Origin of the sequence: Acinetobacter soli, from assembly GCF_018139125.1 — a bacterium.
Lineage (GTDB): Bacteria > Pseudomonadota > Gammaproteobacteria > Pseudomonadales > Moraxellaceae > Acinetobacter > Acinetobacter soli.
Window position 1 is genome coordinate 1903158 of sequence record NZ_CP073241.1, and the last position, 115343, is coordinate 2018500.

Sequence of the window (115343 nt, forward strand, 5' to 3'; positions counted from 1 at the left end):
ATGCAGACGAATACGATGCACTGTTTTTTGCACCGGTCATGCAGTTTGATGCTCCACGCACCGAAATTACGTTTGCTGCGGATTATCTGGATTTGCCTATTCGCCAAGACGAAAAAACCCTTGAAGAGTTTTTAAAGGCCGCCCCTGCACAGCTCCTGATCAAGTTTAAGAATACCAATTCGCTTACCTCTCGGATTCGTGAGGTGCTCAAGAGCCAAATTGGCGAAGAAATGCTGACACTCAATGATGTGGCCTCGATGCTATATCTGTCGCCACAAACCTTACGTCGTCGTCTGGCAGCCGAAGGCAAGAGCTATCAAGGGGTTAAAGATGCGTTACGTCGTGACGCCGCAATTCATTTGCTGCTCAATCCAGATTTGACGCTTGAAGATGTCGCACAACAAGTCGGCTTTAGTGAAACCAGTACCTTCCATCGTGCATTTAAAAAATGGACCGGAGTTACACCGGGTCTGTATCGTCAGTTGCACGGCTATCATTAAGAAGTCACTGAGCATTCTGTCTCTTCAAACGTCTGGATTAATCCAGACGTTTTTTTATGGCGTTGGCAAAAACCATCACTGACCAGATGACCTTCTCGTCATTGTCTTGCAGGTAAAATCCATTACACTGCAAAACATAACAATATTGACGATCAAAAGAAGGAACACTGATGAGCGAAGCCTACATCATCGATGCCATCCGCACGCCACGTGGAAAAGGAAAAAAAGATGGCTCACTTTATGAAGTAAAACCTATCACCTTGCTCACAACCTTACTCAATGAACTTAAACAACGCCATCAGCTCGATACAGCCAAAGTGGATGATATTGTTTTGGGCTGTGTAACGCCAGTGGGTGATCAGGGTGGCGATATTGCCAAGACCGCTGCAATTGCCGCTGGTTGGAGCGATAATGTGGCTGGAGTGCAAATCAACCGCTTTTGCGCTTCAGGCTTGGAGGCTGTGAATCTGGCAGCACAAAAAGTCCGCTCGGGCTGGGAAGATGTTGTGGTGGCTGGCGGTGTAGAGTCGATGTCACGTATTCCAATGGGATCAGATGGCGGCCCGTGGGCGCTCGATCCAGAAACCAACTTAAAATCGTCTTTTGTGCCACAAGGCATTGGCGCAGACTTGATTGCAACCCTCGATGGATATACTCGTGCAAATGTCGATGCATTTGCAGTCGGTTCACAACAAAAGGCCGCTGCGGCGCAAGCGCAAGGTTATTTCGATAAATCTGTCGTGCCTGTAAAAGATCATTCAGGCGTCATGATTTTAGAAAAAGATGAATTTATCAAAGGTCAAACCACGCTAGAGGGTTTAGCCAAACTCAATGCCAGCTTTGAAATGATGGGGCAAATGGGTTTCGATGCCGTAGCCCTACAAAAATATCCAGAAGCGCAAAAAATTCATCATGTCCATCATGCGGGAAATTCATCCGGCATTGTAGACGGTGCAGCCGTTGTACTTATTGCCTCTGAAAAAGCAGTCAAAGAGCAAGGGTTAAAACCACGCGCTAAAGTACTGGCAACCGCACTGGTCGGTACAGATCCAACCATTATGCTGACTGGGCCTGCGCCTGCAGCCCGCAAAGCCTTACAAAAAGCCGGCTTAACTATTGACGATATCGACCTATTTGAAGTTAATGAAGCCTTTGCGGCTGTAGTGATGCGTTTTATCAATGAACTACAGGTGCCAGAAGATAAAGTGAATGTCAATGGTGGTGCAATTGCCATGGGTCACCCACTGGGTGCAACGGGTGCCATGATTTTGGGCACACTGCTAGATGAACTAGAGCGTCAAGATAAAAAACGCGGGCTGGCCACCTTGTGTGTTGGCGGTGGGATGGGTATCGCGACGATCATTGAACGAGTGTAAGGAGAATCTCATGAGCGCAATTCACTACGAAAAAAATGCAGATCAGATTGTGATTCTCACACTCGATTCTACAGGGCAATCTGCCAACACCATGAATGCAGAATTTCGTGATTCACTGGATGAAATCACTCAAAAGCTCAAAGCCGAAACGGATCTGAAAGGCATTATCTTTCGCTCGGCCAAGAAAACCTTTTTTGCTGGCGGTGATCTAGACGAACTGATTCAGGTTCAGCCCGAACAGGCCAGCGACTTTTTTCAAATGATTGAAGCACTGAAATCAAATTTACGCACCATTGAAACGCTAGGCGTGCCTGTTGTAGCGGCGTTAAATGGCACCGCACTCGGCGGCGGCTGGGAAATAGCACTCGGCTGTCACTACCGAATTGCGCTCACCGACCCAAAAACCAAATTTGGTTTGCCTGAAGTAACTTTGGGCTTACTTCCCGGTGGTGGAGGGATTGTTCGCATGGTGAGGCTGTTGGGCTTACAAACTGCATTTCCTTACTTGATGGAAGGCAAACAATTTGGTGTCGAGCAAGCAAAATCTCTTGGCCTAGTACACGATACTGCTGAAAATGAATCAGCGCTGTTAGAAAAAGCCATGACGTGGGTCAAAGCCAACACGAAAAGTCAGCAACCGTTTGATGTAAAAGGCTACAAGATTCCCGGCGGAGATCCCAAAACCCCTGCTGTGGCTCAGATCTTAGCGATTGCCCCTGCCATGCTCCGCGACAAAACCAAGGGATGCTATCCAGCACCGGAAGCGATTATGGCAGCAGCAGTTGAAGGTGCTCAGGTCGATGTCGATACCGCCCTTCGCATTGAGTCGCGCTACTTCACTCAACTGGCCACTGGGCAAATATCCAAAAACATGATTGGTACTTTCTGGCATGGGTTAAATGCCATCAAATCTGGTGCAAGTCGGCCCGCAGACATCGCCAAGTGGCAGGCCAAAAAAGTAGGCGTCTTAGGTGCAGGCATGATGGGGGCCGGCATTGCATACGCTACAGCCACAAAAGGCATTGCTGTTGTCCTTAAAGACATCTCTCTTGAAAATGCTGAAAAAGGCAAAGCTTACTCGCACAAGCTTTTAGATAAGCGCGTTCAACAAGGACGCCTGACCGCAGAAAAACGCGATCAGATTCTTGCCTTAATTGTGCCAACCGCAACTGCGGCAGATTTACACGACTGTGATCTGATCATTGAAGCAGTCTTTGAAAACCAAACACTTAAGGCACAGGTGACTCAAGAGGCAGAACCTTATTTGGCTCAAGAGGGTATCTTTGCATCGAACACCTCTACACTGCCAATTAGTGGCTTGGCCCAAGCCAGTCAAGATCCAGAAAAATTTATCGGCCTACATTTTTTTAGCCCGGTCGATAAAATGCAATTGGTCGAAATTATCAAAGGCCAACGCACATCTGCTGAAACGCTGGCCAAAGCCTACGATTTTGTCCAGCAGATTGGTAAAATTCCAATTGTGGTCAACGACAGTCGTGGCTTTTTTACCAGTCGGGTTTTTGGCACATTTATCAATGAAGGAATGCGTTTACTGGCCGAGGGCGTACATCCAGCACAGATTGAAATGGCAGCCCTCAAAGCAGGTATGCCTGTTGGCCCGCTGGCCATACAAGACGAAGTATCACTTACGCTGACAGAGCACATTACCCAAGAGACCCGTCGTGCCTTGCAAGCAGAAGGAAAAACCTTACCTGAATCTCCAGTCGATGATCTGATTCATTGCATGATTCATGAGCTTGACCGCAAAGGTAAGGCGGCCGGTGCAGGATTTTATGAATATCCTGAAAATGATAAAAAGTTTTTGTGGCCAGGACTTTCCCGCTGGCAAAAACCGCATTCCCTTTCTGAACAAGACATGATTGATCGTTTCTTGTTTGTTCAGGCACTCGACACCTTACGTTGCTACGAAGAAGGCGTCCTTGAATCGGTAATCGATGCCAATGTGGGGTCAATTTTTGGTATTGGCTTTGCTGCATGGACAGGCGGTGCTATTCAGTTTTTAAATCAGCACGGAACCGCACAGGCTTTAGAACGTGCGCAACAATTAGAGGCGCGTTATGGAGCACGCTTCACACCACCTGCGCTGTTGAAAGAAAAAGCGGCTACCAATCAGCCCATTCAGTAATGATCGGTTATGCGCAGTACGTCTTGTCTGTATAGATAGGGCGTACTTGTATGGCTGAAGTATGATGATTTAACACAGTTCACATCAGCAAAATATGCTATAACGCTGTTTTCATTATGCTCTGCATGTGGACGGCTAAGTATGAACCGAACAAATCATTCTAATGATGCGGAATCTACCGGATTAGGCTGGAAATTCGTTATGATTGTGGGGGTAATCACCACCATTTTTTTCACTTTTTTATATTTCGCCATGAGCAGCGAACCCGATTACATGCCTAGTCAGCAACGCCAAAAGCACGATACTTCCCATGCGTCAGTTGCGCCTGTTGCACCCCAAAATGCCCATGCTCCCGCTTCGCAACAACCCTAATTTTTGAGTTTTTATTGTGTCTACTCCCCAACGTCAAGCACTTATCGTTGAAGGCGGCGGTATGCGCGGTGCCTTTACCGCAGGTGTACTCGATGCCTTTTTAGAAAAACACTTTAATCCCTTTGATCTGTATGTCGGGGTGTCATCAGGCTCGACCAATCTGGCCAACTATTTGGCTGGTCAACACGGTCGCACGCTTCAGTTTTATATCGATCATTCTTTGCGTCCAGAATTTATCAGCTATAAACGCTTTTTAAAGGGCGGCGATTTAATCGATCTTGAATGGATGTGGCAGGTGGGTGAAGCAGAACGCCCACTCGATCAGCAGGCACTCTTTGCCCAAAATCCCGACTTTTATATGGTGCTGACGCATGCACGAAGTGGTCGTGCCGAATATCTACGTGCAGGAAAGGACAATCTGCTCAGTGCCCTTCGTGCCTCAAGTACCATTCCTGTGCTCACCCGAAAGCCTGTCGACATTATGGGTGAACCGTATTTTGATGGCGGTGTGGCCGATGCCCTACCAGTTCAATGGGCCGCGCAACAACACGATGTCAATGCACTCATGGTGATTCGTACACGGCCGCAACATTATGCCAAAACCAGCAGCAAGGGCGATCAGTTCTTGGCCAAGTACATGCTCAAACACCACCATGGTTTTGCCTCAAGTCTCCAAGCACGCTGTTTACGCTATAACGACTCAGTGAACTTTTTACGTCAGCCAAACGAGCAGCGTATTTTGGAGGTGTGTGTTCCCAACAAAAAAGGCTTGGCCAGTCGACTCTGTAAAGATCGTAAAAAACTCGAATATACTTATCGGGTGGGTCAAGAAACTGGCTACGCCGCCATGGAAGCATGGCAATCGCTTAAATAAAGGGATGGCTTAACTCGGTTGAGATCAGATCAATTCGTTCTGATCTTTCCAAAATACTAACCGACTAACCGATTGGACAATAGATCATGGATGCTTAATTCCTGATTTCCCCAAGGAACCATCACACCCAAGCGCTACTTAATGTCTATGTAGTTAAAGATAAAAACATCTCAATATGTTCGATTCCGCAATCGTCATAAGTTTCACCGCGTTGAACGAAGCCCAAACGTGTGTAAAAACCTGTTGCATAGACTTGCGCAGAAAGTTTTAAATCAGGCAAGTTATGCTGCCTTGCATAATCAATCATGGCCTGCATAAGCTGGTGTCCAATCTTCATACTGCGATACGCTTTTAAAACCGCCACGCGCCCAATACTACGATCTGGAAGCAAGCGCGCTGTGGCAATTGGCTGACCATCGTGATAGATCACAAAATGCTGCGAAACCTGATCTTGATCATCCCATTCCTCTTGTTCAGGAATATGTTGCTCCTCAATAAATACCAGTGTCCGAATATATTTGGCATCCTGTTTGAGGCTGCGCCAATCTCCGATTTGAAGATCAAGTTGCAAGTTTGATGTAACGTTTTCAGTCATTTAACATTTACATCCTACATTTTCAATCGCGATCTGATCGTTTAATAGCAATTCTAAGGTTTGTTTCTCTACACCATACATCTGTTTTAGTGCCTGAATCTGTTCCAAGATGTGTGCATCTGGCTGTTCATTTTGTTCACGCTTAGTGGCCAAAATCATTTTGTTTTTACTGGTATGCTCAAGTGAAACAAATTCAAAGACCTTAACGTCATAGCCATGCGCCTTGAGCAACAAGGCACGTAAGGTATCGGTGAGCATTTCGGCCTGCTGACCCGCATGGATACCAAATTGCAGCATCGGCTTAAGCACTTTCGGGCTTTGTAATTGCGGTCGGATTTCCTTATGACAGCAAGGTGCGCACATGATCATCGAAGCATTGAGCCGAATACCGGTATGAATGGCAAAATCTGTGGCAATGTCACAGGCATGCAGCGCGATCATGACATCTAAGCGTTCAGGTTGATAGGTTCGTACATCACCTTCAAAAAAATCAAGATGATCAAATTCTGATTTTAGTGCAAGCTGTTCACAAAACTCGACCAAAGCCGAACGTAACTCAACGCCTGTAATCTGTGGCTGAGTCTGGGTTTGCTGTTGCAAATAATCATATAAAGCAAACGTTAGATAGCCCTTGCCTGAACCAAAATCGACAATCTTGATGGTGTTGTCTTTCAGCGAAATTTGCTCATAGGCATGAGAAAAAATTTCAATAAATTTATTAATCTGTTTCCATTTTCTGGCCATCGCCGGAATGATTTTGCCATGACTGTCACTAATACCGAGCCCCTGTAAAAACGGTGCACTGGCATCGATATAACGCTGTTTTTCTCGATTATGCTGTAGTGTCGTGGCAGGTTGAGTACGGTTTGGCTGACGCTGTTGTACGGTGAGCATGGCTTTCTTTTTATTTTTTTTCAGTTGTGCATCTAAGCGCGAGCTAAACAGATTCGCCTGCTTACACGCTGCCAAATAAGATTCGATACAATCAAGTGCTTCATCTAGCGGGTAGTTTTTGGTCACATCTTTGGTGGTGTAATGGTAAAGCACACTGAGTTTAACTTGTTGTTGCAATTCCACAACACGACACGTAATTTTTTCCAGCTCAGGCTCATCACCTTTATACTGACTCAAGATCAAACGATCAAATTCTTGATTTTCAATCGATTCTTGAATGAGTTCAAGGAACTGTTGTTGCGATGATATTTCGGAAGCCTGAACGGACATAATCAAAAACCTTGTGTGTTAAGCAACATAGTTTAAATCGACTTACTTTAAAAACAAAATTGAATTACTATACAAGTGTATTTTTAATAGAAAGAATAATGAATGGCTCAATCTCCTGTGCAGGATTACGATCCGCTTGAAGAACAGCTCAATGCATGGAGTCATGCACTCGGTGCAGGCCTCGCGGTGATCGGAGCAGTTTTTTTACTGATCAAAGGTAGCAGCTTACCCTTAGCGCAATGGATCGGGCTGCTGGTCTATGCCTTAAGCTTGGTATTGCTGTTTAGTAGCTCCACGCTGTATCACTTTGCTAAAACCCAAGAAAAACGTCATTGGTACAAAAAACTCGATCATACAGCCATTTATTACCTGATCGCGGGCACTTACACGCCCTTTTTGAGTATTGCGATTCCAACAGCCAAAGCCACCTATCTTCTAATTGCACTTTGGATCATTGCCTTGATCGGTACTTTGTTTAAGCTGGTGTTTATTCATCGTTTTCAAAAGATCTCGCTGGCAGCCTATTTGATGATGGGCTGGCTGGCTGTACTGGTCGTCGATGATATGCGCGAGTTTCTTGGTTCAGATGCCTTGAATTTACTGATTTTCGGTGGCGCGGCTTATACGATTGGAGCATTGTTTTATGCCTTAAAAAAGGTAAGATATACCCATGCCATCTGGCATCTTTTTGTACTGTTAGGTGCAGGATCACACTTCTTTGCGATCTACTGGTACGTGATTTAGCCGATAAAGCCTGAAATTTCAGTGACCCTGATTTCTTGCGTTATCAGCAGCAAACTGTCGCTACTTTTTTAAGAAATTATCGCTTTTTTAAAAAATTACGCTTCCAAAAAAACGAATTTATTTTAAGAAGTGTAAGGTTATTTATGTCGTCAACCACAACTACAGCAAATCCTGAAATTGCCACAAATTCTAAAACTCGCGTTTTATTCGCCAGTCTTGTGGGCACCACCATCGAATTTTTTGATTTCTATATTTACGCCACCGCCGCGGTCATCATTTTTCCGCATTTGTTCTTTCCAGCAAGTAGTGGCAGTGCAGCCATCGTGCAGTCGCTGGCCACCTTTGCAATTGCCTTTATTGCCCGCCCAATCGGTGCGGCTTTGTTCGGTCATTTGGGCGATCGAATTGGACGTAAGGCAACGCTCGTGGCTGCACTCTTAACGATGGGGATTTCTACGGTCTGTATCGGCCTGCTGCCAACCTATGCCCAAATTGGGATTGTGGCACCGTTGTTGCTGGCACTGTGTCGTTTAGGCCAAGGGCTGGGTTTAGGTGGTGAGTGGAGTGGCGCAGTCTTACTGGCAACCGAAAACGCACCAGAAGGCAAACGGGCATGGTATGGCATGTTCCCGCAGCTTGGCGCACCAATCGGCTTTATTCTGGCCACGGGCTCATTTTTGGCCTTGGGCGCCTTTATGTCGGACGCTGCCTTTATGCAGTGGGGCTGGCGTATTCCCTTTATTGCCAGTGCAGTCTTGGTGCTTGTGGGTTTATATATTCGTTTGAAACTACACGAAACACCCGCATTTCAAAAAGTGCTCGACAAGCAAAAAGAAGTCAATATTCCATTTAAAGAAGTGATTACCAAACATTTCTCTAAGCTGGTTTTAGGTACTATTGCAGCCATTTGTACCTTTGTGGTGTTTTACTTAACCACCGTATTTGCTTTGAATTGGGGCACCAATAAACTTGGCTATGCACGAGGCGAATTTTTAGAGCTTCAACTGATTGCAACACTTTGCTTTGCTGCGTTTATTCCAATTTCTGCTGTTATGGCCGAAAAATTTGGCCGTAAAAAAACATCGGTTGGCATTTGTTTGGCAGCAGCAGTGTTTGGTCTATTGTTTGCGCCGTTGCTTGAATCGGGCAGTACTTTTTTTGTGTTCCTGTTTTTGTGCATAGGTCTTTCAATTATGGGGCTGACCTACGGGCCGATTGGTACAGTATTGTCAGAATTATTCCCAACATCCGTTCGTTATACCGGTTCTGCCCTCACCTTTAACCTTGCAGGTATCTTTGGTGCATCGTTTGCGCCACTCATTGCAACAAAACTTGCAGAAGGTTATGGCTTACAGGCAGTTGGTTGGTATATGTCTGCCGCTTCTTTGCTGTCTCTGCTTGCCTTTTTACTGATTCGTGAAACCAAAGACCAAGATGTCAATAATCAGATTTAAGTGTTTATCGTTCTAAGAAACCAGCTTAGGCTGGTTTTTTTATACCGCTACAAAAAGCCACTGTTTTCCCAAATGATTCTTTTAAACAATAAGATCAACGCATCAATAATGATCAGAATAATATGCAAACCCTTACTCCAAAACAACGCCAAGATGTTTCAAAGTTGATCCAGCACGGCCAGAAAGTTGCTGCCGTGAAATACATAGTGGATCACACACACTGCTCCTTGCAGCAAGCAAAAATGCTGGCAGATCAAATCGAGCAGCAGCCTGAAATTTTATCCTCTTCGCCCTCAACAACATCCCGTATCGCCTTGGACTCTAGGCTCAATGAAACCCAGTTAGATGAACTGATCGGACTCATTGAAAACGGCGACAAGATAAAAGCCATCAAATATCTGGTTGATCACGGTGGTTACTCCTTGCAAGATGCCAAACAAGCAGTGGATCTGATCGAACAAGATCCAGATCAAATGGATGACTGGCTAGAGCCAAATCCCCCCTTAGCGTCTTCCCCTTTAAGTTATGAAAGAATACAGGTCGACTATGCTAAACGCACCATGCATGTTATTGATTCAAATGGTCAAAAACAGCGGATTGATGAACAGCACCCTCATTGGAATCAAATCATGCAGCAATTTTATAGGCGCACCTACCCGAGTCTAGATGCATGTTTTATTGATTTGATCAAACGTCGAAATGAGGTAGAAGGTTCATCTTCTTCGTCTTTGTTAGAAAGCAACAATACCAGTCGTCATCCCAATACATTCGCATCTCGGCCTGTCATGCCCAATCAGATGCATGGCATCGAAGATCAGACCAAGAAAAAAGACATGTCTAAGCTTGTTTTGCTGTTTTGCATTGGACTGATTATTATCGCCATTCTATTCTGGATCACTTAATTGAGGAGTGTTTAGTCATTAAATTAACTCAATCATATCGATGGTTGGAGGTACCCGAAAACGAAACGGAATCCCCACCATCCCGGTGCCAACTGTCACAAAAACATCGGCATGTTCGTGTGTATATAGGCCCTTTTTGTGGCCTAAAATCGAAACTTTTTTCATAATGTAGCTGGTAACCCAAGGCAATTCAATTTGACCACCGTGGGTATGCCCAGAAAGCATTAAAGGACGTGTAGGCAATGCCGGCACCATATCGACGGTATCCGGATTATGCGAAAGAATTAACCACGGTTTATCCTGTGGCAAATCAGGCATGGCACGCATATCGGTTTTGCCGGCCCATAAATCACCGATGCCAATCAAACGAAACTCGTCAAAATCGATAATTTTTCCTTCAATATCTATCACATTATTACTTTCAAGCGCATTTTTCAGCAATTGCTGAATCGGAGGACCAGGATACTGTTCATCATGATTACCCGGTACCGAATAAACGGGTGCCTGAATTTCACTGAGTATTTTCAGCTCCTCTACCAATGTATTTTCAGGTTCGTAAGTCCAGTCGCCAGCGACCACCACTAAGTCTGGCTGTAACTGATTAAGTTTTTTGACCAGTGTACGTAGCTGACGCTCATGCCCAGAAAATAGTCCAATATGCAAATCGGCAATCAGTGCCACCTTAACCGGTGTATGAAAAGGTTGCTCGGGATTAAGACGGTATTGATGGTGATGTACATGAATAAAATGCGGCTCGATAAAACGGGCGTAAATCAACACAAGGCTCAAGACACATATAAAAATTGCCTGCTGAGAACTGTAGTATCCAGTCCATCCCGCGTAAGCACTAAACAGCGCCAAGGGATACAAGAGATAAGACAGATAAAACACCAATAAATGAACGAACGCTTTAAAGGGATGAATGGTCTCGGTACGTGATTGACTCAACCAAGCCTGTGCAATGGCCCAAACTGCTAACAGCACAAAACATATATAGAAGTAAAAAATGATTGAACTAGAATTCGACATACCTGCTCTCAAAGGAAATAAGATCGTGCTCAGACATCTTTATTTCATTTATTTATCTTTAGATATGGAATAATTATACTCTAGCCCAGATTTTTGTTTGTACGTATTATGGCGAAATCATCTAAAACTCCTCTACAAGGTTTCAAATCCATGACACACGGTTACGCAATACCGCGTGCTATGGTTGCCTGCGCCTTCATTGGTGTGCTTGGAGTGAGTGGATGTAGCACACTGCCCAAACCAGGCCCAGAAGTGGCTCAGTATGCCAATCAAGTAGATACGTCAGACACCACACTCTCAAAAATTATTACGCCGCTTAAGCAGCAGAATCCAGATCTGACAGGCTATCATGTACTGTACGAGCCCTTAGAGGCATTAGCTGCGCGCTTGAGACTCATTGACAAGGCTGAAAAGTCTCTCGATCTACAATACTATATTTGGGATAACGATAAAATTGGTGCACTGGCGCTACATGCCTTAATTCGTGCTGCCGATCGTGGCGTCAAAGTACGCTTACTCATTGATGATAACAATGCTAAAAAAATGGAAGGCGTATTACTGGCGCTGTCGCAGCACCAAAATATCAACGTAAAACTGTTTAATCCCTACCGCTTTCGTCAATACCGCGCCATGGATATGGTGCTAGATTTAAAGCGTATCAATCGACGCATGCATAACAAGAGCTTTATCGCCGATAATCAGGTGGCACTGATTGGCGGGCGCAACATGACCAATCAGTATTATAACGTGAGCGACAACTACCAGTTTTCTGATGTCGACGTATTGCTCGTAGGCGCTGCCGTGGATGATATTGTCTCGTCGTTTGACGAATACTGGAACGATAAATACGCCTACTCGGTACAAAATATTGTCAACTCAGATCAGCACCGTTTACGCTATCCAGATTTAAAGCAGCAACTCGATCAGTACTTTAGCAAGGTCAGTGTACAAAACTATCTGGATCTCACCACTCGTTCGCATGCTTTTGACCAGTGGCTCAACAACAATATCCAGTTAGACTGGGTTAAAGCGACTGTTGTGAAAGACTCTCCAGATAAAATTCGGGCCAAGGCCAAGAAAGAACAGCATCTCAACTTTCAATTGATCAAGAACATTGAAAAGCCGCAAGAAAATTTAGATTTGATTTCGGCGTACTTTGTACCTGAAAAAGAAGGCGCCAAGCGTTTGACCAACCTGGCCAATGAAGGCATCAAAATTCGGGTACTGACCAATTCATTTAAAGCCAACGATGTGCCCGTAGTGCATGCTTTTTATGCCAAATACCGTCAGCAGCTATTAGAAAACGGTGTGCAATTATACGAGTTTTTGCCATCGCTTGAAAAAGAAGACATGGACAAATATACCGATGAATTGGTGAAGAAGGCCAAAGTCAGCATGAAAGGTTTGAGCCGCTCAAGCCTGCACGCCAAATTAATGGAAGTCGATCAAAAACAGGTGTTTATTGGCTCATTTAATTTCGATCCACGCTCATCGTACTTAAACACTGAAATTGGTGTTGTACTCAATAGCCCGCCACTGGCACAAGCAGTACATCAAACCATGGATCAGCAACTGACCAAATATGCCTATAAATTGGTGCTCGATGCCAACCATAAAATCAATTGGTATCGCCAAACTCCGACGGGTACCAAGGTATATACCAAGGAACCGCGTATGAAATGGTGGCAAAAGGCGGGGGTTAAGCTGATCTCTTGGTTACCGATCGAAGGCTTTATGTAGTCAGTGGCGTCTGCTTCAATGTTAGCCGATGTAATTCTTCAAGGCCTTCGTGCATTTTGTGCTGAACTTCATCGGTCAGGCTTTTAAGTGTATGCCCTTCTACCGAAATGGCAGGCAGTGCCATCAAATGTGCTACGACTTTTGGCATTTCCAATACACGTTTCACATGTTCAACAAAAGACATATCACCAATAAATGGTGCCACCGTATCGAGCTCGCCGTGCTGATTAACATAGCAAATCAGGCAAATCTGTACTGGCTTTTGTGCTTCAAGTGCAGCACCTAATATACGGCCATGCACGCGTTTAATGGTTTTACCATCGGTGGTGGTTGCCTCGGGAAAAAACAGTACCGGAATATCTTTTTTCAAAAATGCGCTAATTTGCTCGCGAATTCGAATCGAATCTCCCGAACCACGTTTGATAAACAAAGTGCCACCGCCTTTGGCGAGTTGACCCAGTATCGGCCACTTTTCCACTTCTGCTTTAGACAGAAAAAAGACGCGCGCACCAGAGCCCAAGACTGCAATATCTAGCCACGAGATATGATTACTGACCCATAAAGCAGGCTCACGCGGGATTTCACCATGCACGCGCACATCGAGATTAAATACCTTACACAAGCGCCGACAAAAATATTGCACATAGCGTGTATTGGCAGGATCATTTGGATGCTTGTACAAACCATGGCGGTATACCAGATAAAATCCTTCTCCAACAACGCCCAAACCCAGCGCAAATTTTTTGCTATATAACGCTAGGCGAGTCAGTGGGTTTAATGATGACTGTGTGTCAGCAGTGTGTTCTGTCATAAAGATCATGATGCATTCAGGTTGGGTACATTCTATACCGATCTGGTAAATTTTGTATTGATGATAAAAACCGAACGTCAGCATAAATAAATTCAATTTCAATTCTTTTTAACAATTAACTATTATATTTTTATCGATAATTAAGATTACAAGGAGAGCAATATGAATACTCTTCAACAGCAACAGCATCACCACAACACTCATGCTGGCCCAATCTTACAGATGATCGCTGGATGGACCATTTTATATGCGGGTGCGATTATTTTAGCGGTAAAAGCATTTCATAGCCTGATTTAAATGCTCTGGTTAAAAGGCCTAAATGCAATTTCATTCGCCACATCTCAAGGATTATTCTAGAATAGTCCTTTTCCATTTATATGAGTTAAAGCGCCTGTGGAATCTGTGGAGCTGCATCAAAAAGAACGCGTCATCTTGGTCAGTGTGAGCGTCAATATCCTCGACGATCTCGATGCCGATGAGTTTGCGTTACTCGCATCGTCTGCAGGTGTAGAACAACTAGATCATGTTTTTGCGCAGCGCGTCAAACCCGATCCGAAGCTGTTTATTGGCTCCGGAAAAGCCGAAGAGATTGCCGAGCGAGTACACGAGCTAGAGGCCAATCTGGTGATTTTTGATCACGCGCTCACGCCTGCGCAAGAACGAAATTTAGAAAAAATCATGAAATGCCGAGTGATCGATCGCACGGGGCTGATTCTAGATATTTTTGCACAGCGTGCACGTACGCATGAAGGTAAGCTGCAAGTTGAATTGGCTCAGCTTAAACATCTCTCGACCCGTTTAGTACGTGGCTGGTCTGCTGGTTTTGAACAACAAAAAGGTGGTATCGGCTTACGTGGTCCCGGCGAAACGCAGCTCGAAACAGACCGTCGCCTGATCCGTATTCGAATTACCCAGCTCAAAGACAAACTGGAAAAAGTACAGCAAACCCGGTTGCAAGGCCGTGCCGCGCGTCAAAAAGCAGCCATTCCGACGGTCTCTTTGGTGGGCTACACCAATGCGGGCAAATCTACTCTGTTTAATCATTTGGCTAGTAGTGACGTATATGCAGCCGATCAATTATTTGCCACGCTCGATCCGACGCTCCGACGGTTAGATTGGGATGGAATCGGTACCGTGGTGTTGGCAGATACCGTGGGCTTTGTGCGGAATTTGCAGCACGATCTGATTGAATCTTTTAAAGCCACACTTGAAGAAACTTTAGAGGCAACGCTATTGCTGCATGTGATCGATAGTAGCAGCCCTGACATGCTCGAACAAATTGAGGCCGTTGAAGGTGTACTCAAAGAAATAGGTGCACAGGCTCCTGTGTTACGTGTTTATAATAAAATTGATGTCAGCGGTGAGGAACCTAAACTGATTTATGCGCGTCCGCATGAGCCAGAGCGGGTTTATGTCTCTGCGCATTCCGGTCAAGGCATCGATTTACTACACAATGCAGTCAAAGAATGCCTGATGGGTCAACATCAGATGTTTGAGCTTACACTCAAACCCACGCATGGCAAGTTACGAACGCAACTGTACAATCTGAATGTGATTCGATCGGAAGCCTTCGATGACGAAGGACATTTACATTTGCAGGTCATGATTGCTCCGCAAAAACTCGAACAGTTGATTCGCCAAGCGCATATTTCATTAGACGATGTGCTGGGTGAACAGGCAACGCGTTTCAAACGACCACTCGAAGAGTTTGAAATCAAACGCTAGATCGGTTAAAACTTGGGTTATTAAGACAAAAAAGAACAGTGACATGGATTGGGTAAAACAGATTGACTGGCTGGCATGGTTCGGCACGCTCGGCTTAATTATCTTGTTTCGAGAAGGCTCGGTATGGGGAATGGGACATTTCGGTCATCCCGAGCTAGGCAATTTAGTGGGACTAATCGGGCTACTTGCTGTTTTACTGATCTGGCGTAAATTCAAAAAAGTACCTCCGCGGCTGGTCGATACCAACAATAAAATTATGAAAGAAAGCGGATTCGCTTTTTTACCCATCTGTGCCGGCTCTCTCATGATGCTGGTCCACATGGGCAGTGAAATTCCGTTATTTTTAGCTGTGTTAGTCGTCAGTACATTATTACCGCTCTGGGTTTATGCCAAAATGGCTAAACATTGGCTGTAAGGAGATCGTCAATACATGTTCACCATTCTTTACGGCTTTATCATTACCTTGATTGCCTATGTATGTGCCAAGCCCTTAAATAAGCGCGTACCTCAAATTCCGGTCTTGGTATTTGGAATGTTTATTGTGGTTGCATTATTGGCATTGGTTGGACTGCCCTATGAGCAATATATGAACAGCGTAAACGGACTATTTAGTCATTTGCTTGGCTATGTCACCGTTGCATTGGCCATCCCGTTGGCGGCCATGCGCTACGATGATCTGCCACTCAAATCACTGATCGGTATTTTATGCTTTGCCAGCTTTAGTGCTGTGGCCCTGCCCGTGAGTCTGGCTTATTTACTACATATGTCGCATCCGACGATTTTGGCCTTTATGACCCGTGCCGTGACTACACCGATTGCACTGAACATTGCGACGCTTTTACACGCACCACTGACACTGGTTACCTTAATTGTGATTTTATCGGGGGTGATTGGAGCTGCTTTCTCGCCATGGATTTTAAAACATATTCATGATGAACGTGCTTCTGGGCTGGCACTTGGTCTTGCAGCACATGCCATTGGCACCGCTCAAGCATGGCAGCGAGGCCCTGTTGCTGGGCGCTATGCCGCTTTTGGCATGGCACTCAATGGCGTATTTACTGCCCTTTGGTTACCAACCTTGGTCCTCTCGCTACAGTCTTAAATACATTCATCTTAACTATATTAATGACCGCAGTGATTGTCACTGCGGCTCAATACTTGATTACCAATCTTCTGCAAGCGGGTTTTGAACGCTAAAAGCCCGTTGATCTTCCAATCGGTATGCGATGAGTCGACGCCCCCATACACAGCCACCATCTACGTTTTGAATACGTTCGTTAATGGTCATGCCTTGCAAGGCCGCCCAATGACCAAAAAAGATCTGGTGTGTATGTGCCGCTGGACAGTCAAAATCAAACCACGGCAAAAAGCCTTTTGGCATGGGTTCTGTCAGTTCATCTTTAAAACTAAATTCCAGACGCCCATGCACATCGGTCAAACGCATACGGGTTAAGTAGTTGGTAATCGCACGCAGTCTGTCCATACCTGTCAAATGATCTGACCATAATGTCGGCGCTTCACCATACATTTCAGATAAAAAGGCATCGAGTTGAGTCAGATCATCATGTCCGATATAGGTTTCCACTTCACATGCAAGGTCAAATGCCTGTTCAGCCGTCCAGATACACGGAATTCCAGCATGGGTAATCACTGTCTGCCGATCAGGAAACAGACACAGTGGCTGGCGACGTAACCAATCTATGAGCTCATCGCCATCAATCGCATCAAGCACTTGCTGGGTATTGTCTCTGGCTTTTACTTTTTTGTGTCCACGAGCGCAGGCAATCAAGGTTAAATCATGATTTCCCAAAACCGTTTCAGCACATCCACGCTCGGCCAGTTTCTTAACAAAACGCAGTACACCGACTGAGTTTTCCCCACGCGCTACCAAGTCGCCTGCAAACCAAAGTTTATCTAAATCTGGGTCAAATTGAATTTCTTTGAGCAATGCTTTGAGCGCTTCAAAGCATCCCTGAACATCACCAATCACATAGTTGTAGCGCGTGGTCATACTTACGGCACCATTTGATCAGACAATGCCACAAATTGTGCCAGCGTTAAAGTTTCTGGGCGTGCCATCGGATCGATACCCGCCTTATCAAAAGCGTCGTCTGCAAGCATACCCTTCAGGCTATTTCGCAAGGTTTTACGACGCTGCGTAAATACATGAGAAACCAAACGAGACAATGCTTTTTCATCTTTGGCCACAATCGGTTTTTCTTTATACGGCACTAAACGAAATACCGCACTGGTGACTTTTGGAGGTGGGTTAAATGCGCCAGCAGGCACTTCAAATAAAAACGTAGGCTGACAGAAATACTGAATCATGACCGATAAACGACCATATTCTTTGGTATTAGGCTCAGCAGTGATACGATCAACCACTTCTTTTTGTAGCATAAAATGCATATCTTTGACTTTGTCGCCGAATTCCAACAGATGAAACAACAAAGGCGTCGAGATGTTATACGGCAAGTTACCCACCACACGAAGTGGACGTTCTTGCGTCGCTAACTGACTAAAATCATATTTGAGTGCATCGGCTTCAACGATTGTTAAGCGTTCTGGATGTGGAACACGCTCAGGCAAGCCTGCCGCCAAGTCGCGGTCAAGTTCGACTACTGTCAAAGCGTCACACTCACCGATCAAAGGTGAAGTCAGTGCTGCCAGACCAGGCCCAATCTCGACAACATTATCACCTGGGCGCGGATTGACTGAACGGACGATTTTTGCAATAACCCGTTGGTCGTGTAAGAAGTTCTGACCAAAACGTTTCCGAGCTTTATGCCCTTCTTCTTTGGGGTTTAGGGCATTAATTTGATACATAAAGACTTCCAACGTAATTCGATTATTGACGTGCCAGCGCCAAAGCCAGCTCAACCGCCACATGTAAACTTGTACTTTTTGCCAATCCAGTTCCGGCCAGAGACAGCGCGGTTCCATGATCAACCGATGTGCGAATAAAAGGCAAACCGAGTGTAATGTTCACTGCTTCACCAAAGCCTTGTGATTTTAACACAGGCAATCCCTGATCGTGATACATCGCCAGCACGGCATCTGCATCTTTTAAATGTTCGGGTGTAAATAAAGTATCGGCAGGCAGACTCAAACTTAAATCGATCCCTCGATCTCGGTAGGCTTGTAAAACCGGATTGATAATTTCAATCTCTTCACGGCCTAAATAACCATCTTCGCCCGCATGAGGATTCAAACCACAGACTAAAATTCGTGGTGTGGCAATTTTAAATTTACGACGAAGATCGTGCAGCAAGATATCAATCACCTGAATCAAGCGCGTTTGGGTAATCGCATCGGGAACATCTCGTAAAGCCAGATGTGTAGTCGCCAGCGCAACACGCAAACTATGCGTTGCCAGCATCATGACCACGCGCGGAACCCCTGCCATTTCTTGATAAAACTCAGTATGCCCACTAAATGCAATTCCAGCATCGTTAATGACCGATTTTTGTACGGGAGCTGTTGCAACGCCGACACTCTTTTGCTCGATTGCGTAGTGGGCTGAGCGCGTCAATTGTTCAATCACATACGCTGCATTAGCAGAGTCAAGCTGTCCGGCTTGAACAGGTTTAAATAACGGAACATGTTCCACATAAAGCTGTCCAGACATCGCAGCATCAGGCTGACCTGTATAATCTAGTAACTCAACCTCATATCCGAGCTGTGTTGCGCGAGATTGTAATAGCGATCGATCTGCCAAGACCACAACAGGTCGTTCAAACCGATGGCGACTCAAACTCAAGCAAATATCTGGGCCAATGCCTGCCGGCTCTCCTGAGGTTACATATAAGGGCATCATGGTATTTATCCTCCGCTAAGCTCTGAGTATACCTATGGATGCCTCAGACAACACAGCCATTTGAGTGGATTTGTATTAAATATCAATGCATGGCTGTGTAATTAAAAAAATGAAAGCGAAAGATTACATCTACATCACTTTTCTTAAACTGCCATTTGATCAATTTTGTATGCAAACAGTCTGAAATTCTCGGTTTTGGCGAACTTTTTGATTGTGATTCCACCCAAATTCATATAGAATTTCCACTCCTTTTGTTTGGACAGATTCCATAGTCCAAACCAACTATAATAGGTAGTGGTTTAATGAAAACTCTCAGCGCTAAGCCAGCTGAAGTTCAACACGACTGGTATGTTGTTGATGCTTCTGGCAAAACTTTAGGTCGCCTTGCGACTGAAATCGCTCGTCGTTTACGCGGTAAGCATAAAACTTCTTATACTCCTCACGTTGACACTGGCGATTACATCGTTGTGATTAATGCTGAACAAGTTCAAGTGACTGGTAAAAAATCACTTGATAAGAAATACTATCGCCATACTGGTTTCCCTGGTGGTATCCGTGAGACTAACTTCGAAAAGTTAATCGCTCACAAGCCTGAAGCTGTTCTTGAAAAAGCAGTTAAAGGCATGTTACCAAAAGGTCCTCTTGGTTATGCAATGATCAAAAAAATGAAAGTGTACGCTGGTACTGAGCATCCGCATGCTGCTCAACAGCCACAAGTTTTGGACATCTAAGGGATACAGCACATGGCTACTAATTATGGTACAGGTCGCCGTAAGACCGCAACTGCACGTGTTTTCTTGTCAGCTGGTACAGGCAAACTCGTTATTAACAACCGTACTTTAGAGCAATATTTCGGTCGTGAAACTGCTCGTATGGTTGTTCGTCAACCTTTAGAACTTTTAGAAGTTACTGAGAAGTTTGACCTTTACATCACTGTTAAAGGTGGTGGTATTGGTGGTCAAGCTGGCGCGATCCGTCACGGTATTACTCGTGCGCTTATCGCTGCTGACGAAACTTTAAAACCTGTTCTACGTCAAGCTGGTTTCGTTACTCGTGATGCTCGTGAAGTTGAACGTAAGAAACTTGGTTTACGTAAAGCTCGTAAACGTCCTCAATTCTCTAAACGTTAATTCGTTTACGAATTGGACAAAAAACCTCGGATTTCCGAGGTTTTTTTATGATTATTTGCAGCATCTATCATTAGAGTTTGGGTTAAAATAATGAAGGCTTTATGCTATAAAATAAATAACTAATACGCGTGCCATTATCTTTTTAGACCTAAGTTTAGTATCCTACAACCTTTAGAATTTTTAGTACCTTAAGCTATGCCAGTTGAAAATCCATCTGTCCAAGGAATCACATTGTACAGTCATGCAGATGATTTCAGGTCACACTGGATCCGCTTCTTATTGGCCGAGAAACAAATCAAATATTATCCGGTTTTCGTTGATTATGAAGATGAAGATCTGGCCAGTCTAAACCCCTACAACCAACTGCCAATGCTGCTAGAAAATAACTTAAAGTTGTTTTCAGCTTCGATTATTGCAGAATACATCGACGATCGATATCGTCAAAACAAGCTCTATGCCGATTCTCCAGCGGCACGGGCAGAACAAAGACAATATATCTGGCGTTTTGAAAATGACTGGTTTAAGCTCGCAGACATCATGCTACGCCATTCAGATACATTGCAGCCTGAACAACAGCAGAAGGCACAAAAAGAATTACGCAATACGCTGCTATCGCTAGTGCCACTCTTTCAACATTTCCCCTACTTTATGTCTGAAACATTTAGCATTCTTGATTGCATGCTTGCCCCAATGTTTATACGCTTATCTCTCATGGGGGTAGAGCTACCTAAAACCAGCAGTCGCCCGATTACGTTGTATTGTAATCGTGTTTTTAGTCGTCCTGCTTTTGTTAAATCGATGACTGCGCAGGAAAAAAGTCGTTATAGTAATTTAATTAACCTATAGATGAGTACACAATGTCTGAAACTGAAATACCGTTAAGTCCAACTCGCCCATATATGGCTCGTGCAATTTATGAATGGATCTGCGATAACCAGCTGACACCCTATCTTTTGGTCGATGCGACACAGCCTTACACCTCTGTTCCAGAACAATTCATTCAAGATGGACAAATCGTATTAAATATTGCACCACATGCCGTGCATCAGTTTCAGATGACCAATGATGCCATCACCTTTTCGGCACGTTTTGGTGGCGTTTCACGTGACATCTATGTACCGATCTACGCGGTCGTTGGCATATATGCACGTGAAAATGGACAAGGACTTTTCTTTGATCCTAGTGAATATTCAAATATCCAGATGCCAGAAAATGCTCTAGAATCGGAAGAGCAAGAAAAAACTGAACCTGAAACAAGCAAGAAGAAACCAAATTTAAGACTTTTAGATTAGATCATCACGGAGTGTAAGATGGCGTTTGATTTAGTGCATTATTTTGCTGAACAAAGTTTGCTTCAATCCCCAAATTTACTTAATGGCAGTACAGTTCAAACGCGTCAACAACAAGTTTTTGAATTGAACGCATTGGTACTGGGTAAGCTAATTCAATTGTGGCGCAAGGATAGTGACAAGCTCTATACTGAAATACAGGATCAAAACCCGCTTTATATTCAAGAGATTGCAAGGCATCTTACAACATCTCCTAAAAACCAATCGACATTGTCTAAACAACAGCTTGAAAGTAGTCTCAGCGAAATTCTAGCATTACAGCTTTCAGAGCTTAAACAGTTAGAGCAAACGGGTCATTTAGGTAAAACAGGCTTAAATGAGCTGATGATCGGACAAATTGACCATCTTTCTGGGCAAGCCGATGATTGGGTTTGGTCAACAAACCAACTAACAGAATTGATAGGCTCTAAACCTAGTATTGAAGAAGATGTATCATTAGACGAAACAATGAAGGAATTCAATCAAATGGTTCATACTGCTCACCACGACACGGACAGACATGATGTAAACGAAGTCGTGCATGATGTTGTGCCAACGTGGTCAAAAATCGTGGCACCACTTGTTGCTTTAGCTGTTTTAATCTTTCTTTATGTGCAATATGGACATTTGGTGGGTTAAATTTGCTGTTAAAATTTAAGTGTTAAAAAAGGGCATCTGCCCTTTTTTTATGTCTTATTGAATGTGGGATTGATTTCCTCTTTTATTTTTCTATTTCTATTCTATTTTCCTTCCCTTTCATTTAGGCATAAAAAAGCCCCCTTAACGTATGTTAAGGGGGCTTTCGTATTTAAAAGCTGGCGATGACTTACTCTCACATGGCTAACGCCACACTACCATCAGCGCGAAGAGGTTTCACTTCTGAGTTCGGGAAGGGATCAGGTGGTTCACTCTTGCTATTGTCGCCAGCAAACTGTTTATGGACATTTTCGGGTCTTACTTAGACTGTGGATTGTATCTCACAGCGTGTGCCGTACTTTGTACCAAATGAGTTTAACGGATTGGAATATTGAGTCGGTATTTTATGTTCTAGCTTTCACTAAATCAAGTATTCGTATCGAATTTATCTTGATACAACAACTGTTTGGGTGTTGTATAGTCAAGCCTCACGAGCAATTAGTATTGGTCAGCTTCACATATCACTATGCTTCCACATCCAACCTATCAACGTCCTAGTCTTGAACGGCTCTTTAGAGGAATAAATTCCTAGGGAAATCTTATCTTGAGGTAGGCTTCCCGCTTAGATGCTTTCAGCGGTTATCCCTTCCGAACATAGCTACCCGGCGATGCGACTGGCGTCACAACCGGTACACCAGAGGTTCGTCCACTCTGGTCCTCTCGTACTAGGAGCAGATCCTCTCAAATTTCCAGCGCCCACGGTAGATAGGGACCGAACTGTCTCACGACGTTCTAAACCCAGCTCGCGTACCTCTTTAAATGGCGAACAGCCATACCCTTGGGACCTGCTTCAGCCCCAGGATGAGATGAGCCGACATCGAGGTGCCAAACACCGCCGTCGATATGAACTCTTGGGCGGTATCAGCCTGTTATCCCCAGAGTACCTTTTATCCGTTGAGCGATGGCCCTTCCATACAGAACCACCGGATCACTAAGACCTACTTTCGTACCTGCTCGACTTGTGGGTCTCGCAGTTAAGCGCGCTTTTGCCTTTATACTCTACGCGTGATTTCCGACCACGCTGAGCGCACCTTCGTACTCCTCCGTTACTCTTTAGGAGGAGACCGCCCCAGTCAAACTACCCACCAGACATGGTCCTCGCCCCGGATTACGGGGCAGAGTTAGAACCTCAACATTACCAGGGTGGTATTTCAAGGATGGCTCCAATGGAACTGGCGTCCCATCTTCAAAGCCTCCCACCTATCCTACACAAGTAAGGTCAAAGTTCAATGTCAAGCTGCAGTAAAGGTTCACGGGGTCTTTCCGTCTAGCCGCGGGTACACTGCATCTTCACAGCGATTTCGATTTCACTGAGCCTCTGCTGGAGACAGCGCCGCCATCATTATGCCATTCGTGCAGGTCGGAACTTACCCGACAAGGAATTTCGCTACCTTAGGACCGTTATAGTTACGGCCGCCGTTTACTGGGGCTTCGATCAAGAGCTTCGCTTACGCTAACCCCATCAATTAACCTTCCAGCACCGGGCAGGCATCACACCCTATACGTCCACTTTCGTGTTTGCAGAGTGCTATGTTTTTAATAAACAGTTGCAGCGGCCTGGTTTCTGCGGCTGTCAATCGCTCAGGGAGCAAGTCCCATCACCATCAACAGCGTACCTTCTCCCGAAGTTACGGTACCATTTTGCCTAGTTCCTTCAGCAGAGTTCTCTCAAGCGCCTTGGTCTACTCGACCTGACCACCTGTGTCGGTTTCGGGTACGATTCCTGTGTAACTGAAGCTTAGAGACTTTTCTTGGAAGTATGGTATCAGCCACTTCGCTAGTAAACTAGCTTGCTATCGACTCTCAGCATAGAGCACCCCGGATTTGCCTAAGATGCATGCCTACTGTCTTCCACCTGGACAACCAACGCCAGGCTGACCTAACCTTCTCCGTCCTCTCATCGCATTACACAGAAGTATTGGAATATTAACCAATTTCCCATCGACTACGCCTTTCGGCCTCGCCTTAGGGGTCGACTCACCCAGCCCCGATTAACGTTGGACTGGAACCCTTGGTCTTTCGGCGAACGGGTTTTTCACCCGTTTTGTCGTTACTCACGTCAGCATTCGCACTTCTGATACCTCCAGCAGACTTCTCAATCCACCTTCATCGGCTTACAGAACGCTCCCTACCACGTAACTTAAAGTTACATCCGCAGCTTCGGCACATAGTTTTAGCCCCGTTACATCTTCCGCGCAGGCCGACTCGACTAGTGAGCTATTACGCTTTCTTTAAAGGGTGGCTGCTTCTAAGCCAACCTCCTAGCTGTCTATGCCTTCCCACATCGTTTCCCACTTAACTATGATTTTGGGGCCTTAGCTGGCGGTCTGGATTGTTTTCCTCTTGACTACGGACGTTAGCACCCGCAGTCTGTCTCCCGGATAGTACTCATAGGTATTCGGAGTTTGCATCGGTTTGGTAAGTCGGGATGACCCCCTAGCCGAAACAGTGCTCTACCCCCTATGGTATTCGTCCGAGGCGCTACCTAAATAGCTTTCGGGGAGAACCAGCTATCACCAGGCTTGATTAGCCTTTCACCCCTATCCACAAGTCATCCCCTGGCTTTTCAACGACAGTGGGTTCGGTCCTCCAGTTAGTGTTACCCAACCTTCAACCTGCTCATGGATAGATCGCCTGGTTTCGGGTCTATACCCAGCAACTATACGCCCTATTAAGACTCGGTTTCCCTACGGCTCCCTATGCGGTTAACCTTGCTACTGAATATAAGTCGCTGACCCATTATACAAAGGTACGCAGTCACCGAACATGTCGGCTCCCACTGCTTGTATGCATGCGGTTTCAGGATCTATTTCACTCCCCTCACAGGGGTTCTTTTCGCCTTTCCCTCACGGTACTGGTTCACTATCGGTCAGTCAGGAGTATTTAGCCTTGGAGGATGGTCCCCCCATATTCAGACAAGGTTTCACGTGCCTCGCCCTACTCGTCATCATTGCGTGTGCCCTTTCGTGTACGGGAATATCACCCTCTACGTTCGCACTTCCCAGAGCGTTCCACTAGAACACACACAACTTAATGGGCTGTTCCCCTTTCGCTCGCCGCTACTAAGGGAATCTCAATTGATTTCTTTTCCTAAGGGTACTGAGATGTTTCACTTCCCTCGTTCGCCTTGCATGACTATGTATTCATCATGCAATACCTATCTTATGATAAGTGGGTTTCCCCATTCAGACATCTCCGGATCAAAGGATATTTGCCGCCTCCCCGGAGCTTTTCGCAGGCTATCACGTCTTTCATCGCCTCTGACTGCCAAGGCATCCACCACATGCACTTAATTACTTGACTATACAACCCCAAACAGTCGCTAATGCCTACAAGTAGCATTATCAACATTACAGTTTGAAGTACTGTGAATTGAATCACCGTACAGCTTCAATCTAAATTCATATACCAAAACGCTTGATTCAGTTAATTTGCTAGTTCTCGGATTAAATAGTCACCTAACAATTGCTTGTTAGCTTCTTATTTAATCGAGTTTGAACAATTTATTTCAGACTCAATATTTTCCAATCTGTTAATGAATTAATGTGTCTTCGTCAGATCACACTAAACTGTGATAAATCACAGAACTTAATAAAATAAGATCTCAAGACCTTCTTTTACTAAGTTCTATAATCTACACCTTAGCCGTACTCTTTAAAGTACGTGGTGGAGACTAGGAGAGTCGAACTCCTGACCTCCTGCGTGCAAAGCAGGCGCTCTACCAACTAAGCTAAGTCCCCAGCTTATATCATTAATGTATCTTTCTGCCGTAGACTTGGTGGGTCTGACAAGACTTGAACTTGTGACCCCACGCTTATCAAGCGTGTGCTCTAACCAACTGAGCTACAGACCCTCAGATACATCTTAGAAGAACAACTTGTTGTGGATTCTTACCGGCCAATCAATCTTTCGTTAAGGAGGTGATCCAGCCGCAGGTTCCCCTACGGCTACCTTGTTACGACTTCACCCCAGTCATCGGCCACACCGTGGTAACCGCCCTCTTTGCAGTTAGGCTAGCTACTTCTGGTGCAACAAACTCCCATGGTGTGACGGGCGGTGTGTACAAGGCCCGGGAACGTATTCACCGCGGCATTCTGATCCGCGATTACTAGCGATTCCGACTTCATGGAGTCGAGTTGCAGACTCCAATCCGGACTACGATCGGCTTTTTGAGATTAGCATCCTATCGCTAGGTAGCAACCCTTTGTACCGACCATTGTAGCACGTGTGTAGCCCTGGCCGTAAGGGCCATGATGACTTGACGTCGTCCCCGCCTTCCTCCAGTTTGTCACTGGCAGTATCCTTAAAGTTCCCATCCGAAATGCTGGCAAGTAAGGAAAAGGGTTGCGCTCGTTGCGGGACTTAACCCAACATCTCACGACACGAGCTGACGACAGCCATGCAGCACCTGTATGTAGATTCCCGAAGGCACCAATCCATCTCTGGAAAGTTTCTACTATGTCAAGGCCAGGTAAGGTTCTTCGCGTTGCATCGAATTAAACCACATGCTCCACCGCTTGTGCGGGCCCCCGTCAATTCATTTGAGTTTTAGTCTTGCGACCGTACTCCCCAGGCGGTCTACTTATCGCGTTAGCTGCGCCACTAAAGCCTCAAAGGCCCCAACGGCTAGTAGACATCGTTTACGGCATGGACTACCAGGGTATCTAATCCTGTTTGCTCCCCATGCTTTCGCACCTCAGCGTCAGTGTTAGGCCAGATGGCTGCCTTCGCCATCGGTATTCCTCCAGATCTCTACGCATTTCACCGCTACACCTGGAATTCTACCATCCTCTCCCACACTCTAGCCAACCAGTATCGAATGCAATTCCCAAGTTAAGCTCGGGGATTTCACATTTGACTTAATTGGCCGCCTACGCGCGCTTTACGCCCAGTAAATCCGATTAACGCTTGCACCCTCTGTATTACCGCGGCTGCTGGCACAGAGTTAGCCGGTGCTTATTCTGCGAGTAACGTCCACTCATCTTGGGTATTAACCAAAAGAGCCTCCTCCTCGCTTAAAGTGCTTTACAACCATAAGGCCTTCTTCACACACGCGGCATGGCTGGATCAGGGTTCCCCCCATTGTCCAATATTCCCCACTGCTGCCTCCCGTAGGAGTCTGGGCCGTGTCTCAGTCCCAGTGTGGCGGATCATCCTCTCAGACCCGCTACAGATCGTCGCCTTGGTAGGCCTTTACCCCACCAACTAGCTAATCCGACTTAGGCTCATCTATTAGCGCAAGGTCACAAGTGATCCCCTGCTTTCTCCCGTAGGACGTATGCGGTATTAGCATCCCTTTCGAGATGTTGTCCCCCACTAATAGGCAGATTCCTAAGCATTACTCACCCGTCCGCCGCTAAGTGATAGTGCAAGCACCATCACTCCGCTCGACTTGCATGTGTTAAGCCTGCCGCCAGCGTTCAATCTGAGCCATGATCAAACTCTTCAGTTAAAATCATTTTGCACCTTATTTATAGACAAGGTGCCAATTCTGGCTCATCAATTTCCTGACTTAAATTTCGCTCAAATAAACTTCGAGTAATTTAAACCAATCAATCAATGATAATATATATCGATTAATCAACCAGTAAAAATCCACACAAGTTGTTCTTCTATTCTCTTAATGATCTTCTCGATGATTCGTCATCATCAAGCTAGGTCGGCTATGTTACTCTAAATCTCTTCAAAGTCAACAAGTAATTTCGATATTTTTAAAACTTTATCTCCAAACCCATAACCCAACCACTCAAGCCAAGTTACTGTTTTTCAACAAGTTTCTATCTGCATCACCGCCGATGGATGTGCATTCTACACTATTTCTCACCCCTTGCAAGCCTGTTTTTATAAAAAAATAAACAAATGTTTACTTATTAACCCATTTGCTTCAATATTTTAAATGAGCAGCTATTTTTTATTCGAATTTTTCGATAAAATAGACAAAATTCACATTTTTAAAGATAATCGCGAAATGTATCACAAAGTGATATTAAGGTTCTTTTTACTTACACTTCTATGCTTATCTATGGAAGTGTCTTTTGCTTCGCCTGTTCAAAATTTCTATACATTAACTTTATCAATTATGAGTTATAGCAAACTCTCCACAGGAAGCAATACCACACTGTGCGTGATTGATAACCCAGCAGCAGCGGGAATTTTCCAGACACAGATTAAACAATCTACTTATGGATACAAAGTCCAATCTATTCCTGCAGCTAGTTTTGTTAAGACGCAATGTCAGGCCGTTTATTTTTCAAGTCAAACACCTGCGCAGCAAGAAGCATTAATCAATAGTTATCCATCCCACTCATTACTGTCTTTTAGTGCCAATAATATTGATTGTGAAATTGGAAGTATTTTTTGTTTATATCAGCAAAAAGGGAAATCTACTTTTAAAGTTAATTTAGATACGCTCAGTCGCTCTCAAATTCGTATAGATCCCCGCGTTTTACTTTTAGCCAAAAATGCGGAGTAAGTTATGATTTCTCGGCTGTATAAGTCCAATTCATTGCATAGCGTATTCCGCAGATCTCAAGCAACGATTTTTGCGATTACCTTAATTATCTGTTGTTTTACCTTTGTATCAATTTCTACCTTTACAATGGAAACATATACCAAACAGAATTTAAATATTTTGAGTCTAGCTGTCAGTGAGCGTATACAACCTGCGGTGGTTTTTCGGGATCAACAAACAATTTCGCAAATTTTAAATGAATATACCTCACAGCACTCTATCCGAAGCATTGAGGTTTTCGACAATCAAAATATTCAATTAGCCAATAGCACCAAGAGCAAAGCCTACTATTCCAGATTACAAGTTTTACTTGATCATGTTTTTCTAAAAGAGCCAGTAAAACTTAAAATTTTTCATAATAACCAGCAAGTCGGACAACTGATCATCTACGGAAGTTCAGAGCGTATTTTACAATTTATTGTCACTATTTTAATTGGATTGGCAGTGGTCATGTTATTTATGATTATTGCGTTGTGGTGGTCAACCAACTCCACCTATCGCTATATCATGCAATCAATGCAACCACTGACTCAAACCGCACAAATTGTTAGCGATCAAAAGGCATACAACCTTCGCTTTCCAAAAAATAATATTAAAGAATTTCAAGATCTAAATGATGTGTTTAATCAACTTTTACATGAGATTCAAACCTGGCACACACATCTTCAAGATGAAAATCATCAATTGTCTTTTGAAGCCAAGCATGATCATCTTACCGCATTGCCGAATCGCAGTTATTTTTATAGTCAACTGTTACATTTGTTTGAGCAACCGAGCTTACGCTCAAATTCGGCTTTAATTTTTATCGATAATAATCAGTTCAAGCGAATTAACGATCAATACGGTCATCCGGCAGGCGATGCAGTTTTAATCGAAATGGCCCAGCGTTTAAAATCACGTATTCGTCAGCATGATTTTATTGCGCGTTTGGGTGGTGATGAATTCGCCATACTTTTAGAATCTGTGCATCAACGTGATCATCTGATTACGATTGCCGAACACTTATTAGAAAGCTGCAAAAAACCGCTCAGTTTTAATGAGCATCAGATTTATTTCAGTTTCAGTATTGGTATTGCTTTTTCCCAGTTTGCCTCGACTCCTGAGGAACTGATCACACAAGCCGATCAGGCCATGTATAAAGCAAAACATCTCCATCATCATTGGTGTATCCACACCCCCTAACCGATAGGCCCCTTATTATGTTTAGTCATCCGTTTAAGATATCGATTTTAGCTGCCATTTGTCTTGTACTTTCCGGTTGTCTAAGCTTCGGGCCGCTAAAGTACAAGCAAGTTCAACTTTTGAAAAAGGAAGGTTTTGTACAAACTGAGGAAGGCTGGACACTTGGCCTACCTGAACGTTTACTCTTTGATTTTGATAAGTCTGAAGTCAATCCGAACCATCGAAATGAATTGGTGCGATTGAGCAATCAACTCAATAAGTATGGGTTACACAAACTTAAAGTGGTGGGATACACAGATAATATTGGCAATCCAGACTATAACATCAAGCTCTCGCAAGCACGTGCTCAGAGCGTAGCCACTATTTTTGTTGAGCAAGGTTTTGTGCGTAGCAATATTCAAACTATTGGTCGTGGTGCTTCTCAACCGTTATTACCTAACACCACCGAAGCAAATCGTGCAGCCAATCGACGTGTAGCGATTATTATTGTGCCGTAATCGAATTGTTCATAAGTTAATACAAAGTTAAATACCGCTTTGTATTAACTTTATAAAATGATAAAAACAACAGACGTAAAAAAACCGCAATAAAGCGGATTTTTTATTTACATCTTTAATTTTTTAAAGATGGTCGGAGCAGTAGGATTCGAACCTACGACCCCCTGGTCCCAAACCAGGTGCACTACCAGGCTGTGCTATGCTCCGAAATTGGGGTGAATGACGGGATTCGAACCCGCGACAACTGGAATCACAATCCAGGGCTCTACCAACTGAGCTACATCCACCACTACTGTGGGTTCTACATTACCAAGCTAATCTACCAAATGGCGCGCCTGACAGGATTCGAACCTGTGACCATCCGCTTAGAAGGCGGATGCTCTATCCAACTGAGCTACAGGCGCATGACCGATGATAAAAAATATCATGCGATACTTCCGCCGATTAATTGGTCGGAGCAGTAGGATTCGAACCTACGACCCCCTGGTCCCAAACCAGGTGCACTACCAGGCTGTGCTATGCTCCGTCTTCTCAGCTTTTACTGTATCGCACATCGTGCGGTACGGTGTGCATTCTAGGCGGGACGCTCAACCACGTCAACACCTAGAATTAAAAAAAGTTAAAAAACGTTATCAAATGTATATTTAACAAGCATTTTAGCGTTTTAGTGATGTACTAAAGCTCAACATTCGATCTAAAGGAAGTTTGGCACGTTCGGCAAGTTGTGAATCGACGTGAATTTCTTGATCAGCATGCTGTAACACATGCAAAATCCCATCTAGCTCGTTCATTGCCATCCATGGGCAATGTGCACATGAACGACAGGTTGCTCCCTCACCCGCAGTCGGTGCTTCCAACAGAATTTTATCTGGTACAGCTTGCTGCATCTTGTAAAAAATTCCGCGATCCGTCGCCACAATCAAACGTTGATTAGGTAAAGTCTGGGCCGCCTTAATCAATTGAGATGTACTGCCTACTGCATCGGCAATATCAACCACTGACTCGGGTGATTCAGGATGGACAAGCACCGCAGCATCTGGATAGAGCGCTTTCATATTGGCGATACCACGGGCACGAAATTCCTCATGCACAATGCAAGCGCCATCCCAAAGCAACATATCGGCACCCGTTTTTTTCTGGATATAACGACCAAGATGCTGATCGGGTGCCCAAATAATTTTTTCACCTAGGCTGTCAAGATGCTCAATGATTTCAACAGCACAACTCGATGTTACCACCCAGTCTGCACGAGCTTTCACCGCGGCTGACGTATTGGCATAGACCACTACGGTATGATCTGGATGCTGGTCGCAAAACGCAGTAAATTCATCGACAGGACAGCCTAGATCCAAGGAACAGGTGGCTTCAAGCGTCGGCATCAGAATAGTTTTTTCAGGCGACAGGATCTTGGCGGTTTCTCCCATAAACTTGACACCTGCCACGACCAAAGTTGTGGCTTCGTGGTCACGGCCAAAACGCGCCATTTCAAGTGAATCTGACACGCACCCGCCTGTAGCCTCTGCCAATTCCTGAACATCTGGATCGCAATAATAGTGTGCCACCAGAACAGCATTGCGTTTTTTGAGTTCTTCCTTGATTTGAGCGAACTTAGCCTGTTTAACTTCTGGACTTAAGTGGTGATCCTTTGGCTCACCTAAACGATCTAAATGCGCTTGCACGATTACTTTTGCATCATTTGCAATTAAAGTCGCATCATTCATAAAACGTCTTCTCTATTCTCTGGCTAGCATTTTGCGAGCGCTAAACGTTAAGGTAACTCAGTATTGAGGCAGATGAGCTACTCAAAAAATTGATGTAAAAAAACCTCACGAATGAGGTTTTTTTATCGATCTGAATTAAGATCGATAATCCGCATTAATCTTGACGTAATCATACGATAGATCGCAGGTATATACAGTATCTTTTGCAGTGCCACGACCCAAATCTACGCGAATGGTCATTTCAGCTTGCGCCATGACGCGCGCGCCCTGCTCCTCGGTATAATCTGCCGCAGCACCTCCGTCACGACAAATCTGAACATCATCCAGCCAGACTTGTACTTTGCTAGAATCGAGTACCGGAACACCCGCCTTACCAATGGCCATTACTATTCGTCCCCAGTTTGGATCGGATGCAAACATGGCCGTTTTGATTAATGGTGAATGCGCAATACTGTAGGCGACATCGCAGCATTCCTGAGTATTTTGTCCACCCTCAACGGCAACAGTAATGAATTTGGTTGCCCCTTCGCCATCACGCACAATTAATTGTGCCAAACGGTTCATAACGCGCTGCAATACCTCAAGAAGCGTAGCATAACGAGGATCATGTTCGTTGCTAATTGTTTCACCCCCGGCTTGTGCAGTTGCTACAAAGATACATGAATCGTTAGTTGATGTGTCACCATCGATGGTAATTCGGTTAAATGACTGCTCGACCGTGGTTTTAAGCAACTGTTCCGTCATGGCTTGACTGATTGGTGCATCTGTTGCAACAAAGCCCAACATAGTCGCCATATTCGGACGAATCATTCCCGCCCCTTTGCTGATACCAGTCATGGTATATAACACGCCATCTAGTTCGAATTGTTCGGAAGCACCTTTTGGCGTGGTGTCTGTGGTCATGATCCCGTAAGCAGCATCAGTCCATGCATGATCGTTTAAGTCAGTCAGTGCTGGTTGAATACCTGCGAGCAAACGCTCGATTGGGAGTTGCTCACCAATCACGCCAGTTGAAAAGGGTAAAATCTGATTCGGTTGTACGTGTGCAAGCTCTGCCAGTTTTTCACAGGTTTTTTGTGCGTTTAACAAACCTATGTCACCCGTAGCGGCATTGGCATTGCCCGTATTGATAATTAAGTAACGTGTCGCATTTTCTGTTAAATGTTGTTTTGATACTTGTACGGGCGCTGCGGCAAATGCACTTTGGGTAAATACACCCGCAACACTTGAACCCTCTACAAATTCAAAAATGACCAAGTCTCGTCGATTTGGATAACGCACATATGCCTCAGTTGAACCAATTTTCACCCCTTTCACCACATGCATGTGCGGCATTGTTACGTCACCAACAGCCATTTTGAAATCCCACTGTGTTTGTTATCGGAAAAAGAAAAGCTTAGAGCAATTAATCAGAAAAATCGAGCATTGTGCGATTTGATTTTTTAGATGACTAGATATTAAAAAAGCCAGCATGTAGGCTGGCTTTTTTTCATAAAATGCTTAGTTGGTTGCTGGCTGTGTATTGGTTGCCAACAACGCTTGTTTGGCTTTTTCTTGACTGGTAACAGACAATGCAGGGTTTGATGCCACAATACGGTTTGCATTGGCAGAATTGACTGCTGCAATGGCCGCAGTTTTAAGCACAATTGGACGATTCCCGGTGTTGCCTAAAGTATAACGAATACCCGTACGCGGGCTGATCACTGTGGTGCTGTCATTTTGCACCATCACTTGTGCAGTCGTTGGGCCTTGTGCAGCCTGTACTTTATCGACTGTCGTTGTTTGTGTATTCGATTGAGCAATCGCAAAGCCTGGAACTGCCAATACGACAAGTGCAATTTTTTGTAATAGCTTTTTCATTGTCTAACCAATTTTTAAGTCAAGATGTGCAAGTAAATACCATTTAATCTCTGAAACTGCAAATGATATTCACACCTTGCAACAACTCGTAAAAAAAGCAGAACATTTCTGTTCTGCTTTTACTTTAATGAGCATTCATCACAATTTAAAGACGACCGTGGCACTGCTTATACTTCAAGCCAGAACCGCATGGACACGGTGCATTTCGACTGGCTGGCGGCACAACATTTTGCTCGGCAGGGGCTTGCTCTTCAATTTCATGCGGTGTAACAGTTCCTGTCAGACCATCGACTTCGTCGTGTTCAAACGACAAACGCATTGCATCAGCCTGTTGCTGTTGCTGCGCTTCAAGTTCTGCCAACTCTTCAGGTGTCGGAATATGAACACGAGACAGATCAGTCACTACATCTGACTTGATTATACCAAGCATGTTTACAAACAGATTAAACGCTTCTTTTTTGTATTCCTGCTCAGGATTTTTCTGGGCATAGCCACGCAAGTGAATACCTTGACGTAGATAATCCATTGCTGCCAGATGATCTTTCCAGTGACGATCAAGTGAATTCAGCATAAAGTGACGCTCAAGCATTGCTGCGGATTCATCACCCATCTGCTCGCGACGTGCTCTGTAACGCGCCAGTACTTCGTCGGTAATACGCTGCACTAGTGCCTCTTCATCGAGTCGGCGATCTTCGTCTAACCACTGTTGAACATGAAGCTCGATTCCCAGATCGACGCGCAAGGCATTTTCCAGACCTTCAATATCCCATTGATCATGGATCGACTCTGGTGGAATGAAGTTTCCAATCAGACCCGCCATCACATCATGATGCATGAGTTCAATCGCATCCTGCAGTGTATGCTCTGCCAAAACGTCATCACGTTGCGAGTAAATGATTTTACGTTGCTCGTTATTGACATCATCGTATTTCAGCAAGTTTTTACGAATATCGAAGTTACGTGCTTCTACTTTACGCTGTGCATTTTCGATAGAACGGCTCACCATTTTATGTTCAATGGCTTCGTCTTCTTTCAGACCCATCGCACGCATCATGCCAACCACGCGATCGCCTGCGAAAATCCGCATCAAGTCATCTTCAAGTGAAAGATAGAAGCGCGATACACCTGGGTCACCCTGACGACCAGCACGGCCACGCAACTGGTTATCAATACGACGTGATTCATGTCGCTCTGAACCCACAATGTGTAAGCCGCCGGCATTAAGTACGATTTCGTGGTCACGTTCCCATTCTGCTTTCAGACGAGCTTCGTCTTCTGCAGTCGGATTTTCGATTTTAGCCAGTTTTGCTTTCCAGTTACCGCCCAAGATAATATCGGTACCACGGCCTGCCATGTTGGTGGCAATCGTAACAGAGTCAGGACTTCCGGCCTGTGCAATAATATCGGCTTCACGTTCGTGCTGTTTCGCGTTTAAAACCTCGTGACGAATACCTGCTTGAGTAAGCTTGTGCGACAGCACTTCACTGGCCTCAATGGTTGCAGTACCCACCAAAATAGGTGCACGCGTTTCCTGAATGGCTCTGATTTCATTCACAATCGCATCGTATTTACCGTTACGATTCAAATAAATCAGGTCATTCATGTCTTTACGAACCATCGGACGATGCGTTGGAATAATCACGACATCTAATCCGTAAATTTCTTTCATTTCGGCGGCTTCGGTATCCGCTGTACCGGTCATACCTGAAAGCTTTTTGTATAAACGGAAGTAGTTCTGGAAAGTTGTGGTGGCAAGCGTTTGGTTTTCTGGTTGAATTTCCAAACCTTCTTTGGCTTCAACCGCCTGATGTAAACCTTCAGACCAGCGACGACCCGGCATGGTACGTCCGGTATGCTCATCGACAATAATCACTTCACCGTTATGAATGATGTAGTGCACATCGCGGTGATAAAGAAAGTGCGCACGAATTGCAGCGGTTACATGATGGACCAGATTAAGATTGGTCGCAGAGTACAAACTTTCGCCTTCGGCGAGTAGGCCCATCTGAATCAATTCTTGCTCGACAGTTTCAAAGCCCACTTCGGTCATTTCAACCGAACGTTGCTTTTCATCAATCCAGAAGTGTCCACCATCGGCCACTTTCTCTTCTTTTTGTGGCTGTAGTTTAGGTGGAATATGATTGATTGCCGCATACAACTGTGAAGAATCTTCACTTTGACCTGAAATAATCAACGGTGTTCGTGCTTCGTCAATCAAGATCGAGTCGACTTCATCGATAATGGCATAGTTCAAACCGCGCTGCTTTTTCTCTTGCAGCGAGAACACCATATTGTCTCGTAAGTAGTCGAAGCCGAACTCGTTGTTGGTCCCGTAAGTGATATCGGCGTGATACGCTTCTGCTTTCTCGGTTGGAGACTGCATTGAGTAAATGGTGCCAATACTGAGGCCTAAAAACTCAAATAATGGACGGTTCAACTCAGCGTCACGCTGCGCCAAATAATCATTGACGGTAATGACATGTACGCCCTGACCACTTAACGCGTTTAAATAACACGCCAAGGTGCCCATGAGCGTTTTACCTTCACCGGTACGCATTTCGGCGATTTTACCTTCATGTAAGGTAATCCCCCCGATGAGCTGAACATCGTAGTGGCGCATTCCCATCACGCGTTTTGCAGCTTCGCGACATACGGCAAAGGCTTCGGGTAAAAGTTTATCTAAACTCTCACCGTTTTGATAACGTTGTTTGAATTCTGGAGTTTTTGCAGATAAGTCTGCATCGCTTAAAGCGGATATCGTCGGCTCGAGCGCATTGATTTGATCGACAATTTTACGCATGCGTTTGAGTTCGCGCTCATTTTTTGTACCGAAGATACCTCCGATCAGACTTACCAACATGAATGAAACTCTCTAAAAACTTGCTTATCAGATGAATAAATTTTTTCTCACTCGTTATTATGGAGCCAGAAATTTGAAGTACAAGGGGTTTAAACAAATCCTCTTAAAAAAAACTCCAGCACAACAGGACGTTGAAAAATCAGACAGTTGCATCAACCCCCAAAATTTGAATTTTTAGCTGGCCAAGAATTTTTAGATATTTTATTTATTTCAAATACTTAATTTTTAATATATACAAAATATTTATAAGAACATACAAAAACCTTCTTTTTATTTGCAAAAGATTTAGCGCATATTAAAAACCTGCAACGCAATAACAACATATAAACGAGGTTGACTAAAATGACGTTACGTCTAGGCGATACAGCCCCTAATTTTGAACAGGAATCGAGCGAAGGTCAGATTAACTTTTATGACTACTTGGGTGATCACTGGGGTATTTTATTTTCGCATCCGGCCGATTACACCCCTGTTTGTACCACCGAACTGGGATACACCGCCAAACTCAAAGATGAATTTGAAAAACGCAACGTAAAAGCGATTGCCTTGTCGGTCGATGATGTTGAGTCACATCATGGTTGGATTAAAGACATCAATGAAACCCAAAATACCACGGTTAACTTTCCGATTATTGCAGATAAAGACCGCCAGGTATCGGAGTTGTATGGTTTTATCCACCCAAATGCCAGCGAAACTGCAACTGTACGTTCATTGGTGATTATTGATCCAAATAAAAAAGTTCGACTGATCATTACCTATCCGGCATCGACCGGACGCAACTTTCATGAAGTGTTGCGTGTCATCGATTCCTTGCAACTGACCGACAACTATAAAGTGGCCACGCCTGCAAACTGGCAACAAGGCGAAGATGTGGTGATTGTGCCGTCAATCAAAGATGAAGCTGAACTCAAAGAGCGCTTTCCGAAAGGTTATAAAGCCGTTAAACCGTACCTGCGCCTCACTCCACAGCCAGACAAAGACTAATCATTCGCACTAAAATGCCCGTTGAAACCATGGGCATTTTTATTTTGATTCAAGATATTCTCTCTTGGATCGCCCCATATTTTGCGGTATAAAAGTTCAAGGTTCTCTTGATTTATTTCGCCATGATCTATCAGATTCATCACTTGCACTGTGGCACGATGTGTCCGGTTTGCGCACCTCTTGTCGGTCAATCGGGATGGCGAGCACATATCATTTGTCATTGCTTGTTGCTCGAAACAGATCAGGGATTGGTACTTATCGATACCGGTTTAGGCATTCAGGATTATCTTCATCCCAAGCAGCGGATTGGGTCTTTCTTGTTAGACATTGGTCAAATCGAACTCAATTTTGAATACAGTGCCATTCAGCAAATCCAAAAATTGGGATTTAGTGCCAAAGACGTCCGACATATTTTTGTTACGCATTTAGATTTTGATCATGCGGGAGGAATATCAGATTTTCCTGAAGCAACTGTGCATGTACTGGCGTCTGAATTTAACGCCACACAGTCATTTAATTTAAAAAACCGTCTACGATACAAAACCGCTCAGTTTAAAAAGCATCGTTACTGGAACTTTGTAGAACATACGCAGGGTGAACCTTGGTTTAATTTTGAGAAGGTTCAGGCTGCCCCACAGTTTAACGACGAGATTTTAATGATTCCTCTTCTGGGACACTCCGCTGGTCATTGTGGGATTGCCATTAAACACTATCAGCGCGGCTGGACACTTTTTTGTGGTGATGCCTATTTTTCTCATCAACAGCTTAAACCAGACTATAAACAAAAAGGACTGGCGCTTTTTGAGCGTGTACTGGCATATGACAACAAGAATCGACTACATAATTTGGCGCGCTTACAGCATATGGCACAGCATAAGCCTGAGATCGAACTCATTTGTGCACATGATGTGGTGGAGTTTGAACGTTACAGAGCCTTAGATAAATAAATATCTAATCATACACACCCAGCTTCAATATTATTTTTAGAGCATTAACGTTGATCTAAAGGAACCCAGTCGATCACCCAAGCAGATTTCATGTTCAAACTTTGATCTGTCACAATTTTCTTGCGCGCTGCATCGGCCGCATCACGATCTTTCGACGGTCCGACCATAATCCGAATCCCTTTAGATGTTGGGCTCGTCGTGACTTTATAACCTTTTGCACGCAGCTTTGACACCACTGCATCTGCATTGGCCTGATTGGCTGCAAGTGCTACCTGCACCATCCAGTTTTTATCTCCATGCTCCAGCAATTCACGTGCTTTCTCTGCTTCGGCTTTTTTCTTGGCATCTTCTTTCTTGGCGTCGTCTTCTTTACGCTTTTTATCTTCCTGTGCTTTTTTCTCAGCTTCGGCTTTGCGTTTAGCCTCTGATGCTTTTTTCTCAGCATCAAGCTGACGCTGTTTTTCGTCCGCGGCTTTTTTATCGGCATCGGCTTTACGCTTGGCTTCTTGCTCTTTCTTGAGCTGATCGGCTTTTTTTTGCGCGTCAGCTGCTAAACGTTGCTGCTCAAGTGTTTTTTTTTCTGCCTCACGCTTTTGCGTGTCTACATTGGCTGTAGATTTAGTGCTTTGAGCGGTATTTTTCTTTTCTTCGACTACTTCAGGCGGAATATTGTCAGAACTTTGCTGAGCAGCTTGGCGACGTGCATTGATGGCAGCATATTCCTCTGCGGCCTTACGCGCGGCATCTGCCTCGGCCTGTTGCTGCATGGCTAAAAATTCAGCTGCACGTGCTTCTTGCTCGGCAACTGATTTCTCCCGCGCACGACGTTGCTGTTCAAGTAATTTCTTTTCCGTCTCAACATCAACTGTCATGGACTGCAATTGTACGGGCGCAGTTGAATTGGCATCTTTAGTGGTTTGTTCCACTTTTTGCTGTTGTTCTTCAACGTGTGTCTGATGTATTTCTTCTTTGCCTTTGAGTAGCAACGCAGCCAACAATACCCCACCACCCAATAAAACAACGCCACCCATCCAACGCTGTTTGCTGTTCATTGACATTCTTCCAAATACTCCCAAACCGCTTCTAATGTATGAAACGATCCACAAACCAAAATCAACTGATGCGGTTTAACCTTCGCAATTGCAGTGCTAAATGCGTCTTGAATGCTGTCAAATGTTTGAGTTGTTTGATCTTTCAATGCATGCATGAGGTGTTCGAGCGATGCAGCACGCGGGTTATTCAGCGGCGCTACATGCCAACTCGTAATGGCAGGTTTAAGCAAATCAACCACGGTTGAGATGTCTTTATCTGCCAGCATCGAAAAGACAGCAATCACTTCTGTGTATTGTTTATTGTATTCTAAGAAATTTCGCAATTGCTTTAACAAAAAATCAACACCATGCCCATTATGGCCGGCATCAAAAATAACGGTCTTTTGCTCAATATTTCGTAGTTCAAAGCGGCCTGAGAGTTTAGCGTTTTGAATACCTTGGCAAATTGCATCCTGCGAGACTGTAACGTCACTCATCAAGATTGCTGCAACTGCGGTGGCTATATTTTCAACTGCCAACGAACCTGTAGGAAGTTGTAGCGTCACTCCCGCACTGGCAAATTGCCAAGTGTTGGGTGTCTCTGCAAGCTGATAGAAATAATCACGCTGTGCAACTTGCAAGTTGGCACGGCATTCTGTGGCTTTGCTTGCAATTGCATCGGGAAGCGTTTGTAGCCCGCCAAACACAACCGGAATGTCAGGACGGATAATTCCTGCTTTTTCAAAGGCAATTTTTTCGATGGTATCGCCGAGCCAATCGGTATGATCGAGTCCGATATTGGTAATGACCGCGACATCAGGGTCAATCACATTGACCACATCAAGACGTCCACCCAAGCCAACTTCAAGCACCCAAATATCGCAGGCTTGTTTCTGAAAAATCAAAAATGCCGCCAATGTGGTGGCTTCAAAAAATGACAGGCTTAAACCACATTCACGGCGCGCCTGATCCACTTGAACAAATGCTTCAATAAGTTCCTGATCGGTTGCTTCTTGACCTGCCAGCTTAACGCGCTCGTTAAAGCGGTAAATATGCGGAGATTGATATAACCCCACCTTGTAGCCTTGTGCCTGTAATATAGACGCCAAAACAGTGGTGGTTGAGCCTTTGCCATTGGTACCGGCAACGGTAAATATCTTGGCTGAGGGCTGTGTTACCCCCAGTTTTTGGGCCACGGGGAGGACGCGCTCTAGGCCCAAATCAATCCCTGTAACATGAACATGGCCCCAGTACGTGAGCCATGTCATTAAATCATCATTTATACGTGGAGCGTCAAGTTTCAAGGCAAGTTCATCAGCTTAGATACAATGCGAGATACAGTATCACGTAATGCATGACGATGAACAATTTGATCGACCACACCATGATCAAGCAAGTATTCAGCGCGCTGGAACGGCTCTTCTAATGTTTCACGTACGGTTTGCTCAATCACTCGCTTACCAGCAAAGCCGATCATGGCTTTAGGCTCGGCAATGTGCACATCGCCCAGCATCGCCAAAGATGCAGTTACACCGCCGTAAACTGGATGAGTCAATACCACGATATACGGCAATCCTGCATCTTTCATACGCTGAATTGCAGCAGATGTACGCGCCATTTGCATGAGCGACAACATACCTTCTTGCATACGTGCGCCGCCTGATGCAGCAAAACAGATCAAGGCTTGTTTTTGCTCAATTGCACGTTCGGCTGCTTGAACAAAACGATCCCCTACAACCGTACCCATTGAGCCACCCATAAAGTCAAACTCAAATGCACAGGCAATCATTGGAACATTATTAAGTGTACCCTGCATCACCACCAAAGCTTCAGTTTCACCTGTTTTGGTTTGCGCTTCACGCATACGCTCTGGATAAGGTTTGCTGTCGATGAATTTAAGTGGATCTTTGGCTGCAAATTCCTGACCCAACTCGGTGGTCACCTGATCAAAGAACCATGTCAAACGATCACGAGCTTTCATGCGCAAGTGTTCATCGCATGACGGACACACATAGGCATTAAATGCAATGGCAGTACGAGTAACCAGTGCATGACATTCAGGACATTCGATTGTCGGTTCAGTCGAAGTGGCTTTAAGGGCTTGCTGCTCATTGGCAACCTTGATTCCCGGCACTTGACGTTGTGTCCATGGCGTCGATGGGTTTAGGATTTTACCTGGTTTCACTTCTTGATTCATACTAACTCATCGAGCGCAGCTCGAAGCTCCTTGACTTTATTGACCGTTTGTTCAACCGCTTGGTCGATTGCTAACGTAGCAAAAGGTTTAACAAAAGCACTTCCCACAATCACGGCGTCTGCAACTTCACCCATTGCTTTGGCTGAGGCTGCATCACTAATTCCAAATCCGACACCCACCGGAATCGAGGTTTTGGTTTTAATTTTTGCAATGCGCGCTGCAGCTTCTGCAACATCGAGCGTCGCCGCACCCGTCACACCTTTGAGTGATACGTAGTAGATAAAACCACTGGCCTGATTGACCACATGCTGAATACGCTCATCGGTCGAGGTTGGCGCCAGCAAGAAAATCTGATCCATATCATGCTGTTTCAGCACAACATCAAACTCTTTGGCTTCTTCTGGGGGTAAATCCACAAGCAATACACCATCGACACCACATTCTTTAGCGTATGCGGCAAACTTTTCGTAACCGATGACTTCAACTGGATTGAGATAGCCCATCAAGACCACAGGCGTTTCCTGATCTTTCTCACGAAACGCTTTGATCATATTCAAGGCATCCATCGTACTGGTTCCACCTGCCAATGCACGTTCGGCAGCCAATGCAATCACTGGACCATCCGCCATTGGATCGGAAAAAGGTAAACCAAGCTCAATGACATCAACACCAGCTTCGACCATCTGATGCAACAATGGCACAGTAACCTGTGGCTGTGGATCACCTGCCATCACATATGAAACCAGTGCTTTACGTTGTTTGGATTTAAGCTGTTCAAAACGGGTGGCGAGACGTGACATAGGGTTGTGCTTTCCTTGATTATTTAAAACTGAGGAGTTGTTTGTAGAAATACAAGACACCGCATTTTAACGCTATTTTTTGTTCATTGAACAGTATCGACATTGTGCGATGCATTTATCTTTAGTATTTCATACAACCCATGGCGTACATTTATCAATATTTTGACTTATTTCTCAATGATCAAAGCTTCCTATTTTTTAAAATACTATTGTGTACATTCGATGCAGCTTTATTCACAAATAATTAAAAAAACAAACTAAAATATAGAGTTATATGATTAGGTAAAATTTTCAAGTCACCATTTTGATTGTTCAAAATAGCTTTTTTGATTTTCTTGATGATTGTGGACAGTTGAATGACAAGAAAAACTGTCTGAGAACTGGTCTATTTTGAGGTATGAGTTGCTGAATCAACACGGTGACGTTCGCGAAATTGTTTCGGTGTTTCCCCCGTCCAGCGTTTAAAGGCACGGCCAAAGGCGCTCTGGTCGGCATAGCCTAATAATTCAGCAATTTCTGAAAGCCGGCGCGATTGTTTCAAATATAATTGGCTTTGCTGTAACCGAAATTCATCGACGATTTCCTGAAAATTGAGTGCATGCTGCTTGAGATGGCGCTGTAAGGTTCGTTCGGAGATATGCATTTGCTGTGCAACGTAAGCTTGCAAAATCTCGTTTTTCTCTCGAAAAGCCTGTGCGATGAGGCCCCAGATGCGCTGCTTGAGCTGTTGCTGACGATATTCTAGAGAATCTGATGCACGCAAACTTTGCTGTGCCTGATTGGACAAGATTTGATTGAGTTGCTGATCTGCACCAAAACTGCGTGCTTTTAAAACGCGTTCTGAAAAATAAATACGATAGTCACCAGAGACGACTGCTGCGGCGCAGTGATAGAAGCGTGAATAATGCATGAGCGGCAAAGTAGGTAAAAAGCCGAGCTGAACCTGTGTTGGAGGAACCAGAGGCTCCTGTACAATGATTTGTGCAATTTTAAAAATAAGTGCCTGATTCAGCTCATACACCTCCCGATAGTCGATCCAGAGCGCTCCCCAACTGACCTGTATTTCTTGATCATGTTCGATAATTTTAAGCTGCTCAACATTGGTTTGCTTAAAAATGAGGGAATAATATTGTTCAAGCAGTAACAGCGCCTGCTGAAGATTTAAGCTGGTTGATGCCAGATAACCCATCAGCCCCACATCTTGAAGTGTGGCATGTTCGGCTAAAATTAAACTGACAGGTCTTGCAAGCACGGTTTGCATTTGCCTGAGCAGACGCACATAGGTGTCTATGTCAAATCCTTGCTCATCATTTCCATCGAGTGCTTTAGAGAAGCTCTGCCAGTCCACTGCGCGTTCTGTACACTCAGCCAGATGCTCAAGCTGATAATGTCGTCGAACCCGTTCGAGTAAACGAAGATAACCAATAATGATTTTTAATGACATGATGCGCGCTCTGATGTCCCTGTCGCTATTTGTATAAAAATTGGCAATAACTGTCAAAACAAACCAGACGATTGTCGCCATACTGAACTGAATCAGTCGATGAGAATTAAAACAATGAACGCACATGTCCAGTATCAGGTCGATCCGGTGGTTCGTATGCATTTGGATTTTAAACTCGAAGATGTTCCGCGCTTCTGGTTTGCTGGCGATCCTTTTCGAACCCGGATCTTCGATGCCTTGAGTCTGACTTTTCCAGAAGGCGAACGCTATTTCATTGAATGTGTTCGTATGTTTCGAGACAAGCTTCAAGATGAAGACTTACAAGCTCGCGTTGCCGATTTTATTAAACAAGAAGCTCAGCATGGCATTGCGCACGATAAAATGAATCAACTAATGAAGTTACAGGGAATGCCTGTCGATCAGTTTACAGCAACCCTTAAAAAGATCTTCCGTTTCGAGCTCACGCGACGCTCCAAGCAATACAATATCGCCATGACGGCTGCCGCCGAACATTTAACAGCGTTAATGGCCGACACTTTTTATCGTAAAAAAGCGACTCTGGAGAATGTTCATCCATATGTACGCGCGTTGTTGGCTTGGCATGCCATTGAAGAGATGGAACACCGTGATGTGGCGTTTGATGTGATGAAACAGGTGGGTGAAGTCCCTGAAACAACACGCAAACTGGCGTTGGTGATCACAACGCTGCTGATGTCTGGTTTTACCATGTACCGCGCCAATGTGATGCTGCGCTGTGATGGTTTTACTGCACGTGAACGCTTGCAGTTATTTCGACGTGGCTTGCCTTGGTTTATTGGCCCAAATGGCATTTTAACTGCCATGAAACAACCTTATAAAGATTGGTTTAAAGCCGATTTTCATCCGAGTCAGCATGCGGTGATTCATCAATATGAGGTCTGGGTAAAAACCTTTGAAGCAACCCGCGATCCAATTGTGGCCGGTCAGGCATTTTGGGAAGCAGGCCACTAGGCCTGCCTCGTTTTCGCTTTTACCATTTGGCATAATGCTGTTCGAGCAAACCAAGCTCCTGCTCGAACTCAAGACGGTCTTGACCTTCTATGTCGATAGTGCCACTGATTCTGGCTTGCCACTGACTAAAACGACTGCCTACCATTCGTAGATTCAGATTTTCATAGCGTCGCCAGCCTGTGGTGACCTTCAAGTTGAGTTTGCGATCAAGAGAATGTATCTGCCAGTGATGTGCATCCAGTTGTTCAAATAAAACATCTGCTACAGGATAAAGTACACCGTTGACCCAGATACAGTTTTCGTTACCAAAACTTTCATTTACGCCCGATGCCAGATTAATTCCAATTTTTTGATCTTGTGAATGCCAGAAATTACAAGATAACCAGAACCATGCTGTCTCTGGACGCAAGAATCCGCAGGTATCATCAAGTGATGCCATGCTTTTCTGGTCAAATTCAATTAATTGCCCTTGTTTATTAGTAAAACATCCTTCAACTGTCAGTGCAGTTTTTTTATGCGTGTAGGTCCAGCCGTTGATCCCATTGGGAGAACACAAACTCAAAGCTTGGGTGCCTGCACAAAAAATACGTGCACTGAGAAGAATTTCACCATAGCGGGTAACACGGATATAACGAACGCCATTTGCATGCTGCATATCTAGCTCAAATGCTGATGCATAAAAAAAGCTATGGTTAAACAGCGGTTGCTCATCGACTTGTGTTTTACGGGCAAAGGGTTGTAGCGCGTTCCATTCAAGCACTTCTTGGGTGGCATGATTATATAAATAAAAAAAACCGTGTCCGGCCCAACCAATGTCTGCAATCGCGACACCTAAGGTATAGTGCTGATGCTGAATACTACAAAACTTAAACTTTTTATATTTTATTTTTTTACGCCATCCCCGCTCTACCTTGCCATAAGGTGATTTATAGATGTAGCGTTCGGTACTAATAGCAGACGGTTGCTGGGAAAAACGTCCAAATCGCGGCTGACCGTTGTCCTGAATTAAATCCATGTATTCGGCTCCATGACGAAGCACACTCCTTTCAAATCGCTGATTTATTCTTGGGCTTATCAATATATGATTTATTATTACAACTTTAGTCTAAGAGAACTCACTCTAAAATTAAATAAGTATTTTCCCAAACGGTCGAAATAAACGTGCCCTCACTCAAATGCAGATATCGCCCAGCCACGTGGTCGACTGGAATACAATCATCGATATCCAAAATACGATCGGTGTGGCCTTTTTGCCAAAATGTCGGCAGTAAAGTCTTGGCTTGCTGTTTCGCTTCTGAAGCGCTCTGTGCCACCACAAATTTATAGCGATGAAGCTCACCAAATTCATCTGGACAATAACCGCCTAAATTGATTAAAAAAAGTTTGAGATCGTCGTGACGCGGCTGATGCTGTGCAAATTCAATTTTGTAACTATGCGCATGTTGTTTCACGCCATTTAATTTTGCCCACGCGTCGATATGCAGACCTTTTTGTTCACCAAACCATGCAGCCTTTAACTGCGGATAAATATCTTTAAGATCATCGCCGATTGCAAATACGACATCATGCACTTCGGTATTTGCACGCGCATGGCGTCCGCCGAGCATCACCATATATAAACTGGGCATCATTTTTCCTCTCAAAAAAAATGGGCCACCTCAGTCGCCCATTTTGATTTCATAACCGGGGGATCATTACATTTCGACCATCTCGACCCCATCAATGCGCGCAACCGTCATCAGGTCTTTGTCACCACGACCTGAAAGATTGGCGATAATGATCTGGTCTTTATCCATAGTTGGTGCCAGCTTGGTGACGTATGCCATTGCATGTGCACTTTCAATTGCCGGAATAATCCCTTCAATACGGGTCAGATCACGGAAGCCTTGTAAGGCTTCGTCATCATCGATTGGAACATATTGCACACGCTGCATGTCTTTTAAGAAGCTATGCTCAGGACCAACGCCCGGATAATCCAAGCCTGCCGAGATACTGTGTGTCTCGATGATCTGACCCTGTGAGTCACTCATCAAATAGGTACGGTTACCATGTAATACACCGACATGCCCTGCATTGAGTGGTGCAGAATGTTTACCGGTCTCAATGCCATGCCCTGCTGCTTCAACGCCATACATTTTCACATCTGGATCATTCAGGAACGGATGGAACAAACCAATCGCGTTAGAACCACCGCCTACACAGGCCACCAGTGCATCCGGTAAGCGTCCGGCTTGCTCTTGAATCTGGCGACGTGCTTCACGTCCAATCACAGACTGGAAATCACGCACCAATTGTGGGTAAGGATGAGGCCCTGCAACTGTACCAATCACGTAATAGGTATCATCTACATTGGTTACCCAGTCACGCATGGCTTCATTCATGGCATCTTTTAGTGTTTTTGAACCGCTTTGCACCGGAACAACAGTTGCTCCCAGCAAACGCATACGGTACACGTTCATGGCTTGACGCTTCACGTCTTCTGCACCCATGAATACTACACACTCAAGACCAAGACGCGCCGCGATGGTTGCCGTTGCAACCCCATGCTGACCCGCACCTGTTTCTGCAATAATTCGCTTCTTACCCGACAATTTGGCCAGTAATGCCTGACCAATCGTGTTGTTCACTTTATGTGAACCGGTATGGTTAAGATCTTCACGTTTTAAATAGATTTGCGCACCACCAAGCTTCTTCGACCATCGCTCAGCATAATAAAGTGGACTCGGGCGGCCTACATAATAGGCAAGATCGCGGTCAAATTCTGCCAGAAACTGTTCATCATTTTTCATACGGCTATAAAGATTTTCTAAATCTTGCAGTGCCGCCATGAGTGTTTCTGATACAAAACGTCCGCCATGAATACCAAAATGCCCACGGGCATCTGGATATTGCGTGTAGTCAATCACGTTATTTTGCTGATCCACATTGGACTCCTTGCATAAATCGTTCGATGAGTTGTTGGTCTTTAATACCTTTTGCGGATTCTACGCCCCCGCTGACATCAACAGCATAAGGCTGTGTGGTGTGGATTGCGTCCGCAATATTGTCGGGCGTTAAACCGCCTGCCAATATCAGTGGAATGTCCAATTTTGGAAATTTTGACCAATCAAATTGATGGCCGGTTCCGCCTTTCAGTTCGGGATGCCATGCATCGAGAAGCATTGCACTTGCACCAGCGGCTTGATAGCGCTGAATTTCCTGAACAATATCAAGTTCAGGTTTGACTTGAATGGCCTTATACCATCGACGCTTGCACTGCTCACCAATGAACTGGCACTGAGCAGGTGTTTCGTCACCATGTAGTTGTAATACATCCAAGGCAACAGAATCAAGTACTGATTTAATTTCATTGACGGTTGCATTAACAAATAGCCCAACCACTTGCACGTAAGCCGGAATCTTTTTGACCAATTCTGCCGCTTGTTCGGCTGTGACATTACGTGGACTAGGCGGATAAAACACCAACCCGAGTGCATCTGCACCTGAATCGACAACTGCTTGGATGTCTTGAGAACGGGTGATACCGCAAATTTTTGCGCGCGTTCGCATATACAAAGGCTCATTAAATTGCCTGACCATAGCCGATCTATCGGTCAGTAAATCACTATTGTAATGCAAATTTTAGACTTTGCATCAAAGTTGAACACGATTGAAGGTATTCAGATTGTTTAATCTTCGCACAAACCTTATACTTCGCTCAATTCGCAATAAGTTAAAGCATTCGCTTTAGGGAAACTGGTGTAAATCCAGTACTGCCCCCGCAACGGTAAAAATGTAAACCATATTTGATAAGCCTTTTGGGCTTACACCACTGCACTTAAGGTGTGGGAAGGTGAATATGCTTGTATCTAAAAGATACGCCATTTGAGTCCGGAGACCTGCTTATTGCTTCTATCCACTCAATCATTCACGTGGGGTGAATGTATGGAGCATAAAACATGTCTATTTCATTTCAGCCTACCCGTTTGGTGGGGGCAATCGCAATTGCGATGGGGTTTTCTTCAACAACTGTTTTTGCTGATGATTCAACAGATGCAACTCAACTTGATCCAATTGTAGTGACTGCATCAAAATCTGAAGAAAAAGCCAGTGCAGTGCCTGCGCGAATTTCTGTAATTTCAAAAGAAGATATTGAAAAAAATCCAGCATTAAATCTCAATGAAATTTTAAAACAAGATGCTGAATTAAACGTTGTTCAAAGTGGTGGTATTGGACAAACAACTTCTATTTTCACGCGTGGAACGAATTCAAACCAGACATTGGTTCTAAAAGATGGCGCTGCGTTGGTAGAAGGTATTAATGGTCTAAACAATACAGAATTATTGGATTTATCAGATGTTAATCAAATCGAAATTTTAAAAGGCCCAGCTTCAGTACAATATGGTTCAGACGCAATTGGTGGTGTAATTCAATTACTAACCGCTACACCCAAAAAAAATAAAGCGTTTGTTACTGGTTTATATGGTGAAAATAATACATATAAAACTATAATTGGCGGTGATATAGCTCTACCAAAAGGTTTTTATGCCCAAATACGTGGGCAAAGAATGGAAAGTGATGGAACACGCATCCTTAATATTCAAAATGATAATCAAAAAGCAGGTTATGATCAAAAAGGTTATAGTACTAAACTTGGTTACGAGAACGAAAACTTAAATACAAGCGTTTCGATAAGTGAAAATGAAGGGACAAATGAGTATTTAGATTTCAGCAAAGGTACAAACACTGCAAAACGTGATTTTAAAAATCAATTGTTTAATTGGAATGGTCAATATCATATTAACCCAGACTTGACAGTTAATGCACGCTACTCAAATTATCAAGATAAAGCTACTTACATTGAAACCTATGGATTTAAATATGACAGTGAACGTAATGAGGGCGATTTAAACTTAAAATGGAAATTTTCTCCAACTCAAAACATTCTGATTGGTGCCTCACAACAAGATACAGATGTAACCTATGATTATTTAGACGGTAAAAAAAAGCTCAGCTCAACAGGCTATTATGTACAACATCAATATAGTGTTGATGGTATTAATACTCAAGCTGGTGTGCGTGTTGAAGATAATGATCAATTTGGAACTCATACCGTTGGCCAAATTGCTGGGCGTATAAACATCACACCGTTAACCAGCATTTATGCCAATATTGGAACAGCATTTAAAGCGCCAACTGCCTATCAACTTTATGCATCATTTTATGGTAATCCGAATCTAAAACCTGAAGAGAGTGTGTCGTATGAGTTTGGGCTTGATCAAAAGCTTAACTATAATTTAAGTGCTAATGCCTCTTTTTATTATACAGAAGTTAAAAATCTGATCGGCTCTAATACTGCTTACCAATATATCAATACGAATAAAGCAAATATGCAAGGAGGCGAGCTAGGCTTAAAATGGCAAAATGATCAACTCTTTACCTCTGCACAATACGCTTATGTGAAGACAGAAGACGAAGAAACTAAATTAGAACTTATTAGACGGCCTCGTCAAACTTTAACTCTAAGTACTGGTTATGATGATGGAGTTTACGGTGTAAATGCATCTCTTGTTGCCAGAGGAACTGCAAAAGCACAAAACGTACCAAACTCGCTCAAAGTTCCAGGTTATGCTACAGTTGACTTAAACGCATACTGGAATGTACGTCCTAATTTTAAATTATTTACCAATATAAAAAATATCGGTGACGTACAATACAAAGCAGTATATTCGAGCCAGAATACTTGGTATGTCAATAGTGGTAGAGAAGCCTCTGTAGGTGTAACTCTAAGCTACTAATTCAGCATTCCATTGAAATATTTTATTAACTCCACTTTGAGGGTAATGTTCTTAACTGATATTACCCTTTTTTATTACATATAATTGATTAGTCTACAGGAAATCTTATGGGACATCGTTTAAGTAAAATTTATACCCGCACAGGTGACTCAGGTACAACTGGTCTGGGGGATGGTTCACGTGTCGCAAAAGATGATTTAAGAATTGCTGCACTCGGCGATGTCGATGAACTCAATGCGATTTTGGGCGTTCTGCGTGCACAGATTGAAAGTTCTATGCTTGAAAACAAATCGACATGGGATAAACATTTAAGCTTGATTCAACACTGGCTCTTTGACTTAGGCGGTGAGGTTTGTATTCCAAACTATAACTTACTGCAACCGCTAAGTATCGAGTTTCTAGAACGTGATATCGATCAAATGAACGAACACTTACCAAACCTTAAAGAGTTTATTTTGCCATCAGGCACTTTAGTTTGCAGTTATGCGCATCAAGCACGTGCGGTGTGTCGTCGGGCTGAGCGAAGCCTGATTGCGGTACAGCAACGTGATCAGAATATCCAGAACACTTCCATTCAGTTACTCAACCGTCTTTCAGACTGGCTGTTTGTGGCTTCACGAGCATTGCAACGCGAGGCTGGTGGCAGTGAAGTGCTGTGGCAAAAAAATATTAATGACACCATTTAAGCGCTAAAATAGTTTTTCTGTTCTGAGCGTAGGACATTTATGCGTATTATTGGCCATCGCGGTGCGCGCGGCGAAGCACCGGAAAACACACTGGGTGGATTTGAATATCTCAAACAGCTCGGTGTTCGTGCTGTCGAGTTTGATGTTCGGCAGCTCAAAGATGCTACAACAGTCATCATGCACGATGATTCGTTTTTAAGAACTACCGGTCACGCTATTTCGCTCTACGAGTGTATACAAAATGATCTGTGTCAATATGATCATCGCCTGAACTGGCCAGTATGGGCTCAAGCCGAATATACCCCAACTTTTAGTCAAGCAATGGCCGTTTTAAAAGACTTTGAACACATCGAGGTCGAGATCAAACATGTCGAGGATCTGGCTCAGGCTGAACGACTAACTGCTCGGCTGGATATGGAGCTGCAAGACTTTCATGATCAAATTATTATGACCAGTTTTGACGAGAAGGTATTAACAACGCTCCAAACTCACAAAAGTCGTTTTAAGCGCGGTTTTCTCATCGAAACCGATATAAAAGCTGAAGCTATAGAAAAGGCAGTGGCTTTAGGCTGCTGTCATATCGGATGGATGGATCGACTGGCCACACCCGAGATGATTCAACTGTCGCATGATGCTGGGCTTACCATCAGTGTATGGACAGTCAATGATGTTGAACGCGCGAAAGCATTACGGGATTTAGGTATTGAAGGGCTGATTACTGACGTACCTAAATTGATGCTGGCACATCTCGATTAATCTGGGCAGGTTGGCCCTGCCCGTTGGCTTATTTTCGCTGTGCCACAATTAGCACATTTTGTTCTTTATCGAGTAAAAGCAATTCATTGCCCTGACGCTTGAAGCTCACAATGCGCTGTAAAGCATCCATCAAGTTGGCTTCTTGCACCAAAGCTCGGTCACACACCTGATGATCTGCTTTCACATCAAAACTCAGGCGAGATTGACTAAAATTATAAAGATAACGTCCAAAGACCGGATTACAGCCTGTATGTCCATTCACCGTATTCAAGGTTGAATTCAGGCGAATAGCTGGCAATTGGTTAAAGAAGTTGGCACGTTTTTGCTGAATATGCGTAATTTGCCATGTAACATCCTGTACACCATCGGTAGAGCGTGGTGTCTCAGTCGATTTCATCGCATGATTGGCAGTGTGTTTTTTATTGTGTTGTTGTTTTTGTGGAGGGGCTTGTGTGCTCTGACAAGCGCTCAACAGTGAAGCCAAACTTAAAACCGCAGCGATGTGAACGATTTTTATCAACAATTTTTCCTCCTTGTTTTTTGATCGAAATGACCTATGTTTCTTGCGATAAACATACGATAAAATCAATCGATCCTTTGTTGAATTCTGTTACTGTTTCTTTGAATACACTTGTACAATAATGCTAGTGAACATATGTTCGCTCATGCTAATATGCGTAGTACATCGCCAGTAATCAAAAAAATTTCTGGGCCAAGCTGTTTTGTTTTTTAACCTTTGTTACACAAAGGCTTCTAGGAGCGCTGTCGGAGATGAATCCTCCCCTACCTCAAGCCCCAATTAACTGGATTGCCGTTTTTGCCTTAATTTTTTTACCGCTCGTTGCAGTCATTGCAATTCCCCTGTATGCCTATCACCATGACTTTAGTGCTGCTGCATGGGTGAGCATGTTTGTATTACTGGGAATCAGCAGTCTGGGCATTACAGCCGGTTACCATCGTCTTTGGGCGCATCGTGCCTATGAAGCCACGTTGCCTTTAAAAATCATTTTGATGATTATGGGCACTTTTGCGGTTCAAAACAGCGTGCTTTATTGGGCATCGGGCCATCGTACTCATCATCGCCATGTCGATGATGTAGAAAAAGATCCGTACTCGATTAAAAACGGATTCTGGTATGCACACTTGGGCTGGATGTTAAAAAATTATCCTGCAGCTGAACCAAACTTTAAAAATGCACCAGACCTACTCAATGACAAACTGGTGATGTTCCAGCATAAATATTATGTTCCGCTGGTGATTGTGGTTCATGTCGCAATTTTGACACTGGTGGGCTGGGCAGTTGGCGATATGTGGGGCGTGGTTTTACTGGGTGGTTTGGTTCGACTGATCTTGAGCCATCACGTGACCTTCTTCATCAACTCACTGTGTCATATGTGGGGCAAGCGTCCGTATACTGACGAAAACACCGCACGTGATAACTTCTGGTTGGCGATTGCGACTTGGGGTGAAGGCTACCATAACTATCATCACATCTTTCAGTACGACTACCGAAATGGTGTAAAATGGTGGCAGTATGATCCAACAAAATGGCTCATTTGGACTTGCTCAAAACTTGGTTTGGCTAAAAATTTACGTCGTATTCCAAGCTTTAATATTAAAAAAGCTGAACTCGCGATGAAGTTTAAGTACGCCGAGCAGGATTTGGCAATTTATGGCCATGATGTCAACTCTGACTTGGTGCAAATGAAGCAACGTATTGCTCAAGAATACGATGCCTTTACACACACGCTCAATGACTGGGCCAAGTTAAAAGAGCAAGAATTGCATGCCAAAAAGGCAGCAGTGGCAGAAAAAATTCATCAGATGGATCACAAGCTCAAAGTTGATTTTCAATTGCTTGAACATCGTTTGAGTCATCATCGTGAATGTCTGGAAACCCTGATGCGTAATGTCAAAAAGCGCAATGCGGTTTCAGAATAAACCAGAATCTTAAAAGCCCCACTGGGGCTTTTTTTAGGTCTGTTGCTCGCGAATTTGGTTCAATCTAAATTTTTGCTATAGTGACCGTTCAACCGATGAGTTCTCACCATTATGCTTTTCAATTCACGCTACTCGACTTTAAACGCTAAATTGTTTCACCAACAATCACCTGTTCCGCTTAAAGAAGCAAAAGCAGGTCATTTCAATGCTGCTCTGGCAGATGAGTTACGGTGGAACGAACAAGATAAAGCAGCATGGGTTGAGATTTGTAGTGGTCAAACTGTATTTGAGCAATGCCCTCCACTTGCGATGGTGTATGCGGGCCATCAATTTGGTCAATGGGCCGGACAATTAGGCGATGGCCGCGGTGTGTTGATTGCTCAAGTGTTAGATCGATCTGGACGTACTATAGACCTACACCTTAAAGGTGCCGGGCTAACGCCTTACTCTCGTATGGGCGACGGACGTGCAGTGCTGCGCTCGGTAATTCGTGAATATTTGGCTGGCCATGCACTCAATGCGCTTGGCATTGCATCTAGTAATGCAGTTGGTTTTACAACGTCAACCCAAGGTGTACAACGAGAAACTCTTGAATTGGGTGCTATGTTACTACGCACCTCGGATTGTCATATTCGACTTGGGCATTTTGAATGGATTAATCAATATGCTCCTGAGCTTTTGACAGAATTCACCCAAAAGTGTATTGAATGGCATTATCCTGAAGCACTTGAAGCAGAACATCCTGTTTTGGCATTTGCCGAGGGCGTGATTCAAAAAACCGCTAAAATGATTGCGGATTGGCAGTTGGTCGGCTTTGCCCATGGTGTCATGAACACTGATAATTTGAATATTACGGGATCGACTCTGGATTTTGGGCCATTTGGATTTATGGAACGTTTTCGCCCTAATTGGATCAACAACCACTCCGATCATCAAGGCCGTTATGTTTATCAAAATCAGCCGAGTATCGGACACTGGAATTTATGGGTATGGCTCAACAATCTGATTCCATTGGCCAAAGAACAAGATAAAGAAGAATTTAAGCAACAACTGGTCAGCTGCCTTGAGGCTTTTGAACCAGCATTCTTGGCCTACTATACCGAAGGCCTATGTAAGAAAATGGGCTTACCGCAGTTTCATCATGACAGTTTCGATTGCGGCATGGCTTTTTTACGCATTTTACAAAGCGAACAACTAGATTACACCCAAAGTTTTCTCAGCCTACAACAGCATGATTACACTGCACTTCGAGATGACTGCCTAGACATCCGGCAGTTTGATGCTTTTCTGCAGCAGTACCATCAGATTCGAGAACATCAAGATATTGCATCGCTTGATCAGACGATGTCTGAAGTGAACCCCGTTTATATTTTACGTAATCACATGGCGCAGCACGCAATTGAACAAGCTGAACGCGGTGACTTTTCAGAAGTAGAGCGTTTATTTACCCTACTTGCCTCACCTTTTACACGCCAACCTGCACTTGAACGAGAGCAGGATCTAGCACCTTTGGCAAGTGATGTTCCTGAAGTGATGGTGAGTTGTTCATCCTAAAATTCACCATTGATATCTGGCGTACAGATAGGCTCCCATACGATGCGCACGATTGGTATTTAAATTATCTGTTAGATATTTAAATCCAATATTTTCATGTTCAAAAGAGAGTCCATAAGCGCGAGACTGTGGCTCATAATGAATCCCTAGTTCACCGAGTGTGAATTGATGAAATACATTGAGTTGATAGAGCGTCAGGTATTCATTCGATAGCGTAGAAATCCCCGCTTTCCATAATGAAGAGGCTGGCGCGTAATTGATTGATGATGTGATTTTATAAGGTAAACGCTGGTTATAGCGTTTATGCACACCGAGTTTACCTTGAATATCAAATCTTGGTCGTTGATCTTGATCGTACTTGAGTTCGTATTGAGTATAGGGTGCATTTTTCCAGTATAGATAACTGAAGATATCTTCTGCATGCAGGCGGATATCAACTCGATCGAATAATCGTCCTGCTAATCCAACATCCAAAGCATAACCATAGCCACGATTTGCTCGGGCATCCCAGCTCATATTCTCCTCTTTCAGCGCTGGCTTGTCATAACTATAGTTTAGTGAAGCATTCAACCAATCTACTCGCTCTAGAAGCTCTTGCATCTGAGTGGTTTGACCTGCTCCCTGAAAATTTCCATCTACATAATGACGACCAATCAAGGCCGTTAATCCTGTTGTAAGAGTCAAATTGTCCTGTAAAGACCAGTCATAGGCAAATCTTGTCCCTACTGCATCCACATGTGCTGCATTTAGTTTTAAGTAATAGCGCTGGTCTGCATCAATCGGTTGATCATTTTCAATCTGATAGTAGAGTTTGGCCAAATCATGACTAAAGTTTAAAACATAATCGTAGCGCCATACCCAGGCATAGTTCCAGTTGCCTTGTTGGAGGCCCAATTGCATTTTGCCATGAGCAAATGCATTGTTTCCAGATCTCAATTTTGGATCTTGCCAATCATCTAAAAAGGACTGAATTGCAATTGGCTGGCTATAGAGATCAGCATTTACACGATATTCAATTTGCTCGGCTTGAGCAAAAATAGAACTTGATACAAACGCAAAGCTTAAAAAATAAATTTTCATGATAAACCAAACAAAAGAGCAGCTTCATAAGCTGCCCTTGTTGTAAATGTTAAGGTGCAATCGTGATAATGGTGTTATCGGTAAATCTCGCGTTATACAATGATCCCGATACTTTGGATAAATCGCCATAACTCGTGCTACCGACCATGATCTTGGTTGGAACAAAGTTATCCAAATCTGGAATTGAAACATAAGCACCATTTTTATGTTTCACTGTTGCAGCAACTGTTGGTTTTTCTTGATCAAGATTTGAAGAAACGAATTGAATATTGAGCGCATTGCCATCTACATCAATATCCGCTGTTGCATTGCCCACTTTAAATTCATTTCTTAAGCCATTTACCTTTAAGCTAAATGGTGTCTGCTTGTTTTTGGCTTTTAAATTTCCTGTCAAAACGATATCTAGAGAAATATTTAAGAAATTATTGATTGATTCCTTGTTGCCCGTAATATCAATCGGTTTGTTCAAGTCATTGTTTAACTTAGCACTGGCTTGAATACTAATGTTATCCTGATCTTTGACAGTTGCCACGCCATCTAGTTTGAGTTCATAAGGAATCAAGCGAACAAAACTATTTCCGTTATCGACCATGGTCACGGCTTTTGCCTGTCCTGACAGCTCTTTAAATGTGCCTACAAAGCTTTCGTCGGTAGTGAGCTCAATATTTTTAAGCGTTGTCGTTACCGAAGTCGCCATTTCATTTTCGGTACGCTCATCGAAGATTTTGGCATCAGCGTAAAGAATCGAAACTGAAGAATTATCTTTAAATTTAACTATCGCTTTCTTTTTATTGGCATTGACGGTTTCAAGTTCACTGTTTGCAAAAATACTATACACATGCGTTGATTCTGCCGTTACTACTGATGGCTGTGATAGGTTTAACTGCTTAACCTGTAAGGTGGTTTTATCTGCATACAATGAGATTGGGTTTTGACCAGACACAAACTTGAAACCCGCCCATCGTTCGAAATCGGTTGATCCAGATACTTTTGCGGTCAATCCATTTACTTCAATTTTGAGTGCATTATTGGTCAATTTGAAATCTGGCGCATACAATTCAGATGCTGCATAAAGCCGATCTATATCTTGTGCTGAGTACGTTTTGGTTGAACCTTTTGCATCTTGAAGCGCCAACTCAGACAGTGTCAGCAACAAATTGGTACTATCTTCAATGTCCGGACTAATTTCGGCGACTGCATCGATAGACGGTTGATAGGTCTTTTGAATCTCATCAAAACTATCGTAATACGAAACAATTGTATTTGTGGTCTGAATGAGTTGTTTTGCTTTGTCTAGGTCACTCATCGTATTAGAAGAACCACTTCCATTATTGGATGAGCCAGAGTTACTCGATGAGTCTCCCCCACCACCACCGCAAGCAACAAGTAAAGAAGCGAGTGCGATCACCAAGACTGTTTTCTTGAATATCATTTTTTATCCTTTTTTATAATTACACAAAAAAACAAAATCTACATAAAGACCTCAACTTTTACAACACCTCAAACAGACTATTCTGTATGTTAAAAATTAAGCTTCTAATTTTTATGAAATTTATTATTTTCATATCATTCACTTTTAAAGATAACAAAACATATGTGCTTCGATTAAGTGATTGCACTTATCCCCATTTTCTGTGGATAACATTGTGATTATCCACAGGATAAGTAACTTTGCATGCAAGTTGATAGAGCTTAATTTTTTATTAATTAATTTTTTTCTTATCCAACAATTTTCAGGATGAAAAATGAACACTGAAGAGATGAAAAGCTATGCGCTCAGTGTGGCGCTGAGCCTTCCACAGACGAATTTAAGTCAGCCATTTTCAGCCGATTCAGATGTGGTCAAAGTTTTTGATAAAATTTTTATGGTTGCAGGGCATGCGCACGGCCAAGGTTGTATCACTTTAAAAGTAGATCCCGTTCAAGGCGAAATGCTCAAAGATACCTATAGCTGTATTCAAGGTGGCTATTACATGAATAAACGCCACTGGATTTCGATTTATGCAGGCTCTGAAATAAGTGCAGATCTCATTTATGATTTAATTCAAGATTCTTACTTATTGGTAGCAAAAACGCTAAATCGAGTTCAAAAAAATCAGTTAAATTGGACTGACAACTAAATTAACTCCGTATCGACATGCGAGATGATCTTAAAAATAAAAAACGCACCATCTAAACAGTGCGTTAGTCTCAAATTAGATGTATTTATCCGTTAGTCTTCAGGATATTCAAAACGATACCCAACACCATATACCGCCTGCACCCATTCATGGCGATTACCTGTGTCTGCGGCTTCACTGATCTTACGGCGTAAATTTTTAATATGGCTGTCGATCACACGGTCTGCCACATCAAAACTGTCTGGATTGATATGATCTAGCAGTTGCGCCCGTGAATACACCTGCCCCAAATGCTCCAAAAATAGCTCCAGTAAGCGAAACTCGGTTGGGGTCAGGTTTAAGGCTTTTTGCTTGTACCAGATTCGTTGCTGTGCCTTATCAATACGAAACATATCATTTTGTTCAGGTTCGGCTTTACGATCCAGACGACGTAAGACTGCCTGAACACGTGCTACCAGCTCTTTGGGGCTAAATGGTTTGCAGACATAGTCATCCGCGCCCATATTAAGACCCAATACTCGATCAATTTCCTCTGTACGCGCGGTCACCATAATAATCGGTAAATCTGACTGTTCACGCACTTTGCGGCAAATGGTCAAGCCGTCCATACGCGGCACCATCAAATCCAGAATCATCAGATTGGGTTTTCGCTGAACAAAGCTGTCATACGCCTCTTGGCCATCATGAAACATACTGACTTCAAACCCAGACGCCTCTAAATAATCACGAACCAGATGAGCTAATTCCACTTCATCTTCAACTAACATCACATGTTTCATGGATCAAATTTCCTTAATCTTTGATTGTGTTTTTGGAAAAGTCAGAATGCAACGCAGACCACCCAATGGCGAATGATCAAAACGCAATTGGCCACCCAGCGCTTGTGCCAGCTTCGACGACAATGCCAAGCCGAGTCCAGTACCACCCGTGCTTCGTGTACGCGAATCATCAACACGATAAAAACGTTCACCCAAGCGCGCCAGCTGTTCGTCGCTCAGCCCAAGCGGACTGTCATCGACAATTAAAGTCCACTCCGATTCATTTTGTTCAGTATGAATCTTGATCTGCCCGCCAGCTTGCGTATAACGCACACTGTTACTCAATAAGTTCACCACAATTTGTTTGAAGCGATCTATATCTAATTGTAACGTAGTGCCTTCTCCTGCAATCGAAATTTGAAGTTCGGCCTGCTCAAACTTTGGCTTGAAGTGCTCAACTTCCTGTACCAAGACCTCCCACGGATTGACCTCGGCCATATAGCATTTCAATTGCTGGGCATCGGCTTGGGCCAAATCGGCCAGATCTTGGGTCAGTTTTTTCAAGCTACTGACCTGACTCATCATGGCGGTCAAATGCTGCGGTGTGGCTTTACGGATGCCGTCCTGCATCGCTTCAATTTGTGCCTGTAAAACGCTTAGCGGAGTTTTTAGCTCATGCGACGTATCGGCCACCCATTGACGTCGAGACTCTTCATGCTGATACAGAATTTTAGCCAATTGATTTAATTGGGTTGCCAGATCACCCAACTCATCATTACGCTTAATTTCAACCTGATGCTTATAATTTCCACGGGTTAATTCACGTGTGGCATTGAGCAGACGTTGAATCGGCTTTTTAAAATAAGTCGCCAATAAAAGCGCCGCAATTAAACTGGTCAAGACCGACAAAGCATAAATCAGCAATAAAAAGCGCTTTTGATTGCTAAAGAAATTAATACTTAAGGCATCGTCTTCATCGAGTACCGGTTTCAGGCCCAAATACCCCACAATCTGGTCTTTGACAATAATCGGACGATAGGAAATCTGCTCATTGGCACTTTCTCCCACCACAAACTGATGCTTGGCATCGTATAACGATAACCGCGAACTCAACCCCAATCGGTCTGGCATGGCAATAAAACGCTTTTTACCGTCATGATGCATCATGTTGGCCATTTCGGAACCACGCGCTGGTGCTTTTTTCTTTTTGCCATCATCTGGACGGAAAAAATTCTGATTCGAACTGAGTGGAAATTTCAGACCTTCAAAAGGCTGATACTCAGAAGGCAAATTATCTTTTAAAAACTGCCGTTCTTGCTCGTCCAGTACGGGTCTATTTTTAAGACGGTTTTCGTTGGTCAGATCGGGCGAGAGCATAATCATGTTTTGCTCATTGAAAAAACGCTGCTGCAACGCAATATCGTACTGACGGCGTAACCACCAGCGTGACAGACGATCATAATCATCTGGCGCGGCCTGTCCTTCAATTTGTAAAATCTGCGCCTGAATGGCATTGCCCCAATCGCCATAAGTGGTATACACATTGGCCAAATTAGTGATCAAATGATCCAGCTTTTGCATTTCGACATCGGCCACATATTTGGCAAAATTTTTCTGCATGGTCCAGTGCAAAACACTCAGACTCACTGTGGTAATCAGCAAAGTGGTGAGCAGTACGGTTAGAAACAACCGAAGCGCAATGGGAACGCGGCGTATTTTCAAAAGCGAGCTCTCATGATTCGTTTATCTTTTCTATTGTAATCAACACTCAGGCAAAAAAGTCTCCATTGTTCCTTCATGTTTATTATTTAATCTTTATTAGGTTTTTAGTCAGCATACATCCTAGCGTTGTTCACACACTAAATCATTCACTTCGGGGATTCAACATGAACAAAATGGCAAAAATTACACTCTGTATGGCTACAGTGATCAGTATGGGGAGTTTGGCAGCCTGTCAATCCACCATGCCACCTCAAGATCCCAATGCACCTAAAATGATAGATGGCCCGGCAGGCAAACACTGGATGAAACATCACAAACTTACCCCAGAACAACGAGCAGACATGCAACAGCGACGCGCTGAGCGCAAGGCTGAATTTGAACAGATTCAAAAAGCATGTACAGGCCAAGCTGTAGGTCAGACCATTCAGGTAAAAATGGGAGACAAAACAATTGATGGAACCTGTGAGTTACGCTTTAAGCCCAGCAAAATGAATGATCGTATGGCCCCTCCTCCAGCGCCAGCCGCATAAATTTAGCACATCATAAAAAAGGCACTTCGGTGCCTTTTTTTCTGGTCACATCTTTTTACGATTTTGACTATTCCTTTCATTTGAAATTCATAAAAAATTTATACGATTTAATTACTTGTATATTTCAAGATAATTTTCTTTGACTTTACAGTCATGGATTGGACTCCCCGAAATGCTTGTACAGGGGTATAAGTTATTGCACGATGTAATTCATAAGAAAGGTACCTTCGGGTATCCAACCGTAATCGACAGGACATTAGAAACGCTGGTTTAACCAGTATTGAGGAAACCGATATGCCACAATACAAAGCGCCTTTACGTGATATGCAATTTGTTTTGCATGAGTTACTAAATGCTGAAGAGCACTATGCAAAACTTCCTGCATTCCAAGAGAACGTAAGCCGTGAACTGGTTGATCAATATTTAGAAGCGGCTGCAGATTTCTGTGAAAACGAGCTTTCTCCACTCAACCAAATTGGCGACCGTGAAGGCTGTACATGGAATGATGGCGTGGTCACAACGCCAACAGGTTTTAAAGAAGCTTATCAAAAATATATCGAGCTGGGCTTTCCGTCTTTAGCCGCAGAAGAAGCTTACGGCGGTCAAGCATTGCCAAATTCACTCGGTATTGTGATTTCAGAAATGGTCGGTTCGGCTAACTGGGCATGGGGTATGTATCCGGGTTTATCGCACGGTGCAGTGCGTACCCTTGAGCACCATGGCTCAGCGCAACAAAAGGACACCTACCTACCAAAACTCGTTTCAGGCGAGTGGACAGGTACGATGTGTTTGACCGAATCACATGCAGGGTCTGACTTAGGTATTATTCGCACCAAAGCAGAACCAAATGCAGACGGTAGCTATGCCATTTCGGGTGAAAAGATTTTCATCTCGGCGGGTGAGCACGACATGGCCGACAATATTGTACATATTGTATTGGCACGCTTACCCGATGCACCGAAAGGTACCAAAGGCATCTCGCTATTCATTGTGCCAAAATACTTGGTCAATGAAGACGGCTCAATTGGTGAACGCAACGGCGTCCGCTGTGGTTCAATCGAGCACAAAATGGGAATCCATGGTAACGCGACCTGCGTATTGAACTTTGATCGTGCAACAGGTTATTTAATCGGACCTGAAAACCGTGGTCTCAACTGCATGTTTACCTTTATGAATACCGCACGTATTGGTACTGCTGTTCAAGGTTTGGCAGCATCGGAATCATCATTCCAAGGTGCTTTGAGCTATGCCAAAGACCGTTTGGCGATGCGCTCACTCTCTTCACCAAAAGCACCACAGAAAGAAGCCGATCCGATTATTGTGCATCCAGCAGTTCGTAACATGCTGCTTACCCAAAAGGCATTTGCAGAAGGCGGCCGTGCTTTGGTGTACTTGCTGGCACTTTATGCCGATATCGTCGAAAAAGGCGCTGATGAAGAAGAGCGTAAGTTTGCCGACAATATCTTGTCGTTGCTGACACCAATTGGTAAAGCATTTCTGACCGAAACCGGTTATGAAGCAGCCAACAAAGGCGTTCAGGTCTTTGGTGGTCACGGCTTTATTGCTGAACACGGTATGGAGCAGATTGTACGTGATACGCGAATTGCTTGCTTATACGAAGGTACCACTGAAATTCAGGCACTCGACTTGCTTGGCCGTAAAGTACTGCAAACCCAAGGCGCCATGTTACGTGACTTCACCAAAATGATTCACAAATTTGTTGAAGCCCACAAAGACAACAGCGCCATGAAAGAGTTTATCGAACCGCTTGCGGCTGTAAACAAAGAATGGGGCGACATCACCATGCAAATTGGAATGCGCGCGATGCAAAATCCAGATGAAGTGGGTGCTGCCGCAGTCGATTACCTTTATTACGCAGGTTATGTGACCTTGGCCTACTTATGGGCGCGTATGGCACAGGTCGCGCTTAGCAAACTCGAAGAAGGCTCAAGCGATGTAGATTTTTACAACGCAAAAGTGACCACGGCGCGTTTCTACTTCCAGAAAATCTTGCCGCGCGTTCGCTCACATGTCGACGTATTGTCTACGGGTGTTGAGTCATTGATGTCCTTAGAAGCAGAACACTTCGCGTTCTAATCACAGTTCGGGATCGATTACAACGGCCCCCAACCAGAAAAGGACTGATCAGTTTTGACAGTCCTTTTTTTTCAAATTAGATGTTACATTAAAACCACTGACAACGCTGTGACTCAATGCATTTTCTGTGCAATATTAAAGACATAGAACTATGCAAAAATATTCAAGGTGAAGAATTATGCCAATTTATAATGCGCCACTCGCAGACATGCGATTCATCTTAAATGATGTATTTCAAGCTGAACAATTCTGGCAAGCCAACGAACATCTTGCCCATGTCGATGCAGCAACTGCAGAAGCTATTTTGGAAGAAATGGCAAAATTTGCTCAAAATGTCACACTCCCTTTAAACCGTTCAGGTGATGAAGAAGGTGCACGTTATGAAAATGGCCAAGTCTTCACACCAGCAGGCTTTAAAGAGGCCTTTGCACAGTACGCACAAGGCGGCTGGATCGGATTGGGTGCCGACGAAGAATGGGGCGGTCAGGCCATGCCTAAAATGTTGACCGTGCTGGCCGATGAAATGCTGTTTGCGACCAACCCTTCTTTTTTGCTCTACCCGCTCCTATCGGTTGGTGCAGGTATGGCATTGAGCAGCTATGCATCACAAGCGCAAAAAGAAACGTATTTACCTAAAATCTATTCAGGTGAATGGTCAGGCACCATGTGTTTGACTGAGCCACATGCCGGTACCGATTTAGGGATTATTAAAACCAAAGCTGAACCGAACGCAGATGGATCGTACAACATCACTGGAACCAAAATCTTTATTACCGGTGGTGATCACGACCTAAGTGAAAATATCATTCATTTGGTATTGGCCAAAACGCCTGATGCACCCGCAGGTTCGCGTGGTATTTCTTTATTTATTGTGCCGAAGTTTTTGGTCAATGACGATGGAAGTCTTGGCGAGCGTAACGCAGTCAGCCCAGGTTCGATCGAACATAAAATGGGAATTAAGGCATCGGCCACTTGTGTGATGAATTTTGACGGTGCCAAAGGCTTTTTAGTGGGTAAAGAAAATGAAGGCTTAGCCGCAATGTTTGTCATGATGAACTATGAACGTTTATCGATGGGTATTCAAGGCTTGGGGGCTTCAGAGTTTGCCTACCAGAATGCGGCACAATATGCCACAGACCGCTTACAAGGTCGTAGCGCATCAGGCGTACAATCGCCGAGCAAACCAGCCGACAGCATTTTGGTTCATGGTGATGTACGCCGTATGCTCCTGAATGTACGTGCCAACAATGAAGCATCACGTGCCTTTGCCGTGTATGTTGGGCAGCAACTGGATATCACCAAGTTTTCAACTGATCCAGAAGCCGTTAAGAAAGCCAACGACCGCGTGGCTTTGCTGACGCCAATTGCCAAGGCATACCTCACCGACACCGCCTTTCAGGCAACCCTAGATGCCCAGATGTGTTTTGGTGGGCATGGCTTTATCCGCGAGTGGGGTCTGGAGCAATGTGTTCGTGACTTACGTATTTCACAGATTTACGAAGGCACCAATGGTGTTCAGTCTCAAGATTTGATTGGCCGTAAAACCATTAAATGTGGCGGTGCGTATATCGGTGAATACATCAATGAAATTCGTGATTTCGCCAATACGCTTGCCGCAGATTTAAACTTCATTAAGGATGCAACACTTGATGCTGCCACTGAAGTTGAGGCTGTAACGCAGTTTATTATTGAACAAGCCGCTGAAAATCCAGACTTTCCAAATGCAGCAGCAGTCGATTATTTACATGCGGTCGGTTTACTCAGCTTTGCCTACATGTTTGCCAAAATCGCGGCAGCGGCCAAAGACAAATCTGGTGAGTTTTACCAAAATAAATTGTCGTTGGCACAGTACTTTGTTACCCGTATCTTGCCGGAGCTTGAATCACGTATTCGTAAAATCGAAGCGGGTTCTGATTTGGTCATGAGTTTTGATGAAGCTTACTTTACCGCACAGTCTTAATCTGCTCGATTAAAAAAAGCCTGCACATGCAGGCTTTTTTACTGTCTTATATTTTGATCTAAATTTCGGCCAAAAGGCTTAAAAACATCCACTTGAGCCTAATGTCTTGTGTCATGCGCATGAAATTTGCTTAGTGTACATCATACCTTTAATTGATTGCCGAGTTCATTTATGTCTTCTTCTAAACGTCCTAACAGGCTTGAAGCGTTACTCGATCGCTTTGGCAACTATGCTGTTGAAGCATTTCACTATATTGCCCTATTTATTATTGGTTGTATGGTGGTGTGGTCAGCCATTCACACCACCATTGACATCTTCACGGTAAAATCTTACGCCACCATTGATGATATTTTGCTGTTGTTTATTTATTTGGAATTGGGCGCAATGGTCGGGATTTATTTTAAAACCAACCATATGCCAGTGCGCTTTTTAATTTATGTGGCCATAACCGCCCTAACGCGATTGCTCATTTCAGATATTCAGCATAACCATAAAGCAGATGTTAGCCAGTTGATCATTACCGGCTCAATTCTAATCTTGGCCTTAGCCATTTTGATTGTACGTTATGCCTCATGGAACTTCCCCTCTGTGATCCGTCAAAAGCATCAGACACGCCCTTTAGAACAAGGCAAAACACCACGTCCTGAAGACGATGAACTGGCATAGAAAAGCCCATCCTGCCTCAAGCAGTATGGGCTTGTTAAGCTGTCAAAATTAACGATGCGCCAGCAAAATCTGCGCGATAATGCCGGTTGCGACAGCCACCAGTACATAGCGACCATCAATGTACGTCCAACGATGCTGTGGCGGTGGTGGAGGCAATTGATAGTCATACCAGTTATTTACATAGTAACGGTCGGAGTAATACTGCGGCGGTAAGCGATAACCGGGACGAAAACCTTCATGCACGCGATAATAACGCGGAGCTGGCGAAGCATAGTAATACCGGTTTTCTACAATACGCATGTGTGGGGGTGGCCCATAAGATCGCCAGTCACCACGATGCCAATCATCTCGGCGCCAATCTGGATGATGATATGGCCCATCATGCTCACGGTTCCATTGATGACCGGCCCAATCAGGTGGATCTGCTAAGGATAAAGTGGAAGTTCCAAGCAGGACGACAGCGAGTGAAGCAGCGATAATTTTTTTCATTTCGAAATGTCCACAGCATGTGACGCTTGAATCAGCATAAAACTATGGCAAGGATAAATAATGTATAAATCAGCGTGTAGTGCAAGCAATTGTTATTGTTTTTGCCACGATGTAACTTAGCTTAAAATCATGGAGAAGTAGCGTCAGTCATCCTCTAGATATAAAAAAAACCACCGCATGGCGGTGGCTCTTAAATTGAATCAAATTAGTAAACTTGATAGATCCGATGGTTGTAGTTTGAAACCAGCAAATAACGACCATCTGCTCTCACCCAGTGATAACCACGCGGTGGAGTTTTCAAGCGATAGGCACGCCAGTTGTTCACTTGATAGCGGTCATGACGCCATGCCGCTGGTAAGCGATCACCGCGCTGGAAACGATGCTCACGGTAGTCACGATGACCGTTATCATGACGGCGGTCATGATCCCATTTGGCAGCAGGTGCATGGTGACGATCACGTGGGCCATGACCACGATCCCAGTCAGGGCCTGCAAACGCAGTAGCCGATACCCCTAACATCATTGTAGATACCACAAGCGCTTTGAATACAGTATTCATCTGGATGTCCTTTCTTCATCTCTCTATAGACTCATGGTAATGGCCGCCCAAGAAGAAAGGATGGACAAAAACACGGGCTTTACTATCTGATTGTAATCATCATAAAGAAATCATGAAGAGATGTAACACCTAAGATTCATTCTCATTTTTATCTCAAGACCATTTTCAAGAAATAAAGCCAGCACAATCAAAGGCTCGTACATTCAAAAACGATTAGCGAATACCTTCAATTGTAAAATCTGGTGAGGAAATAAGAAGATAATGCTGATCTACACGAATCCAGCGACGACCTTGCGGTGGCTGATACAAGCGATTGTCGGACCAATTTTCGACCCAATAGCGGTCATCACGATATTCAATCGGTAAAATTTGGCCCACTACAAATACGTAGCGGGGTTGTCCAGTATGCCAATGATGGGGGTGATAAGGACGAGGAGATGGTACTTGTTGATTGCTAAAGCCAACGGAGGGTACAGGAGGCTGATTCGCCGAGCGTGACGGATAAACCGGAGGCACCTTTTGATTGGAAAATCCAACAACAGGCGCAGATGGTGAGTAATATGTATTTGGGCGTATTGACTGCTGTTGCATTCGATCATCGTGTGCCCAAAGACTCGTTGAGCATACTGTAATCATCATCACGCGTCGCAGGTTTCGAACGATATGAATCAACATGCGCCTCTCCCAAACCATACAGTTATCTTCTCTAGTGTAGAGGAAAACCAGTCAGACCCTACATGACAAACTGTATATAAATCGTCTATGCACAAGAATCGGACTTTATCGATATAAAATAGCGACTATACTAAGCTGCAATGTGGAGCATGGAACAAGATACAGTGGCAGAATTAAATTTTGAACGTCTTTATCAGTTTTTTAGTAAAGTCCCAAGTATTCAGCAAGAGCGCATTTCAGCGCACGGCACAAACGGTGAGCATGCATGGTGGATTAAATTTAGCATCGACACCGAACATGCTTTAGCATGGCAAACCGTACAAGAGCTTGGGCATGTACTGAACTATCTCTCGACCAATGAACGTCTGCCCACACAGTTTTTTCCGGTATCACCTCCCCCGTATATGAACGGTGAAGCCAAAGACTTTTTGGCATGGGTCATTGAATGTGATCATCCTGAGTTTAGTCCCGATGTGGTGTGTGACTGGTTAGAGGCGCGCTTGCCAAATCCAGTTGAAGACGAAAGTCAGTGGAAAATCAAAACTAGCCTAGATGAGCTTGATCAAATGAGCCCGCAAGAACTCGATCAACTGATTCCTCCTACGCATTAAAAAGCAAAGAGAGGCGATGCCTCTCTTTAAAATTTAAAACGTCGAAAGACCCGACCACTCCATAAATCGATAGGTCCAATACTTCAGTTGGGATTCATCGGCATATTGAGCATAGTCCACACTCATGTGACGGCCATTCAGATTTGACCACACTGTATTAAAATATCGAGTAGCATCCTGAAAAACGGCTGCCTGCGTTTGACCTTTGACCATGATATCTGTTTCGAGATTATAATTTTTTAGATTTCTTGCGGTAAAATTCGCTGAACCCAAAATCATTTCAGCTTGAGTCGCACTGGATTTGATGATCATTTTGCTATGGCACTGCTCGCCATGCGTATCACACCATCGTACCGGAATACCTGCGGCATGCAACTCGGAGGCCACAGGCCGATTTGGAATTCCATTTTTTTGTCGACCAAAGGCATCTTTATTCGGATCTAGTAACACTCGAACATTTACCCCGCGCTCGTGTGCTGCCTTTAAAGCCGAAATAATCTGGCGCTCAGACAAATAAAACATTGCCAAATCCAGTTGATCTTTGGCTTTGGCACGCTGAATTAAATCTAAAACAGCGTGATAAATTGCCGCTTCGGTCAAAAGCTGCACCTGAGGCTCAGTCGTGGGTGCATTGATTTCACCCATAATCACAACAGGTGATGTACCACCCGACATTTGAGCCACACTTTGTTCAGATTGCAACACATCCATTGCCGTCGGGCCAGAGACCACCACAGCAACATTAGAATGACGTGAACTGCCATCGTGCGGATTGGCAGACGTAATCAGACTTTTCCAGCCTTGATCGGTATCGACCACCATGGTTTTTCGATGATTGGCTTTTAAATTGGCCAGTGCCAGATAACTACGAAGGGTGATTTTCTGTTGGCCAAAGGGATTGGGCAACCAGCCTTTTTCGGCGTTGTTCCCAATGCCTTGACAGCATAAATACCACAGGCCAGACCAAGTCGGATTTGAAGCACGCAGCGGAGTCAGATTGGTTTCAATCACATCGACGCCTGCCTGACGAAGCCGACGATATTGCTCAGGAAAAATACCACCGTAAACGGAATTGATCGGATCGGTAATAAACACAATTTGTATATTCGGATGCTCACGGCGCTTTTGAATTAATGCCTGTGTCAGCTCTTGCATCAGAGGACGCTGTGGAATTTTGCTGTCACCTACCTCTGAATTAAACAGAAACATATCCAGCACAATGGTACTCTTGGCTTGCTGAATCAGCGCCAACATTTGATCAAAGATCTGATGATCGTATTGCTGACGCCCCTGTGCATCGAGAAACGTTTGATCTGCTAAAAACTTGAGTTCGGCATGTCGTAGCTTACCGCTATAATTGAGGCCTTGCGGCAAGGGCTTATAGATATGATAAATTGCCGATGCAACATAGCCTAAAACCAACATCCCGACAATTAAAGAAAAATAACGGCGCCCAGACCAATTCAGTTTGGTATGAATTCGTTGAAAAATACGCATAACAAGTTATCCCAATCACTGGGTTCAGACTAGAGAGTCTCGTGAGATGTTTCAAGACTGATTTGGTTAATTCTGCGCGTCAATCTGCTTAAAAACAAAAGGAAAGCCGAGGCTTTCCTTTATGTGTGTAGCGATAAACACATTAAAAATTAAAGTTGATGCCCATGGTAAAATTGCGCCCGATTTGTGGAACATCCGATAAAAATGACTCGTGTAGATATACTTTGCTGTCAAGCAGATTATTGGCTTTGGCATAAAGCTGATAACCCGTTTTGGTATTGATTTGCCCATCATACGCCAATCCGAGATTCAGCATGTTGTAACTCTTGCCTTCCGTTTCGTAATTGGCCAGATTATCCTGACCAAAGACATGGTAATACTCGGCTGTTCCTGAGTAACCCTGTCCAAAATCTGCCTTGATCCGCGTGCCTAAGCGTCCACCCGGAATACGTGGGGCATTTCCAGCATCATCTAGCTTGCCGCGTACATAATCCCCAAATACCCCCACATTGTAGCGTGGACTGAATTGATAGCTCACATCTCCATCTACTCCGTAAAAGCGGGCATCGGTTTGATCGTATTGAATCAGACGAAAGTCCTGAAAACGATCTAAGGTATTGGCATAGATAAAGTTGTTGTACCAGCTTTGAAAAGCACTCAAGTTATATTTAAGGCCTTGGTCATTGTCAAAATGTAAACCGAGTTCAAGATTATTCGATTTTTCTTTTTGCAAATCGTCATTGCCTAACTCATAGGTATTGGTGGCCATATGTGCGCCATTCGAATATAACTCTTGCGCCAGCGGCAGGCGCTCTTGATGTGAGCCTGTCAAAGACAGCTTGTAATTTGGCTTAAATGCCCAGTCGGTTGAACCCGCCAAGGAGTACGCCGTACCAGTATAATTTTTGGCACCTACATCTACATCATTGCCATCGATATCAATGGTTTGATGATCGATACGCGATGACAACTGAAAATGCAGTTGATCAACTTGTTTTTCCTGCATTCCAAACACGCTATAGCGTTTGGTGACAGTTGGGTCCATGAGTGCTTCATCACCGTTAATGGTGAGTTTTTGCTGAGTGTATTGTGTGCCAAACTGTCCAGTCCAGCCTGCCCAAGCCATGTTGTCTAAGGTAATGCGGGCATCGGTGCCTTTGCTGATAAAGGTAGTATCTGGTTCGTCTCCGTCCATTTCCTGATGCTGGTAATCGGTATAAGTGGCCTGTGCAGCCAGTTTGGAAAACCCTGCAAATGGATCATTCAGCTCAGTTTTGAAATCGTATCGCTTTTCTTTGAGATTAATCCATGCTGCTGCGCCATCTTGCTCCTGCAAAGCGGCCTGTTGATCAGCTAAAGTGCCGCAATCGAGCTTGCCTGCACTGGGTTTACATAAACCATATAACGGATTATCTCCCGGAATCCCGTAGCGATCGTGTCGTTCGCTATAGGCAACTCCGGTATAGCCCCGATCATAAATCCATGACAGTCCGGCATGATAATCATTGGATTTGGCATAGGTATTGTCTTCACGGCGCGATGTTTCCTGCAAATCATGCGGCAAAATATAATTGTTGGCATCACGCTTTAAACCGCCCACATTCAATGCAAACTGACTGCCCAATGCGACAGTCGAATCACCTGAATAAACCAAGCCATCATCACCCGTGTTGTAGCGAACACCCAACTGCCCTTCATACCCGTTGTCTGGCATTTTAGATGGAATTTTATGATCGATGACATTGACCAATCCACCCACAGATCCTGCACCATAGAGCAGCGCTTCAGGGCCTTTTAAAATCTGGATCTGATCGGCTGCATTAGGATCGACCGTCACGGCATGGTCGGGAGAAACCGAGGAAACATCGAGCGTATCACCGCCATTTTGGGTAATTTTTACGCGTGCACCATCTAAGCCACGAATCACAGGCCGGCTCACCCCACCTGTATATTGCGCCGAGTAAACTCCCGATTGACCATTCAAGGCGTTACCGATGGTGGTTCCGCCTTGAATCAATTGATCGCGTCCCACACTTACATCTCCAGCCGTCTCATTGAATGGCTGTTTGGGCGTGGCTTGAGCTTGAAGTTCAATGGTTGGCAAATCGTTGACAGCAGCATCACTGGGTGTGGTTTGTGCAAAAGCATGCTGAATCGATAGTGAGAGAATAGAAAGTGCAAAAACATGAGAACGAGTAAGCATCGTGATGCTCCAAAAGCCAATCACTCGTTACGTTATAATATATCTATTTTTTTACAAGCAAATTTAACTGGGTATTTATATTTCCATTCAAAGCTTGAGTTTTATGGCTTTGATTGAAAATTAAGGTGATTTTAATGCAAATATGAAGGTCAAAACGGTATAGCGGTTAACTTAAATCATGCAGAGCGCCCTTAGGGCACTCCACGTGAAACATTATTAATTTCATCAATCACTTAGAAGCTAAAATCTACACCTACAGTAAAGTTACGCCCCACCTGCGGAAGATTCGACAAGAATGACGCATGGTTATACACCGTTTCATCAAGTAAATTATTGGCTTTCACATAAACACGATAATCAGTGCGATTGCTGGCACGTGCCGCATACGCCAAGCCTAAATTCACCATGTTGTAGCCCGCGGTTTCATTCTCAAAAGCCGCAAATTTATCTTGTTTAAACACATGGAAATATTCGGCTAAGCCAGAAAAACCATCTCCAAAGTCTGCACTGACCCGCGTACCTAAACGGCCACCCGGAATACGTGGGGCATTGCCTTCGGTTTCAATTTTGGCACGCACATAGTCACCAAATACTGTGGCTGTATAGCGTGGAGAAAGTTGATAAGACAACTCTCCCTCCACACCATAAAAACGTGCTTGATCTTGCGTGTATTCAACCAGACGGAAGTTTTCAAAACGATCTAACGTGCGGGCATAAATGTAGTCGTCAAACCAGTTATGAAACACATGCACATGATAATTTAGCTTATCTGCATCGTAGTGAAAGCCAAGCTCGAGGTTGTTGGATTTTTCAGTACTTAAGTTTTGATTGCCCAGTTCATAGGTATTGGTGGCCAAATGTTTACCATTGGCATATAGCTCTTGCGCCAGTGGCATCCGTTCTTGATGTGATGCGACAAAGGATAATTTATAATTTGGTGCAAATGCCCAGTTGGCAGCGCCTGAATACGAAAAGGCATGATCATCATAGTTTTTTTGCGGAGAATCGATATCGATTTTTTGCTGATCAAAACGCGCAGCCACTTCAAAATGCACATCGTTCCACTGGGTATGTTCAAGTGCAAATAGACTCCATTTGTCGGTGGTACTCGGGCCAGCAAAGAGCGACTCTTCGCCAGTAATATCGAGTTTCTGGCGACCAAACTGTGCACCTATCACGCCTTTCCACTTGGCTAAAGGCTGATGTACCAATTCTAGACGTGCATCATAACCTTGGCTTTTGAAAGTGGTTGCGGCCTCTCCTTCTTCGATTTCATCATGTTTGTAATCGGTATAACTGGCTTGTGCACGTAGTTTGCTAAAACCAGAAAAGGGATCATTCAGTTCGGTTCTAAAATCGTAGCGCTCAGATTTTAAATTGACCCATGGCCCTGCATGATCGTGTGCATGTTCGTGATCGTGGTCATGACCCTCTTCTGCGGCATGATTTCCATGGTCATGATCATCGTGACTGCCGCAATGCAATTTTAAACCATGCGGATGACAGCTCTCATATTCATGGCTATGACCGGGTAAGCCATATTTATCCTGACGGTTGGTATAAGAAATGCCGGTAAAACCGCGATCATGAATCCAAGACAAACCTACTGTCGCCTCTTCAGATTTGGCAAAGGTATTGTCAACGCGACGCTCTTTTTCACCTTCATGCAGATAATTCGGTGCAATGTAATTATTGGCATCTCGCTTCAGGCCTTCAAGTCTTAATGCAACTTGCTCGCCTAAACCTACCGTTAAGCCTGCACTCCCTAACTTCTCGTCGCTGCCCGTGTTGTAACGCAGTCCGACCTGCCCTTCATATCCTTGTTCAGGCATTTGGGTGGGAATCTTGTTGTCTGTCACGTTGACGAGTCCACCGACTGTACCTGCACCATACAGCAACGTTGAAGGCCCACGTACAATTTCAACTTGCTTGGCTAAAATCGGATTGACCATCACGGCATGATCTGGAGACAAGGTTGAAACATCAATCGTTTCCGAGGCGTTTTGTAATACCTTCACACGTGCGCTGTCTTGACCACGAATGACAGGACGGCTTGCGCCAGGGCCAAACTGGTTCGAATACACACCCACCTGATCACTTAACGCCTCACCAATGGTAGCACCGCCCTGTACCAATTGCTGATTTTGAATAATATTGTCTGCCGCAGCATAATCGACCGCAGTTTGAACCAATGGATGTGCGGTTGCTTCGATAGTTTTGAGTTTTGATACGGTGTTTGTTTCATTGGCCGCATGTACCACACTTGATAGCGCAGCAAAAATTGAAAGTGTGAGCACACTTCTGGTGAACAACATTGGATTCCCCTCGAATTCTTAAAATCTTAAAATCTGCTTAATTTTTGTAATATTATAACATTGCACTATTTTTGCAATAAAAAACATTCTCAAACTGCATTGTCGACTACACTAGGCGCGACCTAAAAGACAAAATAATTTTGCTTTCAATATGCCGTTTACGCTTTCACATGCCATTTTGGCACCTCCCATTGCCAAACTGAGCGGCCAGCGCTTACCTGTTGCTGCTCTGGCAATCGGCTGTATGACTCCCGATTTGTTTCGATTATTTACCAATACCAGCTTGACTATCAGTCATGAGTGGTCTGGGATGATTGTGCCTAATCTGTTGGTTGGGCTATTTTTTTGTGCGGTGTGGTATGTGCTGTATCGTCCATTTATCTATCGCTGGCTGTCTCTACACGATCCACTCAATCTGAATACTCTAGACCGTACCTGTGGCTTTCTGATTGGCTGTGTGGTTTCAGTTTTAATTGGCGCAGCCACACATATTATTTGGGATGGTTTTACCCATGCCGATTTTCGAACCTTTGTCTTTCAAGATGCACTGAGCAGAGAAATTTCGATTTTGGGCTATCACACCCATGTACATATGCTCATGCAGATTGGTACTTCGGTGGTAACTCTGCCAATTTTGATCTGGATGTGTTTACACTATTTTAAGCAGCATCGGCAGACTAGACTGGTATCACGACTGATTCAGCGTTTTTGCTGGACTGCGTTTATTTTTTCTATCTTAAGCGGCCTATATTGGGTGATGGGCTATGCCGAACCACTCAGCCTCGATTCGTGGAAAGCAGAAACCTACGATCATGTGGGTAAATCGATCAATTACTTTTTCCGCGGGTTTCTTGGCAGTATGGCGCTATGGTCAATTGTATTTTTGGCATGGTTTGGTTTTTCCACACAACCAGATTCACAAAGTTGATTAAATCCGTTCAAAAATAGCGCATTTTTAGCAGTTTTTGGCGCTAGTTCTTGTGACACGCCACTCAAAAAGGCATAATCGCTGATTCACTGGCGGTACGCTGTTTACGTATACGCCCCAACAGCCAATATAGTTTGGATTTTTACGACATGATGCGAACTCATTACTGTGGCTCTTTAACAGAAGCCCAAATTGACCAAACCGTAACCCTATGTGGATGGGTACACCGTCGCCGAGATCATGGTGGTGTAATTTTCCTTGATATGCGTGACCGCGATGGTTTGGTTCAAGTGGTTATTGACCCAGATACGCCAGAGGCATTTGCGACCGCAGATAAAGTACGCTCTGAGTTTGTACTGAAAATTACGGGTCGTGTACGTCGCCGCTATGAGGGCACTGAAAATTCAAATATGGTCAGTGGTCAAATTGAAGTGTTGGGCAAAGAGATCGAAGTTCTCGCACAATCTGAAACTCCGCCATTTCCATTAAATGATGACAATATTAATATTTCTGAAGAGCATCGTTTAAAATACCGTTTCTTGGACATTCGTCGTCCAGAAATGCTAGATCGTTTGCGTTTTCGCTCTAAAGTGACCAACCTGATTCGTAACTACCTAGACGATCATGGTTTCTTAGATGTTGAGACCCCAATCTTAACGCGTGCAACACCTGAAGGCGCACGTGACTATTTGGTTCCAAGCCGCGTGCAAAATGGAAGCTTCTATGCTCTTCCACAATCACCACAGTTGTTCAAACAATTGTTGATGGTGGGCGGTATTGATCGTTACTACCAAATTGCAAAGTGTTTCCGTGACGAAGATTTGCGTGCAGACCGTCAGCCTGAATTTACCCAGATCGACATCGAAACATCATTCTTAAATGATGATGACATTATGGATCTGATGGAAGGCATGACCGTTAAGCTGTTTGACGAATTGCTCGGTATCAAATTCGACAAGTTCCAGCGTATGCCATACAGCGAAGCGATGCGTGACTATGCATCGGACAAACCAGACTTACGTATTCCGCTTAAACTGGTTGATGTTGCAGATCTGATGCAAGACGTCGAGTTTAAAGTATTTGCGGGTCCAGCCAAAGATCCTAAAGGCCGTATTGCAGCACTTCGCGTGCCGGGCGCAGGCGCTTTGCCACGTAGTGCGATTGATGAATACACCAAATTTGTGGGCATTTATGGCGCTAAAGGCCTCGCTTACATCAAGGTCAATGAAATTGAAAAAGGTGTAGAAGGCTTACAGTCTCCAATCGTGAAATTCATTGAACCGATCGTGATGCAATTGCTTGAGCGTGTAGGCGCAGAAAATGGCGATATCGTCTTCTTTGGTGCAGATAAAGCCAAGGTTGTAAATGATGCCATGGGTGCACTTCGTGTGAAAATCGGTCACGACCTAAAACTTGCAACCTGTGAATGGGCGCCGCTTTGGGTAGTCGACTTCCCAATGTTTGAAGAAACAGATGATGGTAAATGGACTTCAGTTCACCACCCATTTACGCTGCCAAAATCAAGTGTTGAAGATGTGAAAGCAAATCCGGGTGAAGCACTTTCCGTTGCTTATGACATGGTATTGAATGGTACCGAAGTCGGTGGTGGTTCATTACGTATTTATACGCTTGAAATGCAAAAAGCCATCTTTGAAGCATTGGGTATTTCAGACGAAGAAGCCGAAGAGAAGTTTAGCTTCTTGCTGAATGCCTTGCGCTATGGCGCGCCTCCACATGGTGGTTTGGCATTTGGTCTAGATCGTTTAATTATGCTCATGACTGGTGCGTCTTCAATTCGTGATGTGATTGCATTCCCGAAAACCAAGACTGCTGAATGTCCATTGACTCAGGCACCAGCACCAGTTGAAGCGAATCAGCTACGTGATTTGGGTATTCGTTTACGCGAACAGCCAAAGAAAGAGGCTTAATTTTAGTTTAATGAATTAAGCTATCTGCGTTGAGTCTTACACCCTGACAGTTGAAAACTTTAATTCAACTCTCGGGGTGTTTTTATATCTTTAGCGCTCGAAACTAGATGGTAAATTAAATTGATCAGAAAAAATTTCAATAATTTCAGCTTTTAACTGTTCAAAATTTTGTACATGCTCATGATCATTTAAACAAACTTGAGCCAGTTTTTGCATTTTGACAGCCTTTTTTATTTCGGTTAAAGATTCAAACTCAAGATCATAATTTTGACCTCGATCAAGTATATCAACCGGATAAAATTTTCCAGAGCATAATTGCCACATCCGAAATAAATACTGATTTACATCTAATGGCTCTCTAAAACGATGCGTACATACGTGTTGTAAATAATCCTGCTCTTTTTCCCACACTTCATTAAATATCGATTTTAAAAAAGGTTGTGGTAAGTGCGTATTATAAAAATTTGAAAATTTTCGATTATAAAGCTCTAAAAAATTAGTCCAGTTATTTTTAAACCGATAATGAAGATTAAAGAATGCACGAGGCATTTGTTTGAAAAGCTGACGTTTATTGAAATATTTATTAATAATCGCGACATCTGTGAGGGTGACTGCACCCAAAAAGTTTTCTTCACCCACCACCATCAAAGGTTGTAAAACAAGCCCATCACAAGGCAGTCCTTTTCGAAAGAAAAACTCAGGAAGAAGTGGCTGAGTGATAAACATATCATCATTGAAATAGATGAAATGTTCAGCCAAGCCCTCAATTTTATGAAGATTAATTTCGATGACATGAGAGCTAAATGTAGGTAAACAGGCTGCATCGATAATCTGATCATGTGTAACGAAATTGAGTTTTGGATGCTCTTTTATTAGAAATTCTGGAAAGTGTCCGCATGTTACGATATGAATTTTTCTGACCCATGGGCAGTATTTTTCTACAGATCTAAACCAATATTGTAAATTTTCCCAGTCACGATATCGGCACTCTTCATCTAACAAGTCGTCTGTAAAAACAGCGTCTTTGTATTTGAAGCGAACAAATTCTTTTTTCCAATTCATATCATTTGAATCGACCCAAATCATTACAAAATCAATTGGATGTTTCAAATCTTTATCCCCAAGCTCAATGGCACAATCTCAAAAACGAACAGCATTTAAAGCCAAAGCGTAAGAAATAAAATGAATTTATGGTGAGATCATGTTAAATAACCTTCATAATTAGCACATAGTGATAATTTGTTACTTTTATTACCGATAAGATTCTCAAATTAGACGATTGTGTTGAGCTGACTACCGTCGAATGGCATAATATAGCTTTCTCCCCCTTTGGATAACTCATTATGGCTATGCGTTCTGATGTGCGTCGTCACGCGCTTGTGGTTATTGGTTTTTCATTAGCTCAATGGTTATTTATGCGTTATATCTTGGCTAACGAACTGTTCAATTTAGATACGAATCAACGCATTCTATTTTTCTGTGTAAGTAGCTTGGCTGGTGCATTACTGATTTTTGTTGCACTCATTTATATGGTGTTAAAGGGAAATGCCGATAATTAGTTTTGGTACGATATAAATTCATGATGAAATATAAAAAATATTTAATTTCTATACAAAAAAAAGGAGATCAACGGTATGACTCCTTTTTTAATCACAATCATTTTGAAGAAAAAGATTTTACTATTTTTGGTGTCAAAGGAAATGAATTAAGTTTAGATGAATATTTTAAACTCGCTGTAGCAAACCATATAACGCCGTTAACACCCGCAGAATTAGGTTGTACCCTTTCTCACTTAGAAGCACTCAAAGATTTTTTAGCTTCTGATGCTCAATATGCTTATGTTTTTGAAGATGACGTAATTTTTAAATGTGCAATAAATTTCGATCATGAATTCAGTTTTTTAGAAAATGGATTTATCTTAAGTTTAGGCGGAATTAATTTATATCTTTGCAATAAAGCAAGAGGTCAAATTTTAAAAGAAAAATTTTATGATCGCCCTATTCTGAAGCTTCATCCTTACTTTTCGGACAAAGCCTTTTATACAATGGGTTATGTTATAGATAGAACGGCAGCGCAAGCTTTCATTGATTACAATAAAATCGTACATCTTGCTGATGACTGGGAGGGATTCTTAAAATACGCCCCATCCATCAGTTTTTATTTCACAGATATATTGGCGCATCCAGAACTTAACTTTGTTAAAAACACACAAAGTTCGATTGAGAATGAACGCCTCGCCATTTTAAAACCGGCTCCCTTACCTCATTCTATTTTTCAACTTCTTGCTTTTTACTTAAAACGAAAGCTTTTTAGTTTTAAGAAAAAATTTAAACGACTTTCAACGCAACGTTATCCTGAATATTAATATTTCTTTAAAGTGAGCGTTTTAAATTTCATCCTTAAATAATAAAACTGATCTTTCTCTTCTTTATTAATACTTTGCGTCAACGTGCGCTCATGTTCAAGATAACTCAAATTAGAATTATTTTGAATCACAGGATGATCAAAAATAAAACTGACATATACATTAAAATCTTGTTGTAGAACGATCAGATCTTGCCAGTGATCATAAATTTTTGGAGTCTGATGATAACTTAGTAACATCGCTGCCATTTTACGATCCACCACATAGGCGTAGGCATAAGCTAAACGATCAAGGAAATCATGATCAACTTTAAGTACTTTTTGTTCATATAATCTTTGATTTAGCTCGTAACCACGAACGCGATTACAAATTTTCATTTGAATACCGCCTAGGCTGAACAGAAAATTTTCACCCAGATGTAGTTCTTCTAACTTTGCTTCTAAATGTTCAAAATCGATTTCGAAAAGTTCAATGACATCGTCTTCAAAAATAATCGCATACTTTTCATCGGAACTAAGAAAATCTTTGAGTGCTTCTAAGTGAGAAAGTGTACAACCCAGCTCACCAGGCGTCATGGGCTTGCTTTTACCTGCAACACCCATTTCAAAATATTGGCTAACAGTTAAGTTTTTTCCAATAATTCCAAATTGTTTAAATTCATCTTTATAGTTATGAAAAGTCCGTTGTTCGTAAAATCCTTGTAACCTTTTACTGTCTTGCGATTCAATACTAATTAAATATTTTTTCATTTCAATCAAATGCTAAAATAAACGCCAACATTTTACTTAATTTTTCTTTTTTCGAGTGTAAAATTTGATGATAAAGCGTGAAATTCTAAAAAAATGGTATAAATACCAACAAAAAAAACAAGATAAAACTTTTGATTCTCACTGGTATATGCGTTTTGGCTGGTTAACGCAGCCCTTTTCAGGTTTAGATCAACTTAATGATCTGTTTGAGATCCACTCTCCTCGCCGCTTTACTTTTGCAGACAGTTTCTATGCCGAAGAAGATGGCCGTCATTTTATTTTTTTTGAAGAAGTCGACGATCAGCATCCAGTAGGATTCTTGTCTGTCTTAGAGGTATTTAAAGATGGCACATATACCGAGCCGACCGCCATATTAAAACTGGATTATCACCTTTCTTATCCCTGTGTTTTTAAAATAGATCATGACTGGTACATGATTCCAGAAACAACAGCCAATAAAACCATCGAGCTCTGGAAATGCACAAAATTCCCCTTTGTTTGGGAGCAGCACTCAGTGCTCATGGACAATATCGAGGCTGTAGATACCACCCCGTTTTATCATGAAGGCTTATGGTATCTGTTTACATCCACACGCAGAAATTGCAAAAAATTTGGTGATCGTCTGGATTTGTTTTTTACCGAAAATCTATTACAGCCTGAGTGGAAAGAGCATCCACAAAACCCAGTATGCACAGGAAAGTTACAATGTCGAATGGCAGGTAAACCGTTCATCTACAAAGACATGCTGGTTCGACCAAGTCAGGATTCGCTCAAACGCTACGGCGGGCATATCGAACTCAAGCATATTTTAACTTTAAGCCCATCTGAATATGCCGAAGAATTAATTGAAACCGTACTGCCCGATTGGCAAGCAGAAGATGATGGTTGTCACACCATCGATGTTCATTCCAATTTTGTGGTATTAGATGCAATTCGCTTAACACCCAAACAAAAATAACTGGCTTAAACTTGTTTTAACGCCTGTTCGTACACCTTTAATGTGTGCTGGGTCATGGCATCAAGTGAGAGCTGGCTTGCTGCTCGATGAAAGGCTGTTTGGAATTCTTGGTCGAGTTGATCAAGGTGCGTTACCGCCTCGTTGATCAATTGACGCAGATGCTCGACATCAAAGCCAGCTGCAATATATGCTTCTGGAATAAATTCCCTTACCATACCTACATCTGTTGAAATGACAGGAATTTTAGCCAATAAAGCTTCAGCTAAAATAATGGGCCCACCCTCACGTGATGAACTGATCACCACAAAGCTTGCGGAGGCTAAATAACGGTAAATATCGGTCTGATGACCGAGCAGATGAATTTTGTGCTCAAGTTTAAGCGCCCTAATTTTTTGAGATAACTGCTCACGTTCTGGACCATCCCCCAAAATTTCAAGCTGCATATCTATATCTTGCCAAGCGTCAATCAAGCGATCAAAGCCTTTGACTGGATCTAAACGTCCTATTGCAACTGCTTTTCGAATTGGTTTGATCGACTGCTGATGCTTATTTGGAACGGCTTGAATCGACACGCCATTATGTACCACATGTACAGAACGGACGGGCAGAATTTTTTTGGCAACCGATTGACTCACCGTAATGACTTCAGAAAAGTGACGATAGCTTTTCATGTTATTTTTCATACCATGAATCGTCGCGACACTCGGTAACTTTAAAAATGGGAGTAAAAAATTCAGCATTTTAGAGGCTTTGCCGCCTTGTGCATGAATAAGATCGGGCTGTATGCTTTTAAGCTTTCGATACATTGACAATAAAAGACACAGATTCATGCGTCCTTTAGAAAAATCAAAATAATGACAATGTAAACTAGACGCAACCGGTGCCTGCGCACGATAGTGATCATCTAAAAACAGATGTACCTCATGCCCCTCTGCTAACTTTTCACAAAGTTGAAAGGTATGTTTTTCAAGCCCACCAATTCGACCGCCGTCGGTGGCCATTATTTGCACTATTTTCATCGATGATCCGTTTATTTCTTATCGTTTTTCATGCTTTGCTCAAATAATTTGGCTTCTTTTAAAAAAGCATAAAAGGCATTGACCATGCTGTTAACAAAACCGCGCCAGCCATTCAGAAAGCTACGACGGATAAAATACGACTTAATAAACGTCATCGGCATCACCAATACCAGTTTTGCCAGACTAGGGGATTTACCTTTTTGGAATTTTTCGGCGGCTTTTAAATTGGAGTATTGATTATTTTTCTCTACTTTGACGAAAATACTCGACTCACCAAAATGATAAATATCATGTATGGCACGGCGAGATTCACCCTCTACCATCACATTTTCATGGACTTTATTGGCCAGATCATAATGCCCTTTGGCCTTGCGAAAGAAACGCACCTTGGCATGTTTCTTGGTATGCTTACTATTCGGTACACCCAAAAACACATCGTTAATCGGCGTAATTAAGGCATCAAGCTGGTTATGCTGAATCACCTCAGCAATTTCCTGCTTTAGTCCTTCAGAAAGTACTTCGTCGCCGTCTAAATTCAATACCCAATCATTGCGACATTTGGCTAAAGCCAAACTTTTTTGACCCGCATAGCCCTGCCAGTCCTGATGCTCAATGTGCACATTATCAAACTGCTGTGCAATGGCATAGGTGGCATCGGTACTGCCCGAATCTAAAATAATGACTTCATCAAAATCTTGCACACTTTGCAAGGTCTTGAATAACCACGCCTCACAATTGAGGGTCACGATATACACGCTACACGCAATTTTAGGGATCATAATTTATAGCGTCCTTTGGCAAGCGCAATGCGCATTTGCAGGGCATTCATTGCGCCGTGGGTACTCACGCGGGGAATATTAAATGGATGCGCTGGATCATAGGGCTCGATCTTTTTACGTGTAGACACGGCATTTTTAAAGCCAATCTTACGCGCCATCTGTTGATGCTTTTCATTAAAACGGCCAAATGGATAGGCAAAACTCGGACATGCTCCTACTAGCGTTTCTACATCCTGTTTGGAATGCAGCATTTCCTGATACGCCGTTTCATCATCGAGTTTTAATAAATTCACATGATGCTGCGTGTGCGCCCCAAACTCGATAAAACCTGATCGAGCCATCTCCTGCACCTGATCGACGGTCAATGCCTCAATGCCTTCAATCTGGGTTGCCAGATAGATCGTCGCTTTGGCTTGATATTTTTTTAAGAGTGGATAGGCATAAACGTAATTATCCATAAAGCCATCATCGAAGCTCAGGGCCACTACATTTTTTTGCTCACGATATTGCTCAAGTTCAGATACAAAGCAAAATACCGCGTTTTTTTTCACCAGCAGTTGCAGCAGTTGCTCAAACTTTTCGGGTGGCATATTCATTCCCGAGGCTTGGGCATGTGGCGTGACCTGATGTAGCATCACGATGCGGGGTAACTTATTGGAGCGAAATGGCAACCAAAAAGTGTAATTGCCTAATACATAAAGCAACGCGGCCAAAATGACCAAACCGATGATGATATACAACAACCACATCATATATAAACCTCATGTGACCATTCATACGCTTCGGTCAGGGGCTGGCGGAACGTTACTTCCAGCATGTACTGCGTAATTCGTTTACTACTAAAGCTCTGGCGTGTTCGCTGCCAGCCGGCACGTGCAATCTGTGCGGCTTGATCTGGATGCTGATCATAAAACTGAATTTTTTTAGCCAGATCAAACTGATCATCAAAATACACCACATGCTGGTCGGTATATAAATGCTCAAAACCCGGAATACGCGGACTAAAGGTCAATAAGCCATTGCCGGTCAGTTGCACAATGCGGTCGGAGCTGTACAAGGTGACATCATTTCGGCGCGAATAGTTCAGCCCCATTTTCGACTCTGACAACACTTGATAATAAGCTTTACCATAGACCCCTGGCTGATCAAAGCAGCCATAGTACTGATAATTGACTTGGGCCTGCGTCAGTGCATTGGCCAGATCTTTCAAGAATTTTTCGCGCTCAGGTTCTTTGTACACCACACCACAAAAAATAAAGGTCTTGTCAGTATTTTGATTTTCAAATTGTACTAATGTTTCAACATTACGATGCCCAATATTAGGCATATACCCCACACTTAAATGCGGCTGTTTCAGTTTTTGTAGGTATGTGCCACCCGTGGTACAAAATATCGCATCAAGATACGGCGAAAAAGCACGAATAAAATCAAGCTTATGTTCTAGATACAATGGATCGACATACCAAAAGGCAATTTTGGTCTCTGGATATTGCTGTTTGATCTGCTTAAGCACTTCAGGACTCATCAGGTCACTGTGCCCGATCAATACCAAATCAGGCTCCAGATTATTCACAATTTTTAGAATTTCTTTATTGGCCCAACTGGCACCTAATTTTTTTGTTTTAAAAATTGTGCCCATGCGCGCCATGTCACGAAAACTAAAATCGTAAACAAAATGTCCATTTTCTACCAGTCCCGCCGAAATTTTACGATCGGTACAGTAGAAATGCGCGCCTTGCTTGTTAAAACCAAAATTTGCAATATGCAATATTTTCATTAACTTAAGAACTCGATAAGCCCAAAATTTGAGATGCCACCCGATCGGCTTCACTCAGTGGAGCAGCATGATGCAGTAGACGAATAACATCCGTAATCTGATCATGTGCCAGTTGATCGATCATGTGCGTGATTCTATCAGATTTCAGCCGGTCAATTGCAATCACCCCCACGCGACATCCAGCAGTTTGGGCTTCAAAGATCATGGAGACACTGTCTTCAGTCACATAAACCGTATCGGCCAGTTGCATTTGCTCAAAGATCCAGCCGTGCGGCGTACGCTCCACCGGATAAATATCTAATCGCGCTGCATAGGAATGTTGGCCCAGATGTGCCAGAAAATTTTCAGGGGTACGGCGCGATGTGGTCAAGATGACGCTCGATTGTGGATGCTGCTGCACAATCTGTTCAATGGCTTTGAGTACCTGCGCCTCGTTCCATTGATGGCGTTTAGAACTTCCACCGAGTGCAATCAGAATGCGTCCAGTGACATGACGCTGCTCATTTTGAAGCGGATTAAGTGCCCCTTGAGTGACCAATACATGCGGCGATGCTGCAACACCATCATGTGCTGGCACAACGGTGTAATCAAAACATGATATAGGCAGACTCGGCTTCATCAAAATGATGGTTTTGGCTTTTGGATAAATTTTCCCCAGCAACCATACCCGTAAATGTGTATGACTGCCCACCCCTACAATATAATCTGGTGCTTGTTCAAGGTATGACAACCGATGCGTCCAGAGTGCGTAAATTAATGAAAGCACGTGTAACTGATCGAGTGGCAATTCTTGTAACTGTGCATGTGGCACCTTGCGCTTAATCGCACCAAACAATCCCAGTGCCTGTGATCGATGCCCTGCTTTACCGTCACTCACGTACACAATCTGCATATCTGAATTATCCAAAACCACAAAAAAAGGCGAAACTTTCGTTTCGCCTTGATCTTAACTGATTCGCTTACTTCACGTAAGTTAACCAGTGTTCATATTTTGGATTTTTACCCTGAACCGCATCAAAGAAGGTTTTCTGGATTTCTGTGGTAATTGGGCCACGGCATCCTTCACCAATTTCACGGTCATCGTATTCACGAATTGGCGTCACTTCTGCAGCAGTACCAGTAAAGAACGCTTCATCGGCGATGTAGAATTCGTCACGAGTGATACGGCGCTCAACCACGTCATAACCTAAGTCTTTGGCAATAGTAATCACTGTTTGACGTGTAATACCGTCCAACGCACCGCCTGCGATATCTGGGGTATGCAGCACGCCATCTTTTACCAAGAATACGTTTTCACCAGAACCCTGACACACATAGCCTTGTGGGTCCATCAACATCGCTTCGTCATAGCCCGAATGCGCGACTTCCTGATGTGCAAGAATCGACAAGGTATAGTTACCTGACGCTTTGGCTTTACACATGGTCACGTTAGGATGATGGTGCGTAAACGATGATGTTTTCACACGAATCCCTTTCGCCATTGCTTCTTCGCCAAGGTAAGCACCCCAGCTCCATGCCGCAACAGCAGCATGAATAGTATTGTCGGTTGCAGCGATACCCAGTTTTTCAGAACCAATCCAGATCAGTGGACGTAAGTAGCATGATGCGAGCTTGTTTTCACGTACAACATCAATTTGTGCCTGTTCAAGCGTTGCTTGATCAAATGGCACTTTCATTTGATAAATTTTTGCTGAATTTAACAAACGTTTTGTATGCTCTTTAAGACGGAAAATTGCTGTGCCTTGAGGCGTTTCATAGGCACGGACACCCTCAAACACACCCATACTGTAATGTAGTGTATGAGTTAAGACGTGGATTTTTGCATCACGCCAGTCGATTAATTGTCCATCTTGCCAAATAAAACCATCACGATCAGCCAAATTCATGGCACACACTCCAAATTTTTTTACACAATTATTTACTCTCCAACGCCATAAAATTTGCCGTTGGATCTATTAATCTTTGCCATAACTTGCAAACGATCACTCGGGTATCGTGCCAATCCGCAGCGTTCACTTGCATGGATTGATTTGCAAGTGCTAAACGGTGGCTCTCGGCTCGTTCGCTTAGATAAGCGTGTATTAATGCTGTGGCATCTTCACTGGATAAGCAGCCTGCTTGAGCAGCATCTTCTAGAATTCTCACATTATCGGAAAAATGGGCGAGATCAGAATTCGACCCACTCCATGCTAGAACCACATACTGTGCCATAAATTCGATGTCAACGATACCTCCCGCATCCTGTTTTAAATGAAAAATCCCATGTTTTTTTTGTTCATTTGATGAGCCTAGATGATCTTTCATCTTCTGACGCATTTTGAGCACTTCAGCGCGCACATGTGCTTCATCGCGCGGCTGAGTCAGAATCTGACAGCGAATCGCCTCAAACTTTTCGCGTAGTTCAGGCTCACCGGCAATCGAGCGTGCACGAACCAGCGCTTGATGTTCCCAAAGCCATGCATTTTTAAGCTGATACTGCTCAAAGGCTTTTAAACTCGTCACTAAAAGCCCGGCCTCTCCAGAAGGTCTGAGTCGCGTATCAATTTCATAAACACGACCATCAAGCGTTTGTGTGGTCATGTATGAGAGAAATTTCTGTGCCACCCGCATGGCAAACTCAAATCCGGTAATGGTTTTATTGCCATCAGTTTCGGCTTGCTCATCAAAAGAATGAATAAAGACCAGATCCAGATCTGAGCCGTAACCCAGCTCAATGCCACCGAGCTTGCCATAGCCTATTACGGCAAATCCTAAATGATCGGCTGAGCAGCGGTTACCCGTAACATCTTGTGGATAGCCGTGTTTTTTAGCCACGGTCTGATATGACAGTTGCAGTGTGGCCGCCACACTGACTTCTGCAATATCGGTCAATGCATCAGAAACTTTCATGAGTGGACTTTCAGCCAGCACATCACTGGCTGCCACAGTCAGGACATTGCTTTTCTTAAACAAGCGCAATACCTGCATTTGTTCTTCGACTTGATCTAGCTCAATCCGTAATAGCTGCTGACGTAATGAGTCTTCAAGATCTTGACGGGTAGGCAAGCCAAAATCCATGGTCAAAAACTCATCGAGCAATACCGGATACTGGCTCAGTTCTTCACAGATCCATGGACTGACGGTAGCCATTTTGACCAAACGCTGCATGGCACCGCGACTTTCCATCAACATGACCAGATAGACCGTCCGGCGCATAACCGACTCGACCAAAGGCATCAAACGCATCAAGGCCAGTTGAGGGTGTTCAGATTGTAAAATTGCCTCAATCAAGTATGGCCAAAAATCTTTTAAACGCTGTACAGCTTTCGCAGGTAGTTTTTTTAGGGCATTACCGTGCCAAAACTCGTGAATCAAGTTTTTAGATGCATCATCTAGCACTTCGGCAAGTCGCTGCTCAAGCTGTGTATCGGTCTGCTCAGGTGCTGTTATTTCATCCTGAATCAAATGCTTAAATTGTTCGCTGACTTTTTCACGTTTGGTGTTGAGTGTATTTAAAAACGCATCCCAAGTCGGGTAATGCAAGGTATCCAAAATACGCTGACGCAGCTCTGGATCATGTGGCAAAGATTGGGTTTGCTGATCATTCAAGGCCTGAATCGCATGTTCGACGCGTCTGAGAAACAGATAAGCATCTTCAAGTTGCACCACTGCCTCAGGCGTAAGTAGCCCGACTTGCCCAAGATGATGCAAACTTACCAAACACTGCCGATCTTGCAGCTCACGTTTTGAACCGCCATAAATGAGCTGAAATACCTGAACAATAAACTCGACTTCGCGAATACCACCTGCTCCAAGCTTGATGTCATCGGCGATATTACGACGTGCGACTTCACGCTCAATCATGCTTTTCATTTCACGCATGGCTTCAAATGCCGAATAGTCGACGTAACGACGAAATACAAAAGGCCGAGTCATCTCCATCAAATGTTCGCCATGAACGCCCCCACTGATAATACGGGCTTTGATCCACGCATAGCGCTCCCACTCGCGTCCGTGCTGAATCAAGTATTTTTCCAAGGCCACATGACTAATCGCCAAGGCTGAGCCATCGCCCCACGGCCTTAAACGCATATCAACACGAAAAACAAAGCCATCTGCGGTGATATGATCGAGCAGATAAATGAGTTTTTGTCCCCACAAAATACAAAATTGCTGTACATCGATGGATTTTCTGCCCTGCGTTTCACCTTGTTCATCGAAGGCAAAAATCAGGTCGATATCACTAGAGAGATTAAGTTCTTGAGCACCTAGTTTGCCCATACCAATTACAATTAAATCTTGAACTTCACCAGAATAACCCAGCGGTTCGCCGTGCTTGGCCAGCAAAGGCCCTAATGCAAAGCGTTTAGCGGCACAAATACTGGCATCGGCAAAATCGGAGAGTTCGCGGGTGAGCGTGACCACATCGGTCTGTTGATTGGCATCTTGCCAGATCCAGCGAAACATCAAACGTGCACGAAGAATCCGCAGGCTTTTCATCCATGTGGCTTCGTCTTCAATACCCTCGAGTGTTTGTTCAACTGTTTGGAAAATATCGTCACGGGAAAGGTGAGCAGTAAACCGATCAAGTTGAAAGTCCTGCTCGAGAAAGGTGCGGTGTAATTCGAGCACGTGTTCTGCGTATTGACTTGATCTTAAAGTTATTTGTAACTGCTCAGCATTCATTGAATCAAACCTGCAACTTGATTGTTTGCATAGTTATAGCAGTTACATGCTAAAGATGGGAAATCTATTTAAACCAATTTTACTTCTGTATCAGCATGTTCAATCACATTGTCGGTTACATGCTGCGCCGCAGGCAATATCACACGAAAAGTTGTGCCTTCGCCTTCTTTTGATTCAACCTTAATCGAACCAAGATTTAAATCGACAAAGCGCTTACACAAGGTGAGCCCTAAACCTGCACCTTTTTCTCCAGCGGTTCCACGAAAACTTACCGTAATACGTGGCTGAAAGACTTCTTTAAGCTGCGACTCGGTCATGCCATGACCCGTATCCTGTACAGCAATTTCAACATTTTCAGCAATTTGTTTGGCCGAAATACTGACCCGGCCTGTACCGTCCATAGGCGTGAATTTCAGTGCATTCGACACCAAGTTTTGAATCAGCGAAGTAATCATGTTGATATCGGCAAAAAGCTTGATGTCTTCAGGTACATCGTCGATGAGCTGAATATTTTTTTTCAGCGCAAAGGTATTCAAAATGCTCATGACAATGGTGGTCACTTGCTTAAGATTAAAACTGATGGGATGGTATACGAATCGCCCGCCCTCAGCCATCGCCCAATTGAGTAAACTTTCAAGCAAGTTGTAAGTCGACTGCGAAGTGTCATAAAGATAGTCTGCTATATTTTGAACACTTGACTCATCTAATGTTTCACGCTCTTTGGCCAATACTTCAGAGAAACCCAGCAAACCATGAAATGGAGCACGTAGGTCGTGCGCAATAATTGAAAAGAATTTGTTTTTACTAAAATTCAGCGCTGACTGCTGCTCATAGAGTTCTCTGAGCTCTTCAAAATTAAACTTGAGTTCGGCATGGCGCACAAATCCAGCGGTATAGCTCTGTACCAGTTCAATACTAGTTGGATCAAAAGATGTCAGTTCATCATCAAAAAAGATAGCAACCCCTATCGACTGCTGATCGGATTTTTGTAAATTAATCGCAATTAAACGCTGATAATTTACACCCAATGTCTGTAGCACCTGACATAAATGCATATATTGCGGGTGCACAGCATCGAGAACATCCATGTTATGGACTGCACGCAACGATGGTATTAATTCGATTTTAGATAAAGCATGAAGACCGTCATGATTGATATGCCATACGTACGGTTCTTCCTCAAAGCTTAGAATGGCATATTTGACATTGAGAAGCTTAGTGGTAAAACTGACATAGCGTTGTACTAGGTCATTGTCACTATTGAGTCCAAGCAGAAGCGATAGGCGGCATGCACTTAGCTGATCTGCTTGATCAAGTCGTATTAGTTGCATTTTCATGCGAGCCTCGCCACGATTGTGATTATTATTGAGTAGATTTAATAAATTTAAACAACAGCGCAACAAAATAGGGATACACCTTATACATTTAACAAATTTTTCTAATAAAAGCAATTAGAAAACGACAGACCCTCTCCTGTTACCAACGTAAAACACGTATAAAAAACCACCCCATGCGAACATGAGGTGGTGACTGAATTTTTTATGCGTGAGCGTATTTGCTATCCACCGACAATCCGATAAATACGGTTGCTCTCTTGGCTTTCAAAGAGTAGCTCTGTCGAAGGGAGAATCGTTTCATTTTCCACCTCGATTTTCTCGACACGCTGATACAGGCTCAGTTCTGCACCTGTAGGCGATTTGAGCTGATCTTTTAATAGCGCAATCGCAGGATATACTTTTTCAAATTGATCTTTCACCTTAATTTCTAAACGATTCATCTTGTTCTTCCTAAATTTTTTACTGCCTTTTTGTATAGCATGATTTTTGCTCAACCATCTCGCTAAGTTGTTAAATTTTATGGCATTGTTTCAATGTGTAATATCAATTTGATCTGTGCTGCTATCCATCTCATTTGCAACACTATTTTGAGTTCATTAAAAAGCTACTTTAGATGGTGATTGTATTTTTAACGTACATCGCCTCAAAAAGTGGTTAGATGAATACTGAGTCAGCTAGACTGCATACTGGATGGCTTGCTTTTTAGTAAACAGCAGTAAGCCGTCTAAACCAAACGCATACCCTAATCCAGACTGTTTCCAGCCTCCAAACTCTGCAAACGGTGACACATCGGCATGACTGTTAATCCACACTGTACCAGTCTGCATTTTTGCTGCAATTTGGTGGGCTTGAGTCATGTCTTGCGTCCATACTGAACCACCCAATGCATAGGAAGACTGATTAGATTGCGTAATCACTTCATCAATATTGCGAAAGCTTACGACAGGTAATACTGGCCCAAATTGCTCTTTTGCAAAGATTTCACTGTGCTCATCGACATCGGTCAAAATTAACGGCGCAATAAAATAGCCCGCCTCAGGTACTCGAGCAAGGTTCTGATTCGCAATTTTGGCGCCTTGTGCAACGGCATCCTCAATCATATTTTTGACTTTAAGATACTGATTGCGGTTTTGCACTGGACCAAGCGTAGTGTCCGTATTGCGACCATTGCCCAGCACCTGAGCATCGGCAATTTGTGCCAGTGCCGCCACCATTTGATCAAAAATGCTCTCATGTACATACAAACGTTTAATACAGGCACAGGTTTGGCCGGCATTTAAAAAAGCACTCATAAAAATCTTTTGCGCCGTTTCTGCCACATCGACATCTTGTAACACAATCGCGGCATCATTCCCCCCAAGCTCAAGCACCACATGCTTGAGTTGATCGGTTGCCGCAGACAGGATTTTTTTGCCCACAGCAGTAGAGCCTGTAAATACGACTTTCTCAATTTCTGGATGCTGACTCAATGCAGCACCTACCTCACCCGCACCCAGCACCAGATTACATACGCCTGCGGGTACATGTCGCTGAATAATTTCAATCAGTTTGATGGTGCTCAGTGGCGTAAATTCTGAAGGCTTGTTGATGACACAGTTTTTGGTTTTCAGTGCTGGAATTAAGTGCCAGATGGCAATCATAAACGGCCAGTTCCACGGCGTAATCGAGGCAATCACGCCCAATGGACGATGAAAAATGCTCATCTGTTTACCCATTGGATCGGTATGCTGCAAAACTGGCACTTCAAACTGATTGGTCACCTCAAGCCAGTACAGCGCCATATCCACTTCCATTTCGGCTAAAAATAGCGGCTTACCTTGCTCAAGAGTAATCAGCTCAGCCAATACTGAACGCTCAGCTTTAATATCTTGGGCAATTCGATCCAGACTCAAGCGAATCTGTTCGTCAGAGGTATATTGCCATTGTTCAAAGGCTTTTTTTGCAGCCAAAACAGCATCATTAACTTGTGCTGTGGTTGCCGCTTTGCATTTGACAATGACGCTTTCGGTCGCAGGATTAATGACCTCAAATTTTGGGCCCTGTCCTTCTATTGCCTTGCCTGCATAATACATCGCTGTATTCATGGTGATCTCCGTCATTGTATTTTTCCTTGGCATTTTTTGTTGATGCGTTTTTTATTACGTTGTATCGAACGCTTGTACTTCCCGACTTTCTTTCTTGTGACTGACAGATGCTTTTTACAGATGAGCTAGCGTTCTACCGATCATGTCGTATCAACATACTTATTTATTCACACATAATATTGTATTCGTTTGTTATTTCATATCATATATAATTAAAAAAATAATAAACCAATGATTAATATAATTTTAAAAAAATATTTACGATACATTTTAATTTTATTATTTATTTTTATGTATCTTTTAATTATTTTTTAAATCATACTCAAGTGGCGATGTTTTGAACAGGAATTCATCTACATCGGCAGCATTAGAGCTAAAAATATGACAAGAATTGAAAAGGAAAACACCACATGGAAAAAGCCACGTCACTCCCCTTAAGCAGGCCACATGCACAGCAGAGTACACAAAAAATCGCCTTTGCCACTTTAGCCGGCACCACCATCGAGTGGTATGATTATTTTATTTATGCCGCAGTGGCCGGACTGGTCTTTAATCAGTTGTTTTTTAAACCCGCAGGCCCAGTTTTTGCGACACTATTGGTGTTTGCATCGGTGGGAATCAGTTTTATTTTTCGTCCACTTGGTGCCTTCGTGGCAGGCTATTTTGGTGACAAAATTGGCCGTAAAACTATTTTAAGTGTCACTCTCATCATGATGGGAATGAGTACTGTGGCCATCGGGTTACTCCCCAGCTACGACACGATTGGCATTGCAGCACCCATTTTACTCATAGTACTTCGAATCATTCAGGGCATTTCGACAGGAGGCGAATGGGGTGGCGCCGTACTCATGGCGGTTGAACATGCACCTCAAGACAAGCGCGGCATGTTTAGTGCTTTTCCTCAACTGGAAGTCCCGTTGGGTTTGTTATTGGCGTCACTCATGCTCGTGATCATGATCGGATACGTTTCACCGGGAGACGAATTTGTACAATGGGGTTGGCGCATTCCTTTTCTGGTGAGTATTTTTTTATTTGTACTGGGACACTGGATTCGACGCTCGGTCGATGAGAGTCCAGTTTTTGATGATCTGAAGCAAAAAGGTACTGCTGAGCAGCCAATTCGAACACTGTTTAAAAGCTATAAAAAAGTCGTTTTCACGGCTGCACTTCTGATTGCTGGCACGACATGTCTGGGCTACATGACCGCAGGTGGTTTTTTGCAAAGCTATACCACCAATCCAAATGGCCTCGCCTTGGATCGACCAACCATTTTATCACTGGTCAGCGTTTCTGCTCTAATCTGGACATTTTTTACTTGGTTTACTGCCGTGCTCTCAGACAAATATGGTCGTAAGCGTTTATATATGATTGGCTCAGTGATTCAAATTGTGACCGCACTTTGCCTATTTCCGCTGGTACAAACTGGTGACTACCTTAATATTATGATTGGTCTGGCGTTACTGTCTGCGGGCATTGGAATGACCTATGGCGTACAAGCCGTGTTTTATGCGGAGCTTTTCCCCGCATCTATTCGCTTTACCAGCATTTCCATTACTTATGCAATTGGCACGATAATGGGCGGTGCATTTGCGCCCCTAATTGCAGCGGCCCTGATTATCAAACCAAATGGCATTTTTTGGGTAAGTAGTTATCTATGTTTGATGGCAACGCTGGCTTTTCTGGCTATTTGTGTGTTTAAAGATCGCACAGGCATTCGCCTAGAAACCGATAATGAAGAACAACAAAAAGCAGCGTCTTTTGTATGGTCATCAAAAAGAGAATAATATTGAGTCTAGACAAGAAAAAACCCAGACCATTTAAATGATCTGGGTTTTTAGAATCTTGGTCCCGAGGGTCGGACTCGAACCGACACGTTCTCTCGAACAGTGGATTTTGAGTCCACCGCGTCTACCAATTTCACCACCTCGGGAAGAGCATGATGCTGCTTTGTGATGCGTATATTATCTGATTTTAAAATCTTGTCAACGTTAAGATATTGAGTTTTGCTCACTTTTAGTACAAACAGTGAAAAATCATAAAAAAAGCGCGCTGCCCAATCGGTTTGAAAAGCTCTATACTATCGCCACGTTTTGGTTTGTACTCGAGTTATGCAACTTTCCGATTTCAATTTTGATCTGCCTGACGAGCTGATTGCCCGTTATCCACTTGAAACACGCTCCGCATCGCGTCTGCTTCATCTTGATGCGCAGGGTCAATATCATGACCATGCCTTTACCGACATTCTAGAGCTTCTCGATGAAGGTGACCTTTTGGTATTAAACGACACCAAGGTCATGAAAGCCCGACTCAAAGGCAAGCGCGCATCAGGTGGAGCAGTTGAGGTATTGGTAGAGCGTATGCTCGATAATCGGATTGCACATTGTCATATCAAATCCAGTAATTCACCTAAAGCTGGTGCAGAGCTATTTATTGGTGAAGATCAAGTCTCTGTCACTGTACAAGGACGTCATGAAAATCTCTATGTGGTTGAATTTTCTCAGCCGATCTTGAGCGTGCTTGACCGTTATGGTCAATTGCCTATTCCGCCGTATTTTAACCGTGAAGCCGAAGCCATCGACACCGAGCGCTATCAAACGGTATTTCACAATCCAGATAAAATTGCCAGTGTGGCCGCACCTACCGCCAGCCTGCATTTCGATGAATCACTCTTGGCCAAGCTTGAAGCCAAAGGCATTCAAAAAACATTTGTGACCTTGCATGTGGGTGCTGGTACCTTTTTACCGGTACGTACAGACGACATCAAAAATCACATTATGCACAGTGAATGGTGTGATGTACCTGAACATACCGCAGAATTGATTCGTCAGGTGCAAGCTCGTGGCAATAAAGTGATTGCTGTCGGGACAACAGCCACGCGTGCCTTGGAAAGTGCAGCACAGGCCAATGGCGGAAAAATCGGTGCATGGACAGGCGACACCCAGATCTTTATTTATCCGGGCTATCAATTTTGTGCGGTTGATCGCCTCATCACCAATTTCCACTTACCAGAATCGACCTTACTGATGCTGGTGTCGGCCTTGTCAAATCGCGACAATATCTTAAATGCGTATGCACATGCTGTAGAAGCAAAATATCGCTTCTTTAGTTATGGTGATGCCATGCTGATTGATCGCGCAGCAACCCAAGTCAACTAACAAGTTTAATACTTTACGTTGTATCTGTTTGACTCAAAAATGCCCGACATATCGTCGGGCATTTTTTATACTTAAGGCAATGCTTTTAGTGTTTTCGTTATCTTGTACATTTAGTAGTAGCACTCTCAGGACAAATCAAGGAAAATAGCCGCCTTTAAATAGGTTAATCAGCGAACTGTTTTTTCGCCTTGATTTGGAAAGTTGCATGAAGTTTGAAAAATTAGGTCAATCTGGCCGCGCCCGCCGTGGTCGTTTAACCCTTGCACACGGTGTGGTCGAAACACCTGTGTTTATGCCCGTTGGCACATACGGCACTGTAAAAGGTATGTTGCCGCGCGATATCGAAGAAATTCAAGCGCAAATTATTTTAGGCAACACCTTTCACCTGTACTTGCGTCCGGGCCTTGAGGTAATTAAAGAGCATGGTGGATTACATGAATTCATCAAGTGGGATAAACCGATTCTGACCGATTCAGGCGGCTTTCAGGTGTTTAGCCTTGGCGCGATGCGTAAAATCAAGGAAGAAGGTGTGACCTTCCGCTCACCGATTGACGGTTCAAAAGTGTTTTTGTCACCTGAGATTTCTATGGAAATCCAGCAAGTGCTCAATTCCGACATCGTGATGATTTTTGACGAATGCACGCCCTACCCAGCCACTCACGAAGAAGCACAAAAATCGTTGCAGTTGTCTTTGCGCTGGGCCAAACGTTGTAAAACCCATCACCACGAACAACTCAATAATACCAATGCGCTATTTGGAATTATTCAGGGCGGTATGTATGAAGATCTGCGTGATGAATCCCTTAATGGTTTGCTCGAAATTGGATTTGATGGCTATGCCATTGGTGGGTTATCGGTAGGCGAACCGAAAGAAGAAATGATCAAGGTACTCGATTATCTGCCGGCTAAAATGCCAGAAGATAAGCCACGCTACCTAATGGGTGTGGGTAAACCAGAAGATATCGTTGAAGCGGTGCGCCGTGGTGTCGATATGTTTGACTGCGTAATGCCGACCCGTAATGCGCGTAACGGACATTATTTTGTGACAGACGGTTTGGTGCGTATCCGCAACAGTAAATATCGTCATGATCAAAGCCCGCTCGATCCACATTGCGATTGCTATACCTGCAAAAACTTTACCCGTGCCTACCTTTACCATCTTGAAAAATGTGGTGAAATGTTGGCATCAATGCTCGGTACAATTCACAACTTACGGTATTATCAACGCCTGACTCAAGGCATTCGTGATGCACTTGAGCAGGGTACCTTTGATGAGTTTGTCACCGACTTCTACACGCGTCGTGGTTTAGATGTACCACCCGCACCGGTGGATTAATTCATCAGAATTTGCGCTCAACAAAAAGACAAGGTAAATTGCAGAGCGAACTGGTATTTTTGTCATAATTTGACGCCCATTTTTTAACTTTAGGAAACCAAAATGAGCTTTTTAATTTCTACTGCTCACGCTGCAGATGCGGCGCCGCAAGGTCCAGGCATGATGGCTAACATATTGATGATTGTTGTATTTGTTGCAATCTTCTATTTCTTGATCTGGCGTCCTCAATCGAAACGTGCCAAAGAACATCGTACTTTGGTTGAAAGCCTAGGTGTGGGTAGCGAAGTTGTTTTTGCTGGTGGCTTAATGGGCCGTATCACCAAAATCGAAGGCGATTATGCTGTGGTTGAATTGAGCCGTGGCGTAGAAGTTAAAATCCAACGCGCTAGTGTGATTTCAGTTTTACCTGAAGGCACACTCAATAACCTTTAATCAAAAAGACAGTCGTGCACCCCGCACGACTTTTTCATTTTAAGAAGAAAGCGAATGCGTTACCCTGCATGGAAATATGTGCTGATCATTGTTGTTTTGATTATCAGCACTTTATACGCACTGCCAAGTTTGTATCCAGACGAGCCTGCTGTTCAGATTTCTGGTGCCAAAGCCGGTACTCAAATCGACCAGAGCATGGTGCAAAAAGCAGAGCAAATTTTAAAAACTGCCAACATCACCAGTCATGACAACAGCTTTGCCAACAATGCTGCCCTGTTACGTCTTAACTCATCGGAAGATCAGCTCAAGGCACAGGACGTATTGCGTCGTGATTTAGGCGACAACTATGTGGTGGCGTTAAACCTTGCCCCAACCACGCCAGAATGGCTTCAGAAAATTGGCGCCAAGCCAATGAAACTGGGCCTCGACTTACGTGGTGGCGTACACTTCTTGCTCGAAGTGGACATGAACAAGGCGATTGCGCAGCGCATGGAAACGTCGGTCAGTGATATTCGCCGCCAATTCCGCGACAACAATATCAAGTTCAATAGCTTATCGCTTAACAACAATGCGATTGTACTGCAATTTGCCAATAACGCAGATCGCGACACGGCTATGGACTTTTTACGTCGTAATGGCAACGAATACACGCAACAGGCGGTCGCAACGGCAACTGGTGCATCACTGCGTCTAAGCTACACCGATGCTCGTCGTCAGGAGATCGAGTCGTATGCGGTCAACCAAAACTTAACCACATTGCGTAACCGTATTAACGAGTTGGGCGTGGCTGAAGCTTTGGTTCAAACTCAAGGCAGCAACCGTATTGTGGTGGAATTGCCTGGCGTTCAGGATACTGCTGAAGCCAAGCGTGTTCTAGGTCGTACAGCCAATCTTGAGTTCCGTTTGGTTGCCGATCAAAATGATCAATATATCGATCCGTATACCGGTAAATATAATGGTCAGCCATTGCCACCGGGCACAGAGTTGTTTGCCTATGAGTCACTCGACAGTGGTCGTCAGTTGTTGCTTAATCGCAACCGTATCTTGACCGGTGAACGTGTGCAAAACGCAAGTTCTGGCTTTAGTCAGGATACAGGCGGTGCCGAAGTGAATATCACGCTCGACAGCGCTGGCGGTAAGCTCATGGCAGATGCGACACGAAATGCAGTGGGTAAACGTATGGCGGTGTTGTTTATCGAAAATAAACAACGCGTCAGTTACGTGACGGATCCGGCAACTGGTGCACAAACCGAAGTGCGTACACCATATACCGAATCGGTCATTATCAATGCCGCGACTGTTCAAGCTGTTTTGGGCTCACAGTTCCGAATTACTGGTCTCGATTCTCCTCAAGAAGCGGCTGAACTTGCGCTGATGCTTCGTGCGGGTGCGCTTGCAGCACCAATGTACTTTGTTGAAGAACGCGTGGTTGGTCCAAGCCTTGGTCAGGAAAATATCGACAAAGGGATTCTGTCTACTGAAGTCGGCTTCCTTCTGGTCGCGATCTGGATGGTGGTGTTCTTCCGCTTGTTTGGTTTGATTGCAAACTTTGCCCTTGTGTTTAACTTGGCAATGATTCTCACCGTAATGTCTTGGATAGGTGCCTCGCTCACCCTGCCGGGGATTGCCGGTATCGTCATTACCATCGGAATGGCGGTCGATGCGAACGTACTGATTTGTGAACGAATACGTGAAGAAATCAAATGGGGGGCTTCGCCCAAGCAGGCCATTGTGGCCGGCTATGATCGTGCCTACAACACCATTTTTGATTCGAACTTAACCACATTCTTGGTGGCGTTCATTTTGTTTGCAATTGGTACAGGTCCAATCAAAGGTTTCGCAGTGACGCTAATGATTGGTATTGTCTGCTCGATGTTTACTGCCATTACCGTGACCCGTGCAATTGTACAGCTCATTTATGGCAAACGTCGTAACTTGAAAAAGTTGAGCATATAAGGAGATCGATGATGACTGATATGACTCAACCTAAACCCAAGCAGTATGGCCGTCCAGACAACGAGCGGGTGATTCCGTTTATGAAAATTGCCAAACCAGCGGCAATTTTCTCGGTCTTGCTCACCTTGGCCAGTATCTTCTTTATTGTAACCAAGGGTCTTAACCTCGGTTTGGACTTTACTGGCGGCGTTTCGGCAGAGCTGAATTATTCGCAACAGGTGAATCAGTCCGCTGTTTCACAAGCGCTTGATAAAGCAGGCTTTAAAGATGCTGTCGTACAAACACTTGGTAGTAATAAAGATCTGATCGTGCGGATGCCTGTACAAGATGATCTCAAAGTCGATGATCTTAGCAATGCGCTGACCAAGGCAGTGCAATTGCCAAATAACACGGCCGTGGTACACAAGGTCGATGCTGTTGGCGGACAGGTGGGTAACGAGCTTTACCTCCGCTCTGCTGGCGCTGTGGCTTTGGCATTGATTCTGATGCTGGTCTACGTGACCATTCGTTTTGAATTCAAGCTTGCGATGGGCGCTGTGATGTCGTTATTCCACGATATCATTATTATCATTGGTGCTTTCGCGCTGTTTCAATGGCAGTTCGATTTAACCGTGCTTGCGGCTGTTTTGGCGGTCATTGGTTTCTCACTGAACGATAACATCGTGGTATCAGACCGTATCCGTGAAAATTTTCGTAAGATTCGCGGTGCAACACCACGTGAAATTGTCGACATTGCATTGACCGAAACTCTCAGACGTACCATTCATACCTCCATGACCCTGTTACTGGTGGTTCTTGCCATGATGTTCTTGGGTGGTGATGGCTTGAAATGGTTCTCTATTGCGATGTTTGTAGGTGTCTTTGTCGGAACCTACTCTTCGATTTATATCGGAACAGCATTTGCACTGTGGCGTGGTCTGAACCGTCAAGACTTTGTGGTTCAAGTCAAACCTGAATTTGAAGATGATATTCCATAATCTTTAAATTTGAGTGTTATTAAAAATGCCAGCAATCTGCTGGCATTTTTTTTAATCAATACATTTAAGATTGTGTTTTGGTTTTGGCCTCGAAATCGAGCTGACGCTGGCGCTCTCGCCGATTAATCTGCTCAATCTTTTCGAGTACATACTGAATCGCATAGTAAAATCGGGCAAATAACATCATGACAAAAAAGGTATAAAATGCAGATAAGTCAAACTGGTCTGCATGCTGAAAAAATTTTTTATAACAGGCAGCTACCATCGAAACCACCATCATCGTGGCAAAAAAATAGTAAATAAATTGAATGTCTTTATCACGTATTTTTAATTTCATACTTATGGTCCAAAACGTTAACAACAATAAGAAAATTTAATTTTAAGGATGAAAAATTTGTATTTTTGGCAGAATGAATTGACCACATCCGATGTCTGAGCGCCATGCCACACACAGCATGGCAGCGCCAAGATCGAAGCACTGATAGGCAAAAATACCCAATCGATCATCTACGATTTGACCTTGATCAGAAGTGGGATGCATGTGCGTATTTAGAGTGTTTAAATCGAGTCGTATACCCATACCATGCGCTTTTAAAATCGCTTCTTTGGTGGTCCATACCTTGAACCAATAACGCACATCTTCGTCTAAAGCTTTCCAGCATGCATACTCATCGGGGTGAAAAGCATGCTGAGCCAAGGCATCAAAGCGGATTTTACGGTTCAAACTTTCGATATCTACACCGATATCTACCACGCGATCACTGATTGCCAAGGCATAGTCATCCTGACTGTGTGAATGATTAAACGCCAAGGTTGAATGGCGTAAATACGGTTTTCCGTGCGCCGTAACTGCATAATCTAGGGCATCGATTGATGTGTGTAAATGTCGGGCAATCTGCTGGTCGCGGTAGCCATAGATTTGCTCGCGTTTATACTGCTGATAATCACGTCTGGAAGCAAAATCGATCATTTCTGCCTGAACAATTGCCGAAAGCGGACACACATAAACCTGAATCGTTTTCAAAGCTCAAGCCTCAATCAGGTGTCTTGAGCCAAACACAGCTTGAGTATAGCAACGCGACATCAATGCATTCCCCCATTGACGGAAATAACCTGACGGGTGATGTAGGATGCTTCATCGGAGCATAAAAACCGAACCAGACTGGCCACTTCGTTGGCTTGACCTAAGCGTTGCATTGGGATCATGGCTAAAGCATGCGACTTGACCTCTTCTGTGACCATCTCGGTTTCGATCAGTCCTGGTGCCACACAATTGACGGTGATTTTACGTTTGGCCAGTTCAAGAGATAAGGCCTTGGTTGCACCAATCAGTCCTGCTTTGGCTGCACTATAGTTGACCTGCCCTCGATTGCCCATCACGCCCGAAACAGAAGATAACGTCACAATACGGCCGCCCTTTCTCAGCTGAATCATCGGCATGATGATGGGTTTCAGTACATTGTAAAAACCATCGAGCGAAGTAGAAATCACTTGATCCCAGTCATCATCTAGCAGTGCCGGAAAGGCTGCATCACGGGTCAAGCCAGCATTGAGCACCACCCCGTAAAAAGCGCCATGCTGTTCAATAAAGGCCTCAAGTTGTTGCTTAGTTCGTTCACGATCGGTCACATCAAACATCAAGACATCACTACGACGTCCCAGCGCTCGAATCTCATCAGCAACGTGATTGGCTTCATCAATGCGTGAACGCGCATGCACCACCACATCGAAACCCGCCTGTGCCAACGCCAACGCAATCGCTTTTCCAATGCCTCGACTTGATCCTGTGACTAAAATACGTTTGTTCATATTTGACTCTGCTCTGGCGTCATTGAAGGAGGTTCATATACGGTAAGAACGGCACAAATACGATACTCACCCTCATCAATACAACACTCAAATTGTCCTAGGCCATCATGCATCGACTGTTTCTCAACCCGAATAGTCAACTGTGTCCCCAAGGCAAAAAATGGCACAGGCAGATTCAGCTTACGTGTCCCGAGCAAAAATCCCACCTTGGGCCCTGCGCTGTTTAAATGACCCTGATAACCTGAAAATGCACTAATGGTTTGTGCCATTAGTTCAATACTGGTCCAGGTGGGTAGCCCTTGTGCAGTACAAAACATTAAGTCCGGCTGAATGCTTAAACTTGCCACCGCATACGTATCGGTGATTTCAATCAGATCATCCACCAACAGCATCGGTGCCTCATGCGGAATATACTGGCTGGCTTTTTCTTGTAGGATCATTTTAGGCACCGTCCAAAAATCAAACTGACATTGCTGCCACCAAAAGCAAAGGAATTACTCATCACATAATTCAAAGTATGCGCATGATCATTAGCCATCACATAGCGCTGATCATTGAGTTCAGGGTCTAAGCCCTTATGTTGCTGATGGAGAGGCAGCCACGACTGATCAAGCAATACGTGCTGACAAATAAATGCTTCAATCGCGCCCGCAGCACCTAAACAGTGTCCGGTACGATGTTTGGTGCTACTCATTTGAGGGCCTTGTTTGCCAAAAACTTGACGCACTGCTTTGATTTCCATCTGGTCATTTTGCGGGGTTGCTGTGCCATGTAAATTCAGATAATCAATTTGTTCAGGCAAAATACCTGCTGTATCAAGTGCGCGCTGCATAGCCTGTGCTGCTCCAACACCCTCTGGGTGCGGTGCAGAAATATGCCAAGCATCCATCGATTCACCTACACCTACCAGCATAATCGGGGCCGACTCACGGGTGAGTAAAAATAACCCTGCTGCTTCTCCAATATTGATTCCGTCACGCTTATCGCCACAGGGCTGACAAATCTCGCGTGAAAGACTTTCTAAACTGTTAAAGCCATTTAGAGTGAGTCGGCAAAGCGTATCGACTCCACCCACCAACACTGCATCGACCAATCCAGCTTGAAGTAAACGCTGGCCGGAAATAAAAGCTTTGGCACTCGATGAACATGCTGTTGAAATGGTATAGGCAGGTCCTTGCCAGCCCAAATAGGCACGCAATCCTTTTGCCAATGCATTCATTTGTTGTTTGTGATGATTAATTTTGGCATGCGGCTGATCATGAAAATGGGCGGTAAAGAGTACCTCATTATCGGAAATACCAGACGTTGACGTTCCCACAACCACTGCCAATCGCGTTGAATCTAAGTGCGCTGTCATTTGACGAAGTGGCTTTTCAATTTGCTGTAATGCGGTAACAGCAAACCTAAGGTTACGTGATTGCCATTTTTCACATTCAGGTGGTAAATGCTCAACCATCTCACCGGTATAAGCACCCACCCAGACCTCGCGCTCTACAAGTAGATCCGAACGGAGGCTTAAACTCGGCGCAACATCCGAGCAGCCTAATTGTGTGCGCAGTTGACTCGGCTGGTCGCCCAATGCCGACAGGCTGGCACTCAGTTGTATCCCAACGGCAGCAGCATGGTGATGTTGATCTTGCATAATCATGGTTCTAGTTGGATTCTAAAGTGTTTTCAATAGATGAAAAGGTCATATGATACGGCACATGAATATTATCAAGGTCGATCGTGTCGGAGCTGTGCCGAAGATTCAATACTTTTTGATTTTGAATATAAACGTCTTGGCCAGTTGCGGTGGGTTTTACCGTTATCGTAGCGTTTGATTGCTTGGTAAAATCAGGATAAGTGGCCACCAGAATATCGCGGACTAAAAATTCAAATGGCAACAGTCGCATTTCATCAATTCGCTGCTTCACGATCACCCGACGGCCATCGTAGTCCACATCAAATAGTTGCTGTCCTGTCAAGGTCAATGCCACCATTTGCAATGCTTCGCCTTGCTGACGCTGATACAGCAAAAAACTAAACTGCTTGCTGCGCCAACGGACATCGACCTGATCCTGTCGGACGTAATCGCGATGTTGTTGCTGTAGTTGTGCCCACTGTGGCTGCGGCAATCCAGGTGCTTTGGGCATAAAGCTTTGACATGCACTCAGCACCGCCATGATTGCGCCAATCACCATCCATCGTCCGCATGCTTTTAAATACATCGGCATGACTTATACGACCTCCTGACGACAATATTCAGCCAAGTTACTCAAACGCCGTTTGGCATTTTTATGCATTGGATTCTTCATGTCCCAAGCGTAACCTGCCAATAATGAGGCAATCATGCGCTCAATCTCGTGATTTTTTTTGCTAGAAAATACGACATCCTGAAATTCACCTGAATACCATGCCTCGACATAGGCACGAAATACACTGATCCCCTCACGCAGCGGTTTTTCATACTCGTTCAGCCAATCGATACACTCACCTTGTAAATGACGCACAACCAAAGGCACCGCCAAACTCGATGATTTCATGGCAATGGTGACTCCCGACGAAAAAACCGGATCGAGAAACTCGCCTGCATTGCCAAGCAGTGCATAATTGGACTGGGCCAAATGTTTCACATTGGCGGAATATCCGGTCAGGCTATTTACAGGCATATCGAACTTCGCCTGCGCAAGAACCTTCGACAAACTCTGGTCATCGGCTAGAATGCGGCGCAATAAAGGTTCAGGTTGATCTTGCGCAGGATCATGGCTTAGGTATGTTTCAAAAAAGTCATGTTCAGCCACCACCCCAAAAGAGCTGCGACCATCCGCAAAGGGAATTAGCCAGTACCAAGCACGGCGGTCTTTATCATGCACTGTAATTAAAATCTTTTGACGATCAAAGGCAGGGTTATCGCCTATGCCATCTTCAATATGCGTAAACAATGCCCGACGAACAGGAAAGTTAGACGGCGACTCCAAATCAAGCAATTTGGGCAGCACGCGACCAAAACCACTGGCATCGAGTAAAAATTTGGCTTGAATTTGATAGCTTTGTCCATCTTCGCTGCGCACGGTCACGCACGGCTCGTTTGAGTCAACATCGACGCTGAGCACATCGTGTCCAAAGCGGAGATCAGCACCCAATTGTTGGGCTTGCTGCGCTAAAAGATGATCAAAGTCGCTGCGGCGAACTTGCCATGTGGTGCCTGGGCCATCACTAAATTTATCGGTGAAATCATAGAAACTACGTTCGGTTCCACGTAAAAAAGCGGCGCCATTCTTAAACTGAAAAGCGCAGGGTTCAACATGTGCTCGAATGGTCTCCAGCAGTCCTGCTTCTTCTAAAAACACCATACACTGCGGCAGTAGAGATTCGCCTATGGAAAAGCGCGGGAAATGTTGTTTCTCTAGCACAAGCACATTAAGGCCATACTGGCGTAGCAATGCAGCGGCCGAGCTTCCCGCTGGGCCAGCACCAATAATCACCACATCGGTGTATTCATTCGAGTGTTTTAAACTAGATGGCTGCATACGACACATGACCTGTAAATTTTAGTTATTGGACGGATAATGTGAAATCACCTGATGCGCTTCATCGGCTTTGGTAAATAGCGTCGCATATACAAAGGAAAAAATGACGCCAAACAAAACCGTCAGACCAAAACAATGAATTGCATAGGTATTGCTTAATGATAATAAACCAAAACCGAGCAAAGTCGACATCATACACAAGAATAATGCCATCCCCACGACCTGTGGATGATCGTGACCGTGACGATAGAAAATGGCATAGTCCACACCGATTCCAACAATCAAAAAGGTGGCCATAATACTAAACAGATTGATCTCGACACCAAGCCATGCCTGAATTGCAAAAGTCGTCAGTAAGGCCAGCGATACAGGCATCACCAACGGAACAACCGACCATGGCCCATAAATAGCACCCAATCCAACAGCCAAGGCGATCAATGCGTAAAACAGCAAATGCTGAGCCTGTATGCGGTGTTGTTGGAATAAATCTGACAATTCTTGTACGGGCTGCTGCAAAATAATCTGATTATTTTCCAGCGCACGTAATGAACTACTGTTCTGAATACCACTTAGCATGACCAGTCGTTCGGTCGGACTCACCTGCAAAAATGCCAGTGGATGCTCGCTAAATGCGTCTAAGGTCAGCGCAGGTGTCTTTCCAAGCTGTTGCTGCCAGCGTTGCAACGTCTCCAGCGGCAAACCCAGCGCTGTTGCGTAGTGTGCCAATTCAGTTGCTGGGATTGTTTTGAGCATTGCAATATGTTGCTGTTGCTGCGCTACCGTTGGAATCCATTGCCCGAGTGCCTGCACACCAGTCAACTGCCCTTTTGCCTGTAACTGCGCAAGCTGCCCTAGCAAACGCTGTTCGTTTTGTTGCATATGCTCGGGTGTATCGCCGCGCACAATAAAATATTCACTGCCTTGCTGTCCGGTAAAGCGACTACGCACATAGTGATCTTCCTGCTTAAGCATCTGATCCATGCTTTGCAAGTTGCGAATGTCATCATTAGGTTTTAAAAACAACAGACTGACACCACCAATTACAACAATCGAAAGCAGCGTCAGGTAGCGTACGCGTGTGTGCTGCAAGAACCAGACACGCACTTTGCCCACCCATGCCAAATGTCGAATAGCTGCTTCGGCATGCAATGGAGGCAATCGAGGCAATAGTAAAATGCTGGTGATCCACGCCGAGACCAGCCCCACAATAGAAAACACGGCAATCTGGCGAAAGCCCGGAAATGGCGTAATACTTAAAAACAGATAGGCCACCACAGTGGTCATAAGCCCCATAAACAAGCTGGGCAATAGCGGTTTTAAAACGGCAAATCCATTGAGCTTGCGATGTTGTGACTGCATCGCCATAAAGTAAAAAGAAAAATCGACACATACCCCGATCAAACTTGCGCCGAATACCAAGGTCATCAGATGTATTTCAGAAAAAATCCAGTGAGTGACAGCAAAAGCCACCAAACTGCCTGTAGTGACGGCAATAAACTCGGTAAGAAGTGGGCGAAGTGAACGAAAGCCAAACCAGACCAGAAACACCAATCCTAGCGTAGAGCCTAAGCCAATCGTGGAAATTTCTTGTTTGGCCGACTGGGTACCATAATTGGCAAACAGTAACGTACCTGTCCAGTGACTGGTCACCTGCATGCGATTCAACTGTTGTCGAGTCGTATCGATCCATGCCGATACTTGCTCTTGATAGTCGATATTGTACGGGCTTTTGCTCAGATTCAAGGTAAATAAGCGAGAGATTTTTCCCTGCTCATGCAGCGTGGCAAAACCATTTTCCAGTTCAATATTGCTGCTTTGCAGGTGCTGTGCATTGGCCATCAGATAGCGACTAAACAGCATGAATGGATCTTGGGTTAGTCCTTCTGCTGTCACGGGCATACCCGGCGTCATCAATTGCAGCAAACTTTTTTCGGTCAGTGCGGCATAGTCCTGCTTTTGTAGCAGGGCTTGATCCTCTGGGCTAAGCAGGCCATCACGATGCTGGTACATCACTCGACCAATCTGCTCTAAGTCGGCTTGAGGCTTTAAGGGTGTAAACAACGGATTATGCTGTAATGACTGCTGTAAACTTTGCGTAGCCTGCTGCATCTGCGCGGGTGTCTTGGCATCGAGCACTAAAAATACGGTCTGGTTGAGCTGTCCCGCGACATACTGTTGCGTACGTTCTAACTGGGTATCCTGACTGAGTTTTGGCAGTAGGGCAAAAACATTGGTTTGAATATGAATGTCTTTTTTTAACCATGCAACGCCCAAGATTAGGCTAATGACCAGTAAGATCATGAGCCATACCAAGCCGAGCTTATTTTGCCAATTGGAAAAGTGCATTTTCATGAGCAGTGAGTGTCGCAGGTTGGGCGCGTTGTTGGCTAAAATTCAGAACAGTGCTGTTATTGCCTTTTTCAACAATCACGATTTGGTTAATAAATTGCTGACCATTTAAATCTACTTGTGAAAAAAGCTTTTTAAATAAAGTACTTTTTGGCGTCATTTGAATCGACCAGCCTTGTGGATTGATCTTGGCCTGCGTCACATTAAAGTGCTGATCCAATACTGCTGGATTACCCGACATCAATTGTAAAAACAATGTCGCCACAGAACCATAAGGTGATTTGGCCACATCTAACTGACTCATGCTTTTACTGGTTTTTTGAATCAGCTTGGTCGGTGTGACCACAATATCGGCTTGTACAGGACGCTGTAACTGCCACAGCACACCGCTGTTTTTTGAAAATACGAGCTGACCTGTCGAAACAAAAGTTTTATTTAACGACGCCAGCTTCTTTTTTTGCTCAAAATCAGCACGTACTGTCGAGGTTTGTGCCAGTTGTTTAAAGATCTGGTTTACCTCAGGCGATGCAGCATGCGCATTGTTGAAAAGAACGATACCCAATAACAATGCACTCAAAACCGCCATCACGGCGCTGTGCCAGCGATGTGCCACATGACCAAAATACTGTGTACTCATGCTTATGACTCCTTTGAAGGATGGAAGTCGGCCCATGCATTCAAACGCTCAAACAAGATTTTGGGCGACTGAAAACACATGGCTTTGCTCTGGATATCCACTGCCACTTGTGTCGTATAGCCTTTGGTTAGACGTTGACCTGTTTCATTGTCGAAGATCACATACTCGATTTTCAAACGAGTCTCCCATTCTTTTAAAATGGCGCGAACCCGAATTTTTTGCTGAAACTGAATGCCTTGCACATATTTGACATGGCTTTCAATCACTGGCCAGAGATAGCCCGAGGCTTGCATTTGCCGATAGTTATAATCAAATTGATCCAACAATTTACAGCGCGCAATTTCGAAGTATTTCAAATAATAGCCGTGCCAGACCACATTCATGGCATCCACATCGTGAAAAGGCACTTCAATGATAACCTCAGCCTGCATATTGCTGCTCCTGTTGCTGCATCCAAGATGTATTGGACAATTCAAAGTTGGCGAAACGATCAACAATCTGTTGCAGTTCGGTTTGCAATGGTCGGTCTTCAATGAGTAAATCAAATGAGGCTAAAGTCCAATCGCGAAATGAGCCCAATACAGGACTAATCTGAGCCGAACGTCCTTTTAAATGCAGTGCTTGTACACTGGCACAGCACAGCGCTGCCATCACCTGCTCGGTTAATGCAATCACACGACTTGCATCTCGGGCGGCAATGGTGCCCATACTGACTTTATCTTGGTTATGACATTCGGTAGAACGAGAAAAAATTGAAGCCGACAATGTATGTTTTAAGGCTTCTGCAGTCCAAGCAGATACGGCAATCTGAACCGCTTTAAAGCCATGATTGAGCGGCAAACGCTCTGCTGTGGCACCCGTCAGATTACGCGGTAGGCCGTGATTCATTTTATGATCGACCAATTGCGCCAGCTGACGATCCATCAAATCGGCCAGATTGGCCACCATGATTTTCATGCTGTCCATGGCCTGTGCAATATGCCCGCCATAGAAATGACCGCCGTGCAAGACCCGTAACTGATCGGGATCAATCAACGGATTGTCATTGCTTGAATTGAGTTCATTTTCGATAAATTGACGTAGCCAGACTTTTGAATCTTCAAATACACCAATCACATGAGGCGCACAACGTAGCGAGTAACGATCTTGCAGACGCGGACTTTGCGCCGCTGTTTGAGCCGCCTCGTTAAGCCACGTACGCAATTGTGCCGCGATTTTTTGCTGACCCGGATGCGGTTTTTGAGCAAATAAAACTTCATCAAAATGGCTAGGATTACCGTCGAGTGCGACCACATTCAGTGCAGTAACCAAGGTCGCCGCCGTACTCAATTGTGCTGCACGCATATAATTCAGACAGGCCAGCGCGGTCATGACTGCCGTTCCGTTCATCAGTGCCAACCCCTCTTTGGGGCGTAACACCAACGGCTGTATGCCTTTTGCACGATACACATCGGCCACAGGCACGATTTCACCCTGATAATAGACTTCACGTTCGCCAATCAGGGTTGCAGCAATATAAGACAGCGGTGTCAGATCACCACTTGCGCCTACCGAGCCTTCCGAGGGAATAACCGGAATAATATTTTCATTGAGCATCCATGTGAGACGTTCAAGCAGCGTTAGTGATACGCCCGAAAAGCCGCGTGCCAATGAGCATAAGCGCACCAAGACCACCGCACGGGCACTCACCAGATCCAGATTTTGCCCTAGTCCGCAGCCGTGAAAGCGTGATAAATGCAGCGGCAACTCATGCACTTGATGTGCAGGCACATTGACCAAGCAAGAATCACCATAACCTGTGGTCACACCATAGATAACACCATCTCGTTGCAGCAAGTCATCCAGAAAGTCTGCTCCACGCTGGATACGCCCGCGCCACTCGGTATCGTTCGGCAAGGCCACCATGGCCCCCGCATGTGCAACCTGAACCACGTCTTCAATCTGAAGTGGCTGTAGTCCAACGGTAATGGGTGTGCTGGCTGCGATCTTCAAATTATTTGTTCCAAAAATGATAAAAGTTAAACCATTGATACGGTGCGCGTAGGCAATGCTGCTCTAATAATGCAACATAGCGCGCTGTGACCTGTTGCATGGCGTGCAGACGATCTTTTCGAGATAAATTGACGACATCAGCAATCTTATGCACATGTACTTCAAACTGCTGCTGATGTCGATAACAAAACACGGCTAAAACCGGCACCTTGAGTAAGCTGGCCAGTATCCAGGCGCCTTGTGGCCATGTGGCTTCACGTCCTAAAAATGCAAGATGCTGAACGCGATCAGAATCTACAGGCGTTCGATCTGCCGCAATAATCACCCATTCCCCTTGTTTGAGTTTTTCTTCAAGTAAAATGGCGGTTTCAAGTCCAAGTTCATCGACTGAAATTAGATTGACATCGACCTGATCATTGAGACGTTTTAAAAAGCGATTAAATTCAGTGGCATTTTTTTGATACACCAAAATCGTGACTTTCTGCGGATGTTCCGCTTTAATCGCTCGAAATAATTCGATATTACCAAAATGAGACACCACCATTAAGGTACCTTTTTGATAGGCTTCACGAAAATGCTGATCGCCAAATAGCTTTAATTTTTGTTCGGGAACATCGCCCAGCCAGCCTTCCATTTTATCTAAAATACATTCACCGAAATTCATAAAATGACGGTAGCTGTGTAGCCATGAAGGCGCCGAAATAAAGGGCGAACGCGCACCAGCAAACTGGTGTAATTGCCTTAAATAAGCCAGCGATGCCTGACGTGCAGTCACCGCAAATAGCCAGTACCATGCAATCACGATAAGCATCAATTTGCGGCAGAGCCAGCGCCCGCCCAAGCGATAAAAATACAGCACGACCATCAGCAGGCTTGAACTGCCACGCTCTCGGATTTTGCTCCAATCTTGTGTCGGCTGCTGCATATTTAGCCCTTAATTTTTTGTTTCAACAATCGTGGTAAGCGCTTGAGCATACCGCCCACCAAGCGAATATGTGCCTGCGTCACCCCAATATTGTCACGCAACAAATGATAGTGCGAGATTCCATCATCAGGGTAAATCACAGGCGTTGGTACATTAATAAAATGCAGATTTTCCCATTTGAGACGTACTAAAATTTCGGTATCGAAGCCCATACGCGGTTGGAACTTGCTTGCTTGAATCAGTTTAAGGGTGGGTGCCAGCGGATAAACGCGAAAACCACACATACTGTCTTTAATCTCAAACGATAAACTTTGAATCCAGACCAAAATATGCGTCAGATAACGTCCATACAAACGTTCTTTCGGGATGGAGTCATCAAATATAGGCTGCCCGATAATCACGCGATCGGGATATTGCTGCGAGACCGTCAGAAATTTTTCAATATCATCCCAGTGGTGTTGGCCATCGCAATCGATTTGTAAGGCATGGGTCAGGCCCAACTGATCGGCATAGATCAGGCCTGTGATGACGGCCTGCCCTTTGCCCTGATTATATGGATGTTCGAGCAGATGAACCTTGATGTATTTCTGATCCAGCTCACGCATCTTTTGGGTACAATGGGCATCACTGCCGTCATTAATCAAAATGATCTGCAAATCGAATTGATCAAGCGTGGCCACGAGCTGATCCAAATGGTGCGGATGATTAAACACCGGAACAATAAAACCATAATTCGTCATGTTAAACATCCTGACCCAAATCTGTTTCGATAAAGCTTAAACGTCCAGTGGCCATGCTGGTTTGAGCTTGAGCAAATGTATAGCTGATCTTGTTGGCCTTACGTATCAGCGTTAACTCAACAATAGAATATGGCAAAATTGCCTGCTGAAATTTCACTTGTTCATAACCATTGCACCACACCAAATCTGGCCAAACCTCCCGAGCAAAGGCTTCGGCACAGCCAATTAAGGCTACGCCCGGATAAACAGGTTGATTCGGAAAATGCCCTTTAAAGCATTTCAGTTCTGGCACAAATTCCAGCCGATAACGCCAAGCCTCATCGCATGATAGGCGCTGAAGTATCACAGGCTGCTGCATCGACTTAAAAAGCCGCTTTAAATACCGATGATCGAGCTTGGACTGCGTATTGTGTGGCAGCTCTGTTAAAAAGCGCCACAAACGTGGAATTGCAATAGGCTCCAGCGCTTCTTGCAATGCCTGTTTAATTTTTGCCACCCAGTACTGCTTGCCTTCGGTGCTCAACTGTTGATGTGCTTCTTCATGCAACACTACAATACAGGCCAGCAACTGACGCTGCTGACGATCGATCAATAATGCATGGCACTGCTTGACCCATGATAATGTGGCAATCGCCTGCTCAATGGCATCTAAACTCAGACGTTTCTCTTCAAGTTTAATCAATCGGTCGGCACGTCCGCCCAAATGAAAGCCATGCCCCAAATGATCCGAATCTGCCCATACAGCCAAATCACCCGTGATGATCCAGTCATCGGTATGCGCATGCGCGGTTTGCACCATTAAATGTTGCTGATCGATACGAATCTGAACATCGTCAAATGCCCGCCATGGGTGCAAATCCTGATCCCGAAAGGCAATCCCACCGGTTTCAGAACTCCCCAGAATTTCAGTAATCGTAAAATCGACCTGTGCACGCACACCATCATCGAGTTTGCCTCCCGATGAAAAGACGATCTCGTTCCGACTCAAGGTGTGATCTGCAGGCCATCGCTTGAGCAATGCAGGGCTTGAAATCAATATATTCGCGATTCCCTGCGCAGCAAAAGCATTCTGAACAGCAAGGATTTCTTCAGGAAATGTCAATTGAGGCGCATAGAAACTCCGTCCACCGACCAAGGGCCAAAGTACTTTAAACAGCAGGCCATAAATATGCTGATGGCTAACTGTTGCCAAGCTGACGGCCGTAGGCGAAATTGCAAATGTTGCATGAAGCCCGATTACCTCAAGCAGCAATTGCTCGAGCGTTCGTGCAATGAGCTTTGGCTCTCCGGTCGAACCTGAGGTATAAAAATCAATTTGAGCCCGAGCAGCAAAATTCGGACTGACATCCAATACGAGCGGCGCAAGAGTACGGTCAACTTCCTGACGACTTAAAAAATAAATCGATTCAGCTTTAAATTTCTGTTCAAGCTGCGCCACTTTGTGTGGCGGC

General features: G+C 44.1%; 103 protein-coding genes, 7 tRNA genes, 3 rRNA genes and 1 riboswitch (2 of these 114 cut by a window edge). Of the genes, 46 read left to right on the forward strand and 67 right to left on the reverse strand.

The features are described 5' to 3' along the window. The 5 genes from KCV09_RS08755 to KCV09_RS08775 all read left to right on the forward strand — a co-directional run. Positions 1-500, forward strand: partial view of an AraC family transcriptional regulator gene (locus tag KCV09_RS08755; protein WP_004941225.1) — the final stretch only. The gene continues 541 nt to the left of window position 1, outside the view; 500 of the gene's 1041 nt are visible here — the last part of the coding sequence; its start codon lies beyond the left edge, outside the window; its stop codon occupies positions 498-500. A 170-nt stretch (positions 501-670) separates the two neighbouring features. After that, positions 671-1876, forward strand: a complete 1206-nt coding sequence (locus tag KCV09_RS08760) for an acetyl-CoA C-acetyltransferase (RefSeq protein ID WP_212515044.1) — start codon at positions 671-673, stop codon at positions 1874-1876. A gap of 10 nt (positions 1877-1886) precedes the next feature. Then, entirely contained in the window at positions 1887-4022 is a 2136-nt protein-coding gene (locus tag KCV09_RS08765) for a 3-hydroxyacyl-CoA dehydrogenase NAD-binding domain-containing protein (protein ID WP_212515045.1), read from the forward strand. A gap of 141 nt (positions 4023-4163) precedes the next feature. After that, positions 4164-4394: a hypothetical protein gene (locus tag KCV09_RS08770; protein ID WP_212515046.1), complete on the forward strand. Its 231-nt coding sequence runs from the start codon at positions 4164-4166 to the stop codon at positions 4392-4394. A 16-nt stretch (positions 4395-4410) separates the two neighbouring features. Then, positions 4411-5268, forward strand: coding sequence for a patatin-like phospholipase family protein (locus KCV09_RS08775; protein WP_212515047.1), 858 nt, complete (start codon positions 4411-4413; stop codon positions 5266-5268). Positions 5269-5413: 145 nt separating this feature from the next. Here KCV09_RS08775 and KCV09_RS08780 read toward each other — a convergent pair whose 3' ends face one another. Continuing rightward, positions 5414-5863, reverse strand: coding sequence for a GNAT family N-acetyltransferase (locus tag KCV09_RS08780; protein WP_111812993.1), 450 nt, complete (start codon positions 5861-5863; stop codon positions 5414-5416). Continuing rightward, positions 5864-7087: a class I SAM-dependent methyltransferase gene (locus tag KCV09_RS08785; protein ID WP_212515048.1), complete on the reverse strand. Its 1224-nt coding sequence runs from the start codon at positions 7085-7087 to the stop codon at positions 5864-5866. A gap of 102 nt (positions 7088-7189) precedes the next feature. Between KCV09_RS08785 and trhA the strand changes: the two genes are divergently transcribed. The 3 genes from trhA (at position 7190) to KCV09_RS08800 (ending at position 10187) form a co-directional block, all read left to right on the forward strand. Continuing rightward, positions 7190-7831: a PAQR family membrane homeostasis protein TrhA gene (gene trhA / locus KCV09_RS08790; RefSeq protein WP_212515049.1), complete on the forward strand. Its 642-nt coding sequence runs from the start codon at positions 7190-7192 to the stop codon at positions 7829-7831. 143 nt (positions 7832-7974) lie between these two features. Beyond that, complete coding sequence (locus tag KCV09_RS08795; RefSeq protein WP_004941241.1) at positions 7975-9285, forward strand: MFS transporter; 1311 nt, start codon at positions 7975-7977, stop codon at positions 9283-9285. Between the two features lie 122 nt (positions 9286-9407). Then, on the forward strand, positions 9408-10187 hold the full coding sequence (locus KCV09_RS08800) for a hypothetical protein (RefSeq protein WP_151820300.1): 780 nt from the start codon (positions 9408-9410) through the stop codon (positions 10185-10187). Positions 10188-10205: 18 nt separating this feature from the next. Here KCV09_RS08800 and KCV09_RS08805 read toward each other — a convergent pair whose 3' ends face one another. Continuing rightward, positions 10206-11216 (reverse strand): metallophosphoesterase, encoded by a 1011-nt coding sequence (locus KCV09_RS08805; protein WP_025094412.1) that lies wholly within the window; start codon positions 11214-11216, stop codon positions 10206-10208. Between the two features lie 180 nt (positions 11217-11396). On the opposite strand from KCV09_RS08805, the gene KCV09_RS08810 reads away from it, so the two are divergent. Continuing rightward, positions 11397-12956, forward strand: coding sequence for a phospholipase D family protein (locus tag KCV09_RS08810; RefSeq protein ID WP_371864002.1), 1560 nt, complete (start codon positions 11397-11399; stop codon positions 12954-12956). Here the strand turns inward: KCV09_RS08810 and KCV09_RS08815 are convergent. Next, positions 12949-13767, reverse strand: a complete 819-nt coding sequence (locus KCV09_RS08815; RefSeq protein ID WP_025094414.1) for a lysophospholipid acyltransferase family protein — start codon at positions 13765-13767, stop codon at positions 12949-12951. The two genes, KCV09_RS08810 and KCV09_RS08815, sit on opposite strands and share 8 nt — an antisense overlap. A 162-nt stretch (positions 13768-13929) precedes the next feature. On the opposite strand from KCV09_RS08815, the gene KCV09_RS16420 reads away from it, so the two are divergent. The 4 genes from KCV09_RS16420 (at position 13930) to KCV09_RS08830 (ending at position 16594) form a co-directional block, all read left to right on the forward strand. After that, on the forward strand, positions 13930-14064 hold the full coding sequence (locus KCV09_RS16420; protein ID WP_004941256.1) for a hypothetical protein: 135 nt from the start codon (positions 13930-13932) through the stop codon (positions 14062-14064). Positions 14065-14160: 96 nt separating this feature from the next. Continuing rightward, positions 14161-15492, forward strand: coding sequence for a ribosome rescue GTPase HflX (hflX, locus tag KCV09_RS08820; RefSeq protein WP_212515050.1), 1332 nt, complete (start codon positions 14161-14163; stop codon positions 15490-15492). 43 nt (positions 15493-15535) lie between these two features. After that, positions 15536-15907 (forward strand): hypothetical protein, encoded by a 372-nt coding sequence (locus KCV09_RS08825; RefSeq protein ID WP_004941262.1) that lies wholly within the window; start codon positions 15536-15538, stop codon positions 15905-15907. 15 nt (positions 15908-15922) lie between these two features. Next, a complete protein-coding gene (locus KCV09_RS08830; protein ID WP_004941264.1) occupies positions 15923-16594 on the forward strand; it encodes an LrgB family protein in 672 nt (223 codons plus the stop codon). A gap of 60 nt (positions 16595-16654) precedes the next feature. Here KCV09_RS08830 and KCV09_RS08835 read toward each other — a convergent pair whose 3' ends face one another. The 3 genes from KCV09_RS08835 to pdxA are packed head-to-tail and all read right to left on the reverse strand — an operon-like array spanning position 16655 to position 19309. Beyond that, positions 16655-17503: a symmetrical bis(5'-nucleosyl)-tetraphosphatase gene (locus KCV09_RS08835; RefSeq protein WP_004943481.1), complete on the reverse strand. Its 849-nt coding sequence runs from the start codon at positions 17501-17503 to the stop codon at positions 16655-16657. A 2-nt stretch (positions 17504-17505) separates the two neighbouring features. Then, entirely contained in the window at positions 17506-18318 is an 813-nt protein-coding gene (gene rsmA, locus KCV09_RS08840) for a 16S rRNA (adenine(1518)-N(6)/adenine(1519)-N(6))-dimethyltransferase RsmA (protein WP_004941269.1), read from the reverse strand. Between the two features lie 22 nt (positions 18319-18340). Continuing rightward, the gene (gene pdxA / locus KCV09_RS08845) at positions 18341-19309 is read right to left on the reverse strand and encodes a 4-hydroxythreonine-4-phosphate dehydrogenase PdxA (RefSeq protein ID WP_151746523.1); all 969 of its coding nucleotides are present in this window, start codon (positions 19307-19309) and stop codon (positions 18341-18343) included. A 302-nt stretch (positions 19310-19611) separates the two neighbouring features. On the opposite strand from pdxA, the gene rplM reads away from it, so the two are divergent. From rplM to KCV09_RS08870, 5 genes are all read left to right on the forward strand, one after another. Continuing rightward, the gene (rplM, locus tag KCV09_RS08850) at positions 19612-20040 is read left to right on the forward strand and encodes a 50S ribosomal protein L13 (RefSeq protein ID WP_002117832.1); all 429 of its coding nucleotides are present in this window, start codon (positions 19612-19614) and stop codon (positions 20038-20040) included. A gap of 12 nt (positions 20041-20052) precedes the next feature. Then, entirely contained in the window at positions 20053-20439 is a 387-nt protein-coding gene (rpsI, locus tag KCV09_RS08855) for a 30S ribosomal protein S9 (RefSeq protein WP_002048725.1), read from the forward strand. Between the two features lie 195 nt (positions 20440-20634). Next, a complete protein-coding gene (locus KCV09_RS08860; protein ID WP_212515051.1) occupies positions 20635-21285 on the forward strand; it encodes a glutathione S-transferase N-terminal domain-containing protein in 651 nt (216 codons plus the stop codon). Positions 21286-21296: 11 nt separating this feature from the next. Further along, positions 21297-21731 (forward strand): ClpXP protease specificity-enhancing factor, encoded by a 435-nt coding sequence (locus KCV09_RS08865; RefSeq protein ID WP_004941278.1) that lies wholly within the window; start codon positions 21297-21299, stop codon positions 21729-21731. An 18-nt stretch (positions 21732-21749) separates the two neighbouring features. Further along, complete coding sequence (locus tag KCV09_RS08870) at positions 21750-22406, forward strand: hypothetical protein (protein ID WP_212515052.1); 657 nt, start codon at positions 21750-21752, stop codon at positions 22404-22406. 174 nt (positions 22407-22580) lie between these two features. On the opposite strand, the gene rrf is transcribed toward KCV09_RS08870, so the two are convergent. From rrf to KCV09_RS08895, 5 genes are all read right to left on the reverse strand, one after another. Continuing rightward, positions 22581-22695, reverse strand: a 5S ribosomal RNA gene (gene rrf / locus KCV09_RS08875). 185 nt (positions 22696-22880) lie between these two features. Beyond that, positions 22881-25766 (reverse strand): 23S ribosomal RNA (locus KCV09_RS08880). 361 nt (positions 25767-26127) lie between these two features. Next, positions 26128-26203 (reverse strand) — tRNA-Ala (locus KCV09_RS08885). A 36-nt stretch (positions 26204-26239) separates the two neighbouring features. After that, positions 26240-26316: transfer RNA gene (locus tag KCV09_RS08890), tRNA-Ile, on the reverse strand. A gap of 60 nt (positions 26317-26376) precedes the next feature. After that, positions 26377-27915, reverse strand: a 16S ribosomal RNA gene (locus tag KCV09_RS08895). Together the 16S, 23S and 5S rRNA genes with 2 tRNA genes alongside form the textbook arrangement of a ribosomal RNA operon. Positions 27916-28431: 516 nt before the next feature. Between KCV09_RS08895 and KCV09_RS08900 the strand changes: the two genes are divergently transcribed. From KCV09_RS08900 to KCV09_RS08910, 3 genes are read left to right on the forward strand one after another with little or no spacing between them, the layout of a single operon-like run. After that, complete coding sequence (locus KCV09_RS08900) at positions 28432-28935, forward strand: YfiR family protein (RefSeq protein WP_373868931.1); 504 nt, start codon at positions 28432-28434, stop codon at positions 28933-28935. Positions 28936-28938: 3 nt separating this feature from the next. Next, positions 28939-30156, forward strand: a complete 1218-nt coding sequence (locus KCV09_RS08905; RefSeq protein ID WP_212515054.1) for a diguanylate cyclase domain-containing protein — start codon at positions 28939-28941, stop codon at positions 30154-30156. A 17-nt stretch (positions 30157-30173) separates the two neighbouring features. Continuing rightward, positions 30174-30653: an OmpA family protein gene (locus KCV09_RS08910; RefSeq protein WP_004933160.1), complete on the forward strand. Its 480-nt coding sequence runs from the start codon at positions 30174-30176 to the stop codon at positions 30651-30653. Positions 30654-30783: 130 nt separating this feature from the next. On the opposite strand, the gene KCV09_RS08915 is transcribed toward KCV09_RS08910, so the two are convergent. From KCV09_RS08915 to secA, 8 genes are all read right to left on the reverse strand, one after another. Further along, positions 30784-30860, reverse strand: a tRNA-Pro gene (locus KCV09_RS08915). Positions 30861-30864: 4 nt separating this feature from the next. Next, positions 30865-30940, reverse strand: a tRNA-His gene (locus KCV09_RS08920). 40 nt (positions 30941-30980) lie between these two features. Further along, a tRNA-Arg gene (locus KCV09_RS08925) sits at positions 30981-31057 on the reverse strand. 45 nt (positions 31058-31102) lie between these two features. Next, positions 31103-31179, reverse strand: a tRNA-Pro gene (locus tag KCV09_RS08930). Between the two features lie 130 nt (positions 31180-31309). Continuing rightward, complete coding sequence (gene nadA / locus KCV09_RS08935; RefSeq protein ID WP_212515055.1) at positions 31310-32374, reverse strand: quinolinate synthase NadA; 1065 nt, start codon at positions 32372-32374, stop codon at positions 31310-31312. 135 nt (positions 32375-32509) lie between these two features. Further along, positions 32510-33730: a bifunctional glutamate N-acetyltransferase/amino-acid acetyltransferase ArgJ gene (gene argJ / locus KCV09_RS08940; protein WP_151815939.1), complete on the reverse strand. Its 1221-nt coding sequence runs from the start codon at positions 33728-33730 to the stop codon at positions 32510-32512. 144 nt (positions 33731-33874) lie between these two features. Further along, positions 33875-34234: a hypothetical protein gene (locus KCV09_RS08945; RefSeq protein ID WP_212515056.1), complete on the reverse strand. Its 360-nt coding sequence runs from the start codon at positions 34232-34234 to the stop codon at positions 33875-33877. Between the two features lie 145 nt (positions 34235-34379). Further along, on the reverse strand, positions 34380-37094 hold the full coding sequence (secA, locus tag KCV09_RS08950) for a preprotein translocase subunit SecA (protein ID WP_212515057.1): 2715 nt from the start codon (positions 37092-37094) through the stop codon (positions 34380-34382). A gap of 342 nt (positions 37095-37436) precedes the next feature. On the opposite strand from secA, the gene KCV09_RS08955 reads away from it, so the two are divergent. Both KCV09_RS08955 and KCV09_RS08960 read left to right on the forward strand, forming a co-directional pair. Beyond that, on the forward strand, positions 37437-38078 hold the full coding sequence (locus KCV09_RS08955; RefSeq protein WP_004933144.1) for a peroxiredoxin: 642 nt from the start codon (positions 37437-37439) through the stop codon (positions 38076-38078). Between the two features lie 122 nt (positions 38079-38200). Beyond that, on the forward strand, positions 38201-39025 hold the full coding sequence (locus KCV09_RS08960; RefSeq protein WP_151765542.1) for an MBL fold metallo-hydrolase: 825 nt from the start codon (positions 38201-38203) through the stop codon (positions 39023-39025). Positions 39026-39069: 44 nt separating this feature from the next. On the opposite strand, the gene KCV09_RS08965 is transcribed toward KCV09_RS08960, so the two are convergent. The 5 genes from KCV09_RS08965 to KCV09_RS08985 form a co-directional block, all read right to left on the reverse strand. Further along, positions 39070-40077 carry an SPOR domain-containing protein gene (locus KCV09_RS08965; RefSeq protein ID WP_029952302.1) on the reverse strand — a complete coding sequence of 336 codons (1008 nt, stop codon included), beginning with the start codon at positions 40075-40077 and terminating at the stop codon, positions 39070-39072. Further along, positions 40074-41360, reverse strand: coding sequence for a bifunctional tetrahydrofolate synthase/dihydrofolate synthase (folC, locus tag KCV09_RS08970; protein WP_149929687.1), 1287 nt, complete (start codon positions 41358-41360; stop codon positions 40074-40076). Before folC ends, KCV09_RS08965 begins: the two co-directional genes overlap by 4 nt. Continuing rightward, on the reverse strand, positions 41357-42253 hold the full coding sequence (gene accD / locus KCV09_RS08975) for an acetyl-CoA carboxylase, carboxyltransferase subunit beta (protein WP_004933131.1): 897 nt from the start codon (positions 42251-42253) through the stop codon (positions 41357-41359). The genes folC and accD overlap by 4 nt, the downstream gene beginning before the upstream one ends. Continuing rightward, complete coding sequence (gene trpA / locus KCV09_RS08980) at positions 42250-43053, reverse strand: tryptophan synthase subunit alpha (protein WP_004933129.1); 804 nt, start codon at positions 43051-43053, stop codon at positions 42250-42252. The genes accD and trpA overlap by 4 nt, the downstream gene beginning before the upstream one ends. Positions 43054-43438: 385 nt before the next feature. Then, positions 43439-44497, reverse strand: coding sequence for a helix-turn-helix domain-containing protein (locus tag KCV09_RS08985; protein WP_025095453.1), 1059 nt, complete (start codon positions 44495-44497; stop codon positions 43439-43441). Positions 44498-44611: 114 nt separating this feature from the next. Here KCV09_RS08985 and KCV09_RS08990 point away from each other — a divergent pair, with 114 nt between their 5' ends. Continuing rightward, positions 44612-45487, forward strand: a complete 876-nt coding sequence (locus KCV09_RS08990; RefSeq protein ID WP_004943510.1) for a metal-dependent hydrolase — start codon at positions 44612-44614, stop codon at positions 45485-45487. A gap of 19 nt (positions 45488-45506) precedes the next feature. On the opposite strand, the gene KCV09_RS08995 is transcribed toward KCV09_RS08990, so the two are convergent. From KCV09_RS08995 to KCV09_RS09010, 4 genes are all read right to left on the reverse strand, one after another. Continuing rightward, complete coding sequence (locus KCV09_RS08995) at positions 45507-46502, reverse strand: DUF2804 domain-containing protein (protein ID WP_076033523.1); 996 nt, start codon at positions 46500-46502, stop codon at positions 45507-45509. Positions 46503-46602: 100 nt separating this feature from the next. Next, a complete protein-coding gene (locus KCV09_RS09000; RefSeq protein ID WP_004933116.1) occupies positions 46603-47115 on the reverse strand; it encodes a DUF1543 domain-containing protein in 513 nt (170 codons plus the stop codon). Between the two features lie 66 nt (positions 47116-47181). After that, the gene (trpB, locus tag KCV09_RS09005; RefSeq protein ID WP_004933113.1) at positions 47182-48411 is read right to left on the reverse strand and encodes a tryptophan synthase subunit beta; all 1230 of its coding nucleotides are present in this window, start codon (positions 48409-48411) and stop codon (positions 47182-47184) included. Beyond that, positions 48395-49036, reverse strand: coding sequence for a phosphoribosylanthranilate isomerase (locus KCV09_RS09010; RefSeq protein WP_266098472.1), 642 nt, complete (start codon positions 49034-49036; stop codon positions 48395-48397). Before KCV09_RS09010 ends, trpB begins: the two co-directional genes overlap by 17 nt. A gap of 143 nt (positions 49037-49179) precedes the next feature. Then, positions 49180-49387, forward strand: a riboswitch (cobalamin riboswitch). Between the two features lie 38 nt (positions 49388-49425). Here KCV09_RS09010 and KCV09_RS09015 point away from each other — a divergent pair. The 3 genes from KCV09_RS09015 (at position 49426) to KCV09_RS09025 (ending at position 52706) form a co-directional block, all read left to right on the forward strand. Then, positions 49426-51264 carry a TonB-dependent receptor plug domain-containing protein gene (locus KCV09_RS09015; protein ID WP_151791138.1) on the forward strand — a complete coding sequence of 613 codons (1839 nt, stop codon included), beginning with the start codon at positions 49426-49428 and terminating at the stop codon, positions 51262-51264. Between the two features lie 107 nt (positions 51265-51371). Further along, positions 51372-51950, forward strand: a complete 579-nt coding sequence (locus KCV09_RS09020) for a cob(I)yrinic acid a,c-diamide adenosyltransferase (protein WP_048765423.1) — start codon at positions 51372-51374, stop codon at positions 51948-51950. Between the two features lie 39 nt (positions 51951-51989). Beyond that, positions 51990-52706: a glycerophosphodiester phosphodiesterase gene (locus KCV09_RS09025; protein ID WP_212515059.1), complete on the forward strand. Its 717-nt coding sequence runs from the start codon at positions 51990-51992 to the stop codon at positions 52704-52706. A 28-nt stretch (positions 52707-52734) separates the two neighbouring features. Here KCV09_RS09025 and KCV09_RS09030 read toward each other — a convergent pair whose 3' ends face one another. Then, positions 52735-53229 (reverse strand): META domain-containing protein, encoded by a 495-nt coding sequence (locus KCV09_RS09030; protein WP_212515060.1) that lies wholly within the window; start codon positions 53227-53229, stop codon positions 52735-52737. A gap of 248 nt (positions 53230-53477) precedes the next feature. Here KCV09_RS09030 and KCV09_RS09035 point away from each other — a divergent pair, with 248 nt between their 5' ends. Then, positions 53478-54647: an acyl-CoA desaturase gene (locus tag KCV09_RS09035; protein ID WP_004933097.1), complete on the forward strand. Its 1170-nt coding sequence runs from the start codon at positions 53478-53480 to the stop codon at positions 54645-54647. Positions 54648-54758: 111 nt separating this feature from the next. Then, on the forward strand, positions 54759-56201 hold the full coding sequence (locus KCV09_RS09040) for a protein adenylyltransferase SelO (RefSeq protein WP_212515061.1): 1443 nt from the start codon (positions 54759-54761) through the stop codon (positions 56199-56201). Positions 56202-56204: 3 nt separating this feature from the next. Here the strand turns inward: KCV09_RS09040 and KCV09_RS09045 are convergent, their stop codons facing one another. After that, complete coding sequence (locus tag KCV09_RS09045; protein WP_212515062.1) at positions 56205-57281, reverse strand: hypothetical protein; 1077 nt, start codon at positions 57279-57281, stop codon at positions 56205-56207. A 49-nt stretch (positions 57282-57330) separates the two neighbouring features. Next, a complete protein-coding gene (locus tag KCV09_RS09050) occupies positions 57331-58713 on the reverse strand; it encodes a hypothetical protein (protein WP_212515063.1) in 1383 nt (460 codons plus the stop codon). A gap of 313 nt (positions 58714-59026) precedes the next feature. Between KCV09_RS09050 and KCV09_RS09055 the strand changes: the two genes are divergently transcribed. After that, entirely contained in the window at positions 59027-59401 is a 375-nt protein-coding gene (locus KCV09_RS09055) for an MmcQ/YjbR family DNA-binding protein (RefSeq protein ID WP_212515064.1), read from the forward strand. Between the two features lie 92 nt (positions 59402-59493). Here KCV09_RS09055 and KCV09_RS09060 read toward each other — a convergent pair whose 3' ends face one another. Next, entirely contained in the window at positions 59494-60180 is a 687-nt protein-coding gene (locus tag KCV09_RS09060) for a response regulator (RefSeq protein ID WP_048765438.1), read from the reverse strand. 3 nt (positions 60181-60183) lie between these two features. Continuing rightward, positions 60184-61881: a sensor histidine kinase efflux regulator BaeS gene (gene baeS, locus KCV09_RS09065; RefSeq protein WP_119026342.1), complete on the reverse strand. Its 1698-nt coding sequence runs from the start codon at positions 61879-61881 to the stop codon at positions 60184-60186. A gap of 164 nt (positions 61882-62045) precedes the next feature. On the opposite strand from baeS, the gene KCV09_RS09070 reads away from it, so the two are divergent. From KCV09_RS09070 to KCV09_RS09085, 4 genes are all read left to right on the forward strand, one after another. Further along, a complete protein-coding gene (locus KCV09_RS09070) occupies positions 62046-62411 on the forward strand; it encodes a hypothetical protein (protein WP_151815585.1) in 366 nt (121 codons plus the stop codon). 294 nt (positions 62412-62705) lie between these two features. Next, the gene (locus KCV09_RS09075; protein WP_004933074.1) at positions 62706-64508 is read left to right on the forward strand and encodes an acyl-CoA dehydrogenase C-terminal domain-containing protein; all 1803 of its coding nucleotides are present in this window, start codon (positions 62706-62708) and stop codon (positions 64506-64508) included. Positions 64509-64686: 178 nt separating this feature from the next. Next, positions 64687-66468 carry an acyl-CoA dehydrogenase C-terminal domain-containing protein gene (locus KCV09_RS09080; protein WP_055415018.1) on the forward strand — a complete coding sequence of 594 codons (1782 nt, stop codon included), beginning with the start codon at positions 64687-64689 and terminating at the stop codon, positions 66466-66468. A 171-nt stretch (positions 66469-66639) separates the two neighbouring features. After that, positions 66640-67134 (forward strand): phosphate-starvation-inducible protein PsiE, encoded by a 495-nt coding sequence (locus KCV09_RS09085; protein WP_151815587.1) that lies wholly within the window; start codon positions 66640-66642, stop codon positions 67132-67134. Positions 67135-67182: 48 nt separating this feature from the next. Here KCV09_RS09085 and KCV09_RS09090 read toward each other — a convergent pair whose 3' ends face one another. The 3 genes from KCV09_RS09090 to KCV09_RS09100 all read right to left on the reverse strand — a co-directional run bounded on the left by KCV09_RS09090 (position 67183) and on the right by KCV09_RS09100 (position 68857). Further along, the gene (locus KCV09_RS09090; RefSeq protein ID WP_004933067.1) at positions 67183-67623 is read right to left on the reverse strand and encodes an RcnB family protein; all 441 of its coding nucleotides are present in this window, start codon (positions 67621-67623) and stop codon (positions 67183-67185) included. A gap of 205 nt (positions 67624-67828) precedes the next feature. Further along, positions 67829-68182, reverse strand: a complete 354-nt coding sequence (locus KCV09_RS09095; RefSeq protein ID WP_004943554.1) for an RcnB family protein — start codon at positions 68180-68182, stop codon at positions 67829-67831. A gap of 213 nt (positions 68183-68395) precedes the next feature. Further along, entirely contained in the window at positions 68396-68857 is a 462-nt protein-coding gene (locus KCV09_RS09100; RefSeq protein ID WP_125268510.1) for an RcnB family protein, read from the reverse strand. A gap of 164 nt (positions 68858-69021) precedes the next feature. Between KCV09_RS09100 and KCV09_RS09105 the strand changes: the two genes are divergently transcribed. Next, positions 69022-69468: a hypothetical protein gene (locus tag KCV09_RS09105; RefSeq protein WP_167561095.1), complete on the forward strand. Its 447-nt coding sequence runs from the start codon at positions 69022-69024 to the stop codon at positions 69466-69468. 33 nt (positions 69469-69501) lie between these two features. On the opposite strand, the gene KCV09_RS09110 is transcribed toward KCV09_RS09105, so the two are convergent. From KCV09_RS09110 to znuD (KCV09_RS09120), 3 genes are all read right to left on the reverse strand, one after another. Further along, positions 69502-70965, reverse strand: a complete 1464-nt coding sequence (locus tag KCV09_RS09110; protein WP_151815588.1) for a phospholipase D family protein — start codon at positions 70963-70965, stop codon at positions 69502-69504. A gap of 142 nt (positions 70966-71107) precedes the next feature. Next, on the reverse strand, positions 71108-73168 hold the full coding sequence (gene znuD / locus KCV09_RS09115; protein WP_212515065.1) for a zinc piracy TonB-dependent receptor ZnuD: 2061 nt from the start codon (positions 73166-73168) through the stop codon (positions 71108-71110). Positions 73169-73401: 233 nt separating this feature from the next. Continuing rightward, positions 73402-75483 (reverse strand): zinc piracy TonB-dependent receptor ZnuD, encoded by a 2082-nt coding sequence (znuD, locus tag KCV09_RS09120; protein ID WP_212515066.1) that lies wholly within the window; start codon positions 75481-75483, stop codon positions 73402-73404. Between the two features lie 151 nt (positions 75484-75634). Between znuD (KCV09_RS09120) and KCV09_RS09125 the strand changes: the two genes are divergently transcribed. Both KCV09_RS09125 and aspS read left to right on the forward strand, forming a co-directional pair. Then, positions 75635-76411, forward strand: a complete 777-nt coding sequence (locus KCV09_RS09125) for a DUF4184 family protein (RefSeq protein ID WP_212515067.1) — start codon at positions 75635-75637, stop codon at positions 76409-76411. Between the two features lie 149 nt (positions 76412-76560). Continuing rightward, the gene (gene aspS, locus KCV09_RS09130; RefSeq protein WP_076033505.1) at positions 76561-78339 is read left to right on the forward strand and encodes an aspartate--tRNA ligase; all 1779 of its coding nucleotides are present in this window, start codon (positions 76561-76563) and stop codon (positions 78337-78339) included. A 90-nt stretch (positions 78340-78429) separates the two neighbouring features. Here the strand turns inward: aspS and KCV09_RS09135 are convergent, their stop codons facing one another. After that, complete coding sequence (locus KCV09_RS09135; protein ID WP_212515764.1) at positions 78430-79425, reverse strand: stealth conserved region 3 domain-containing protein; 996 nt, start codon at positions 79423-79425, stop codon at positions 78430-78432. Positions 79426-79682: 257 nt separating this feature from the next. On the opposite strand from KCV09_RS09135, the gene KCV09_RS09140 reads away from it, so the two are divergent. Together KCV09_RS09140 and KCV09_RS09145 are read left to right on the forward strand one after the other, a co-directional pair. Beyond that, complete coding sequence (locus KCV09_RS09140; RefSeq protein WP_004943578.1) at positions 79683-79898, forward strand: hypothetical protein; 216 nt, start codon at positions 79683-79685, stop codon at positions 79896-79898. A 20-nt stretch (positions 79899-79918) separates the two neighbouring features. Beyond that, positions 79919-80704: a glycosyltransferase family 25 protein gene (locus KCV09_RS09145; protein WP_212515068.1), complete on the forward strand. Its 786-nt coding sequence runs from the start codon at positions 79919-79921 to the stop codon at positions 80702-80704. Here the strand turns inward: KCV09_RS09145 and KCV09_RS09150 are convergent. Then, positions 80701-81453 carry a glycosyltransferase family 25 protein gene (locus tag KCV09_RS09150; RefSeq protein ID WP_212515069.1) on the reverse strand — a complete coding sequence of 251 codons (753 nt, stop codon included), beginning with the start codon at positions 81451-81453 and terminating at the stop codon, positions 80701-80703. The two genes, KCV09_RS09145 and KCV09_RS09150, sit on opposite strands and share 4 nt — an antisense overlap. Before the next feature lie 67 nt (positions 81454-81520). Between KCV09_RS09150 and KCV09_RS09155 the strand changes: the two genes are divergently transcribed. Further along, the gene (locus KCV09_RS09155) at positions 81521-82411 is read left to right on the forward strand and encodes a glucosamine inositolphosphorylceramide transferase family protein (RefSeq protein WP_212515070.1); all 891 of its coding nucleotides are present in this window, start codon (positions 81521-81523) and stop codon (positions 82409-82411) included. Between the two features lie 5 nt (positions 82412-82416). Here the strand turns inward: KCV09_RS09155 and KCV09_RS09160 are convergent, their stop codons facing one another. The 10 genes from KCV09_RS09160 to KCV09_RS09205 form a co-directional block, all read right to left on the reverse strand. After that, positions 82417-83430, reverse strand: coding sequence for a glycosyltransferase (locus tag KCV09_RS09160; protein ID WP_212515071.1), 1014 nt, complete (start codon positions 83428-83430; stop codon positions 82417-82419). Between the two features lie 11 nt (positions 83431-83441). After that, complete coding sequence (locus KCV09_RS09165; RefSeq protein WP_104124642.1) at positions 83442-84206, reverse strand: glycosyltransferase family 2 protein; 765 nt, start codon at positions 84204-84206, stop codon at positions 83442-83444. Next, positions 84206-84961, reverse strand: a complete 756-nt coding sequence (locus KCV09_RS09170) for a polysaccharide deacetylase family protein (protein ID WP_004933022.1) — start codon at positions 84959-84961, stop codon at positions 84206-84208. Before KCV09_RS09170 ends, KCV09_RS09165 begins: the two co-directional genes overlap by 1 nt. Then, positions 84958-85986 (reverse strand): glycosyltransferase family protein, encoded by a 1029-nt coding sequence (locus KCV09_RS09175; protein WP_151965257.1) that lies wholly within the window; start codon positions 85984-85986, stop codon positions 84958-84960. Before KCV09_RS09175 ends, KCV09_RS09170 begins: the two co-directional genes overlap by 4 nt. 4 nt (positions 85987-85990) lie before the next feature. Continuing rightward, positions 85991-86878, reverse strand: a complete 888-nt coding sequence (locus tag KCV09_RS09180) for a mitochondrial fission ELM1 family protein (RefSeq protein ID WP_212515072.1) — start codon at positions 86876-86878, stop codon at positions 85991-85993. A gap of 67 nt (positions 86879-86945) precedes the next feature. Continuing rightward, complete coding sequence (locus KCV09_RS09185) at positions 86946-87872, reverse strand: branched-chain amino acid transaminase (protein WP_004933014.1); 927 nt, start codon at positions 87870-87872, stop codon at positions 86946-86948. 28 nt (positions 87873-87900) lie between these two features. Beyond that, a complete protein-coding gene (gene glnE, locus KCV09_RS09190) occupies positions 87901-90651 on the reverse strand; it encodes a bifunctional [glutamate--ammonia ligase]-adenylyl-L-tyrosine phosphorylase/[glutamate--ammonia-ligase] adenylyltransferase (protein ID WP_004933011.1) in 2751 nt (916 codons plus the stop codon). Positions 90652-90719: 68 nt separating this feature from the next. Further along, complete coding sequence (locus tag KCV09_RS09195; protein ID WP_004933007.1) at positions 90720-91988, reverse strand: sensor histidine kinase; 1269 nt, start codon at positions 91986-91988, stop codon at positions 90720-90722. A 221-nt stretch (positions 91989-92209) separates the two neighbouring features. Further along, positions 92210-92428 (reverse strand): hypothetical protein, encoded by a 219-nt coding sequence (locus KCV09_RS09200; protein WP_119690183.1) that lies wholly within the window; start codon positions 92426-92428, stop codon positions 92210-92212. Between the two features lie 234 nt (positions 92429-92662). Continuing rightward, entirely contained in the window at positions 92663-94087 is a 1425-nt protein-coding gene (locus tag KCV09_RS09205; protein WP_228301554.1) for an aldehyde dehydrogenase family protein, read from the reverse strand. A 395-nt stretch (positions 94088-94482) separates the two neighbouring features. Between KCV09_RS09205 and KCV09_RS09210 the strand changes: the two genes are divergently transcribed. Next, entirely contained in the window at positions 94483-95856 is a 1374-nt protein-coding gene (locus tag KCV09_RS09210; protein ID WP_212515073.1) for an MFS transporter, read from the forward strand. A 59-nt stretch (positions 95857-95915) separates the two neighbouring features. Here the strand turns inward: KCV09_RS09210 and KCV09_RS09215 are convergent. Further along, positions 95916-96002, reverse strand: a tRNA-Leu gene (locus tag KCV09_RS09215). 178 nt (positions 96003-96180) lie between these two features. Here KCV09_RS09215 and queA point away from each other — a divergent pair. The 5 genes from queA (at position 96181) to secF (ending at position 101928) form a co-directional block, all read left to right on the forward strand. Continuing rightward, positions 96181-97227, forward strand: a complete 1047-nt coding sequence (gene queA, locus KCV09_RS09220) for a tRNA preQ1(34) S-adenosylmethionine ribosyltransferase-isomerase QueA (RefSeq protein WP_151815182.1) — start codon at positions 96181-96183, stop codon at positions 97225-97227. Positions 97228-97432: 205 nt separating this feature from the next. After that, positions 97433-98563, forward strand: a complete 1131-nt coding sequence (gene tgt / locus KCV09_RS09225) for a tRNA guanosine(34) transglycosylase Tgt (protein ID WP_004919919.1) — start codon at positions 97433-97435, stop codon at positions 98561-98563. 102 nt (positions 98564-98665) lie between these two features. Next, positions 98666-98995 carry a preprotein translocase subunit YajC gene (yajC, locus tag KCV09_RS09230; protein ID WP_004919921.1) on the forward strand — a complete coding sequence of 110 codons (330 nt, stop codon included), beginning with the start codon at positions 98666-98668 and terminating at the stop codon, positions 98993-98995. 54 nt (positions 98996-99049) lie between these two features. Next, entirely contained in the window at positions 99050-100951 is a 1902-nt protein-coding gene (secD, locus tag KCV09_RS09235) for a protein translocase subunit SecD (RefSeq protein WP_004932990.1), read from the forward strand. A gap of 8 nt (positions 100952-100959) precedes the next feature. Continuing rightward, positions 100960-101928, forward strand: a complete 969-nt coding sequence (gene secF, locus KCV09_RS09240; protein ID WP_151815180.1) for a protein translocase subunit SecF — start codon at positions 100960-100962, stop codon at positions 101926-101928. 64 nt (positions 101929-101992) lie between these two features. Here the strand turns inward: secF and KCV09_RS09245 are convergent, their stop codons facing one another. From KCV09_RS09245 to KCV09_RS09310, 14 genes are all read right to left on the reverse strand, one after another. After that, the gene (locus KCV09_RS09245; protein ID WP_151745884.1) at positions 101993-102265 is read right to left on the reverse strand and encodes a hypothetical protein; all 273 of its coding nucleotides are present in this window, start codon (positions 102263-102265) and stop codon (positions 101993-101995) included. 42 nt (positions 102266-102307) lie between these two features. Further along, on the reverse strand, positions 102308-102898 hold the full coding sequence (locus KCV09_RS09250; RefSeq protein WP_373869352.1) for a 4'-phosphopantetheinyl transferase family protein: 591 nt from the start codon (positions 102896-102898) through the stop codon (positions 102308-102310). A gap of 113 nt (positions 102899-103011) precedes the next feature. Next, complete coding sequence (locus KCV09_RS09255; RefSeq protein ID WP_004932979.1) at positions 103012-103737, reverse strand: 3-ketoacyl-ACP reductase FabG2; 726 nt, start codon at positions 103735-103737, stop codon at positions 103012-103014. Then, positions 103734-104177, reverse strand: coding sequence for an ApeP family dehydratase (locus tag KCV09_RS09260; RefSeq protein ID WP_151815177.1), 444 nt, complete (start codon positions 104175-104177; stop codon positions 103734-103736). The genes KCV09_RS09255 and KCV09_RS09260 overlap by 4 nt, the downstream gene beginning before the upstream one ends. Further along, entirely contained in the window at positions 104174-105379 is a 1206-nt protein-coding gene (locus tag KCV09_RS09265) for a beta-ketoacyl-[acyl-carrier-protein] synthase family protein (protein ID WP_151815176.1), read from the reverse strand. The genes KCV09_RS09260 and KCV09_RS09265 overlap by 4 nt, the downstream gene beginning before the upstream one ends. A gap of 10 nt (positions 105380-105389) precedes the next feature. Next, positions 105390-105953, reverse strand: coding sequence for a DUF3261 domain-containing protein (locus KCV09_RS09270; protein ID WP_212515074.1), 564 nt, complete (start codon positions 105951-105953; stop codon positions 105390-105392). Between the two features lie 3 nt (positions 105954-105956). Continuing rightward, positions 105957-107249 carry an NAD(P)/FAD-dependent oxidoreductase gene (locus KCV09_RS09275; RefSeq protein WP_212515075.1) on the reverse strand — a complete coding sequence of 431 codons (1293 nt, stop codon included), beginning with the start codon at positions 107247-107249 and terminating at the stop codon, positions 105957-105959. Positions 107250-107270: 21 nt separating this feature from the next. Beyond that, entirely contained in the window at positions 107271-109595 is a 2325-nt protein-coding gene (locus KCV09_RS09280; protein WP_212515766.1) for an MMPL family transporter, read from the reverse strand. Next, positions 109570-110187: a LolA family protein gene (locus tag KCV09_RS09285; protein ID WP_370685087.1), complete on the reverse strand. Its 618-nt coding sequence runs from the start codon at positions 110185-110187 to the stop codon at positions 109570-109572. The genes KCV09_RS09280 and KCV09_RS09285 overlap by 26 nt, the downstream gene beginning before the upstream one ends. Before the next feature lie 50 nt (positions 110188-110237). Next, positions 110238-110666 carry an acyl-CoA thioesterase gene (locus KCV09_RS09290; RefSeq protein WP_055414434.1) on the reverse strand — a complete coding sequence of 143 codons (429 nt, stop codon included), beginning with the start codon at positions 110664-110666 and terminating at the stop codon, positions 110238-110240. After that, complete coding sequence (locus KCV09_RS09295; RefSeq protein WP_171497695.1) at positions 110656-112203, reverse strand: HAL/PAL/TAL family ammonia-lyase; 1548 nt, start codon at positions 112201-112203, stop codon at positions 110656-110658. Before KCV09_RS09295 ends, KCV09_RS09290 begins: the two co-directional genes overlap by 11 nt. 25 nt (positions 112204-112228) lie before the next feature. After that, entirely contained in the window at positions 112229-113152 is a 924-nt protein-coding gene (locus KCV09_RS09300; protein ID WP_151815172.1) for an LpxL/LpxP family acyltransferase, read from the reverse strand. Positions 113153-113154: 2 nt separating this feature from the next. Next, positions 113155-113892, reverse strand: coding sequence for a glycosyltransferase family 2 protein (locus KCV09_RS09305; RefSeq protein WP_004932947.1), 738 nt, complete (start codon positions 113890-113892; stop codon positions 113155-113157). A 1-nt stretch (position 113893) separates the two neighbouring features. Then, a protein-coding gene (locus tag KCV09_RS09310; RefSeq protein ID WP_151815171.1) for an AMP-binding protein crosses the window boundary here: on the reverse strand, positions 113894-115343 show its 3' portion. 221 nt of this gene lie beyond the right edge of the window; the window shows 1450 of its 1671 coding nt (coding positions 222-1671); the start codon falls outside the window, past its right edge — the gene reads right to left on this strand; its stop codon occupies positions 113894-113896.

Coding starts and splice junctions, on each gene's coding strand:
- KCV09_RS08760 (WP_212515044.1), top strand. CDS start 671: ATGAGCGAAGCCTACATCATCGATGCCATCCGCACGCCACGTGGAAAA.
- KCV09_RS08765 (WP_212515045.1), top strand. CDS start 1,887: ATGAGCGCAATTCACTACGAAAAAAATGCAGATCAGATTGTGATTCTC.
- KCV09_RS08770 (WP_212515046.1), top strand. CDS start 4,164: ATGAACCGAACAAATCATTCTAATGATGCGGAATCTACCGGATTAGGC.
- KCV09_RS08780 (WP_111812993.1), bottom strand. CDS start 5,863: ATGACTGAAAACGTTACATCAAACTTGCAACTTGATCTTCAAATCGGA.
- KCV09_RS08785 (WP_212515048.1), bottom strand. CDS start 7,087: ATGTCCGTTCAGGCTTCCGAAATATCATCGCAACAACAGTTCCTTGAA.
- trhA (WP_212515049.1), top strand. CDS start 7,190: ATGGCTCAATCTCCTGTGCAGGATTACGATCCGCTTGAAGAACAGCTC.
- KCV09_RS08795 (WP_004941241.1), top strand. CDS start 7,975: ATGTCGTCAACCACAACTACAGCAAATCCTGAAATTGCCACAAATTCT.
- KCV09_RS08800 (WP_151820300.1), top strand. CDS start 9,408: ATGCAAACCCTTACTCCAAAACAACGCCAAGATGTTTCAAAGTTGATC.
- KCV09_RS08805 (WP_025094412.1), bottom strand. CDS start 11,216: ATGTCGAATTCTAGTTCAATCATTTTTTACTTCTATATATGTTTTGTG.
- KCV09_RS08810 (WP_371864002.1), top strand. CDS start 11,397: ATGGTTGCCTGCGCCTTCATTGGTGTGCTTGGAGTGAGTGGATGTAGC.
- KCV09_RS08815 (WP_025094414.1), bottom strand. CDS start 13,767: ATGACAGAACACACTGCTGACACACAGTCATCATTAAACCCACTGACT.
- KCV09_RS16420 (WP_004941256.1), top strand. CDS start 13,930: ATGAATACTCTTCAACAGCAACAGCATCACCACAACACTCATGCTGGC.
- KCV09_RS08825 (WP_004941262.1), top strand. CDS start 15,536: ATGGATTGGGTAAAACAGATTGACTGGCTGGCATGGTTCGGCACGCTC.
- KCV09_RS08830 (WP_004941264.1), top strand. CDS start 15,923: ATGTTCACCATTCTTTACGGCTTTATCATTACCTTGATTGCCTATGTA.
- KCV09_RS08835 (WP_004943481.1), bottom strand. CDS start 17,503: ATGACCACGCGCTACAACTATGTGATTGGTGATGTTCAGGGATGCTTT.
- rsmA (WP_004941269.1), bottom strand. CDS start 18,318: ATGTATCAAATTAATGCCCTAAACCCCAAAGAAGAAGGGCATAAAGCT.
- pdxA (WP_151746523.1), bottom strand. CDS start 19,309: ATGATGCCCTTATATGTAACCTCAGGAGAGCCGGCAGGCATTGGCCCA.
- rplM (WP_002117832.1), top strand. CDS start 19,612: ATGAAAACTCTCAGCGCTAAGCCAGCTGAAGTTCAACACGACTGGTAT.
- rpsI (WP_002048725.1), top strand. CDS start 20,053: ATGGCTACTAATTATGGTACAGGTCGCCGTAAGACCGCAACTGCACGT.
- KCV09_RS08860 (WP_212515051.1), top strand. CDS start 20,635: ATGCCAGTTGAAAATCCATCTGTCCAAGGAATCACATTGTACAGTCAT.
- KCV09_RS08865 (WP_004941278.1), top strand. CDS start 21,297: ATGTCTGAAACTGAAATACCGTTAAGTCCAACTCGCCCATATATGGCT.
- KCV09_RS08870 (WP_212515052.1), top strand. CDS start 21,750: ATGGCGTTTGATTTAGTGCATTATTTTGCTGAACAAAGTTTGCTTCAA.
- KCV09_RS08900 (WP_373868931.1), top strand. CDS start 28,432: ATGTATCACAAAGTGATATTAAGGTTCTTTTTACTTACACTTCTATGC.
- KCV09_RS08905 (WP_212515054.1), top strand. CDS start 28,939: ATGATTTCTCGGCTGTATAAGTCCAATTCATTGCATAGCGTATTCCGC.
- KCV09_RS08910 (WP_004933160.1), top strand. CDS start 30,174: ATGTTTAGTCATCCGTTTAAGATATCGATTTTAGCTGCCATTTGTCTT.
- nadA (WP_212515055.1), bottom strand. CDS start 32,374: ATGAATGATGCGACTTTAATTGCAAATGATGCAAAAGTAATCGTGCAA.
- argJ (WP_151815939.1), bottom strand. CDS start 33,730: ATGGCTGTTGGTGACGTAACAATGCCGCACATGCATGTGGTGAAAGGG.
- KCV09_RS08945 (WP_212515056.1), bottom strand. CDS start 34,234: ATGAAAAAGCTATTACAAAAAATTGCACTTGTCGTATTGGCAGTTCCA.
- secA (WP_212515057.1), bottom strand. CDS start 37,094: ATGTTGGTAAGTCTGATCGGAGGTATCTTCGGTACAAAAAATGAGCGC.
- KCV09_RS08955 (WP_004933144.1), top strand. CDS start 37,437: ATGACGTTACGTCTAGGCGATACAGCCCCTAATTTTGAACAGGAATCG.
- KCV09_RS08960 (WP_151765542.1), top strand. CDS start 38,201: ATGATCTATCAGATTCATCACTTGCACTGTGGCACGATGTGTCCGGTT.
- KCV09_RS08965 (WP_029952302.1), bottom strand. CDS start 40,077: ATGAACAGCAAACAGCGTTGGATGGGTGGCGTTGTTTTATTGGGTGGT.
- accD (WP_004933131.1), bottom strand. CDS start 42,253: ATGAATCAAGAAGTGAAACCAGGTAAAATCCTAAACCCATCGACGCCA.
- trpA (WP_004933129.1), bottom strand. CDS start 43,053: ATGTCACGTCTCGCCACCCGTTTTGAACAGCTTAAATCCAAACAACGT.
- KCV09_RS08985 (WP_025095453.1), bottom strand. CDS start 44,497: ATGTCATTAAAAATCATTATTGGTTATCTTCGTTTACTCGAACGGGTT.
- KCV09_RS08990 (WP_004943510.1), top strand. CDS start 44,612: ATGAACGCACATGTCCAGTATCAGGTCGATCCGGTGGTTCGTATGCAT.
- KCV09_RS08995 (WP_076033523.1), bottom strand. CDS start 46,502: ATGGATTTAATTCAGGACAACGGTCAGCCGCGATTTGGACGTTTTTCC.
- KCV09_RS09000 (WP_004933116.1), bottom strand. CDS start 47,115: ATGCCCAGTTTATATATGGTGATGCTCGGCGGACGCCATGCGCGTGCA.
- KCV09_RS09010 (WP_266098472.1), bottom strand. CDS start 49,036: ATGCGAACGCGCGCAAAAATTTGCGGTATCACCCGTTCTCAAGACATC.
- KCV09_RS09015 (WP_151791138.1), top strand. CDS start 49,426: ATGTCTATTTCATTTCAGCCTACCCGTTTGGTGGGGGCAATCGCAATT.
- KCV09_RS09020 (WP_048765423.1), top strand. CDS start 51,372: ATGGGACATCGTTTAAGTAAAATTTATACCCGCACAGGTGACTCAGGT.
- KCV09_RS09025 (WP_212515059.1), top strand. CDS start 51,990: ATGCGTATTATTGGCCATCGCGGTGCGCGCGGCGAAGCACCGGAAAAC.
- KCV09_RS09035 (WP_004933097.1), top strand. CDS start 53,478: ATGAATCCTCCCCTACCTCAAGCCCCAATTAACTGGATTGCCGTTTTT.
- KCV09_RS09040 (WP_212515061.1), top strand. CDS start 54,759: ATGCTTTTCAATTCACGCTACTCGACTTTAAACGCTAAATTGTTTCAC.
- KCV09_RS09045 (WP_212515062.1), bottom strand. CDS start 57,281: ATGAAAATTTATTTTTTAAGCTTTGCGTTTGTATCAAGTTCTATTTTT.
- KCV09_RS09050 (WP_212515063.1), bottom strand. CDS start 58,713: ATGATATTCAAGAAAACAGTCTTGGTGATCGCACTCGCTTCTTTACTT.
- KCV09_RS09055 (WP_212515064.1), top strand. CDS start 59,027: ATGAACACTGAAGAGATGAAAAGCTATGCGCTCAGTGTGGCGCTGAGC.
- KCV09_RS09060 (WP_048765438.1), bottom strand. CDS start 60,180: ATGAAACATGTGATGTTAGTTGAAGATGAAGTGGAATTAGCTCATCTG.
- KCV09_RS09070 (WP_151815585.1), top strand. CDS start 62,046: ATGAACAAAATGGCAAAAATTACACTCTGTATGGCTACAGTGATCAGT.
- KCV09_RS09075 (WP_004933074.1), top strand. CDS start 62,706: ATGCCACAATACAAAGCGCCTTTACGTGATATGCAATTTGTTTTGCAT.
- KCV09_RS09080 (WP_055415018.1), top strand. CDS start 64,687: ATGCCAATTTATAATGCGCCACTCGCAGACATGCGATTCATCTTAAAT.
- KCV09_RS09085 (WP_151815587.1), top strand. CDS start 66,640: ATGTCTTCTTCTAAACGTCCTAACAGGCTTGAAGCGTTACTCGATCGC.
- KCV09_RS09090 (WP_004933067.1), bottom strand. CDS start 67,623: ATGAAAAAAATTATCGCTGCTTCACTCGCTGTCGTCCTGCTTGGAACT.
- KCV09_RS09095 (WP_004943554.1), bottom strand. CDS start 68,182: ATGAATACTGTATTCAAAGCGCTTGTGGTATCTACAATGATGTTAGGG.
- KCV09_RS09100 (WP_125268510.1), bottom strand. CDS start 68,857: ATGTTGATTCATATCGTTCGAAACCTGCGACGCGTGATGATGATTACA.
- KCV09_RS09110 (WP_151815588.1), bottom strand. CDS start 70,965: ATGCGTATTTTTCAACGAATTCATACCAAACTGAATTGGTCTGGGCGC.
- znuD (WP_212515065.1), bottom strand. CDS start 73,168: ATGCTTACTCGTTCTCATGTTTTTGCACTTTCTATTCTCTCACTATCG.
- znuD (WP_212515066.1), bottom strand. CDS start 75,483: ATGTTGTTCACCAGAAGTGTGCTCACACTTTCAATTTTTGCTGCGCTA.
- KCV09_RS09125 (WP_212515067.1), top strand. CDS start 75,635: ATGCCGTTTACGCTTTCACATGCCATTTTGGCACCTCCCATTGCCAAA.
- aspS (WP_076033505.1), top strand. CDS start 76,561: ATGATGCGAACTCATTACTGTGGCTCTTTAACAGAAGCCCAAATTGAC.
- KCV09_RS09135 (WP_212515764.1), bottom strand. CDS start 79,425: ATGATTTGGGTCGATTCAAATGATATGAATTGGAAAAAAGAATTTGTT.
- KCV09_RS09140 (WP_004943578.1), top strand. CDS start 79,683: ATGGCTATGCGTTCTGATGTGCGTCGTCACGCGCTTGTGGTTATTGGT.
- KCV09_RS09145 (WP_212515068.1), top strand. CDS start 79,919: ATGATGAAATATAAAAAATATTTAATTTCTATACAAAAAAAAGGAGAT.
- KCV09_RS09150 (WP_212515069.1), bottom strand. CDS start 81,453: ATGAAAAAATATTTAATTAGTATTGAATCGCAAGACAGTAAAAGGTTA.
- KCV09_RS09155 (WP_212515070.1), top strand. CDS start 81,521: ATGATAAAGCGTGAAATTCTAAAAAAATGGTATAAATACCAACAAAAA.
- KCV09_RS09160 (WP_212515071.1), bottom strand. CDS start 83,430: ATGAAAATAGTGCAAATAATGGCCACCGACGGCGGTCGAATTGGTGGG.
- KCV09_RS09170 (WP_004933022.1), bottom strand. CDS start 84,961: ATGATGTGGTTGTTGTATATCATCATCGGTTTGGTCATTTTGGCCGCG.
- KCV09_RS09175 (WP_151965257.1), bottom strand. CDS start 85,986: ATGAAAATATTGCATATTGCAAATTTTGGTTTTAACAAGCAAGGCGCG.
- KCV09_RS09180 (WP_212515072.1), bottom strand. CDS start 86,878: ATGCAGATTGTGTACGTGAGTGACGGTAAAGCAGGGCATCGATCACAG.
- KCV09_RS09185 (WP_004933014.1), bottom strand. CDS start 87,872: ATGAATTTGGCTGATCGTGATGGTTTTATTTGGCAAGATGGACAATTA.
- glnE (WP_004933011.1), bottom strand. CDS start 90,651: ATGAATGCTGAGCAGTTACAAATAACTTTAAGATCAAGTCAATACGCA.
- KCV09_RS09195 (WP_004933007.1), bottom strand. CDS start 91,988: ATGAAAATGCAACTAATACGACTTGATCAAGCAGATCAGCTAAGTGCA.
- KCV09_RS09200 (WP_119690183.1), bottom strand. CDS start 92,428: ATGAATCGTTTAGAAATTAAGGTGAAAGATCAATTTGAAAAAGTATAT.
- KCV09_RS09205 (WP_228301554.1), bottom strand. CDS start 94,087: ATGACGGAGATCACCATGAATACAGCGATGTATTATGCAGGCAAGGCA.
- KCV09_RS09210 (WP_212515073.1), top strand. CDS start 94,483: ATGGAAAAAGCCACGTCACTCCCCTTAAGCAGGCCACATGCACAGCAG.
- queA (WP_151815182.1), top strand. CDS start 96,181: ATGCAACTTTCCGATTTCAATTTTGATCTGCCTGACGAGCTGATTGCC.
- tgt (WP_004919919.1), top strand. CDS start 97,433: ATGAAGTTTGAAAAATTAGGTCAATCTGGCCGCGCCCGCCGTGGTCGT.
- yajC (WP_004919921.1), top strand. CDS start 98,666: ATGAGCTTTTTAATTTCTACTGCTCACGCTGCAGATGCGGCGCCGCAA.
- secD (WP_004932990.1), top strand. CDS start 99,050: ATGCGTTACCCTGCATGGAAATATGTGCTGATCATTGTTGTTTTGATT.
- secF (WP_151815180.1), top strand. CDS start 100,960: ATGATGACTGATATGACTCAACCTAAACCCAAGCAGTATGGCCGTCCA.
- KCV09_RS09245 (WP_151745884.1), bottom strand. CDS start 102,265: ATGAAATTAAAAATACGTGATAAAGACATTCAATTTATTTACTATTTT.
- KCV09_RS09250 (WP_373869352.1), bottom strand. CDS start 102,898: ATGATCGATTTTGCTTCCAGACGTGATTATCAGCAGTATAAACGCGAG.
- KCV09_RS09255 (WP_004932979.1), bottom strand. CDS start 103,737: ATGAACAAACGTATTTTAGTCACAGGATCAAGTCGAGGCATTGGAAAA.
- KCV09_RS09260 (WP_151815177.1), bottom strand. CDS start 104,177: ATGATCCTACAAGAAAAAGCCAGCCAGTATATTCCGCATGAGGCACCG.
- KCV09_RS09265 (WP_151815176.1), bottom strand. CDS start 105,379: ATGCAAGATCAACATCACCATGCTGCTGCCGTTGGGATACAACTGAGT.
- KCV09_RS09270 (WP_212515074.1), bottom strand. CDS start 105,953: ATGCCGATGTATTTAAAAGCATGCGGACGATGGATGGTGATTGGCGCA.
- KCV09_RS09275 (WP_212515075.1), bottom strand. CDS start 107,249: ATGCAGCCATCTAGTTTAAAACACTCGAATGAATACACCGATGTGGTG.
- KCV09_RS09280 (WP_212515766.1), bottom strand. CDS start 109,595: ATGCACTTTTCCAATTGGCAAAATAAGCTCGGCTTGGTATGGCTCATG.
- KCV09_RS09290 (WP_055414434.1), bottom strand. CDS start 110,666: ATGCAGGCTGAGGTTATCATTGAAGTGCCTTTTCACGATGTGGATGCC.
- KCV09_RS09300 (WP_151815172.1), bottom strand. CDS start 113,152: ATGCAGCAGCCGACACAAGATTGGAGCAAAATCCGAGAGCGTGGCAGT.
- KCV09_RS09305 (WP_004932947.1), bottom strand. CDS start 113,892: ATGACGAATTATGGTTTTATTGTTCCGGTGTTTAATCATCCGCACCAT.